Source organism: Parabacteroides sp. ASF519, assembly GCF_000364265.2.
Classification (GTDB): Bacteria; Bacteroidota; Bacteroidia; order Bacteroidales; family Tannerellaceae; genus Parabacteroides; species Parabacteroides goldsteinii.
The window spans coordinates 5,709,321-5,824,663 of sequence record NZ_AQFV02000006.1; the positions used below are offsets into that span (position 1 = coordinate 5,709,321).

Below are 115,343 nucleotides of genomic sequence, written 5' to 3' on the forward strand. Positions count from 1 at the left end.
TCGATGATCTGAAACACAATGAAGACTATAATGATATTATGGCTCAATTCAAATACTATCCATACGAAGCTCGCTTCCTACGTGCCTATTTCTATTTTGAATTAGCCAAACGTTACGGTGATATACCTCTTATCACAACTCTTTTAACAGAAGAAGAAGCCAATCAACAAAAACGCGCCTCGTTTGAAACCATCATCCAATTTATCATTGACGAATGTGATGCCATAGCCCCTCACCTTCCTGTCAGTTATAAGGATTTAATCAAGAGTGAGACCGGCCGGGCAACAAAAGGGGCAGCTATGGCACTGAAGTCAAGAGCATTACTTTATGCAGCCAGCCCATTATTCAACTCGAATAATGACATTGAAAAATGGAAATTGGCAGCTAGAGCCGCAGCAGACGTTATTGACAAAGCCTGGGATTTTGGATATATGCCACTCCCCGACTTATGGAGTCTTTGGAATAATAACTATACAAATAATAATGAACTGATCTTCGGTGTCATGCAAGAAGAAGATAACTGGTTTGAACGTGTTAACTTTCCGATTGGCATAGAAGGAGGCGGAAACACGGGGCATTGCCCGACCGAAAATCTGGTCGAAGCATATGAAATGCAGGATAGCGGATTACCAGTAACTTCCAATGCAGGGTATGAACATGCAGATCCAAACTACGATCCTCAAAATCCTTATGAAGGAAGAGATCCCCGAATGTATGAACTGGTTGCACAAAACGGAGCATGGTGGGTTTATGATGAACAAATAGAATGTTGGTATGGAGGAAGAAGTGGTAAGCCGCAAAAAAATGCTACAGTGACAGGTTATTATTTAAGAAAATACGTAGATGGTAGTACCAGTTTGAAAAGCGAATTTGTAACCAGCAAACGACACGTATGGAATATCATGCGATACAGCGAAATATTATTAAATTTTGCAGAAGCGATGATGGAGGCCTACGGAGATCCTAACTATAAAGATGGCTATCCGATGTCTGCTAAAGAAGCTATAGAAATCATACGAAAACGAACTTATGTAGACATGCCGGGATATCCCGACAATTTAACAGTTGAAGAGTTCAAAGCAAAATTAAGAAATGAACGCAGAATTGAATTATCATTCGAAGATCATCGCTTTTGGGACATCCGCCGATGGAAAATAGCAGATCAAACAACCGACATTTATGGGGTAGACATTACTAAAAATGAAGACGGTTCTTTCAACTATAAAAAAGTACTTGTCGAAAAAAGAATTTTTAAAGATTGTATGTATCTCTACCCGATCCCACAGTCTGAAATTTATATCAATCCTGAGTTAACTCAAAATCCAGGATGGTAACCATATAGCCAGGAGAATTCCTTTATAAAACAGGATTCTCCTGATTTCCTTTTACTAAATTTACTCAATAATAAAACGAATGAAACTGGTAACATCCTTCTTCCCGATTCAAACTATTCCTTTGAAAGGGATACTATTTGCTCGACTTAATAATAAGTTATTCAGACAATGGGGAAAAACAAAATCATTGACATTTCTTCTCGTTATTCTCTTCAATGCCTGTTCTCCATCAACCGGCTATTTAACTTCCTGCTCTCATACCTATTATTTAGATGCGACAGCAGGGAATGATAATAATCAGGGAACTTCACCCGAAGAAGCCTGGAAAAGTCTTAGTAAAATCCAATCGCTTGACTTAAAAGCCGGCGACAAAGTTCTTTTAAAGAAAGGAGAAATATTTACAGGAGAACTCCATATAAAAGGAACCGGTACTCCAGAAAAACAAATCATTATTGATGCTTATGGTGATAAAGGAAATAATCCTTGTATAGTTGGATATGACAATTCACTCTATGCCGTATACGTATATAATTCAACCTATCTGACTATCCAAAATTTGGAAATCATTAATACGGGAAAAGAACGATTACCAAACAGGACTGGTATAAAAGTTCACCTGAAAAACTATGGAACAGCACATTCCATCCTGCTAAAAGGACTCTATATCCATGACGTAAATGGAAGTCTGGTTAAAAAAGAAGGGGGCGGATCAGGTATTTATATCGTAAATGAAGGGGAAAAAACCAGTATCTTCGATGGCCTGACCATTGAAGATTGCACGATTCGACGCTGCGAGCGCAATGCTATGATCTGGTGGGGATATTCAACACGCGATTTTTGGTATCCGAACCGAAATGTAGTAGTCAGGAACAACCTGATCGAAGAAGTCCCCGGCGATGGTATCGTCCCTATCGGGTGTGATGGAGCATTGATTGAATATAATATAATGAGAAATTGTACTGACCTGTTGCCGGATGGGGAATATGCAGCCGGCATCTGGCCATGGAGTTGTGATAATACCCTTATCCAATATAATGAAGTTTCCGACCACAAAGCTCCGGGAGACGCACAAGGTTATGATTCCGATAATAATTGTAATAATACAATCATACAATATAATTACAGTCATGACAATGAAGGAGGTTTTCTGTTGATCTGTGATACGGGAGAATCTGTTATGCCGGAAAACATAGGAACTAATAATACGATCATTCGGGGGAACATAAGTATTAACGACGGTAATCGGACCCAATTAACCCAATCAGGTTACTTCTCCCCCAGTATCCATATCGCCGGTCCAGCAAAAAAAACAATGATCTATAATAATATTATCCATGTAAATAAAAAGAAAGCACCGGAGGTACAACGTTGTCTGCTCAGTATCACACCTTCTTATGGAGACGCAGACAGTACGACAGTACGGGATAATTTATTCTACGTCAGCGAAACCAGTGAATTTCACTTAGGGACATCTACAAATAATCTATTCCAAAACAATTATTACTTGGGAGACATCCTGAATATACCGAAAGATAAAACTGCCAGGTTTGAAAACGAGACCTACGAAAATATGATCAGAAATGACTTGTCAGGCATTGAGTCATTAAAGCCATTCCTTCGTATGATCAACATTCCAACCGGTCGAATAACGACTGTCGATAAAGAAGCTATCGATTCGTTTTTCAAAAAGTAATACGATTATATATGCGATGAATCCCATGTAAAAAGCGATTTTACAAAGATTTATATACCTTAGATTTAAAATGTTTTTTCGTAACCTGAAACAAATGAAGAAATTCAGGACCTTCAGGTTACCTTTTTTATATATTTGTCATACAGTTTTGAAAAATACTACTTATAATGAAAAGAATAATATTATTATTGCTCCTATGTGTATTTTCATTATATGATCATGCAGAAACAGAATGGAACAACTATAAAATACGTCCAATCAATAATCAGGATAAACTTCCCGGCAAACAGGTTAACCAGATACTCCAGGATAGTGAAGGGTATATGTGGTTTGCTACCAATAACGGTCTATGCTCCTACAACGGATACTCTCTGAAAACATACAAATCTTCCAACCAACATCCGAAACTACTGCAAAGTAATATTATAAATACCATAATTGAAGATATAGATCATCGGATCTGGATAGGAACAGAACAGGGTATAAATATCCTGGACAAATCGACAAACAAGATTGAAACAATCAGTAACGACAGCCTTCAGAATTCATATATTCACTCTTTTCTTCTCTCCAGCGATAGCACTCTATGGATCGGAACACAGGTTGGATTACTTCGCTACAACAGAGGTACACGAAATTTCACGACTTACAAGAATCGTCCTAGCGACAGTACATCCATTTGCGGAAACGCTATAAAAGCTCTTTTGGAAGATGAATCCGGAGATATATGGATTGCTACTTACGGCTACGGAATATGCAGGCTAAATACCCAAACCGGTAAATTCGTCCATTATCCGTCACTTGCACCTTTAAACCGTGCCAACCATTTATTTCAGGATAGAGATAAAAATCTATGGGTATGTTTATGGGGAGACGGTGTTGTCAAAATAGAAAATAAAAACGACAGTTATCACCCTATTTATACACATTTACAAAAAGAATCGACATATGAATGCATTTTCCGTAGCCTTCAACAACTAGACAACGGAGAAATAATAGCCGGTACCAATCAAGGATTATATTCAATTACACCGGACAATATATTACAATCCTTAAATAAACAAGATAATACTTTATATACGCAAATTCTAAATAATGAGATTAACTATTTATATACGGATAAAGAACATAATGTATGGATCGCAACCCAAAACTCAGGCGTTTATGTCGCATACCAAGAGAAAAATCCATTCACAAATTATCCACTAAACATGACTACCGGTTCTCAACAGTCACTAAAAGTTAATTCTTTTTACGAATGGAATCCCAATGAACTCTTACTTGGAACAGATAAGATCTGCATTGCTTTCTACGATAAAATTAAACAGGAACTTACTTCTTACAATAACAAACAGAACTATAATAACATATTCAGGGAATGGCCAGGAAACTTACAGTTCATATACAAACATCCGTATAAAAACGAATTATGGTTTGGCACCCAATTCGGAGGACTGATTATATGCCAAATTGAAAAAAATGAAATTGTATCTTCCCGCTACTATTTTCAAAAACTGGGACAGACTCCGATCGGAACTACGGTCAATTCCATTGTTATGGACAAAGGCCATAATATATGGATCGGCTCCGACGAAGGACTAAATATAATTACAGCAAATGACGATACGTTATCATACAGGACATATAACCGGATACAAGCAATCTGCCAGGATCATACCGGCGCTATTTGGCTCGGCACCTATTTTGATGGTGTTTATCGCTTACGTCCTGGATTTGATGTCCGCAAATTATCCTTTGAAATATACAATAATAATAATAAACTGATAAATGCCAATGAGATACTATGTATTTTCGAGGATTCCTCTCAAAATCTATGGGTTGGCACTAAAGAATGCGGCCTGCAAAAATATAACCGAGAGAAAAACTGGTTTGAGCCAGCACCCGGTATAGAGGATATCCAGGGTAATATTATCTACAATATAACAGAAGCAAACGGAAAACTTATTCTTGGAACAAATCGAGGGTTGGTTCTATATAATAATACAACCTACCAATCCACCATTCTAACAGATATAGATGGCCTAATGGACAATAGTTGTATGATGAACGCCATGTTGAATACCGGCAGAGGTGAAATATATTACGGAACACCTAAAGGGTTTTATATTTTTCGTCCAGACCAACTGCTTCCAGACTCAACCAATGTAAAAACGGTTGTTACGGATTTCAAGATCTTCCATAAATCATTCGATGAATTACCTGCCAAAAAACAAAAGCAACTGGCTGGAGATTTTCATCCCCTTTATACCAGGCAAATCACACTAACGTCATCGGATAACAACATAGGTATAGAATTTGCCGCTTTATCCTACATACATCCCGAAAAAAAGAGATATAAATTCAAATTAGACGGATTCGACAAAAACTGGGTATATACAGATGCCTCACAACGAATCGCCTACTATACGAATCTCCCTGCCGGTTCATACGAATTCCACGTAAAATGCATCAACGACAGTGGAATAGAAAGTTCAAATGATGAAATATTTCATATCAAAGTCCTTCCTCCTATCTATAAAACAGGTTATGCCTACTCACTTTATTTTCTTTTAATTACAGGTATAGCTTATCTTTTATATCGTTTCCAGTTATATCGTTTCCGGCTACAGGAAGCCGTTAAAATCGAACAGATAGAACGGATCAAATCAGAAGAAGTGAATCAGTCCAAATTCAAATTCTTTACAAACATGTCACATGAATTCCTCACTCCCTTATCTATCATCAGTTGTTCTTTTGAGGAACTGAAACGAAAATTTCAGATCGATAACCAAACCATTAAAGCGGCCGAGTCTAATGTATTCAGGCTGAACAAACTAATCGAAGAAATACTGGAATTCCAAAAAGCAGAGAATAATAAACTAAAACTAAGAATCACGTATGGAGATATAGCCTCCTTTATTCGTGGGATATGCCATGAAAACTTTTCTTTACTGGTAAAAAACAAAAATATAACTTTGGAGGTACACTGTGAACCTGAGCATATTGCAGCCTGGTTCGATAAAGATAAAATCGACAAGATTTTGTATAATTTATTATCCAATGCTATAAAATTCAGTTACACAGATGGTCGTGGTAAAATTATTGTAACCCTGGTTGCAGAAGAGCTTGAAAATGAATATCAACATAAACAACTTACTATTAAAGTCGGTAATCAGGGAAAAGGAATCGGGAAAGAAGAATTACCCCAGATATTCACTCGCTTCTATGAGAAAAACTTCAGGCAATCCGGTAAAGGTAACGGTATCGGATTAGCTTTAACCAAAAGCCTGGTTGAATTACATAATGGAACCATCATAGTCGATAGTGAACTTAATGGATGGACTGAATTCACAATTCGTATCCCGATCAGCAGAAAAGCGTTCCGCGAAGAACAAATTGAGGATGAAAAACAAGAAAAAATAATATCCATGCAAACTCTTAGCGAAGATAAGGATCCATCGACAATAAATTCTGGTAATACAACAGGCAAACATTCTTTATTACTTATTGAAGATGATATGGAACTACGTACCTCTCTTCAACATCTCCTTTCCGAGAAATATTATACAGTCACTGCCTCAAATGGGCAAGAAGGACTGAATATTGCAGCGCAGATCAATCTTGATATGATTATCAGCGACGTTATGATGCCTAAAATGGATGGGTTCGAACTTTGTAAAAGAATAAAAAAAGATATCAATATCAGTCATATCCCCGTTATATTACTGACGGCAAAAATCGATGGTTCCGACCATTTGGAAGGTTTGAAATGCGGAGCAGACAGTTATATTACAAAACCATTCAGTTATACTCTTTTAGAAGCTCAGATAGAAACGATCCTTTCCAATCGTAAAAGAACTATTGAAAAATTTCGTTCCAGTCCTCTTACACAGGAAATCAATCTTTCCATATCTTCCTTTGAAGAGAAATTTCTGGAGAATACTATTGAAATAGTAAAGAAAAACATAGAAGACCCTGAGTTTGATGTAAAACAGCTCATTGAAGAAATGCAGGTGTCCAACTCTATGTTATATCGTAAGCTGAAAGCACTAACCAACCTTTCCCCTAACGAATTCATTCGGAATATACGCTTAAAAACCGCCACAGAATTATTGCGACAGAAAAAAGGAAATATATCCGAAATCGCCTATCAGGTTGGTTTTAAAGATGCCCGTTATTTCAGTGTCTGCTTCAAAAAAGAGTTTAATATGACACCTAGTGAATATATGGAAAAAAGTCAATCAATATGAAGAACAGGTTGAGTATTTACAAAAAGACAACAAAATAAGAAAAGAAGAATGATATAAGAGCCGTATTATTTCAAAATACCGGAGGGTACACTATAAACAAGGATAAAATCTGGTCGTACTTCATATCGCAAAGTATAAGACAAAGCATCCTCCGTTCGGGTTTCAACGGCTTTAATTTGTCCGGAGTCTGCATACACAAACGGCTCCACATGCAGATGTTCTATAAAGTCAACATCCTGTTGCCGGATCATCTTGAATAAAGCCTCCTTGGCACACCAGTGGACAAGCAGATGTTCTGTTTCATAATCCGGACCAACCGACGCATTCTCTTCCGGAGACATAAAACGGCTACGTATCTTTAATACCCGGTCGGAACGGTATTCTATATCTATACCAACCGCTCCCTGCTCCTGCAACAACACTGCCGCATAGCCATTCGTATGGGAAATGCTCAGTGATAAGGATGAATCAGGTAAGTAAGGAGCGCCATCGTCATGATAAGCGATCAGCAACTCCTCTCCCGCCAACTCTTTCAGGAGAACACGAGACGCCAGCCATTCCTGACGACGTTTTTCTGTTTTTATCTGTTGCAGGAAAGGGAGATATTCGGATGACTGTTCCAGCATCGACAGCAATTCTTCCGAACTTTCTTCAATCTTCCAGACACCCAACAACGGCTCTGTGTATTTAAACAGGACAGGCATTACTTTTTCCAGCTAAAGGATTGTATCAACTCGATAATATCTTTTCTCAGATAATCTGTAACCGGTGCCAACGAATCGGCATTCGGTACACAATCATAATATAAAGCACCCCGAAAGAAGTTCGAGGCACTGTCGGTCAGCATAAACTGTACAGGAGAAGCAGACTCCCCATCCAACAGGAAAAGAGAGCCATACACCCGTTCATCCGGGTTGCTATAGGCTTGTTCCTTTACCGCTTTCGCCTGCTTCGCCTGGCGGGAAACCAGGGAACGCGACTCATTCTCTGCTATTTGCAAAGTAGAACGGGTGACGGGTAAGTAACTGCAATAAATCTTTACACCCAATGAAGGATAAGACAAATTGATCCATCCTTCAGGACTTCCAATCTCCGGCAGCTCGACAATAGCCAACTGAGAAACATTGAATGAGTAGGGCAAACTGTCCAGAGGCAACACCTGATAACGTGCCTGAGGCGGCTCGATACGGAAATAACCACGCGGTTTCGGTGTATATTCCGTACAAGACACACAGCACAACAGGATATAAAAGAAAACCATGCCGGACAGAATCTGCTTCATCACTCCTCTCCTTCTTTCTCTATTTCTGAAATGCAGTTGAATTTCACTTTCAGGATTCTCCGGTTATCCATTTCCAGAATCTGGAAACGATATTTACCATAATCAATGATCTCCCTGCGGCGCGGGAAGTCACCTTTTATTTCCAGCAAAAGCCCAGCAAGCGTTTCTACATCTTCCGTCAGTTTGCCGAACTCAGACGGGTCTGTATTGATAACACGGAAGAAGTCTGTCAATAAAATCTTGGCTTCAAAGATCAGGCTACCGTCTGCCAGACGGACAAACTGCTTTTCATCTTCATCATATTCGTCCGAAATCTCGCCGACAATTTCCTCCAGGATGTCTTCCATCGTCACGATACCGGATGTACCGCCAAACTCATCCACCACAATCGCCATGTGAATCTTATTGGTACGGAATTCTTCCAGCAGGTCGTCGATCTTCTTTGTTTCGGGAACAAAGTAAGCCGGACGAATCAAGCTCTGCCAGCGGAATGTATCCGGCTTTTCTATATAAGGAAGCAAATCCTTTATATAAAGGATACCTTTAATATTATCTTCCGATTCGGCATATATAGGGATTCGCGAATAACCGGATTTGATAATGAAAACGATCACATTACGAAAACTGGTCTTTATCTCGATGTCCTCCATATCCAAACGGGGCGTCATAATCTCATCGGCCGTCTTATTATAGAACTTGATGATCTCAGCCAGCATCTCTTTCTCTTCCGGAATCTCTTTAGAGGTCAACTCCAAAGCCTTGGATAACTCATCGACCGACAAGTCATATTTTTTCTTCACCAGCGCCTTGTTGATAATAGAAGTAGAATTAACCAATACCACCGAAAGCGGACGGCAGAGGCGTTCCACCATATTCAACACCGAAGCGGAACGGCGAACGAAACGGAGCGAATTTTTCTGTGCGTAAATCTTAGGCATGATCTCGCCGAAAAGTAAAAGCAAAAAGGTCAGTACGATTGTCTCAAGAATGAAACCCAAGACAGGGACAGCCGAGAAATTGATCAAAGAATTGATACCGTAGGTACAAAGCATAACCACGGCCACATTCACAAAGTTATTGGCAATCAAAATAGCCGCAAGTAAATATTCGGAGCGGTCCAGTAATTTCCGGATCAACGGGTCCGAAGGCGAATTCTCCTCCCGGATGTCGTTTATATCACCCGGGGAAAGAGAAAAGAATGCCACTTCCGATGCCGACACGAAGCCGGACACCAACAGCAGTAAACAAGCAAGGCTTAACGCTATAACAGGGCCTGCTGTAAGCGCCTGTATAGTAACCTGATCGAATAAGCCCGATAAATAATAGTCTGAGTCCAAGGGGAACCGTATTAGTTAAACAATATCAGAACGGAAGATCATCCGCACTGTTTGAATCTGATGACATATCCGGTTGCGCCGGTTGCTGGTAAGACGTTGCCTGCTGTGTTGCCTGTGGCTGTCCACCTTGCTGGAAACCATTTCCGGTATTTGTAGTCGTACCGTCGGCCGGACGTGTACCCGTATTATAAAATTCAATACGGTCTGCATGAATTTCAGTCACATAACGTTTCACACCGCTCTGGTCGTCATAACTGCGGGTACGAATCTTTCCTTCTACATAAACACCCGAACCTTTCTTCACCCATTTCTCAACAAAAGCAACCTGGTCGCGGCGAACCACGATATTGTGCCATTCTGTTCTCTCCGGCACAACCGTACCGTTTGCCAGTGTGTAACCTCTTTCGGAAGTTGCCAAAGGGAAGTTTGCAACGGCCGTACCGCTGTCGAAATAACGAACGTCGGGATCTTTGCCCACGTTACCAATCAATATGACTTTATTCAATGACATAGTTGTAATTCTTTTAATATCTTACAAAGAAACATAAATTCGATCATTCAGACAAATTTCCGTTTAATTTCTCCAAATAAATATGTACCAGGCGGGGAACGGCATAACGTTCGATATCTTCATACGGAACAGCCAAATACGAATTCAATGCGTCCGTCACTTTTTCGATCTCGACCCGGTAAAATGTCGTATAAAGAATCTGATGGGAAAGGACATGCTTCACCTCGGACATATCGACGGAAACATTCATCCGACCGGCACCGTCAAACAGTTTCCGGTACGCTTCCGTTTGCTGCAATCCGGCAAAATCCATCGGTTCCGCCGTCTCGATCAATGGGAATTCATAAAGCCCTTCCCAGATATCTTTTTTGCCCCGGCGCGAAAGCCAGGTTTGCCCCTTATATATAATGTATAGATAATGAAAATAACGGGGCCGTGTTTTCGCCTTGTTCTGCTTGACCGGAAACGCTTGCACATTACCCGAAGCATAGGCCATACAACGTTCCTTCAACGGGCAAACTTCACAATCCGGATTCTGAGGAACACATTGCAAGGCCCCGAACTCCATAACCGCCTGGTTATACGTCCCCGCATATTTGGGATTCATCACAAGAGCGGCCAATTCCGCAAACTGTTTCTTTCCCAGTGTGCTATCAATTGGCGTGTCGACCGCATACAGCCGGGATAAGACACGGTACACATTCCCGTCGACAACCGGATAAGGCTTATTCCATACGAAAGACACAATGGCAGCAGCCGTATATTCACCGATACCTTTCAAAGACAATATCTCTTTATATTCCCGAGGGAAAACGCCGCCAAACTGTTCCATGATACTCTTTGCGGCAGCATGCAGGTTACGGGCACGGCTATAATAACCCAACCCCTGCCAATATTTCAGCACCTCGTCCTCTTCCGCCGCTGCCAGGGAAGCGACATCCGGGAAGCGTTCGGTGAACCTGTAAAAATAGTCCATCCCCTGAGCGACACGGGTTTGTTGAAGGATAATTTCCGATATCCAAATTATATACGGGTCGGACGATTCCCGCCAGGGTAGCATCCTCTTATTCGTTTTATACCAGGCCAGCAAAATATGGCTGACTTCCAATTCGTTTTCCATTTGCGTTAAAATGTCCTGTTTTTGTAGTTTTGAAACTCTCAACTCGTTGATTAATGCAAACATACACAGATATAATGAATTGTAAGGAATCTTTTTTATTAAAAAATGGCGGGCAATTCTTTTCCCACTTAAATAAAAAGCTATATATTTGCATTCCAAAAAATTAATAGGTCCAAATCATTAATTAATTTATAGACATGACTAAAGCAGATATTGTTAGCGAGATTTCAAAAAGTACCGGTATCGATAAGCAGACGGTATTGAATAGCGTAGAATCTTTCATGGACATCGTGAAAAGTTCGTTATCTCAGGGTGAAAACGTTTATCTGAGAGGATTCGGAAGTTTCGTTATTAAGAAGAGAGCCCAGAAAACTGCTCGTAATATTTCAAAAAATACTACGATCATCATTCCGGAGCATAACATCCCTTCATTCAAGCCGGCTAAAACTTTCCTGAACGAAGTTAAGTAATTAGTAATTATAGTTTAATTTAAAATTTAGAAACAATGCCTAGCGGAAAGAAAAGAAAAAGACATAAAATGTCTACGCACAAGCGCAAAAAGAGACTGAAAAAGAATAGACATAAAAAGAAATAAGTCTATTGAGAAACTCTAAAGAACAAACTTAATAAGTGACCTTTTAAGTTTGTTCTTTGCGTATTTAGAAAGGTCTGAATTAAAAAACCCTCTTATTAAGTGATAAGTGAATTAGTAGTTGATGTACAACCCAAAGAGGTATCTATTGCCGTATTGGAAGACAAAAACCTTGTGGAACTCCAGAAGGAGGCCCGCAATGTCTCGTTTGCCGTAGGCGATATTTATCTTGGCAAAGTAAAAAAACTGATGCCGGGTTTGAACGCTGCTTTTATCGACGTAGGGTACAAAAAGGACGCATTTCTTCATTATCTGGACTTAGGTCCTAACTTCAACACCCAACAAAAGTTCCTCAAACAAGCACTTGGCGATCCTAAAAAGATGCCCGCCATTTCAAAAGTGCAGATACTTCCGGAGATTGAAAAGGACGGAAGCATCAGTAACGTGCTTAAAGTAGGACAAGAGGTGTTGGTACAGATTGCCAAAGAGCCGATCTCAACAAAGGGTCCGCGACTGACTTCCGAGCTGTCATTTGCCGGAAGATACATCGTATTGATACCATTTGCCGATAAGGTCTCTGTCTCCACAAAAATCAAGTCGAGCGAAGAACGTGCCCGTTTGCGGCAGTTGATTCAGAGCATCAAGCCGAAAAATTTCAGCGTGATCGTACGTACTTCTTCCGAAGGAAAACGTGTTGCTGAACTCGACCATGAATTAAAGACATTAGTGAAACGATGGGAAGATAACATCGTCAAAGTTCCCAAACTGAAAGTGCCGTCGATTGTATATGAAGAAACGGCACGTACGGTAGCTTTGCTCCGCGACATCTTCAACCCGTCTTTCCAGAACATTTACGTAAACGATGCGGATGTTTATCATAACATACGCGATTATGTCAGCCTGATCGCTCCCGGAAGGGAAGAGATCGTACAGCGATATACCGGCGAATTACCTATCTTCGACAATTTCGGTATCACGAAACAAGTTAAATCGCTGTTCGGACGTACGGTTACGTATAAAAGTGGAGCTTACCTGATTATCGAGCATACCGAGGCCATGCACGTGATAGATGTGAACAGCGGCAACCGTTCCAAAGGGAGCGACGCCCAGGAGAAAACAGCTATCGACGTAAACACAGCCGCCGCCGACGAAATTGCACGCCAGCTTCGTCTCCGTGATATGGGCGGTATTATCGTGGTCGACTTCATCGACATGGCGGAAGCCGCCAATCGACAGAAGTTGTTTGAACACATGACTAAAGCGATGGCAAGCGACCGGGCCAAACACAACATCCTGCCTTTAAGTAAGTTTGGTCTGATGCAGATTACCCGCCAGAGGGTACGCCCGGCAATGGATGTGGATACAACAGAATCGTGTCCTACCTGTTTCGGCACAGGGACAATCAAACCTTCGATCCTATTTACCGACAATCTGGAAGGTAAGATCGATTGTTTAGTGAATAAGCATAATGTAAAGAAATTTGCCCTGCACGTACATCCCTACGTGGCAGCATTCGTAAACAAGGGGCTTTATCCCCTCAGTATGAAATGGAAACTAAAATACTCAATGGGTATGAAAGTCATTCCTAACCAAAGTCTGGGTTTTCTGGAATACAAATTTATTGATTCCGACAAGAACGAACTCGACATGATGGAAGAAAAGGAAATGAAAAAATAAAAAATCCCCGGAGCGATACAGGCTTCGGGGATTTTTATGATCTTCCGGATTAAAAGAAAAGAAACAAAAAAAACTTCATCTGTTTATATTGCCGGTTTACATATTCTGCAATACGTTCATAAGCTTTAGCAATATGTATATTCACAGTTTTCTCACTAATTCCTAATACATCGGCAATTTCCCGATTCTTTAATTTATCAGAGAGCACAAGACGAAAAACTTCTCTACATTTGGGGGGCAAAGAATCAATAGCCTGTTGGACTAACACTTGATATTCCTCATCTATCAAACTTTTTTCTGGTGTATCCGAATCCGGGATCAGTTCCATTTCATACAAAGAAAAAGAATCTTTTTCCTGCACATACCCTCTTCTTACATAATGTAAAGCCTGATTTTTTACTGATATATACAAATAACGTTCCGGTTCTTTCACATGGGACAACGTTTCCCGCTTTTGCCAAATAACAGTAAAGACATCCAGAACAGCTTCCTCCGCCAGTTCACGAGAATTCAGATAATAATAAGCGACATGGAACAGACGCCGGGAATAAGTTTCAAATAATAACCGGAACGCTGTTTCATCCCCTCTCACTACACTTTTAAAAAGAGACATGCCACTCTCCTTCTCCATCTCGAATACAGTCTTTTTACAATATATTAGTCAGTAAATGTAATTAAAAATTCTTCAAGATACTACCTAAACATAAAAAATGTATCTTTTCATATGTAAATAAATTGCGCTCCCTATCTCAAGAGAGCCGTTTAAACCATTAATAAATTGATTTTTTTAGAGTTCAGACAAAACAAAAGAGAGCACTTGTATAGATACAAATGCGGTTGGCTATTATCTTTGGGCATTTTATAATTTTACAACAGCTAAGAAAAAAAATTTCATACACGCGTTAAAGGACTCGCAGTCTTGACCGCTTAGCAGTTGAGATCAGTTTCATGAGCGACCTCTTGCTGTTTCTTACGACAACAAGCCAGTAAAAATCGACCTTCTCTATGTTTTTAACCTACTTCTGGGATTGGACCATCATCACGGCTGATTTTAACTTTATAGCCAAGTGCTTCCAGCTCTTTCTTCAAGTAATTTTTCCGTTTCTGCTCCATCCTTTGGTTGAGATATTCCGCACCGAGTTCCTTATACTCACAAGCCTCTTTCAGTACATGCCATACCGATTTCAGGATCGAGTGTCCTACTGCTACTAAAGCCCTCTTTTTCCCTCGACGGGCGGCTAAACGGTGATAACGTGCACTGTAAAAGGTGTTCTTGGTACGGGTGGCTGCCCACGCAGCCTCCGTGATTACGGCTTTCAACTGTTTGTTGCCATGGGTGGTTCTACCACTTTTTTTTTACCTGCGCTCTCGTTATTGCCTGGACAGACACCGGCCCACGAAGCCAGGTGCTTTTCGGTTGGAAAGGCTTCCATATCCACACCTATCTCTGCTATCAGGTCTTCAACCGTTTTCCGGCTAAGTCCGGGGATCTTCTGCAAGAGTTCCATCACATTCTCATAAGGAGATAAAACCTCTTTTATACGGCAGGTAAGGTCAGCTATGATGGCTTTCGTCTGTTCCATATCTTTACGGATGGTCTGCAACATATAGATGTGATGCGGTTCTATAAAGCCTTCACAAGCCTGATAAAGAAGTTCCGGACTGGCTTCAAGTTTTTTATGATAGATGCAAGTTATCTCATCCATTGTTACATGACCCTTATCGATCAACATATCTATCAGCTTGTTCGCCACGACTCCGTCCAGGCTGCACACCACGCTGGAAAGTTTGATGTTACAATCTTCCAGGATACGAACAATACGGTTTTTCTCAGAAGATACATGCTGGATCAACTTGTTACGGTAACGGGTTAAATCACGAAGCTCACGTTGTTCACGCTCCGGGATATAACTCGGTTTCAACAAACCTGCTAAAAGCAGTTTGCAAATCCAGGCACTATCCTTTTTATCCGTTTTGTGCCCGGGAACATACTTGATGTGCCGTGCGTTCACGATCCAGACTTTCATATCTGGACATTCAAGAATCTTATAAACCGGCTTCCAGTAAACACCGGTACTTTCCATGGCTACATGCGTAATGCCACTGGATAATAACCATTCTTTTAATTCTGTCAAAGAACTACTGAAGGTCTTGTAACTGCGGGTTTCAGTTTTGAGACCTTCGCCACTTATCGTAGCAACTACCATGTCCTTGTGGACATCTATTCCACAACCCCGGAGGATGACTTGTTCAAAAGGTACTGTTTTCATTGCATTCGTTTTTTCGAGTGAATGACACTAAAGTAAACAATACCCCCCTATTTACATTCTCTTGGACGAAATTTATTTCATGGATGTTTCATGAAAGCATTTTATATGCCACATATGATATATAATACAAAAATACACAACAACCATAGATGTTAGAGTTAAGAAAAAAATGAGCATGTAAATGACTATTTATCGATGAATTTTGAATGCATCCTAAAAAAGTATATTTTTTTCATATCTTGAGTAGGAGTTTTTTACTTTACCTGTTATCTCTATTTACAAAGGTATCGGAATAAGATGAAAAATGAACAAAATAACAAAGAACTCGAATCACTGACAAAGCGTATACATTTTAAGTCTTTGCCATTTGATGAAAAACATATGTTCGATCGTTTAGTAGATAGAGTCAAACGACCTGTTGTCATATCCTATGCTGATAGAGGAAATTCCGCCTGGAAATATTTATCTATAGCTGCATCCATTGCCCTATTAGTGGTTACCAGTATCTTCCTAATAGATAAAGAACCAGAACGAGCACTTGTTTATTATGAAACAACAGCGGTTCCTGATGCTAAAACAAAAATAACATTACCGGATAGTAGCGTCGTATGGTTAAATGCAAATGCCTGTCTACGTTATCCGAGAGAATTCAGTCAGCAAATCCGTCAAGTTGAAATAATAAAAGGAGAAGCATTCTTCGAAGTCCGGAAAGATGAAAAAAGGCCTTTTATCGTTCAGACCGATGGAGTTGGAATCAAAGTATTAGGCACAACATTTAATGTTGATACAGAATCAGACAAAACATTGATTACCCTTCTTACTGGAAAAATCGGACTATACAAAAGTACAAATCAAAATCAAACAGCAGACCAGATACTACAGCCAGGTGAACAAGCGGTATATTTTAAATCGGATAATGACCTAAAGATTTTGACTATACGTCCGGAAAATACAATATCGTGGGTTACAGGAGTATTTGAATTCAAAGACAATTCATTAGAAGATATCATGCAAGAGCTGCAACGAGCTTTCCATGTGAAAATACATATCGAAAACGAAAATCTGAAAAGACAGACTTTCAATGCGAACTTTACGGAAAAAGAAACACTGGAAGAAATATTATCTGTTTTACAGATCTCCGCCCGATATAAAATAGAAAAAAGGAAAGGAGAAATTTTCCTCAAATAAACACAGAATGTTAAACCACAAAAAACAAACAATTATGGATAGCACATGAAAAACACTACTTAATTCAAAGAAACAGATACAAAAGAATTGGGAATGTTGAGACCATTCCCGAATTCTACATTGTTAATCAGCAGATATATACCTGCTAATTTTTAAATTAATACATACAAAATTATGGATAAAATTTCATTTATCAGGCAAAATCAGAAGGATTTTACCTGTAAGGGGCATTATACCTCATCAAAACAGACTTTTAAACACAAAATCAGTGTTACCGGACTTCTTTTACTATTTCTGTTTATCAATATTTCATTTATACATGCACAGACAGTAAAACTCTCCCTGAATAAGCAAAATGCAACATTTGAAGAGATATTCAATGAGATAGAAGAAAAGACCGGATATAAATTCGTTTATAATACTTCCGACATTGATAAAAATGAAAGGATTTCCATCCAAGAAACCAATCTTGATTTAACAGAAATACTGCGGAGTCTACTCCGCAGCAAAAGAAATATTTCTTTTCGCATATCCAATAAACACATTGCTCTATTCAAAGCACAGATCAAAACTATTTCCGGGATAGTTCTTGATACTCAAGGCCAACAGATTGTAGGAGCTAACATTCTAGTCAAAGGCACTATAAACGGAACCATCACCGACATCAATGGTAAATTCCAGCTGGAAGTTGCCGAAGGTGACGTCTTACTAATATCCTATATCGGTTACAACACACAGGAAATCACTATTAATAAAAAACAGGATCTCTCCATTACCTTAGTAGATGACACGGAATTGTTAGACGAAGTTGTCGTTACTGCTTTAGGCATCAAACGAGAACAAAAGGCACTGGGATACGCAGTTCAGGAAGTGAAAAGCGATCAATTGACTGTTGCCAAAGGAGCAAACGTTGCAACTTCCCTGACAGGAAAAATTGCAGGCTTGAATATTAAGAACAGTACGGAATTTGCTGCAGCCCCAACTTTGACTTTACGTGGAAGCACGCCTTTACTGGTAGTAGACGGAATCCCTCATTATAATGTCTCCATGTCTGATATACCGGCAGATGATATTGAATCCATCAGTGTCTTGAAAGGTTCTACAGCCTCGGCACTTTATGGCTCGAGAGGTGGAGACGGCGCTATTATGGTGACAACCAAAAAAGCACAAAAAGAAGGACTGGATATTTCCGTGAACTCTAATACAATGTTTCATGCTGGTTTTTTAAAATTACCAAAAGTGCAAAACTCATATAGTTCGGGAGGAAGTGGGAAATACGCCCCTGGAGATTATGTATGGGGAGATAAGTTGGATATAGGCCGGGTAGTCAGTCTATATAATCCATCCACCTATGAATGGGAAGACCAACCTTTAACCTCTAAAGGAAAAGATAATTTCAAAAATTTCCTTGAACAGGCATTAGTCACCAACAACAATATCAGCGTTTCGCAAAAAGGAGAGTTCGGTAGTGTACGTGCATCTTTGAACCATGTGTATAATAAAGGACAATATCCGAATTCCAAACAACAGAAACTGACTTTTTCTGTGGGCGGTGTCATGGATTACAAAAAATTTCATTTAGATGCAGAGATCGCTTACAATAAAAATATATTCTCAAATAATAATGGAGCCGGTTATGGAATGGGGAGTTATATGTATAATCTGCTTATTTGGACAGGGGCGGAATATGATATCCGAGATTATCGTAATTACTGGAGAGAAGGAAAAGTGCAGGAAGAACAAAACTGGATGGATGATTGGTGGTATGACAATCCTTACTTTCTGGCCTATGAACGTACCAATCAACGCCATCAAGATCTAACAAATGGAAGTTTGAATATGAGCCTGGAACTGACCGATTGGTTGAAATTGGTTATGCGTGTAGGAGGTGATGCGTTCAGAAATAAATACGTGTTTAAAGAACCTATCAGCACACGAAGCAACCGCAAAGGAGGATATAGCTTGTCAAACTATTCAGGATACAGTACAACCGATGATGTGATGTTATTGGCAAATAAAAAACTGGGAGATTTTACATTAGATGGTTTTCTGGGAGGATCTTTATATTTCAGAGAAAATAATGAACAAAAATCTGCTACCAGCAACGGCTTGAATATGCCCGGCTTTTTTTCATTGAATGCATCCGTAGATCCGGCAACTACATCTTCTTCCGTGACTAAGGAACAAATAAACAGTCTATATGGAAAAATCGGATTTTCCTGGAAAAGCGCTGTTTTTATAGAAGTTACCGGACGTAATGACTGGGCTTCTACTTTGGCAAAATCAGAACGGTCTTATTTCTATCCTTCCATTTCCGGAAGCCTTGTTATATCTGAACTTGCCCCGCTGCCCGAGATTTTCAATTTCTGGAAGATAAGAGGTTCATGGGCACAAACCAAATATCCGACCGGAGTATATGATATAAATTCGACGTATAGCGTTTCACGTAATTACTGGGGTAATACGACTGCCGCTTTTTATCCTTCTACAATTCGTGACGTCTCATTACGTCCCCGTTCTTCCCGATCTTATGAAATAGGTACGGATTTATATTTCTTCAATAACCGATTAAAATTCGACTTGGCTTATTACCATAAACTTCTTTATGATTTACAACGATACGTCGACATGAGCTATGCCAGCGGTTTCTCAAATACATTGATAAATTACGGGGAAGAACAACTAAGCCAGGGAGTTGAATTTACAATCAGCGGCGACATTATCAAAGAAAAAGATTTTTCATGGAATTCTTCATTCAATTGGGCCGCCGATCGGTACTACTATGCAAAAGTAGACGAAAAATATTCGACCCAAAAACCTTGGGTGGCAGCCGGAAAAGATTGGAACTGGCTGGAAATGTATGATTGGGAAAGAACCCCCGAAGGACAGTTGATCCTCTACAACGGAATGCCAAAGGAAAGCATTTACCCCAGTTATGCAGGCAGTTATAACCCCAAATGGATCTGGGGCTGGACAAATACATTCAATTATAAAGATTTTACGTTGAGCTTCTCGTTTGACGGTCGCGTCGGTGGTCATATGTTTGACTACATGAGTTCTCGTTTATGGCATTCCGGGCGGCATATCGATTCTGATAACGAATATCGGTATGATGAAGTGGTAAACGGAAACCATGAAGGGTATATCGCTGAAGGAGTAAAAGTTATTTCCGGAGATGTCAAGTATGATTCTGACGGAAATATACTTGAAGACACTCGTGTTTTTGCTCCGAATGATGTAGCCGTTTCTTATGAAACTTATATGCGTTCTTATAATGGCAGTTCTTCTAAATCGAACTTTAAGAAGAGTAAAACCTTTTTCAAATTAAGGGAATTATCAATCGGCTATCGGTTACCGAAAAAATATTGTACACATATAGTGAAAGGGGCGGAAGCGGCCTTGGTAGGACAAAATCTATTAATATGGGCGAAAGGTTTTAAATTTTCGGATCCGGATGTCGATACAGAAAATATAAACTCGCCGTCTGTACGTTATGTCGGGGTGAATCTAAAGTTGAACTTTTAAAACAGAAATGACATGAAAAAAATAAAATCATATATCAACTGTTGTCTTTTGGTTGTAATAATATGCATGACTTATAGCTGCAGCAGATTTGATGAAATTAATACGAATCCGGATTCTGCAACTACCGCAACTCCGGGAATGTTGGCTACCGGACAATTGAAAGAGACCTTGAGAATAGGTGGAAAATCTGATCCTAAAGGATATTTTTACGATATGTTCCTCACCAAAATGATCAGTTGGCATGAGGGAGCGGAAGATAGCCGAAAAGTCCAGTATAACCGGATAAACACAACCGGATTTGGAGTATACAATAGCCTGACAAACTGTCTTAAGATGGTAGAATTGGCGTCGGATGTCGATAAGGAGGCTTATCAAGGACTAGCTCTGTTCATTAAAGTATTCAGGCTTTATGACACAACGATGAGTCTGGGAGATATTCCTTATTCGGATGCATTGAAAGGAGAAGAAGGAAATATCAAACCGAAATATGATACCCAAAAAGAAGTATTCGTACAAATGTTGGATGACCTGGATGCTTCGTACACACATTTTTCCAATGCGACTCGTAATTTCGATGGAGATTTCGTGTATGGCGGAGATCCTGAAAAATGGAAAAGAGCTGTATCTGCTTTGCAGTTAAGGATATTGATGAGCTTGTCTAAAAAAGAGAAAGAGGCAGAACTGAACGTTAAACAACGCTTTACGGCAATCGTCTCTCAACAAGTTTTATTTGAGTCAAACGCCGACAATTTCCAGTTAGTTTACGGAACATTATCTTCTCAACTGTATCCTCTTTATCTTTCACGATTCAATTTTTACTCGGGAGTATCTGTAACAATAATAGATACTCTGAAAAAATATCAGGACAATCGTCTTTTCTTTTACTGCAACCCGGCAAAGGCACAAACCAAAGCGGGTATACCCGACGAAGACTGGGATGCTTATTTAGGAATTGACCCATCCCGGGTGTATAGTGAAATATTGGATTTATACACTGCCGATAGCATATCAAATATAAATTCCCGTTTCTTTGAAATAGACAACTGCCAGCCAACAATCCAAATGGGGTATGCTGAATTAAATTTCGTTTTAGCGGAAGCTTGTCTCAGGGGGTGGATTGATGGAGATGCAAACTCTTATTATCATAAGGGGATTGAAGCCAGTATGAATTTCGCTGCTACTTACACCCCTCTCGCTTACAGGCATAATAGAGAAATAACGGACGATTATATCCAGTCTTTCTTAGATAAACCTGAATTACAATTAGGTGCAAAAGAAAGTACTTTTGAAAACGACCTGAATAAAGTCCTCACACAAAAATATCTGGACCTGTTCATGCATAATACTTATACCTGCTATTATGATTTTCGTCGGACCGGATACCCTAAACTTCCCGTTAATCCGTCGACAAACATGAATACCGTTCCGGACAAGATGCCAATGAGATGGAGATATGAACAGCGAGAGTATGATTTTAACCGCGAAAACCTGGAAGAAGCGATTCAACGTCAATATAATGGTAATGACGATTGGAATGAATTAATGTGGATATTAAAATAAAAACAGACTTATGAAACTCAAATGGATAATACTTTTTTGCAGTCTTTCTTTAATATCTATGGCTGCAAAAACAAAAAAAGCTGTGTTTATTATTGTTGATGGTATTCCTGCCGACATGATAGAGCGTCTAAACACACCAGCTATTGACGAAATCGCATCCAAAGGAGCTTATGCCCGAGCTTATACCGGAGGAGAAATTGGAAGTTATTCGCAAACTCCGACAATTTCAGCAATCGGCTATACCAATTTACTTACAGCTACCTGGATGAATAAACATAATGTAGATGGTAATTCGAATTTGAAGCCTAATTACAATTATTGGACGATTTTCCGGATTGCCAAAGAGCAATCTAAACCGTATAAAACGGCAATTTATTCAAGCTGGACAGATAACCGGACAGTCTTGTTGGGAGAAGGAAAGCCGGAAACTAATTATTTGAAGATAGACTTTATATGCGATGGATATGATTTGGATACACTTCGTTTCCCGAAAAAGGAGAAAGACCTGCGCATTTTCGATATCGATGAGTATGTGACGGAACAGGCTGCCAAAGGTATAAGACAGGATGCCGCAGATTTGAGTTGGGTATATCTATGGTATACGGACGATGCAGGCCATATTGAAGGAAACGGACGTTTCTTTGACGATTACACACAGAAAGCAGATGCACAGATCGGCAAGATTTGGGACGCAGTGAAGTATCGGGAAGCCAATTTTAACGAAGACTGGATGATCGTAGTAACGACCGATCATGGTCGTGGCGAGAATGGTCATGGACATGGCGGCCAGTCGAAACGCGAACGGACTACCTGGATATCGACTAACCAACCTGTCAATGAGCGATTTAACACAGAGGACTTGGCCATCGTCAACATAACCCCTTCCATTTGCCGTTTTATGGAATTTAATATTCCGCAACAGGTACGATGGGAACAGGATGGAATCCCGTTTATAGGTCAAGTAGATATCACACAAATGGGTACTTCCCCTTACGACGACTCTGTCACACTTTCTTGGAATTGCCTCAATCCAGACGCAATGGTGGATATTTATGTTTCTTCAACGAACCAATACAAAGAAGGTGGCAAAGATCAATGGAAGAAAATCGCGAGAGTTCCTGCCAAGAAACAGATGTATGTGGTTTCTTCCGATCAATTACCGGATTCTCACTATTACAAATTTGTACTGGAAACCCCCAACAATCATTTGAATCGTTGGGTACAATAAATCGGTAAATAAAAGTAGTAATTTTTCACATTGAGACACGCGAAATAACAAATTTAAATCCGTGTCTCAATGTCTCTTTTCCTTTGATCTGATTCCCGGCTCTTCTATTTATCGGAATCAGAAAAAGATTAATTATTCAAAATTATCTACCATATCTACAACTTACACTTCAGTCCATTGTTTATCAACTATCTACATAATTGTTGCAGATAAAAAATCATCTACAATTACCAACCTATATCTACCACTATTTTCCGTTTTTACAACTAACAATCGAAAGATCTTCCTGCTTGCCGGATACATCATAAACATTATTCTTCATCGAATACGCTGTTTGAGAGAATCAACCAACCTGTTTCCATTTGTTTCCTGCTGAAGAAACAAGAGTTTATACGGCACAAAACTTTTGTTTCACCACATAGAAACTTTAATTTTTCAGGTACAAAACAAAAGTTTTTCATGCAATAAACTATTTATTCGTTCCTTATCCTCCACCCATCGTTGCCTGCCAAGAAACAAACGTAAGTTCTACTTTCACTCAATAACTAAGAATAATGATGTATATAAATATCAGTCTTCAGGCGAATACTGGCACTTCTTTTCAGAAAAACAAATAAAAAGTTACAAAATAAGCTTATAGTGGTAGATAACTGATATTAGTTGTAGATATATTTTCACCTGCAACCACTATATAATATATTTATTTTCAATTAAATCATAGCATAGTTGTAGATATTGTAGATAATAAATATAATTTATTAGAATAGAAAAGCTATAAATAATAAATTAATGAAATATAGTAAAATCAATATCCGATAAAGTAACTACGTTCCTAAAATATCCCAAGAACATACTTTTATTATAAACATAATAATTACATTTGCAATAAAAAGAAAATATGGATATAGCAGTGACGAATCCTTTTGTCGTAGGAAGGTATATTTCCGACAAGTATTTCTGTGATCGTGAACAAGAAACGGACTTTTTGATTAAACAGATTGAGAATGGCCGCAATGTAGCTCTGATTTCTCCTCGTCGCCTAGGGAAAACAGGGCTGATAAATCACTGTTTCCGTCAGAAACAAATCAAGGAAAGTTATTATACTTTTTTTATTGATATCTATGCAACGACCTCACTGGCTGAATTTGTCTATTTATTGGGAAAATCTATTTATGACGAACTAAAACCTTTGAAAACGTCCTGGAGCGAAAAGTTCTTTCAAATAATAAGTTCATTACGCGTTGGATTTAAACTGGATGCATTGACGGGAGAACCCGGCTTCGATATCGGATTGGGAGATATTCAGACACCACAAATCACGCTGGATGAGATTTTCAACTATTTAGAATCAGCAGATAGGCCTTGTATTGTGGCGATAGACGAATTTCAGCAAATAGCCGGTTACGAAGAGAAAAATGTCGAGGCTCTGCTACGTACGAAAATTCAGCAATGCAGCCATACCATGTTTATTTTTGCCGGTAGTAAACAACATCTTATGAATAATATGTTCAATTCGCCCTCAAAACCATTCTATCAAAGTTCCATAGGTATGGGATTGAAAGCTATCCCACAAGAAACTTATATCAAGTTTGCAAATCGTATGTTTGAGGAACGTGGGAAACATATTGAAAGGACGGTTACTGAGAAAGTTTATTCGATGTTTGCCGGTTATACCTGGTTCGTTCAAATGATGATGAACGAATTATTTGCCCTGACTGCTCATGGAGAATGGTGTAAAACAGATAAGATCGAAACAGCACGAAAAAATGTTATCCAAACACAAGACAGCCTTTACCGGGAAATATTAGCAAACCTTGCAACCAAGCAAAAACAGGTACTGCAGGCCATAGCTAAAGAACGGGAGGCACAAGGCATAACATCTTCTGCCTTTATTAAGAAATACAATTTACCTTCTGCCAGTTCCGTACAAGCGGCAGTCAAAGGATTGATGGAGAAAAACCTTATCACGCAAACAGATGGTGTTTATCGTGTATACGACTATTTCTTTGCCGATTGGTTGGCTACCGAATATTAAGGAGCGCTGATGACCAAAACAATCTACGCTCCCTAATAGCCTACCTTCCTTTACTTCTTCGTCTTCGCCATCTCCAACGCATGCGTTGTCACATAATACTTGGCGATCATGTTCGGGACTTCCCAGTCCGGCAATTTTCCGTCCTGCAAATATTGCAGATAATTTTCCATCACTTGTCCGAAATGAGCTTCATGCCCTACCCTGTATGTTGCAGGGATCTGAACTTGCCATACATTATCCGAAACCTTATCCAAAGCAACTCCCGGATATTTATCCGCCACGGTCGACATGGCAGCAGCCAGTTCTTTTTCATAAGCAGCCAGATCAATATCGGGCAATACCTCAATATATAATTCCGGCTTATATCCCTGTTCTTTACCCTGACGGATCACCAAGTCGGCCTTACTTCCCTTCATGACAGAAAAATGCGTATCACCGCCGCCTTTCGGGAAAGTATAATTCCAAATAACAGAAACTTTAGCCGTCACACCTTTGATCTTATAAACGATATCTCCGTTGCAATAAACTCTCAATGTATCGTTCTCCACATCCTTTTTCAGGAAATCAGGATAAGCATCCGTGCCTGTCACCTGCTTAAATTCCTCCGGACTGATTGAAGTTGTCCAACGGTTCGCATCAACCAATTCGATATCTTTTTTATAATCGATGATCTGTTCAGGAAAAGCCTCCCACTGAACGAGATCTACCAGGTGAGTTGTTACATCCACAATACCTTCCCCCTGCTGAGTTACATCAAAATACCACACTGGACGAGTCAGCGGTTTGTTATCCACCAGCTTAAACAAATGATGCACACTTTCCTTTACGATAGCCGGCTCGTCGGGAGAACCTTTCAGCTGTTCACCATATATCGCCGGAATTGTTGAAAGCTCACGCTGTAACATCGTTGTAATCTCATTCCTTTCAGTCATAATGTCATACAACAGGACGTTCTTTTGCCTGGCAATATCAAAACACTCTTCCAGTAATTTAAAATTCTGGCTATTGATTGCCATAGGCTTGTCAGACAGTACATTGATACCGGCTTCCAGTGTATTCTTTATATATTCTGTCTTCTTACCGTTGTTACCGGCCTGAATCATGACATTACCCTTCTTCTCGGCAAGCATTTTTTCAAGATAATCAGTACCTGTATAAACAATTTCATTCCACTGTGTCGGATTTTCCGCACGAGTGTTAAATCCTTCGATACGCTTCAGGTGTTCGTTTACATCGAAACCTGTGGGAGCGTACACATAAACATCCTTGGAAACTTGTGGATAAGAGACTTTTTGTACCAGTGCTGCATGAAAATGTCCGGGATCGAGCGTTATCAGTTTCACCTCGCCCGGTGCGCCGGTAAACCCTTCTGCGTGTTCCTTCTTAGAGGAACACGCCGTTCCCAATAAAAGTGTAGCCATGGTAAAAACAAGATAGTTTTTCATTTTATATACGATTTAATTAATAATATTCTCCACCTTCGGTCTAAAATTATACAAGAATCACTTCTATGCCACAAAGATAAAAATATATCGTTTTAACATCTGCCGTATTGTCATTATTTCTGACAGCAAAAACAATTCGGAACCGTTCATTGTTACTTTGGCATACGTTTTGTATACTAATTGGTGCAACTCGACAAGAGAAAAAGCAAAGACGAAAAATAATAACAATTAAAATAGTAGAAAATTATGGGAAAAATTATTGGTATCGACTTAGGAACAACCAACTCATGTGTTGCCGTACTGGAAGGTAACGAACCGGTTGTTATTGCAAACAGCGAAGGTAAAAGAACGACTCCTTCAATCGTTGCATTCGTTGAAGGCGGCGAACGTAAAGTTGGTGATCCCGCAAAACGTCAGGCTATCACCAATCCGGAAAAAACTATATTTTCTATCAAACGTTTCATGGGTGAAACTTACGACCAGGTTCAGAAAGAAATCAACCGCGTACCTTATAAGGTAGTACGTGGCGATAACAACACTCCGCGTGTGGATATCGAAGGCCGTCTGTACACTCCGCAGGAAATTTCAGCAATGGTTCTTCAGAAGATGAAGAAGACTGCTGAAGATTATTTAGGACAGGAAGTAACAGATGCAGTTATCACTGTTCCGGCTTACTTTAGCGATGCTCAGCGTCAGGCTACAAAAGAAGCCGGTGAAATTGCCGGTCTGAATGTTCGCCGTATCGTGAACGAACCGACTGCCGCATCTCTGGCTTATGGTCTTGACAAGACCAACAAAGATATGAAGATCGCCGTATTCGACCTTGGTGGCGGTACATTCGATATTTCAATCCTTGAATTGGGTGACGGTGTATTTGAAGTAAAATCAACAAACGGTGATACTCACCTGGGTGGTGATGACTTCGACCACGTGATTATCGACTGGCTGGCAGAAGAATTCCTTCGTGAAGAAGGCGTTGACCTGCGCAAAGACCCGATGGCTTTGCAACGTTTGAAAGAAGCTGCTGAAAAAGCTAAGATCGAATTGTCAAGCACAACAAGCACAGAAATCAACCTGCCGTATATCATGCCGGTTAACGGTATTCCAAAGCACTTGGTTAAGACATTGACACGTGCTAAATTCGAACAGTTGGCAGACAGCCTGATCCAGGCTTGTATCGAACCGTGCCGTCAGTCATTGAAAGATGCAGGTTTGAGTACTTCCGATATCGACGAAGTAATCCTGGTAGGTGGTTCTACACGTATCCCGGCTGTACAGGCTATCGTTGAAAAATTCTTCGGCAAAGCTCCTTCCAAAGGTGTTAACCCGGATGAAGTAGTAGCTGTAGGTGCTGCAATCCAGGGTGGTGTATTGACTGGTGAAGTAAAAGACGTATTGTTGCTGGATGTTACTCCGCTGTCTCTGGGTATCGAAACAATGGGTGGCGTGATGACTAAGCTGATCGAAGCCAACACAACAATCCCGACTAAGAAATCGGAAACATTTACAACTGCTGTCGACAACCAGCCGTCTGTAGAAATCCATATCCTGCAGGGCGAACGTTCTCTGGCTAAGGATAACAAATCAATCGGCCGTTTCCATCTGGACGGAATACCTGCTGCACAGCGTGGTGTACCTCAGATTGAAGTTACTTTCGATATCGACGCAAACGGTATCTTGAACGTATCTGCAAAAGATAAAGGAACCGGTAAAGTACAGAGCATCCGTATCGAAGCATCCAGTGGTTTGAGCGACGACGAAGTAAAACGCATGAAAGACGAAGCTGCAGCCAATGCTGAAGCCGACAAGAAAGAAAAAGAACGTATCGACAAGCTGAACCAGGCTGACAGTATGATCTTCCAGACTGAAAAACAGTTGAAAGACCTAGGAGACAAACTTCCGGCTGATAAGAAAGCTCCTATCGAAGCAGCATTGAATAAGCTGAAAGAAGCTCACAAGGCTCAGGATATTGCAGGTGTCGATGCTGCCATGACTGAACTGAATACAGTATTCCAGGCTGCAAGCCAGGAAATGTACAATGCTCAGAATGCTCAGGGCGGTGCACAACCGGGACCTGATTTCGGACAGCAACAGGCCAACAACAATGCTGGCGGAGCTAAGGACGGTGGCGTAACAGATGTTGACTTCGAAGAAGTGAAGTAAGATAGATTACATTTTCCACATAAGATGAAGAGCGATTGTCGGATTAATTTCCGGCAGTCGCTTTTTTTTTACCAAAACACAACTCACACCCTCTACGTATTTCCTAAAAAGAACGGCTACCAGGTTTCTTCCTGATAGCCGCTCTTTTTTTTCAATAACTCTATGACTCAGAGAATCGAAAAAGCATCTGCATCCTTCCACGCCGGGAATTTAGCACGCAATTCCTCCAAATCACTCTTATTTAATGTACAGGTACGAGTTATTTCCTCCCGTTTGCCGGCATCTGCCAGTTTCTTTCCTTTCGGAGAGAAGATCATGGAATCGCCCCGGTAAGTAAACCCTTTACCATCGATACCCACCCGGTTCACACCGCACACATACGCCATATTTTCAATGGCCCTGGCAGGCAACAATGCTTTCCATACCTTTTTACGGGGTTCAGGCCAGTTTGCTACATATATTAATAGGTCATACTCATTATCCACGTTGCGGCTCCACACCGGGAAACGGAGATCATAACAAACCTGCAAACAGATATTCCAGTCTTTATACTTTATTACCGTACGTTTATCGCCAGCCGTGAAATGCTTATCTTCAGCAGCCATCCGGAATAAATGACGTTTATCATAATAATATTCGTCCCCTTCCGGCGTGATAAAGAAAGCACGGTTAAAATATTTTCCGTCTTCTTTCGCAATAAAACTACCGGCGACAGCCAGATTATATTTAGCGGCCCATCCCTTTATAGTCGGGACAGTCGGGCCATCCATCGTATCTGCCAGCTTTTCCACCTCCATGGAAAAACCGGTTGTAAAGGTTTCGGGAAGTACGGCAATATCCGTTTTCCCACTCACACGCCGGAGTAATTCTCCGTAATAACCAAGATTCTCGTCTCTGTCTTCCCAAATGATATGGGATTGAATCATACTGATACGTAAGCTGTCTGCCATAATAGTAAATTAAACTTTTACGAAATTTTCCGGATGACAAGCTGTCACATCCCGGTAACTTTCACGAATTGTACGAATATCCTTTTCTGCATCCCCGGTTGGATAAAACAATCCTTTAAACCCGGCTTCCTTCTTTGCATAATCAAAATAAGCGATCATGATAGGAACCTGTGCCTTTTCAGCAATATAATAAAACCCTTTCTTCCATTCTTCCACCTTTTTACGTGTACCTTCCGGTGTCACAGCCAGCTGAAAAAGTTTACGTTTATTAAACACCTCAACCATCTGGTCGGTTACCGAAGTCCGTTGATGACGGTCGACAGGCACACCACCCAGCCACGAAAACAATATATTGAACGGAAAAAAGAACCATTCTTTTTTGATTAGAAAACTGGCGTTACGCCCTAATGCCGTATAAAACAACTTTCCGACAATAAAATCCCAATTGCTGGTATGCGGGGCAACGCATATCACACATTTAGGCACATCTTCGCCAACTGGTCCCAGTTTCCATCCGGCCATGCGAAGAAGTGCCTTACAGATCGCTTTCTTCATTATTTTTCTTTACTTAGCTCTCCTATTTCGTTAGCAATAGCGTCGACTTCTGTCTGCAAATCAACTCTAAGTTTACGATAATACTCTTTTACCAGTGTTTTGTTGTCTTTGGCATCCGGAGTTCCGGCACGACGGATAAATTCATCCTGCATATCCAGTATCCTTGTCAACAGAACATCAGCTTTATCTCCCTCTACTCCAGGAATAAATAGCTTACAAACTAATACTTCAGAAAACAGTTCACCTGCTACATAGCTGATTTCTTTCTTTAAAATTCTTCTTTTAGCCATAATTTTCGCATTAAAATATCTACAAATCTACAAAATCCTTTATTAAATAACTCACACCGCAGGAAAAAAGATAAAAATAATGTATCTTTGCAGCTTCAAATTCTCTGATTATAAACAAAATCGTTTATGGATACAAAGACAACAACGCCAGAATATCTCTTTGAAAGCAGTTGGGAAGTCTGTAATAAAGTGGGAGGGATCTACACAGTGCTGTCTACAAAAGCGCACACTCTGCAACAGATGTTTAACGATAAAGTGGTATTTATCGGACCTGATGTGTGGGGACCCGCTAACGCTCCGGACTTTATCGAAGATGATGCTCTGTTTGCTGATTGGAAAAAACATGCAAGAACCACTGACAAACTAAAAATGAAAGTCGGACGCTGGAACGTACCTGGTACTCCTCCGGTGGTATTAATCGACTTCAAGCCTTTTTTCAGTGATCGGGACGCTTTCTTTTACTCCATGTGGGAAAACTTCAGGGTAGATTCGATGCACGCTTATGGCGACTATGACGAATCCTGTATTTTTGCCTATGCAGTAGGAAAAGTGATTGAAAGTTTCTACAACTTCTATAATCTTTCCGATAAGAAAGTTACAGCACTGTTCAATGAATGGATGCTGGGTATGGGAGCGCTTTATATCAAAAAGCAAATCCCCGCCATTGCAACCCTGTTCACTACTCATGCTACATCTATCGGCCGTTCCATTGCCGGCAACAACAAAGCATTATATGCTTATATGGACGGATACAACGGCGACCAGATGGCGAAGGAACTGAATATGGAGGCCAAACATTCGCTGGAAAAGCAAACCGCTCACCATGTGGACTGTTTCACGACAGTCAGCGATATCACTGCCCGGGAGTGTAAGCAATTACTGGACAAGGCTCCGGATATTGTTACCCCGAACGGTTTTGAGCCCAACTTCGTTCCCGAAGGAAAAGAATATACCAAGAAACGTGCAGAAGCTCGCAAGACATTGATCAATGTAGCCGAGAAATTACTGGGATGTCCCATCTCTCCGGATGCATTGCTCGTATCGACCAGCGGACGGTATGAATACCGCAACAAAGGGATCGATGTCTTCATCGAAGCCATGAACCGTGTACGCAATTCAGGAGAATTACAACGTGAAGTCGTTGCCTTCCTGATGGTTCCGGCCTGGGTCCGCGACGCACGCGCCGACCTGAAAGAGGTGATTGAAAAAAATATTCAGACCACCTCTCCCATGCAAATGCCTTTTATTACCCACTGGCTGAATCTGATGGATCAGGACAAGGTATTAAATTATATCTCACACGCAGGATTCACAAATCAGGCTTCCGAAAAACTGAAAATAATATTTGTGCCCTGTTACCTGGACGGACGCGACGGAATCTTTAACAAGCCCTATTACGATCTGCTGATCGGTATGGACGCAACTGTATATCCGTCATACTACGAACCCTGGGGATACACTCCACTGGAAAGTGTTGCCTTTGGCATACCGACAGTAACGACCAATCTGGCCGGCTTCGGCCTTTGGGCGGAAAAAAGTGTCTCCGGCAAAAACATCAGCGAAGGTGTGGCTGTTATTGAACGGACAGACTTCAACTATTTCGATGTTGCTGATGCTATCACTGCTTCAATCCTCTCACTCGTCAAGAAAGACAAAAAAGAAGTTGAAGAAATACGCAAACGCTGTTTTAAACTGGCAAAGCAGGCTGAATGGAGTAAATTCATTGTTTTCTATCAAAAAGCTTTCAGCGACGCATTGGAAGCTGCAACTAAAAGAAACAGTTAAACATAGCTCATAATTAGCAAGATAATTCTATCTTTGCCACAGTTTTTTACATCTTATTAAAAGTTGAATCATTTTAAATCTCACAATAATGAAAATCAAGGCGAATAACGCAAACAGTCCGATCTGGAAGGACGTTTATTCACATTCGATGCTTCCCGAAGCATTACAACCCTTACACGAAATGGCTACTAATTTGTGGTGGGTATGGAATCATGAAGGAGCTAAATTATTTGGAAAAATCGACAAAGACCTTTGGGTATCTACGGAAGGTAACCCGGTGCTTTTACTCCAAAGCTTATCATTCAAACGTATTGAAGAAATCCAGGCCGACAAAGTATTGATGGCCGAAATCCAGGAAGTTTACGCCAGCTACAGAAAATATGTGGACGTAAAACCGGATGCTACTAAACCGTCTGTTGCATATTTCAGTATGGAATACGGACTCACCAACGTGTTGAAAATATACTCCGGTGGTCTGGGTGTTCTGGCAGGTGACTACCTGAAAGAAGCCAGCGACAGTAACATTGATCTGACAGCTGTAGGTTTCCTGTATCGTTACGGATACTTTACACAATCACTGTCTATGGACGGACAGCAGATTGCAAACTACGAACCGCAGAACTTCAACTCTTTACCTCTTTCTCAGGTAATGCAGTCAAACGGCGAACCAATGGTATTGGAAGTACCTTACCCAGGTAGAACCGTATATGCTCATATCTGGAAAGTAAGCGTAGGACGTGTTCCTTTGTATCTGATGGATACAGACATTCCTCAGAACAGTGAATGGGACCGTTCAATCACTCACCAGTTATATGGAGGCGACTGGGAAAACCGTATGAAACAGGAATACCTGTTAGGTATCGGCGGTATCCTGATGCTGGATAAACTGGGTATCAAAAAACAGATCTATCATTGTAACGAAGGCCACGCAGCATTGATCAATGCTCAGCGTCTGGTTAACTATATCCAAAACGACGGACTTACTTTCAATCAGGCATTGGAAGTTGTACGCGCTTCTGCTCTTTATACAGTACATACTCCGGTTCCTGCCGGACACGACTATTTTGACGAAGGCCTGTTCGGCCGCTACATGGGTGAATTCCCCGGTAAGCTGGGTATCAGCTGGCAGGAATTTATCGATATGGGACGCGAAAACCCGGGTTCTAACGAAAAGTTCTCTATGAGTGTATTCGCTTTGAATACTTGCCAGGAAGCAAACGGCGTAAGCTGGTTGCACGGAAAAGTATCACAACGCATGTTTGCTCCGGTATGGAAAGGATATTTCCCGGATGAACTGCATGTAGGATATGTAACTAATGGCGTACACATGCCGACATGGGCTTCTACAGAATGGAAACGTTTCTTCCACCAGCGTTTCGGTGAAAAATTCTTTGAAGACCAATCCAACAAAAAACTTTGGGAAGCTATCCAGAACGTCAACGACGACGATATCTGGGAACTGCGCAAAACTCTGAAAAATAAACTGATCGAATACATCAAAGGCCAGTACAAACAGAGCTGGTTGAAGAATCAGGGAGACCCTGTAAAGGTTGTTTCTATCCTTGAAAAGATCAACCCGAATGCGTTGCTGATCGGTTTCGGCCGTCGTTTCGCCACTTATAAACGTGCACACTTATTGTTCACAGACCTTGACCGTTTGGCTAAGATCGTAAACAATGAAAAATATCCGATCCAGTTCGTATTTACCGGAAAAGCCCACCCGGCTGACGGCGGCGGACAGGGATTGATCAAACATATCGTAGAAATCTCACGTCGTCCGGAATTCCTGGGTAAGATCATCTTCCTCGAAAACTACGACATGCGTCTGGCACGTCACCTGGTTGCCGGTGTCGACGTTTGGTTGAACACTCCGACCCGTCCGCTGGAAGCATCAGGTACATCCGGTGAAAAAGCAGAGATGAACGGTGTACTGAACTTCTCCGTACTCGACGGATGGTGGTACGAAGGTTATAAAGAAGGCGCTGGTTGGGCATTGACCGACAAGCGTACTTACGAAAACCAGCAGTATCAGGATCAGTTGGATGCCGCTACGATCTACCATATATTGGAAACAGAGATCATCCCGACTTACTATGCTAAAAACAGCAAGGGATACTCTCCCGAATGGATCCAGTATATCAAGAACTCAATGTCTCAGATCGCTCCCGACTATACAATGAAACGTATGTTGGACGATTATATCAGCCGTTTCTACAGCAAACTGGCTAACCGTTCCGCTCATTTGCGTGAAGGTAACTACGCTGAAGCCAAAGCTATCGCAGCATGGAAAGAAGAAGTGGCAGAACATTGGGACAGCTTCCAGGTTGAATCATTCACTTGCAGCAAGGATCTGGCTATCGACGGACCGGTTGTAGGCAAAGAATATTCATTCAATCTGGTAATCGACCGCAAAGACCTTCAGGGAATGCTTGGAGCTGAAGTGGTTGTGACCAAAGAAAACTCGGAAAATCATCAGCTTGAATTGCTTTATACAAAACCGTTCGTGCTGAAGAAAGAAGAAGGTTCTAAACTGTTCTTTGAATTGAAAACAACTCCGAGCGAAGCTGGTGTTCATAAAATGGGCTTCCGTGTTTACCCTGTAAACAAAGAATTGCCTCACCGTATGGACTTTGCTTATGTTCGTTGGATTCAGTTATAATAAACAGTTATAGCAAATATGAAAAAGGATGCTTCCATAACGGGGGCATCCTTTTTTCATATTTATTTAATATCCAGGATTCTGTGTCAGATTTCTATTCAGGGAAAGTATATTTTCGGGAATCGGAAAGACAGTCGTATAACCACTGCTTTCTCCCGGTAACTGCGGACGGCTGCTATAGGTCCGTGTAAAAAGACCAAAGCGGACCAGATCCTGCCTCCTCCACCCTTCCCAGGCAAATTCCAGTTGACGTTCGGCCAGTATATTATCTAAAGTAGCCTGACGGTCCGGTATTCCGACACGGGAACGGACCTGATTCAACTCTGCATCCCCGTTTCCCCCGTTACGGACCAATGCTTCACTTTTCATCAGCAAAACATCGGCATAACGGAACAGCACAATATCATTATCCATCAGCTTCCCGTCTTTAGTCGCCGTTTTATCGATTGCATATTTCTTCATACGGGCACCCGCCACCTTCTCAAACGGTTTGCCGGATATATCCACATCCACCTTCCAGGGCAGATATTCCAACACCTGCCCGGTATCGAGCCGAACGGTATCCCCATTCAGATCAAGCACAACACCGGCAAAATAGCATTTACTGAAACGAGCATCGACCGAATCCGTATCATAACCGAAAGTCCGGAGTGCTTCTATTGTAGCGGCAGAGCCATTCTCACCGGATAATCCGTAAGCCTTCGCATGATTATAATGACGGGAGCGAAACAGGTATTGCATCTGGTTCGTATAAAAATTCTTATCCATCGGAATCGTAAAGATATTCTCTACAGAGGTTTCGTTAAATACGGAAAAGTTCTCTTCATAAGTACGTGACAACTGATAACCAAGCGCTGTTATGGAATCGCAATAAGCGATCACGGTTTCCCACGCATTCAACCGTTGACCGCCGACTTCAAAAAACACACTTTTTCCATCCGGCTGACTTCCGGTCGTCCAGTTATTATTTGTGTAAACTTCGGCATTCAAAGCCAGTTTAGCCAACAGAAAATAAGCAACCGGACGTGTCAAACGCCCGTAATAGTCACCGAGCTGGTTACTACGCTCCGCACTTAGCAACGGTGCTGCTTCCTGCAATTCTTTTACCACAAACTCAAACACTTCCTGCCGGGTACTCTGCTTTACATCTTTCATCGGAGTGGATGACGACAATACAAGCGGAACACGTCCGAACATATCCACCAGGTAATAATAATACATGGCCCGGAAAGCACGCACCTCAGCCATATAAGCCGGGATATACCGGTTGTTCGTCTGCTTATAAAATTCGTCCAGACGTTCCAAAGACTTATTGCTCAACACAATCACCTTATACAAATACTCCCAGGTCGCCCGTATGGCATCACTGCTGACACCCCATTTATGCAGAAACAAACCTTGCCAGAAACCACCGTCATACCAGTCACCGCCACGGGTCGGAAGGATCGCCTCATCCGTCGTAAAGGTATTCAGGTCATATATTCCTCGGTAAGTTCCCTGTAATCCCTGGCTATCGCTGTAACCACCTACATAATTATAAAGCGTTGCAACCGTGTTCAGGTAGACCGAAGTGGCATTATCATAGGCTTCCTCTTCCGAAATTTGATCTCGCGGATTCTCTTCCAGGAACTTACTACAGGAAAGAAAAGTAAAACCGCACAAAATATAGGATAGTAAAACTAACTTCTTCATCACTACTAATTATTAAAATTGAAAACTCAAACCGACCGTATAAGAACGGTAAACCGGATAATTCCGCTTATCGTCTATCCCCAGCGTATTATTCACAATATAACTATTGATCATAGGAGTCAGGCCGGAATAGCCGGTGATCGTTGCCAGATTATTGACAGAACAGGACAACCGCAGGTTCTGCACATATTTCTTCCACTTGCCCAGCGGGACATTCCATCCCACGGTCAGATAGTCAAAGTTGATGTAATCACCTTTCTCCAACCAGTAATCCGTTGCCGTCTGATCCTTTATATTCTGCTCCGGAGCACCTTGCATCACATTGTAATCAGGGAAACTGCCCATATTCATATAAGTAAGGGAAGTCCCGTTGTATATCTTATGCCCGAAGGCTCCGTTTATCTGTAAAGAGACATCGAACTGCTTGTAGCGGAAACTGATATTCGATCCCAGCATCGTCTTGGGAGTCGCCTGTCCGGCAATGTAACGGTCTTCGCCATCTTCCAGATTCACACCATCGCCATTCAGGTCGGCAATCTCATATCTGTAACTACCATCCTCCTGCTGTGTCAGCCCGGTACAATGAGGAAGATAAAAGACACCTAAAGGCTGTCCGACAATCTGATAGACGATATGGTTATAACCTCCGTGGAAACCAGCGCCATTCAGATCGGAGATACTGGTATATTCCGGTGCCGACATCTGTTCGCCTTTGTACATACCGCTCAGGGACAGGAGTTTGTTCTGCTGGAAAGTAACGTTGACATTGATGCTCAATTCCATATCTTTCGTTTGCAAGGGAGTAACGCCGAAACCCAGTTCGACACCGCTATTCCGCATCGAACCGAGGTTTGCCAACAGTTTATTGTAGGCAAAAGGCGGAACGCTCACATCATAAAGATAAAGCATATCGCTGGTCTTCGAATGATAATAATCGACAGTCATCAACAGACGGTTACGGAAGAAACCGACATCTATCCCTGCATTCACGGTACGTTTTACTTCCCATTTCAGGTCGGGGTTGGCATTCCGGATTACCCCCATCGTTACCGTCGGGCTACCTCCTACCGATACCACGCCATTGGGTTTCACCAGTTGCAGGGAGTTATAAGAATCGATCGCATCCTGATTACCGGAAAGACCGTAGCCGGCACGCAGTTTCAGATTATTCAGAAAAGTGAACTGTTTCATAAAATCCTCCTCCGTGATTATCCAGGCAGCTGAGACAGAAGGAAAGAACCCCCATTTATTATTCTTGCCGACTTTGGAGGAAGCATCCGCACGGGCATTGACCGTCGCCACATATTTCCCGGCATACATATAGTTGACACGTCCCAGAAAAGAGCTCAACCGTGGGTCTTCATAATAAGAGTTCGTTCCCTCCCAAAGACGTACGGCCCCTGCCTGCAAATTATTATATCCGAATTTATCCGTTGAGAAATTCGTAACAGTTGTATAAAATCCGGTCAGGATATTCTTCTGAGCTTCCGCCAGTCCAAGCGCATCCAGGTGATGCTTTCCCCAATCATTCGAATAACTCAGCAACAAATTACCCAACAAGTCCTCCATCTTCCTTTCTCCTTTATAGGCTTGTCCGTGCGCCCATACCGTGGTCGGCAGATACTGAGAGTTATCTATTATATTATATGTATAGGAACCGAAGGCTGAAAACTTAACCTGTTTGCTCAGATTGACCGTAAACTTCAGATGGGTATTGAAATGGGCATTCGAATCATCATCTTTCACCTCCAGCCAGGCAAGCGGATTGGTAATCTGACTGGCATTGGTTACCCCGTTCCATGCTCCGGTCTGCTCGTCCCGATGGTTCGGGAATGTCGGATTAAACGCGGCTGCCGAATAGAAAGTCTTCTGGATATCATTCAGATAACGGTTCTTTTGCAGGGAACCGAAGACACCCAGGTCTATCTTCAACCGATCATTGAAAGCACGCTGGGCGATATCCAGTTTAACGGTAAAGTTCTGGAAATCGTTTGTCCGTACCACGCCGTCCCGGTCCATAACACCGAGGGAAGCACGATAGTTGGACGTTTCAGAGCCTCCTCCCAAAGCTATATGATGATTCTGCACAATCCCGGTCCGGGTTATCTCATCCGGGAAATTCGTATTATAACCCAGATCCAGTATGTCGATATTACGTTCGGAAGCCACCGCCCGGAAATCGTCTCCCGACAGCATCTTCATATTCTTATAGACAGCCTCCACCCCAAAACTGCCATCGTAACTGATACTGAAAGCGCCGCCTTTCCCTTTCTTCGTCGCCACCTCGATCACCCCCGAAGCACCACGCGAACCGTACTGTGCCGTCTCGGAAGCATCTTTCAGGATAGTAAAACTCTCGATATCCGCCGGATAAATGGAACTAAGCGTATTCAGGTCGGAAGAAACGCCATCGATAATGACCAGCGGGTCGTTCCCTCCGGTCAGCGAAGTCGTTCCCCTCACCCGGACAGCACTCAGTGCAGCCGCCCTGTTTGCTCCGGTAGAGATACTGACCCCCGCCGCCTGTCCGCTCAAAGCGTTCAGCGAACTAGAGACAAATCCCTTGTTCATACGTTTTTCGGAAACTTTATCAACAGAACCTGACATGGTCCGCTGATTCCCCATTGCATATCCAACGGCTATCTCATCATCCAGCCGTATGGAATCAGGTACAACCGTCCTGAATGTATCCGTCGGTAACGGAGCGACCTGCGCCTGCCCTTCAATCCCCCGGACAGCTAATAAAAATATCGGAAATATGAATAAAGAAGAATAGAACTTAACCATATGCATATCGATTTAAGATTGTGAACCCCTTTTCAATAAAAACTACCGACCGCAAGGGATTGTTCATAAATATAATAAATGTTTTTAAATCAATGCTTATTTCTGTAATATTACTTGTATTGGCAGGTTCAGAATTAATCAGATATGAATTTAAACTATAACATATCCCCACTGCTATGGGGATATTCCCCCATTGTAATGGGGATTATTCCCCTCCTATAGGGGGAAAATTCCCCACACAAATAAAAAAAGTGGGGAATTTCTTACGATGACTCAAATAGTATCAGAAGCGAGTCCATTCTTTCTAAACAAGCCTTCCCCCTGTCCCCCATTTAGTGATAATTAATAGTCCTCGCAAATAAATTATTTACGGAAATATTTCTTTATTCAGCAATACATTGTACCTTTGTCCTCGTTAAAAAAGAAAGTATTATTATAAGTAATAACATATAAAACTTATTATTATGTCTAAAGTAACAGTTGTTGGCGCCGGTAATGTAGGTGCTACTTGCGCAAATGTTCTTGCCTTCAATGAAGTGGCAGACGAAGTTGTAATGCTTGATGTTAAGGAAGGCGTTTCCGAAGGCAAAGCAATGGATATGATGCAGACAGCTCAGCTGCTGGGTTTCGATACTACAGTTGTAGGTTGCACAAACGACTATGCTCAAACAGCAAATTCTGATGTTGTTGTTATCACTTCAGGTATTCCCCGTAAACCGGGTATGACTCGTGAAGAGTTGATCGGTGTAAACGCTGGTATCGTGAAGAGTGTAGCTCAGAACATCCTGAAATATTCTCCGAATGCAATTATCGTAGTTATCTCTAACCCGATGGATACAATGACTTACCTGTCATTGAAATCTCTGGGCTTGCCGAAAAACCGTATCATCGGTATGGGTGGCGCATTGGATAGCTCTCGTTTCAAATATTTCCTGTCTCAGGCATTAGGATGCAATGCTAACGAAGTAGAAGGTATGGTAATCGGTGGTCACGGTGATACTACAATGATTCCGTTGGCTCGTCTGGCTACTTACAAAGGTATCCCTGTAAGCAAACTGCTGAGCGCTGAAAAATTGCAGGAAGTTGTTGCTTCTACTATGGTTGGTGGTGCTACACTGACAAAACTGTTGGGTACTTCTGCATGGTATGCACCGGGTGCAGCAGGAGCATTCGTTGTTGAATCTATCATCCACAATCAGTGCAAAATGGTTCCTTGTTCAGTTTATCTGGAAGGAGAATACGGCGAATCAGATCTTTGTATCGGCGTTCCTGTTATCCTGGGTAAAAACGGTATCGAAAAGATCGTTGAACTGGAACTGACAGCTGAAGAAAAAGAATTGTTCGCTAAGAGCGCTGCCGCTGTTAAGGGAACAAACGCTGCACTGAAAGAAGTAGGTGCTTTATAATCAAGAAACAAACTCGTTGATTATATAGTAAAGAGGATAGCTCCATAGAGGTTATCCTCTTTTTTTATGAGAATATATATAACTTTGATTTTACCTTTTTTACAGATACATAATACATATCTTTTCCATACCGGAAAAATATGGAGGAGCCTTTATTATTTTATCATTATCTTTACCTCAAAAAGTATTATGATCCGTCCAATGACATTGCATGATATCGCCGAGATCGTTGCGATCTATGCCCACTACGTGAATAACACGGTAATCACCTTCGATACGGAAGTTCCATCCGAAGCGGAAATGCGTCAGCGGCTGGCTCCCGTCATAGAAAACTTTCCGGCATGGGTCTGCGTTGAAGACGGGAAAGTTATCGGTTACTGCTATGCCCACGAATGGAAAACCAAGAAAGCCTACAACACAACCGTAGAAACGACTATCTACCTGCATCCCGACTATCCCGGCAGAGGATACGGCCGGTCATTAATGAACCAACTGATCGAAGACTGCCGCAACCGCTCATTTCATGTGCTGGTTGCCTGCATCACCATCCCCAATGCCCCCAGTGTAAAACTACACGAAAAGCTACACTTCAAACAAGTCTCCAGCTTCCATGAAGTAGGCCGCAAATTCGACCGTTGGCTGGATGTGGCCGACTATGAGCTGATTATTGAGTAATCACTCAACAATTTCTCTTTTGGCAATAGAAAGCATATATCCTATATCCGGCAATGTTTTAATAGCCAGGCTATCATCCACTAGCAAAAGAGTTCTCAATTTCGATATAAAATTATTCAAGCTAGCTTCATAAAGATCACAATCATTCCAAATTTCCTTATAAAAACAATTACGGGAAACCACTTCGCCTTGTTTTTCTATTAACAATAACAATATTTGATATTCAGTTTTACTAAGCTTCTTTATCAGTCTATTGTCAACAAGCAAATCGCGAGTCTCCTTATTCAATTGCAACCTGCCAAAAGGAACCAAGCATGAAGGTCCTGGAAAACAGGCATATTGCCGGATGTAGACAATCAGTTCTTCCATATCAAACGGCTTTTTAATATATACTTTTCCACCAGCCTCTATACCTTGAGCAATCTCATATCCTCTAACATGCGACGAAACAAATAAAATAGGAATTGTAATACCACGGGACTGTATCTCAGAAGCAAACTCAATCCCATTATCTTCCCCCATTTCAACATCCAACACTATTATATCGGGTTCAAAAGAAAGAACTGCATTTACTGCTCCATATAAAGACGATTGAAAAATGGCCTCCATCTCTTCCTCTTTTAAAAAAGACACGATCATATTTCCTAACAAAATATCATCATCGAAAACTATTACTTTTATTTTTTTGTCTGTATTTAGCATGGCAACGTTATAAAAAATGTACAACCTTTCCCCTCTACACTTTGAAAAGCGAGAGAGCCCCCCATATCCTTTATCACCCGAGCTGTATATAACAATCCCAAACCATGCCCCCTAGGCTGATTGTGGTGATCGCCTCTGCAAGATTGGATAAAAAGTTTTTTTGTAAGTTTGGCAGGTATCCCCCATCCCGTGTCTTTTATTGTAATAGTATATTCATCAGAACTGTTTTCAAGAAAAATCTCAATCGCCACATTTTCATCGGAATACTTTAATGAGTTATCCAATAGATTTGTAATGCAATTTCCCAAGTAAAAAGGATCTACATTAACCCATTCGGTTGTCAACTCATTTTCTATTGATAATACAAAATGCTTATCAGAGTAGAGTCTAGATAAATTACCTACGACGGAATTTATCAATCCTACCAAATCAACATATTCTTTTTTATATGAAATTGGTAGATCTCTCATTTTCAAAACTGATAATAAAGTTTCAATCGCATTACTCAATGTATACAATTGTGCTTTACAATTCAAAAAAGACTGTTTCTTCGCCTCATCGCATTCTTTACCTGCAAATCTGGAAATGAGCAGATAAGTTAAATTCAAAGGAGATTTCAAATCATGTATGGTTCCATATATAGCCAACATATTCGATTTCAACATCTTTTCTCTTTTCAATATATTAAGCAACAAATAAATCAGACATCCGATACTAATCACCATTGCCCAACATGAGATATCATTAATTCTTTTCATTTTCCCTATAATAAAAGAGGAGGGAATAACTGTCGAACATTGCAAAGATAAAGCATCAGAAATTTTTATACACGGAGAGATATAAACATAATCATCTTCTTTTTTCACATCGCATCCGATAGTATTGACCATCCGCCCATTTTCATATAGCTCTAATTTATAGATGAACATAAGATTGAGCGCATCCAAACGCTTTTGCAAATATTTATCCATTTCAAACAGATCAAAAGGCAAAGAGCCGACTCTCTCCTGTTGGACATAGATATTCAACAGGTTGTTGAAAAACAGGGAGTAATCTTCATAATAAGTTTTCTTCATATTATAAATCCAGATCCCCTGATTTATAATGATTGACAGGAAACCTACTATAAGGATGATGCTCGCAACTTTCATATACTACAAAATAGATACAAATATAACCAAAAAAAACATCTTTGATTACTCATTTATGATATAATGGTTAGATCGCATAATACCAATGAATAGTAATTTTGCCTCAATTTAAAATTCAACAATATGAAAAAAAATTATTATTTATCTATTTTAGTGCTAATTGGCACAGTGTTATTTTCTTGTCAGTCCATATTCGACGAAGAAAGTAAAGTTTCAAACAATCCTCAAGATTATATCGGACAACTCCACAATGAAGGTATGGATTACATTTTAGATGAAATAACCCAGTTACCTAAAACAAAATCAGGAATAAGACCTGTTGACATCTCATATATCAAGCAAGCAACTATTTCTTTTATGAAGAAGAAAGAACTACTTAATAATAAAATCACGAAATCGACAGACAACTATAATCTCCCTGATTCCATTAATTTCTCCGATGTAACTATGACTAATATTCAAAAAGATTATCTCATACGTTTGATCGATATCCTATCGGTTCCCAAAGAAGCTGATTTCAAAAAAATAACCAATAATATAATTGAATTTGAAAACGAAATATTACAAAATGAAGCTATTAGCGATAATGAAAGTTTTCCTATCTCATGTGGATGTTCTGTTGCTCGTTATTCTGCAATATATTGGACTGAAAATCTAGAAAAATGGAAAGTCGAAATCATAGGGATAAAAAATTCCCAACAAAAAATCATTACAACGAAAAGCGGAGATCCTGAAGAAGGTTTTTGGGATGGCGTATGGGATATAGCGAAAGAAGATGCGATAGGTGCTGCTTTGGGAGCTCTGGGAGGAGCAGGCATAGGCGGAGTAGGAGCTGTACCAGGAGCCATAGGTGGGGGATGTATCGCTTCTGGTACAGAAGCTGCTCACAAAATATTTTAAATTACAACAAGATGAAAAATATAATAAAATGGACTCTATTCGCATTATTTATCTATGCGTTCTTTTTTCTATCAAACATAATAATAGAAAGAGGAGATAACAATCTTAGCTATCTTCTTTATAGGAGCCTTATGTTCTCTTTTCCCTGTTGTTTCTTTTTTATAAATGTCACAAGATATATACAGAAGAAAAAAATAATACTCAAAGAATTATATATTAATTCTTTTTTATTTTACATCATACAATCATTAATATTCTATAAATTAAGTATTATAAATGATCTAAAATCGAACTATCTATTATCCAATATAGAAGCATTAATTCTAACTTTCATAATTCTATTAATTATAATAGGTACTGTAAAGTATAAAACAAACAAGTAACTTTAATCTAAATTAGTCTATTCTGTTTTATAAGAATAGACTAATTATTTTATCTAACAATTACTAATGAAAAGCAGATTGTACATTTCAAATAAATGGGAAACAAATCTATTACCAAGCACTTTATTAACCTGTTTATTATTTTTCTACCCCTTGATAACAAATAATATTAATTATGGATATCTAAAAGAAATATTTGTTTTCAGTATTAGTATAATATTCATTTTACATTATCTACTATTCAAAAACCGAATATTCATATACATATATGATATTTATATAGCTATAGGGATAACATACATTATTTTTAATATTAAGAACTGGGATAATGACACTTATGTAATCATCTGTTACATTATTCTGTTTTTCTGCATATCAAAGACACGATGGAATATTAATATCCTACTCATTATTATTTCAATAAGTACAATACATGCTCTCATATCAATATACAACAATTATACATCACCTTTAATTGGCATAATGAGAAACTCCGGCATAACGGGTATATATCTGGCCATAACTTATCCGATTGGATTCTATTTCTTATTGAATACCAAGGATATTATGCAGAAAATCATATATGGATCAAACTCAGTACTGATTATTATCAGCATATATCTAACAGATTCAAGAAGTGCTATTCTATCCATATCAATATGTACTATTTACATTTATATAAAGAGCAGTAACACAATAATTAATCATATAAGGAAGATTAATATAAAACAAACAACTATTTGCATTTTATTATTTACATCACTAGGTATATTATTTCTATACAATTTAATCAATCACAGAAAAGACTCTGTAGATGGTCGAATCCTTATATACAAGATAACTACAAAAATGATATTCGACAAACCCATTCTCGGTTTCGGCTATAACACTTTCTATTCTGTATATCCAGATTACCAGGCATCTTATTTCAGTACAAATCCAGATAGCAAATATAAAATATTCGCTGATAATACTAAATATGGATTTAACGAAGTTCTACAAATAGGAGCTGAGTATGGAATAATAGGAATAATACTTACATTAATATTCATAATATATTTGCTTACAATCAAAACGAATGAAAATAAGTTCATTATATCTCCTTTAAAATATTCAGTTCTATCTATATTAATAGTTTCACTATCAAGTTATCCATTAAGAAGGGTTGAAACATTATTAACAATAACAATCCTTATTGGAATACTTGCGTCATTTGAAAAAAGGATTCTTTTTTCTTTCAATAAAATACAATGCAAATTATTAATTATACTATTTTCTTTTTTCAGCTTTAGCTTCATTGGATCTATAATAAACAGAAAAAACCCATACACTATTTGGCAAAATACAAAAAACACATCAATATCGGATAAAGAAAAAATGACAATTTACAATTCTATTAAAGACAAGTTAAAATATGACACACAGTTTCTATACAATTATGCTGTCATACTATCTAAATGTCAAAAAAATGAAGAAAGCAATATTTATTTAGACAAAATATTAACGCACATGAACACATCATCTATCTGGATATTAAAAGGGAACAACTATAAAAACATCAACAATCTTCACGAAGCCATAAAATGTTATACCTACGCTTCTAAAATAGTCCCAAATAGAATCTTCCCTTTATATCAATTAATGCTTATATACAAAGAATACAACAAACAAAATCAGATGATAAAAATAGCAAAACATATTAAGGAGTTTAATGTAAAAATACCATCTTATACTACACAAAAAATAAAAGAAGAAGCAAATGAAATTATTTCAATATATAATTAATAAAAAAATAATTGTTATATTTTCAACAACGATTACTTTTATATGTGCTGTTTGTATCATAAAGAACAATACAGATATACTTTCTTATAAATCAGACAACGATAATCTGTATAAAGTTTTAAAACATTATAAAAACGACAAAGAAAAATATAACGCAGCATTATTTTTAATTAAAAATATGGCAAACAAATATACCCATAAAGTAATAATAAAAGATTTATCAGACACAAATACACATTTCTCTTTATTTGACAAACACATAAATAAAAACAATTATAAATTCATATTGGACTCTTTAAATCTGCATATCAAAACAGATCTTATGTATGACACACAATATATTGATCCTCAATATTTAATAGAAAATTGTAACAAAGCATTTTATGCATGGAAAAACTATCCTTGGTCTAAAGGATATACAAAAAGTATATTTTACGAGTATATCCTACCATATAGAATAAATAAGGAAAATCTAACAGACTGGAGATCATTCTTCATGAAACGCTATAAACCATTGATTGATACTATGAAAAATGAAAAGACAATAAAAAATATTGCGCAATTAATAATCAAAGACATTAACAATCAAATATCTTACTCCAACAATTCACTCAATATTAAACCTTCTTTAGATTACAAAGAAGCTTTTTTATCTTCAAAAGGAAACTGTTCTGTCATAGCAGATATTATAGTACTGGCATTACGATCTATGGGCATTGCATCAACGAAAGACTATATTCCCTTATGGGGGAATACAAATAATGGACATGTCGAAGTCGTTTATTTTGATGAAGATTGTAATCCAGTAATGTTGCAAACAGGAAATTGGCTAGCCGCCCATCCTCCGAAAATATTCCGACAAGTATACTCTAACACAGAATTGACTAATATTGAAATGTTTGATAATAATTACTATCTAGATGTAACAAATGAATATATAGCGACATCAAATATCAAGATTTCAATTAAATCAACACAAAAAGATATTTACTTAGCTGTATTCAATAATAATAAATGGAAAGAGATCACTAAAGGAGAAAGGATTGATGATAAATCATATAAATTTCACAATATTGGAAGATCCATTATGTATTTACCAATCTCTAAAACAGATTATGGTGGCATAAAAACAATGGGAGTCCCTCTTTCTGTTGATTTTCTTGGCAATATAAAAAAATACAAAATCAACAACAAGAACACATTACATATTAATCTCACCCAATACCTAGCTAGCCTTCACATAACAGACAATATCAATAACTATGAATTAGCTTACTGGAATATTAGTCATTGGAGTTCAATAAGTATCTCCGGAGATCAATATAAAACTCTCTATGCACAGGATGTCCCTTCAAATACAATATATATAATTCTAGACAAAAGGGACTTAAAGTTCAAAGGAAGAATTTTCACATACGATAATGATATCAAAATATGGTAATAATCTTCTTGTCATTTTTGATATTCCATTAATTTGTTTACATTAGAGACCTCTACGGAAAACCAGAAAACAAATGTCTATATACAAATATATATTATTTACAGCTATATTCTTTATTGGAATGTTAATTATAAGTTCCGTTAAAAACTTATTTTTTGGATTTGGAACTCAATTACTCTATGCTATTGAGTGTTCTTCATATTGGTTCTTTTTTACTATCATCTATACACAATGTAAAAGAAAAAATAAAATACGCTATTCCCGATATATACTTTTACTATGCTTGTCATTTATCTCTAGTACAGTGATTTGTAACCTGGCAAATGTATACACGGGAAAAATTGAAAGCCTAATAATATTACGACCATTAGTTATGAATATTTTCCTGGCCATTATTATACAGTTGTTATTGATATACCATAAGGATAACGCCTAAACAACTAACAAAAGTTCCTTATTTTGTATTCTAAATACAGTTGTCTCCTAAAGCAAATACTACTTGTTCCTAATCTGAACATACTTATCTGCTAATTTTTTGACCTGGGTAAAAAACGTTTAGCACCTAGGTCGAAAACGTTTACTACCCAGGTCAAAAAATCAACGGATAGGTATCTTTATATTAGCATACAGTTATTTTAAGATCAGAAAGAAGTAGTATTTGGGTTATAAAGAAGTAGTCGGACGGCTATACAACAGATACCTATATGAAACTGTTGCATGAAAAAATAAGAGAGTGTCAAAACAGACACATTTACCTCTTAAAAGTATTGGTTTTTCTTTGATTAACCCATAAGAGACAGGTTTTAGGTATCCATCAATTCCCGGAGTGGATGGTTATAAAAAAAGAGGACACCGCCCAAGCAATATCCTCTCTTCTTTTCTATAATAAACGTCTTACCTTCCGATAATACCCAGCTTCGAATCATTGATAAAGTCAATGATATGCTGTATTTCATCACTCATCGGCACCTGATCCTTAATCATCAGCAAGGCATCGAAAATACTGGTCTTTCCCTGGTAAACGATACGGTATGCATGACTGATATGCTTGATCACCTTTTCACTCACCCCCTGGTGGGAAAGGATTACGGAGTTGACCCCGTAGTAGGAAATCGGTTCCTGAGCCGCCACGATATAAGGAGGTACATCCTTACGGAAGCGGCAACCGGTCTGTGTCATCGACCAGGTACCGACACGGCTGCCCTGACTTGCCAATATATTACCTCCGAAGATCGCATAATCTTCAAAGAAACAATTACCGGAGACCTTGCTACCGTAACCCAATACGCAATGGTTTCCGATATGTGTATCGTGTGAAATATGCACCCCTTCATGTAGGAAATTACCATTACCGATAAAAGTCTGCCCATCCGGAGTCGTGGCACGGTTGATCACTACGTTCTCACGGATCACGTTATCATCGCCTATAACGGCTAATGTCGTGTCGCCTTTATATTTGAAATCCTGGGGTTCTGCCGCAATAACAGCCCCATTGAATACACGGTTACCTTTTCCCAGACGTGCACCACCCATGATACTGGCATGAGGCATAATCACGCAATTATCGCCAATTTCTACATTCTTATCAATGTATGCAAACGGATGAACAGTAACATTCGCTCCCAGTTTTGCACCGGCATCTACATAAGCTAACGGACTAATCATAATAATCTATGTTTTAATGGTTATTACTCTCTTCCTCCACCAACAGCACTGTACAAGTTGATAACAGCCTGCATACGCTGAACGTTGTCGGATACTTCTGTCAATTGTGCGCTAAGAAGGCTCTGCTGAGCTGACAGGATTTCCAGATAAGTTGACTGGGCTGACTGGAACAAGGCTTTCGTATAGGTTACGGCCTTTTCCAATTGCTCGATCTGTTGTCTGTCCTGAATCAACATCTTGTTGGTTGCATCGTAAAGATGCAGGGCATCGCTTACTTCCTTACCAGCTTCAAGAATTGCTTGCTGATAATTCATCTGGGCGATCTTCTCCTCTGCTTTCGATACCTTCAGGTTAGCGATCAGCTTACCATTGTTGAAGATAGGCTGTGCCAGTGAAGCCAGAGCCTGGAACATGAACTGTCCCGGATTAGCAACAGTAATACCCGAACCGTTCGTCCAACCGGCTGTTGCCGTAATATTCAAACCGGGATAGAAAGCGGCACGTGCCTTGTTTGTCGTATAGTAAGCACTGGCAAGCGACATTTCCGCAATCTTCACATCCGGACGGTTTTCCAGCAACTGCAAAGGTACGCCGGCCATGATCTCGTCGGGGATCACCTGATCTTCCAATCTGCCGCGGTCGATACGTTGCGGTGCTTTAGCCAACAGTACGGACAAAGAGTTTTCCACTTCGCGAACCTGGCGTTGCAGATTGATTAACGAAGACGATACCTGATGATATACGGCTTTCATCTGAACGACTGCAGCCTCGGTTGTCATACCGGCCGTCTTCATTGCTTCCATCGCGCGTACATTTTCTTTATAGATAGCAACCGTTTCGGTTGTGATCTCTACCTGACGGTCGAGCATCAGCAGGGTAAAGTAAGTATTGGCAATACCACCGATCAACTGTGAACGGACAGCCTGCTGTGAATACTGGCTCTGCAAATAGATTGCTTTCTGGTCGCGGCTTGCATTGAGCAGCTTACCAAACAGGTCGACTTCCCAATTAGCAGCAGCCGGCAAAGTATAGGCTTTTGCATAGCTGGATCCTCCCATGGTGGTCAGCGAGCCTTGCGGGGCCAGGTTCAAAGACGGAAGGAAAGATAAACGGGCAGCAGTCAGCAACGTTTTCGCTTCTTCCACACGGAGAACGGCAGCCTGCATATCCACGTTATTCGCCAGTCCTTCTTCAATCAGAGCCTGCAATTTAGGATCACGGAAAACTTCCTTCCAGGAAAGGTTTCCCATATTGGTCGTATCGGCAGCCAATGTATCCGTTACCGATACCGGATCACGATACAGACCGGACGTATCTATCGTTTCAGGACGATCATAAGCCTTGTAGATGTGGCAACTGCTCAGCAGGGCAGTTGCACACATCATATATATTATTTGATTTTTCTTCATTGTCTTCTCACTTATTTTTTAGCGTACTGTTCTATTTCCGTATTCAAATCGCTGTTGTCAAGGTCTTCCCATTCGATCGGTTTCACCTTTTCCTGCAAGTACTGGAATACCACGAACAAGGCAGGAACGATCAGGATCTGGAAGATCATACCGACAAACATACCACCAATAGCGGCAGTACCCAGCGTACGGTTACCGTGAGCACCTACACCAAAGGCGAACATCATCGGCAACAAACCGACTACCATTGCCAGAGAGGTCATCAGGATAGGACGCAGACGGGCAGCGGCACCCAATACGGCAGCCCAGGTAATACTCATACCCATACGGCGACGTTCGAGGGCAAACTCTACGATCAAAATAGCATTCTTTGCCAACAGACCCATCAACATGATCAACGCGATCTGCATATAAATGTTATTCGACATTGTGCCCAATATCATCTTCAATGCCGGGATGCTACCTAACGCAGCCCAACCCTGTACAAACAGGAAGCTACCCATCAGACCGAACGGAATTGAAAGCAATACGGCCAACGGCAATACGTAACTTTCATACTGTGCACTCAGCAACAGATAAACGAACACGAAACACAAGATAAAGATCAAGCCGGTAGTACTTCCACTCGTTTCCGCCTCTTCACGTGCCATACCTCCCAACTCATAACCGAAACCGGCAGGAAGGGTGGTACTTGCCACTTCTTCCAGTGCTTTCAGTGCCTGACCGCTGGTAAATCCGTCAGCCGGGGCAACCATCAGTTTCATTGAGGTATACATGTTAAAACGGCTGATGATATCCGGACCATATACTTTCTCTATTGTAATAAACTGGGAGATCGGTGCCATTTCGTTACCGTTTCTGACCTTGATATTCTTCAACGATTCCATATTCGCTCTCATAGAAGGATCGGCCTGCACCATTACACGGTACATCTTACCGAAGCGGTTGAAGTTGGAAGCATACAGACCACCATAATATCCCTGCAAAGTCATAAGGATATCGCTCGGACTGATGCCTACTTTCTTACAGGCTGCCGCATCGATATCGATCATATATTGCGGGAAGTTCGGGTTGAAAGTAGTCTGGGCCGACTTGATTTCCGGACGGGCCGTCAATGCTGCCATATAGTCTTTGGAAACATCAAAGAATTTCTCCAGGCTACCACCGGTCTTGTCCTGCATATTCAACTCGATATCACTGGAAGCGGAATAACCCGGAATCATAGGCGGAGTAAAGAACAATACCTGTGCATCCTTCACCACTTTCTGGGCACGCATAAATAAACTACCGTAAACTACTTCCGCACTCTGCGTCATAGAACGTTCTTCCCAGTCTTTCAACTTGATGATGAATGAACCGTAAGAAGGTCCCTGACCACCGATAAAACTGAAACCGGTAATAGCCGTACGTGATTTCACAGCCGGGTCGGAAGCGATCAGACTATCTACACGTTCCATGATTTCCAATGTACGTTCCTGAGAAGCTCCGGGAGGTAATGTTACAGCTCCCATGATAGTACCCATATCTTCATTCGGCACCATACCGGTCGGCGTTACCTGCATGAAGAAGATCAACAGGGCAATAGAGGCAGCTACAGTTCCGAATGCCAGCCATTTCTTCTGGATAAAGAACAATACACGCTTCTTGTAACTCTTTAATAAAGAATCGTAAGCCACATTGAAAGAGGTATGGAAACGGGATACGAATGTCGTCTTCTTTTCACCGTGTTCATCATGAGGTTTCAGGAAAATAGCACAAAGTGCCGGACTCAATGTCAAGGCATTCAATGCCGACAAACCGATAGCAATAGCCATTGTCACACCGAACTGACGATAGAATATACCGGCTGTACCTCCCATGAAACTTACAGGGATAAACACGGACATCATCACCAATGTAATAGAAACAATCGCTCCGCCAAGTTCACTCATCGCATCGATAGATGCCTGTTTCGCCGATTTATATCCCTGGTCCAACTTGGCATGGACCCCCTCGACGACGACTATCGCATCATCGACCACAATCGCAATGGCAAGTACCATCGCACAAAGTGTCAACAAGTTGATACTGAATCCGATCAGTGACAACAGGAAGAATGTACCGATCAAGGCTACCGGAATCGCAATAGCAGGAATCAAGGTTGAACGTAAATCCTGCAAGAACACATATACCACAATAAACACCAGGATAAAGGCTTCCAGCAAAGTTTTGAGAACCTCATGGATAGAAGCATAAAGGAAGTCGTTGGCATTCATGGATACTTCAACCTTCATTCCCGGAGGCATAGTCGCCTCTGATCTCACCAGCAAATCCTGGATATTATTGATCGTTTCTGTTGCATTCGTTCCCGGCATCTGATAAACGATACATGCTACTGCATTATGGCCGTTTACTTTATTTACATAGTTGTAAGTCAAACGTCCCAATTCGATATCGGCAATGTCCTTCAGACGAAGCACTTCACCGTCGGGCAATGCTTTTACTACAATATTATCAAATTCTTCTGCTGTTTGCAGACGTCCTTTATAACGGATCGTATACTGGAACGACTGGTTTCCCTGTTCACCGAAAGAACCCGGAGCAGCCTCCACGTTCTGTTCAGCCAACACGTTCGATACATCGTTAGGCACCAGCTTATATTGTGCCATTACATCCGGCTTCAACCAGATACGCATAGAATAATCGGTACCCAATACGTTGGCATCACCGACCCCTGGTACACGCTGTACTTCAGGAATCAGGTTGATCTTTGCATAGTTTTCCAGAAATTTCTGGTCGTAACGGTCTTCCGCATCATAAACGGCAAAAACAACCAACATGGAGTTCTGACGTTTCTGGGTAGTCACACCGATCTTCGTTACTTCGGCAGGCAACAGACCTTGTGCCATCGACACACGGTTCTGAACGTTTACTGCTGCCATATCCGGGTCGGTTCCCTGTTTGAAATATATGGAGATATCGGCAGAACCGTTATTGGAAGCATTTGATGTCATATACATCATGTTCTCTACCCCGTTGATCTGGTCTTCCAGCGGTGCAATCACACTATTCAATACAGTCTGCGCATTGGCACCTGTATAAGTGGCCCTTACCGAAACAGTAGGAGGCGCAATGTCCGGATATTGGGTAATAGGCAATGTGAACAAACCTAATATACCCAGGATGACAATCAGGATGGAAATCACCGTTGAAAGCACCGGACGGTTAATAAATCTATCTAATTTCATATGTTACTTTTTTATAAACGAATATCACCGGGAAAGCCCGGGTTATCCTATACCTTTAATTAATTAAAAGCTGTTTTTAAATTTCCTTCGTTCTGGTCTTTCATGGCCTGCTGGAACTTTGCAGCCTGCTCAGCCTGTGTAATCGGCGTGATTTCCTGACCGTCTCTTAAACTCTGAACGCCTTCAACAACGATCTTATCACCGGATTTCAAACCTTTAGTAACCAGATAATTCTGACCATCATCCAAAGAGGAAATCTGAATTTCAACATTTTTAATTTTATTATCGGGTTGCAGTACATATACGAATTTTTTGTCCTGGATTTCAACCGTAGCTGACTGCGGAATCATAATAATACCTTCCATGGTGTAAGGGAATACCACGTTTCCTGTTCCCCCGCTTCGCAGGATTCTTTTGTCATTCGGGAAAACGGCACGCATACTAACCGAACCGGTCGACTGGTCGATAACGCCACTGACAGCATCGATCTTACCGGTTTCTTCCAGCATCGTTCCGTCTGCCAACTGTAACTGAACGGCTGGCATCTTATCCAATTGTTCTTTCAGTGTGCCTCCGGCTTTTGTGAGCTGCAACAATTCCTTTTCCGTCATTGAGAAATAAACATATACTTCTCCGATCTCGGAAACAGTTGTCAACGGACTCGAGATAGAAGGGCTCACCAAACTTCCGATACGGTAAGGGAAAGTTCCGACAACGCCATTGGAAGGACTGGTCACTTTACAAAAAGATAAATTCTGTTCCGCACTAACCAAAGAGGCTTCTGCCTGTGCCAAGGATGCCTTTGCAGACATCAATTGGTTGACGGCTGTCTCATATTCAAAAGAACTGATAATAGCATTATTATACAGGTCTTTCTTATTCTTTTCTGTCAATGTCAACGTTTTTACGTTTGCATCTGCCATAGCAACAGCTGCTTTGGCCTGGTTCACTGCCGCCTTATACTGCGTGGGATCAATTTCAAACAAGGGCTGATCTTTACGGACCGTAGCTCCTTCATCGACACATAACTTAACAATAAAACCCGACACCTGGGGACGGACTTCAATATCCTGCGTACCTCTGATAGTCGCCGGATAGGAAGTTGTCTGATTGCTGGAAGATGAATTCACGGTCAAAACAGCATATTCACTGTCACCTAACTTCATGCCGCTCTGGCTGTTACCACAGGCGGTTAATAAAGACACTCCCAGCGCAAATAATGCAATTTGTCTACATTGGGTAATAGTAGTTCTCAACATTTGTTTATCCATAATTATAATTTAATATATTTCTGCCTTTTATTTTTTCGTACATTTATTCCTGAAGGCTTGTATTATCAGACTCGACAACAAAGGGACTCATATCCTAAAAAACGTACAAATGTAGAATCTTTTTATTGCACTTTTACCGTTTATACATTCTTTTATACTAAAAAATAGCTTTATTTATATGTAGAGATCAAACAGATAGCTATTTTTTGCCGGATCGAAAGTAAATTAGTCCAAAATTGCATACATTCCGTTGTTGTTGTTTGTTTATTCAATAATTTAGTTTAAATTTACAGCTATCTATAAACATAATTAATCTACAATCTGATGGGACCAAAGTTTTCTATTTCGGAAGTATGCAGTACTTCATGGCAACGTACTAAAACTCAGATATGGGTTTTAGCCGGCTTATTGATAGGTATGACAATAATTTCTTTTACGCTGAGCGCTTTTGCCATGCCTATGCAAAAATCCATAGTGGGTACAATCGTTATTAATTTGATCAGTTGCATTATCTCCTGCATTTTTGCATTAGGATACATGAAAAACATATTCCAAGCCCTGGATGGAGAGGAGCCGCAATTCTCGGCCTACGGACAACAGGCCCGTAAAATCATCACTTATTTTGTGGCTAATCTTTTTATGGGGATCATCGTGGTGTTCGGTATCTGCCTGTTCATTATTCCAGGCATTTATCTGGCTCTCCGATTGCAATTTTTCACCGCTTTCATTGTTGAAGAAGATACAGGTATCATCGAATCTCTGAAACGCAGTTGGGAAATAACCCGCGGACAGGGCATGCCGTTATTTATGCTTATGCTGGCTATGATCGGTATTTTCATATTGGGACTTATCCTGCTGGGTATAGGAATTTTTGTAGCAATGCCTCTTATATATATGATGTATGGCTATGTTTTTCGTAAATTAAATGCACCTTTGCAGATTATTGAGGAATTATAATTTTTATAACACAAAACAAACAGTCCGCAGAATCTTTTCATGTTCTGCGGATTATTTATGATAACAGAATTGCCCTATGGGGAAAACGTATAGAATAAAAGATATAGCAGAATTATCCGGAGTTTCTACCGGAACCGTCGATCGTATTTTGCACAACCGTGGCAAAGTGTCGGAAGAAGCACAGAAGAAGGTCGAAAAAGTATTAAAAGAGATAGACTATCATCCGAATCTGATAGCCCGTTCGTTAGCCCTCAAGAAAAAGTATAAATTCGTTACATTGATACCCTCTTTCGGACAGGGGGAATACTGGGCAAAGCTGTCCGAAGGGATCAACAAGGCCGAACAGGAATTATTCAGTTACAATATTGAGGTCGAGCGGATGTACTTCAACCAGTATGACAGAAGTAGTTTCGATAATTTGATTCCCAAAATAGAAGAGGCGGATTGCCAGGGAGTAATCATAGCAACCCTTTTTAAGGAGAGCGTTATCCAACTCACGCAACAACTCGATAAACTCGAAATCCCCTATGTGCTGATCGATGCCTTTATCGAAAATACCAATTGTATCGCTTATTACGGAACAAACTCCTATGATTCCGGATATATCGCCGGGCGGTTACTTTTTGAACAGATACATCCGGAGGACAACATCGCTATTTTCCGCTTTATTCGTAAAGGCGATATGCATTCAACTCAGGTTATGAAACGTGAGGAAGGTTTCCGCGATTATCTGTACGGTCATGATTTTCTGGGAAAAATATACCCTGTACATATTCATGCCGATGAATCAGTAGAAAACAAAGAGATACTCGACTCTTTCTTCGCAACGCATGAAGAGATCAAGGCTGGTATAATCTTCAACTCCAGAGCACATGTCCTGGGTGATTATTTCCAGCATCAGGACATCGACAAACATTTTAAACTGATCGGTTACGACGTGATCGAATCGAATCTGAGCCATCTGAACAACGGATACATCACCCATCTGATCGCCCAACGTCCGGAAGTGCAGGGATTCAATTGTGTCCGCGCTTTATTCCGACACCTGGTATTAAAAGAAAAAGTCGAACAAATCAATTATATGCCTATTGATATACTTATCAAAGAGAACATTAAGTACTACAATAACTATATTTAAAGGCATAAATTAATTATTTTTCTTCTATATTTTTTTTGTTTGACAAATAAATACCATACATTTGCACCCAACGTGTGCTCGCGCACATATTGAACATAAAATGGAAATATCACAATAAAAATCATCTATAAAATGGCTAATTTATTTTGTATTAAAGACAGAGTTGTCATCATTACCGGAGGAGCCGGTATTCTGGGTAGCGGAATCGCAGGCCATCTGGCTGAAGAAGGTGCTAAAGTTGTAATCCTTGACCGTGCAGTGGAAATCGGAGAAAAAATCGTTGCCGATATCAAAGCAAAAGGTGGCGAAGCCTGTTTCTTCCAGACTGACGTTCTGAATAAAGAGATCCTCGAACAGAATAAAAAAGATATCCTTGCCAAATATGGCCGCATCGATGCATTATTGAATGCTGCCGGTGGCAATATGGCCGGTGCTACAATCGGTCCGGACAACAACATCTTTGACCTGCAGGTCGATGCTTTCAAAAAAGTGGTAGATCTGAACCTGTTCGGCACAGTGCTTCCTACTATGGTTTTTGCAGAAGTAATGGCTCAACAGAAAGAAGGTGCTATCGTAAACTTCTCTTCTGAATCCGCTCTTCGTCCGTTGACACGTGTGGTCGGATACGGCGCAGCCAAAGCTGCCATCTCCAACCTGACCAAATATATGGCAGGTGAACTGGCTATCAAATTCGGTGAAGGCTTACGTGTAAATGCTATCGCTCCGGGATTCTTCCTGACAGAACAAAACAGAACATTGATGACTAATCCGGATGGTTCTTATACGGAACGTGCCAAATCTGTCATTGCCCACACACCGTTCAGACGTTTGGGAACACCGGAAGAATTATTCGGTACGATTCAATACCTGATCAGTGACGCATCCAAATTTGTAACCGGAACAATTGCAATTGTCGACGGCGGTTTCGATGCTTTCTCAATCTAAATGCCTAATAATATGCCAATAGGTTAATGTGCCAATATGCCAATTACTTTAAAGCATATGCCGTAGCCAATTGGCACATTGGCACATTGATAAATTAATAAATTATTTTCTATGTATTTATGCGAACAAACTTGGCGTTGGTACGGGCCGAATGATCCTGTCAGCCTTTGGGATATTAAACAAGCCGGAGCAACCGGTATCGTAAATGCTTTACACCATATCCCTAACGGGGAAACATGGACAGTAGAGGAAATCATGAAACGGAAAGAAATGATCGAAGAGGTAGGCTTGAGATGGTCTGTTGTCGAAAGTGTTCCCGTTCATGAACATATCAAAACACAAACCGGAGATTTCCAGAAATATATTGACAATTACAAGGAAAGTCTACGTAACCTCGGAAAGTGCGGTGTTAATGTTGTGACATATAATTTTATGCCGGTACTTGACTGGACACGTACTGATCTGGCTTATACGATGCCGGACGGTTCAAAGGCTCTTCGCTTTGAACGTGCAGCTTTCGTTGCTTTCGACCTTTTCATCCTGAAACGTCCGGGAGCTGAAAACGATTACTCGGCAGAAGAGAAGGCTAAAGCGAAAGCTCGCTTCGATATAATGACCGAAGATGACCGTAAACTACTTACCCGTAATATGATTGCCGGTCTGCCCGGGTCGGAAGAAAGTTTTACGATCGAACAGTTCCAGGAAGCACTGGACCGCTACAAAGATATCGATGCCGAAAAACTGCGTTCCAACCTGATCTACTTCCTGCAGGAAATTGCTCCGGTAGCCGACGAAGCGGGTGTTAAACTGGTGATCCATCCGGATGATCCTCCCTACTCCATCCTCGGTTTACCACGTATCCTGAGTACGGAAGACGATTTCAAAAAATTGATCGAAGCTGTTCCGAATCCAAGTAACGGTCTGTGCTTGTGTACCGGTTCATTCGGTGTTCGTAGCGACAATGATCTTGCCGGTATTATGGAACGCTATGGCGACCGCATCGACTTCGTTCACTTCCGCAGCACACAACGGGATGCAGAAGGAAACTTCTTCGAAGCAAACCACCTGGAAGGTGACGTGGATATGTACGGTGTAATGAAAGCGTTACTCGAGCTACAACAAAGACGTGGTTGCTCGATCGCTATGCGTCCGGACCATGGCCATCAGATGATCGATGACTTGAAAAAGAAGACAAATCCGGGTTATTCCTGCATCGGACGCCTGAGAGGTTTAGCTGAACTTCGCGGTCTGGAGATGGGTATAGCCAAATCTCTTTTCAAGAAATAACAGAGACTGAAATTTCATTTCTTATTGATTTATAATGAAAAAAGCGTTCAACTCCGGTTGGCGCTTTTTTCTGTTTTATGGTTTTCCGATACATTCACCAGACCATTGAAAAGCATAAACAAATGAAAAAGAACTATAAAGTATTCCTGATAAGGACTTTAGACTGGATTGTTTTTTCTATTTTTGTCCAGCTAAAAAATTTCATAATGCCTAAGATCTACAGTTATATATTATTATTTATTACACTAATAACACTAAGTACCTGTTCTTCGGTACTATCAGTGCAATCACCACCATCCGTTTCCGATCAGGAATTTAACATGCTGTCTCCGTCAACAGAAATCCCTCTTCCCCAGATAGATATATTCCTTCCTCCTACACCAGAATTGGGAAAAACAGAATATGCACGTAAAGATATTACTGAGGATTTTTCTCCACGGGAAAAAGCCGATATAGCTGTTCCGGATCCAAAACTTCTGGCTGACGAAAACTCTCTTGTTATCGACCTGGCTCTCATGACAGATGAAGATTATGCTTTTCCACTCCCCGGAGCAAAAGTCATATCGCCCTATGCCGGTCGCAGAAGACATCATTCCGGTGTTGATCTGAAAACATGTGCTAATGATACCATCGTTGCAGCCTTCGATGGAATTGTCCGCATGGCAAAACCTTATGCTGCTTATGGTAATGTTGTAGTCATCCGTCATTATAACGGGCTGGAAACAGTTTACAGCCATAATTCCAAAAATCTGGTTAAAGTAGGTGACCGCGTAAAAGCCGGTGAACCGATCGGACTAACAGGAAGGACAGGCAGAGCTACTACGGAACATCTGCATTTTGAAGTGCGTATCAACGGGCAGCACTTTAATCCTGATAAAGTATTCGACCTGGGAAAACGAAAATTGCAAAACACTTGCCTGGTCGCTACCAAAACAGGAAAAAATATTGCTGTAAAAGCTATCGATATACTCCCGCAACAGCGTACCAATGAATACCAATACTCTTATTTAGGAATCCCTGTTCCGAATAATAATAAAAAGCTGGATTTGTAGAATAAAAAAGACAGAGCTTGAGAATGCAAACTCTGTCTTTTTATAAGATCATCTTCTTTTCTAATCTACTTAGGAAGTTGAGGAAGTTTCTCAAATAATACCTTAATCCTTTTCTGCAAATCTACCGGCAGTTGAGAGAGATATTCTTCCGGAGCTCCAAGCTGAACAAAATCCATCATCGTATAAACATCTTCATTTACATTTTTCCAATAATTCGGATTATTTTGCATGGCAAAAAATGTAGGTGACTTAAGAAGTTCCAAGCCTCCTTCTACAACCTTTTTCAATGATTCTTTTAATTCCTTTTCCGATTCTTTTATTTTCTCTGTAGTTTCATGTGTCCCTTCATTCAACAAGGAAAATACTTTAACTTTCCATGACCAGGTTCACAATACAATCCTGCTTTTGATCCAGAAAGGCCAGTACATCCGTTACTGCCTTTTCATGAAATTCCAAAAGGCCATGAGCAAAATAAGGTGTTGCCTCTTCATCAAAACGAATACGAAGATCAAAAAATCTGACGCCAAATTCATACTGTTCTTCAAGAGATAGGTTCTGACATTTTCCGGTATTCCAAGCTAATATCTGGACTAGTCCGGTTGGCTTAAGATAAGTCATTGAGTTGTGAGTTCCTAGTTTAAGCATAATATGGTTATTTAAGTGATTAGTAGAAGCTGATTTTCAAAGGGAGCTTCATTCTGCAAATATAAACATTTATCCATACCTGATGTAAAAAACAACTGATATTCTTATTTATTTTCTAATTTGGTCCATAAACAAAAAAGACCACTGATTTTCAGTGGCCTTCGTGGAGATGGAGAGATTCGAACTCTCGTCCAAACGAGGAATTAATCTGCTTTCTACATGTTTATCTTCGCCTTCGATTGTCGGGACCAAGCAAGACCGAAGCCACCCACTTAATCCTTATCCTCTAAATTTTCGCCTGAAACCCGAGGCTCATTTCAGACTATCTCCGATATTGCTGCACCACCTGATCGGAAAGCTTCGGAGCCACAGCATCCGGGTGATGTCACGTCCCCACAACTTTTGCAGGGATTAAGCTTGAATCTACTATACTTCGATTAAGCAGCGTAAGCGTAATTGTTTTCGCCAGTTAATTGTTCGTTGTCTGAGATTTAAGTGCAAGCCAACCACGCACTACATGCTTACAAACCACTTCTGCCCGCTGTCAAAACCGGTCATCCCCATGATTTGTGAGTACAAAGATACAAAGATTCTGCGTATCTCTGTACTCCATTTAGTTTTTTTATTCTATTACCCCTATTTCACGGAACCAGTCTTCGGCTCTGTCAGGCCATTCATTCACGGCTGCGCCGGTATCTCTAAGTCCATAACCGTGTCCCCCCTTACTATACAGGTGCATCCAGGCAGGAACATCTGCTTCTTTTAATGCATAATAATAGAAAAGGCTGCTGTTTATATATGACTTATCGTCTTCCGCCTGAATCAGCATAGTCGGAGGTGTTGCCGACGTTACTTTGATCTCTGGTGCCAATTGGAAGTTTTCACCGTCCAGATACGCAGGATACACCAAAAGACAGAAATCAGGACGACAACTTACCTTATCCGCAGCATCCACTGCCGGATATGTCCGTTTCTCAAAATTATTACTAACCATCGCAGAAAGGTGACCTCCTGCCGAAAATCCCATCACACCGATACGCTGCGGATCTACATTCATCTCTTCTGCATGGGCTCTGACATAACCGATCGCACGCTGCAAGTCCTGCAAAGGAGCTTCATGCTTCTCGCGACCTTCCCGACGCGGGACACGGTATTTTACCAACACAGCTGTTATTCCCAAATTGTTCAGCCATTCGCAAACTTCGTCTCCTTCCAGGTCGTAAGCCAGAATATTATACCCTCCACCGGGACAGACTACCATTGCCGCCCCTGTAGCAACTTCATCAGGAGCCGGATAAACAGTGATTGTCGGTTCACTTACATTAGTAACCCGTAAGACGGTTTCACCACCTGTCTTACCGCCATCAGTATCTGCTTTTTCTATCAGCTTGGTTGTTTCTCCCGGTGCTCCTTTCGGGAACAACAGGATCGGATTATCTTGTGCCATAGCTGAACCTATTAAACAACTTGCTCCGACAAGCAGGAGCATCCATTTTCTGACCATACACTACACTGTTTAAAGAATTTATAAGAACCATTATTTTTGAGGGAAATTCGGACTATACAGCATTGTTTTCTCTAATGTCATTAGTTTGCCATCTTTCACAAAAGCCTCTCCACGCTCTGAAAGATGTTTAACCATTTCTCCACGGAGTTCTTTCAACTGTTTTGCATATTCCGCCTTGGCAGAACAATCGGTCAACTCACCCGGGTCTTTTACCAAATCGAACAGTTGCTCTTTTCCATTATGAAGATTCCAGACATATTTTAGTTTGCCATCTGTTAAAGCACACCAATAATTATCCGCACTATAACAAGTAGCATGCTCCATATCAATATATTTACGCCATTCATCTCCATGTCCCTGCACTAATTTCAGCAGTGAACTACCATCCATATCGGGAGGAACCGCCCCCCCAGCCAAATCAATAAAGGTCGGCAGAAAATCGCGTAATTCAACCGGCTGTTCAATCTTTATACCATTTGGAACTGATTTCTTGACATAAGACGGCCATTTTACAATATAAGGGATATGAGCAGAACCCTCATACGGATAAGTCTTTCTCCAATGATAATGGTCGCCCAACATATCGCCATGATCGGCAGTAAAACAGATCACGGCATCATCATACATATCTTTTTCTTTCAACGTTTCAATAATCTGCCCTATCTGGTCATCGATAAAAGTGACATTTGCATAATAATGCCTTCTGGATTTAACGGCATACTCATCCCCAAAATTACCAAACGGAGCATCAGAAGCAGCCTTTTCCGGATCCAGACGTTCCGCATATTTGCCACACCAATCTCCGATAACTGGCTTAGGTATATCCGCATTCTTATACATATCCAAATAACGCTTCGGCGGATCATAAGGACTATGCGGACGTGCAAAAGAGACTTTAAGGAACAATGGCTGATCATTATTATAATTACGAATCAGTTCACAAGCGGTTTGCCCTGTCCAGGTTGTCGGATGTAAACGTTCATCCAATTTATAAACTCCTGCGCCATGGTCATTCCAGCCTATACCAGTTAAATCCGGATTCTGTCCCGGAGCATTTAACTGGAACCATTCCCGGTAATCACTGATGAAATCTTTTGACTCAATCCGGCCGCTCTCATCAATTAAAGTTGCATGGAATCCATGAAGTGCCTTCTGCGGGAACCAATGCATCTTTCCGATACCAAAAGTGAAATAACCCAGATTACGCAACATCTGAGGCATTTCATATTTATATTGCTCAGCCATTCTTCCGTATCCCAGCATGCCATGATGCCAGGGAGATAAACCAGTCAGCAAGCCGGCACGTCCGGGCGTACTGCTTGGAGCCGAGGAATAACCATTTACAAACAGTGTTCCTTCTGCTGCAAGTTTATCTATATTAGGAGAAATAACAGCTTTGTTACCCATACATCCCAAAGCATCCCCACGATGCTGGTCTGTCATGATAAAAATTACATGAGGTTTCTTTTTCTTTTCCTCTTGCCCATTATTCTGTTCATTCAAGGAAGAAGTGATAGATTGTGCAGAATGATTGACTCCAACTCCTGCACCTGCTAATAGTGATGATTTAAGAAAGGCTCTTCTTTTCATTATATGTTTTTCTATGAATACTAATTTAGATAGCGAAGATAAATATCTTATTTGATTCGTGCAAAGAGAAGACGACTAATATTATCGGTAAGAATAAAAACGAAAAGAAGCTATAAACACAAAAAGGAACCAACCTTACGATTGATTCCTTTCATTTGTTTGGAGTTCTTGACTCTAAAACGGCGGCTATCTACTCTCCCACTTTTACGCAGTACCATCGACGTGGTTGGGCTTAACTTCTCTGTTCGGAATGGGAAGAGGTGGATCCCCAACGCTATAACCACCTTAATACCTTTTAAGATGTTTGACCTGGACAACGCTACTCTTTCAGTAACCTTCGCTTTGTTAGTATCTCTACTAACCCTGCTGATATATCAATCCTTCCTTCCGGAAATAGAAAGTCTCGGGCTATTAGTACTACTCGGCTTCGACATTACTGCCCTTACACCTGTAGCCTATCAACGTCGTAGTCTACAACGACCCTCAGGGAGATCTTATCTTGAGGCTGGCTTCGTACTTAGATGCTTTCAGCACTTATCCAATCCAGACTTAGATACCCGGCGGTGCACCTGGCGGTACAACCAGTAAACCAGAGGTCTGTCCAACACGGTCCTCTCGTACTAGTGTCAGAGCCACTCAAATCTCCTACGCCCACGATAGATAGAGACCGAACTGTCTCACGACGTTCTGAACCCAGCTCGCGTGCCACTTTAATGGGCGAACAGCCCAACCCTTGGGACCTTCTCCAGCCCCAGGATGTGACGAGCCGACATCGAGGTGCCAAACCGCTCCGTCGATATGAGCTCTTGGGAGCGATCAGCCTGTTATCCCCGGAGTACCTTTTATCCTTTGAGCGATGGCCCTTCCATGCGGAACCACCGGATCACTATGCTCTAGTTTCCTACCTGATCGAGTTGTATCTCTCCCAGTCAAGCACCCTTATGCCATTACACTCTACGACCGGTTACCAATCGGTCTGAGGGTACCTTTAGAAGCCTCCGTTACTCTTTTGGAGGCGACCACCCCAGTCAAACTACCCACCATACAGTGTCCTCGTTTCCACGAGTTAGAACTCAAACAACCAAAGGGCCGTATTTCAACGGCGACTCCACCGACACTGGCGTGCCTGCTTCGCAGTCTCCGGCCTATCCTACACATTAGTTGCCCAAATTCAATGTAAAGCTATAGTAAAGGTTCACGGGGTCTTTTCGTCCCATCGCGGGTAATCGGCATCTTCACCGATACTACAATTTCACCGAGCTCACGGTTGAGACAGTGTCCAGATCATTACACCATTCGTGCAGGTCGGAACTTACCCGACAAGGAATTTCGCTACCTTAGGACCGTTATAGTTACGGCCGCCGTTTACTGGGGCTTCAATTCAAACCTTCTCTTGCGATGAGCTCTCCTCTTAACCTTCCAGCACCGGGCAGGTGTCAGGCTGTATACTTCATATTTCTATTTCGCACAGCCATGTGTTTTTGTTAAACAGTTGCCTGGACCTATTCTCTGCGCCCCGCCATCGCTGACAGGGACCCTTTATCCCGAAGTTACAGGGTCAATTTGCCTAGTTCCTTAACCGTGAATCACTCGAGCGCCTCAGTATTCTCAACCCAACTACGTGTGTCCGTTTACGGTACGGGTACTCTATAGATATGCTTAGCGGATTTTCTAGGGAGCCTGTTTACATCCATATTGCCTTGTACAAGTACTCGGCATACTCTCAGGTTCGACTCTCACGGCGGATTTGCCTACCGCGATCAACGTCTACACCCTTTAACCAACTATTCCGTCAGTTGGCAGGACTGTCACTTCTCCGTCTCCACATCGCTCTATAAAGTAGTATGGGAATATTAAACCATTCTTCCATCGGAATCGCCGTTCGGCTTATCCTTAGGTCCCGACTTACCCTGATCCGATTAACGTTGATCAGGAAACCTTAGTCTTTCGGCGAGGAAGTTTCTCACTTCCTTTATCGTTACTTATACCTACATTTGCTTTTCCAGCTACTCCAGCAAGGGTTATCCCTCACCTTCAACGCCACTGGAATGCTCCCCTACCATCCATTACTCTGGATCCATAGCTTCGGTAAACAGTTTATGCCCGAGTATTATCCACGCCAAACTCCTCGACTAGTGAGCTGTTACGCACTCTTTAAATGAATGGCTGCTTCCAAGCCAACATCCTAGCTGTCTCTGCAGTCTGACTTCGTTAGTTCAACTTAACTGTTATTTGGGGACCTTAGCTGATGGTCTGGATTCTTCTCCTCTCGGACGCGGACCTTAGCACCCGCGCCCTCACTCCTTATCAATATATAGCACGCATTCGGAGTTTATCTGGACTTGATAGGCGGTGAAGCCCTCGCATCCAATCAGTCGCTCTACCTCATGCTATACTAAATAAAGGCTGCACCTAAATGCATTTCGGGGAGTACGAGCTATCTCCAAGTTTGATTAGCCTTTCACCCCTACCCACAGTTCATCCGAAAGCTTTTCAACGCTTACCGGTTCGGTCCTCCAGTTAGTGTTACCTAACCTTCAACCTGACCATGGGTAGATCACTTGGTTTCGCGTCTACTCCCTCCGACTATGTCGCCCTGTTCAGACTCGCTTTCGCTTCGGCTCCGTATCTGAAATACTTAACCTTGCCGGAGAAAGTAACTCGTAGGTTCATTATGCAAAAGGCACGCCGTCACAACTTACGTTGCTCCGACCGCTTGTAGGCAGACGGGTTCAGGGTCTATTTCACTCCTCTGTTCGAGGTTCTTTTCACCTTTCCCTCACGGTACTGGTTCGCTATCGGTCTCTCGGGAGTATTTAGCCTTACGGGATGGGCCCCGCTAATTCACACAGAATTTCTCGTGCTCCGCGCTACTCAGGATACCACTAGGCTTCGTTAGAAAGTCGTGTACGGGATTTTCACCCTCTACGATCACTTTTTCCAAAGTGTTCCACTTTCCTAAGTTCTTGCCACAGCGTGGTCCTACAACCCCGGTATTGCCTAAACAATACCGGTTTGGGCTCTTCCGCGTTCGCTCGCCACTACTTGCGGAATCATTCTTATTTTCTCCTCCTATGGGTACTTAGATGTTTCAGTTCCCCACGTTCGCCTCCCTTACGGGATGACAGGCCTTCAACCTGCCGGGTTGCCCCATTCGGAAATCTGAGGATCAAAGATTATTTGCATCTCCCCCCAGCTTATCGCAGCTTATCACGTCCTTCGTCGCCTCCGAGAGCCAAGGCATCCACCGTCTGCCCTTGCTTACTTTCTTATTTCCGGTTACCACAGGGGTAAATCGGATTGATATATCTTCAGCTTGCTCTTGTTACTTTATTTTACGTTGTCCATCATGTCAAAGATCTTGTCGTTACTTTACGTTTCTGATGTCTCGGTAACTTTTTGTGGAGAATAACGGATTCGAACCGTTGACCCTCTGCGTGCAAGGCAGATGCTCTAGCCAGCTGAGCTAATCCCCCAAAATTCTCTCTCAGAGATTCTGTAGTCCCAGGCAGAGTTGAACTGCCGACCTCTACATTATCAGTGTAGCGCTCTAACCAACTGAGCTATAGGACTGTCAACTTTGCCTTGGTTTCCCTCAGCATCATTTTTCTCTCTTGCCGACACTTTATTGCCGGTAGATCTATATTTTATACATATTCAACCGTAGTACAAGTTAACTAATACCTCTGAGTCAACTTGATAACGAACTCTGCGCTCCAGAAAGGAGGTGTTCCAGCCGCACCTTCCGGTACGGCTACCTTGTTACGACTTAGCCCCAGTCATCGGTTTTACCCTAGGCCGATCCTTGCGGTTACGGACTTTAGGTACCCCCAACTCCCATGGCTTGACGGGCGGTGTGTACAAGGCCCGGGAACGTATTCACCGCGCCATGGCTGATGCGCGATTACTAGCGAATCCAGCTTCACGAAGTCGGGTTGCAGACTTCGATCCGAACTGAGATGGGGTTTGGAGATTAGCATCCGCTCACACGGTAGCTGCCCTTTGTCCCCACCATTGTAACACGTGTGTCGCCCCGGATGTAAGGGCCGTGCTGATTTGACGTCATCCCCACCTTCCTCACAGCTTACGCTGGCAGTCTCACTAGAGTCCTCAGCATGACCTGTTAGTAACTAGTGATAAGGGTTGCGCTCGTTATGGCACTTAAGCCGACACCTCACGGCACGAGCTGACGACAACCATGCAGCACCTCGCAAATTGCTATTACTAGAGACTCTGTTTCCAGAGCTGTCAATATGCGTTCAAACCCGGGTAAGGTTCCTCGCGTATCATCGAATTAAACCACATGTTCCTCCGCTTGTGCGGGCCCCCGTCAATTCCTTTGAGTTTCACCGTTGCCGGCGTACTCCCCAGGTGGATTACTTAACGCTTTCGCTGTGCCGCTTACTGTGTATCGCAAACAGCTAGTAATCATCGTTTACTGCGTGGACTACCAGGGTATCTAATCCTGTTTGATCCCCACGCTTTCGTGCTTCAGTGTCAGTTATAGTTTAGTAAGCTGCCTTCGCAATCGGAGTTCTGCGTGATATCTATGCATTTCACCGCTACACCACGCATTCCGCCTACCTCAAATATACTCAAGTCAACCAGTTTCAACGGCAATTTTATGGTTGAGCCACAAACTTTCACCGCTGACTTAATTAACCACCTACGCACCCTTTAAACCCAATAAATCCGGATAACGCTCGCATCCTCCGTATTACCGCGGCTGCTGGCACGGAGTTAGCCGATGCTTATTCATATGGTACATACAAAAAGGAACACGTTCCTCACTTTATTCCCATATAAAAGAAGTTTACAAACCATAGATCCTTCATCCTTCACGCGACTTGGCTGGTTCAGGCTCTCGCCCATTGACCAATATTCCTCACTGCTGCCTCCCGTAGGAGTCTGGTCCGTGTCTCAGTACCAGTGTGGGGGACCTTCCTCTCAGAACCCCTATCCATCGTGGACTTGGTGAGCCGTTACCTCACCAACTATCTAATGGAACGCATGCCCATCTATCAGCGATAATTCTTTAACAAATATTTCCATGTGGAACCCCTGTTTTATGCGGTATTAGTCCGACTTTCGCCGGGTTATTCCCCTCTGATAGGTAGGTTGCATACGCGTTACTCACCCGTGCGCCGGTCGCCACCAATGTATTGCTACATCGTGCTGCCCCTCGACTTGCATGTGTTAAGCCTGTCGCTAGCGTTCATCCTGAGCCAGGATCAAACTCTTCGTTGTTTAAATTGTTATATCTCTATGCTCAGAATTCGTATTTATTTCAAGTTTATTGACGGTATTAATTTTTAATACTTGTACTACTTGTTGATATGTAAATCTTTCAAAGAACTTTCGCTTTCTTTTCGATTGCGGCTGCAAAGGTAAGGACTTTTTTTTAACTACCAAATTTTTTAGAAGAAAATTTGAAAAGTTTTTTTTTGAGTCGCTGTGGCGGTTGGAATTTTGCTTAGAACCTCTAACCTCATCCCCTTTCCTCAGGTTACCTCTTTCATCATGTTCGTGCGCCGCTCTCTCTCGAATGCGGGTGCAAAAGTAGTAGATTACTACATACACTCCAAACTTTTTACCGATTATTTTTCATTTATTTTTTAACCGGAGACGCTGTAATATAATGTACGCACAAAGAAGACTGAAAAAATATTCCTCGCTAACCGGTACAACCCGCATCTTTCGATTCGACCATACGGTTACTTTAGGTTTTTGTCTACTTATTTCAGGACACGACTTCCCTTTCTTTTATTCGTTCAATATATATCGAATGAATAATACACTATTATCAAATGAATAAAGCATATATGTCTTCTTTGCGTTTGATATATATCAAACGAATCACTTATACTGTAACCAGGCTGAGTTATATACAAGTATATACAGAAAACGAAGGAAGGAAAAAGGTATCTATATAGCCCCACCTGGCCCTTTTGCCTTTGCTATAATAGGTAGTAATAAAGTCTATACCAAAGTTCTAACAGCAAATAGACATATCTCCCGAAATAATTCAAGGTAAAAGAATGGTTAGTATCAATAAGTTAACTATATTTGCTGTCTGATAAAAACTTACGAAATATAGATATGAAACAATTTTTTAAAATGATGTTCGCCTCAGCACTAGGTGTTTTTGTTGCTGTTGGCCTGATTTCCATTGTATTTGTATTCACTCTGATTGGTATTGCAGCCAATGTAGGCAGTACTCCTGATTACACCCCAAAAAGCAATACCGTATATAAATTAACGTTTGAAGGAAACCTCTCCGACAATACCGAAGAAAACCCAATCGCTATGCTGATGGGTGAAACAGATAAGTCTCTTTCATTAAAAGATATTCTTTCCTCTATCCAGACTGCCAAAGAGAATAAAAATATTAAAGGTATATATATAGAAGCAAAAGGTCTTAGCACCGGTTCTGCCAGTCTCGAGGCCATACGTAGAGCATTAAACGATTTCAAAGAAAGCGGAAAATTCATTGTTGCTTATTCTGACAATTATACGCAGGGTTGCTATTATCTATGTTCTGTTGCCGATAAAGTCTTCCTGAATCCACAAGGTACATTAGGACTTGTCGGAATGGCTTCACAAACGATGTTCTATAAAGATTTATTAAAAAAGGTCGGCGTAGAAATGATGATATTTAAAGTCGGAACTTACAAGGGCGCTGTTGAACCGTTCATGCTCGACAAACTAAGTGACGCCAACCGTGAACAAATCCAATCATATATAAGTACCATTTGGGACAATGTAACCAACGGCATTGCCGAATCCAGAAAAATCCCGGTTGCCGACATCAATAATTTTGCCAATCAAGGCTATGCTTTCGCTGCGGCTGAAAAAGCTGTCGAATGCGGCCTGATAGACGAATTGAAATACCGTCCCGAAGCCGAAGAATTCGTAAAAGAGCTGGCTGGACAAAGCGACAAACGCCTACAGACTGCCAGCCTCTCAAATATGAAAAGCATCAAAACCATCAGTCGTGAAAAGGCAGACCGTATAGCAATCCTGTATGCAGAAGGCGAAATCAAACCCGAAACTCCCTCTTCACCTTATAATACGGAACAGGCTATTACGGAGAAAGTAGCTTCCGAACTTATCAAGTTAAAAAATGATGAAAACGTAAAAGCCGTTGTTTTCCGTGTCAACTCACCAGGTGGAAGTGCCTTCGTATCCGAACAAATCTGGCGCCAGGTCATTGAATTGAAAAAAGTAAAGCCGATTGTTGTTTCCATGGGCGATGTAGCCGCCTCGGGAGGTTACTATATTTCGTGTGCCGCCAGCAAAATTGTAGCTGAACCCAACACGCTTACCGGTTCTATCGGTATTTTCGGTATTTTCCCGAACGTAACGGGTTTATTCGATAAACTGTCGCTTACTACCGATATTGTAAAAACAAATACATACGCAGATTTGGGAGACATGAGCCGTCCGATGCGTGAAGATGAAAAAGTCCTGATTCAATCATTTGTTGAGAGAGGATATGACACATTCATTACCCGTTGCGCCGATGGCCGCGATATGAGCAAGGAAGCAATCAACGAAATAGGACAAGGACGCGTTTGGACCGGCGAACAAGCAAAAGAACGTGGCCTAGTTGACGAACTCGGAGGTATAGATAAAGCTATCGAGACTGCTGCCTCTTTAGCCGACCTGACTGATTACAGCCTGACTTATGTTTCCGGTTCCAAAGATTTCTGGAAAGAATTCATCGAAAAACAGCTCGGTGAAGTAAAAGTTTCTGTTGTAAAAAGTGTATTGGGCGAAGAATATGAGTATTTCAAAACACTGAATAATATCAAATCGACAACCGGAGTCCAGGCGCGACTTCCTTATGATGTTAAACCATTATAATCCGAGATGCCGACAGAAAACGACATAAAAATACACTCTCTGCTTTCTCCCTTTTCCTTCCTGTATGGAATAGGAGTCCGGTTCCGCAATCAGCTGTTCGACTGGCGACTGCTGTCTTCGGAGTCATATCCTATACCTATTATATGTATTGGGAATCTGGCTGTGGGAGGAACGGGGAAAACACCCCATACCGAATATATCATCCGATTATTAAAGGATGATTACAGGATAGCCGTGCTCAGCCGGGGATATAAACGAAAATCTTCCGGTTTTATTCTGGCAAACGAGCAAAGCATAAGCCACGAGATTGGTGACGAACCTTATCAGATGAAACATAAGTTTCCCGATATTCTCGTGGCCGTAGATGCCGACCGTCGCGAAGGTATCGGTAAGCTGCTGGCTCTTCCTGAAGAACAGCGTCCGCAAGTCATCCTTCTTGACGATGCCTATCAGCACCGTTACGTCGTCCCTTCATTCTCCATCGTCCTGACTGACTACCATCGTTTGTTCTACAACGACAAGCTACTCCCCGCCGGTCGCCTGCGTGAACCTATCTGCGGAATACGCCGGGCAGATATGGTTATCGTCACCAAATGCGAGGAAGATATGAAACCTATCGAGTACCGCATCATTGAAGAAAACATGAAGTTGCTGGCCCACCAGTCCATCCACTTCACGCATATCGCTTACGATGAAATTAAACCGGTATTCGGGAATCAGGGCAAACCGCTCAGCCGGAAAGACATTCAAAAAGAAGACGAACTGCTGGTTATATCCGGCATCGCTTCTCCCGAAGGGTTCATCAAAGAAGTCGGAAAGTTTTCCGACAAGGTAACACCGCTGATTTTTCCGGACCATCATGCCTTTGAAAAATCCGATATACGACGCATTAAAAATACCTTTGATAAAATGAAGTCATCCGCCAAATACATTCTGGTTACAGAAAAAGATGCCGCCCGGCTATTGGATAATCCGCACATTCCGGAAGATTGGAAAACGTGCATGTATTATTTGCCGATTACCATCGAATTCTGCCTGGACAAGAAATTTGACGATGAAATCAAAAAACATATAACAACTTTCCATAAAGATAATTTGTTACGATAAATAAAAGATGAGCAAAAGAACAGAAATTGCAACATTAGGCGAATTTGGTTTAATCCGCCACCTTACAGAAAAGATAGAGTTAAAAAACGAAAGTACAGTAAAAGGCGTTGGCGATGATGCCGCAGTACTAGACTATAAGGAAAAGCAGGTATTGGTAACAACCGACCTTTTACTTGAAGGCATTCACTTCGACCTGACGTATGTTCCGCTGAAACACCTGGGATATAAATCAGCAGTCGTCAACTTCTCCGATATTTATGCAATGAACGGAAAACCGAAACAGATAACGGTCTCCCTCGGTATATCCAAACGTTTTTCGGTAGAAGAACTGGAAGAATTCTATTCGGGTCTCCAACTGGCCTGTGATATTTATGGAGTTGACATTGTAGGCGGTGATACTTCCGCATCATTGACCGGCCTGTGCATCAGCATTACGTGTATCGGTGAAGGTGAAAAAGAAAAAATAGTCACCCGTAACGGAGCTAAAGATACCGACCTTGTCTGCGTATCCGGAGACCTGGGAGCCGCCTATATGGGTTTGCAGTTGCTTGAAAGAGAGAAAAGGGTATTTAAAGGAGAAAAAGAATTTACCCCCGACTTCACCGGCAAGGAATATCTACTGGAACGCCAGTTAAAACCGGAAGCCCGCAAAGACATCATCGAGTTGCTTGACAAGGCCGGCATTGTCCCTACCTCCATGATGGACATTTCGGACGGCCTTTCTTCCGAATTACTTCATATATCAAAGCAAAGCAATGTAGGTTGCCGTATCTACGAAGACCGCATTCCTATCGACTACCAGACAGCGGCTATGGCAGAGCAGTTCAACATGAATTTATCGACGGCAGCCTTGAATGGCGGCGAAGATTATGAGCTCTTGTTCACCGTTCCCCTAACCGTCCACGACAAAGTATCTGAAATGAAGGGAGTTAAAGTCATCGGTCACATCACCCGTCCCGAGCTGGGCAATTATCTGGTAGGCCGTGACGGTGGAGAAGTTGAACTGAAAGCCCAGGGCTGGAATTCACTTAATGAATAATTTTTATCATTTTTTCCACCAAACTATTGCATATTAAAAAAAAGTCCGTACCTTTGCACTCGTTAAACAAAACAACGGTGCCATAGCTCAGTTGGTAGAGCAAAGGACTGAAAATCCTTGTGTCCCCGGTTCGATTCCTGGTGGCACCACTTTTAAAAGACTTCTAATTTGGTAAATCCCTGAAAATTAAACATTTCAGGGATTTTCTTTTTCTCCCAATCCGCATATTTTTGGCAGAATTACGCACTTCCGCTGTGCTAAATCGTGGACAATTTTAGTCTCGAAAAAAATGTCCACGAATTGTACCGTAAGTCGTTGATTGTCTTATTGTTTAATTCTTGCTATTCTGCACGATTCAGTAACTTTAAACATTATTTTTTTAGAGTATGAAACGACAGACTTTCAACGTGCTGTTCTTCATCCGCAAAACAAGAACAGTAAAATCAGGTGAAACACCTATCATGTTGCGGATAACTATTCAAGGTCAATTAGCTGAAATGCAGCTAAAACGAACCGTTAAGCCTGAACTTTGGTCACAAGCTAAAGAACGGTGTACAGGTAAAGATTCTAAATCTGTAGAAGTAAACCGTTATCTTGAATCGGTAAAATTACGCTTGTATGAGATTCATCGGACTTTGGAAAACGAAAACAAACTAATTAATCCGATGGAGATTAAAAGACGTTTTCTCGGACTGGATGAAAAACATAAGATGTTCTTTGAAGTATTCCAAGAACATAACGACAAATGCAGGGAACTGATAGGCAAGGATTATGCAAAGGTCACTATCTCCCGTTTTGATACATGCTTGAAGTATTTTAAAGAAATGCTTCTAAAACAGTATCATCTAAAGGATATTCCGATGAAAGAAATAAATAATGCCATCATTCAGGATTATATTCATTTCTTGAAGTCGAAAAAGAATCTGCAAGAGAATACCGCTATCCGCTACATGAAAGCAGTCAAGAAGATTACTAACATGGCTCTTGCAAATGACTGGATAGACAAGAATCCGTTTATGAATATCCACTTCCATGAACAGGAAGTACATAAGGAGTTTCTAACCAAAGAAGAATTAGAGATTTTGCGAACTAAAGTTTTCAATGTACCACGTTTGGAATTGGTGCGTGATATTTTCTTATTTCAGTGTTGGACTGGGTTAGCGTTCATAGATGTATCGGAATTGAAGCCCGAACATTTGGTAACAGATAATCAAGGGAACGTCTGGATAAGAAAATCTCGCCAAAAGACAAAAGTCATGTGTAATATTCCGCTTTTGGATATTCCGTTAGCGATATTGGATAAGTACAAAGGCTATCCGCTTTGCGAAAATAAAGGCACATTATTGCCCGTTCCATGCAATCAAAAGGCAAACAGTTATTGTGCGCCCGTAAAGGTTGCGTAATGAATGTCTCTTTAGCAAGAGACTAGACTAGGTTCTAAGTCTACTCCCAACCGACTTATCCGTAGGGAAAACCCAATGGGGAGTGTCGCATGTCGGTTGCAGCATGGCCGCTTTAATTGCCAAGGGCGAGTGCATCGCTGGGGAGAAAGACAGACACGAGGATGAAGCCTATACTGGTTGAATGATAGTTCAGTGGGGCATGTTGGACCTGTGACGCAAGGCAGTTGTATTGTCACACCGTAGCTTTCTCATTTGTCAGGTAACCTTTTGAGAGCATAGGGCATCGCTACGGCGCAACCGCAATAAGCGGAGAAAAGAACGAAAGTCGCATCCGACAGCCTGTCGCGCTAATAGTCATTACGAAACTAAACGGGGATTTCCTAAGTCGGGATGCCTATGAAAACATGGGCTATGTATGAAGATACTGAATACCCGATATGGAAACGGAGCTTCCGTAGTAGTCCGAGCAAGGTAACGCCTTGTACATGGCCAAGGGAAGCAGTTGTCAACTTAATACAAACTAAGGAAAACGTGTGAGACGTATGAGAGATCCACAGCAAGTATTAAACGCTTTATGCGAACATAGTAAAGATTCGGATTACCGATATGAAAGGCTCTACCGAATTCTGTTTAATGAGGAAATGTTCTTCATAGCCTATCAGCGTAAATATGCCAATCAAGGTAATATGACGCCCGGCAGCGATGGTAGAACCATCGACCGAATGAGCATTGACCGCATACAGAAAATAGTGGCAAGTCTGAGGGATGAATCTTATCAGCCCCATCCTGCCCGTCGAGTATACATTCCTAAAAAGAATGGAAAGAAACGCCCGCTAGGCATTCCATCTTTTGAGGATAAACTCGTGCAGGAAGTGGTACATATGATTCTGGAAGCCATTTACGAGGGACACTTTGAGGATACCTCGCATGGTTTCCGTCCAAACAGAAGTTGCCACACTGCATTGAGAGACATTAAGGTTACATTCAAAGGGACGCGATGGTTTATTGAAGGTGACATAAAAGGCTTCTTTGATAATATTGACCATAATATTATGATCGATATCCTCAGAGAACGCATCTCCGATGAACGGTTCCTGCGTTTAATCCGCAAATTCTTAAATGCAGGCTATATGGAGAAATGGACATACAACAATACTTACTCGGGAACACCACAAGGTGGCATCATCAGCCCTATATTGGCTAATATCTACCTTGATAAGTTCGACAAGTATATAAAGGAGTATGCCGAAAATTTCAATAAAGGCAAAGGACGGAGGCTAACCTGTGAATATCAACGTAATCGGAATAAGAGAAATGCATTACGATGGAAACTGGAAGACGAAACGGATGAAAACCGTAAAGCTGAACTGAAATCAAAAATTGCCCGGCTGCGCAAGCAGATGTTGGATATTCCAGCAATAAGGGACATGGATGATACATTCAAAAGATTGAAGTATGTAAGGTATGCTGATGACTTCCTTATTGGAATGATTGGCAGCAAGGAGGAATGCAAGATTGTCAAAGCCAACATTACGACTTTCATGAGAGAAAAGCTCAAACTGGAGATGTCGCAGGAGAAGACTTTAATCACCAATGCACAAGAACCTGCAAAATACCTTGGATATGAAATCATGGCACGCCGTTCTATGGATCATACACGCACACGGAGTGGGCTACAACGCCGTCCGTGGCTGGGAACAATTGTGTTGAATGTATCTTACGAAACCGTACTTAAGCGCCTTCAATCCTATGATGCCGTGCGTATCACACAAGTTAATAGGAAAGAGACTCTTAAGCCTTCGTCTCGTAAGTATATGGTAAATAGACAAGACGCAGATATTCTGGCGCAATACAATCTTGAATTGCGGGGATTCTACAACTTGTAATAAGCAAATTTTAAATCGACATTTTTCGGTAAAGTTAAATCGACATATGATATTCGAGACCCTCCGTTTATAATATTGATTGTCTTAGGATACTGGTCATCTTTGGCTGGGGGTACCCCCAGCCAAAGATGAGTCTTTTCCGGTTTCAAAAATAGATTTTCGATTTCCCATCCGATAGCTTTGTCCCGAGAGTTTTATTACCTCGCAGTGATATAATAATCGGTCAAGTATAGCGGAAGCGAGTACTTCATCATCCAGTGTTTTTGCCCACTCTGTTGGTGCCTTGTTGGTAGTGATTATCAGCGATGCTTTCTCGTGAAGCGTGTTGATTAGGTTGAAAAATCCTGCAGCATCTTCTTTCTTCACCGGGAAGAGCATGATGTCGTCGATGGCTACCAGATCGGCTTTGAGCAGACGGTTATAGGCACTCATGGCTGAAGGCATCAGGCTTTTCATCTTAATGGTGTTTATGACATCCTCCATCGTAACCATATATGCTTTGTATCCTTGTCCTACGGCCTCATATACGAGGCCTGCGGCGATAAAGGTCTTGCCTGTACCCGATGGTCCCATAAGTATCAGGTTGTAATTCTGCTCGAGCCATCCAAGTCGGCGCAGATCGCGTAGTCTGGGGGCGGTTATACCTTGCGAGTAGTTGTGGTCAAAAAGGTCGAGATCATGCCTTGCCGGCAGAGCCGCCGCTTTCAGACGTCGTTGGAAGTCTTTGCTGTCCCTCTCTTGCACCTCACGGGCCAGCAGGTCATGAAGGAACTCTACATGGGTCTTTCCTTGTTCCTGTGCCAGATGAGCCTCGGATTCCAACAGACGTGGAAGGGCGTATAGCCGCAGGCGTGAGCACAAGCTTCTGATTTGTTCGTTGATTGTCATACGAAGAGTGTATTAAAGATTGATATATCTGTTTTCTCAGGGGTCATGCCGGAGGTGTCTGCCTGGGGTAAAGGTTCCGTTTCCGTCCGCACCTCGATAAGAGCCTCCCCATTATGGACTCTAAGGTACTCGGCTACCTCCATCAGGCGGCATCCGTTAAAGACGCCTGCCTCAAGGCATTGAGTGAAAGACCGGGTAAGTGTGGCATTGGAGTATGCCCCATGCCGGCGGGCTATGAACTGGAGGTTGTCGCGATAGTTGCGAGCCTTATGTACGCGCAGTTGTGAGAGGTATTCGTCAACCACTGCGCTCTGGGGAAGCTCCTTGCGCACAGAAGCCTCATAGTCGTTCAGTGAGGCTTCTCGGTCACGCCGGTGCGAGGTGTTGCTGATCAGGCGTCCCTTGTCACCGCTTATCTTGTGACTGGCAAGGGGTTTGCCCGTATCATGGCTATAGATGTGCAGTTTGCCTTCTTTTTCTTCCAGATAGACAAGCGTCTGATAGCCGCGGTAAGTTCCCGTAGGAACGGTGTAATAGTTGCCCCTGTAATTTATCACGTTGTCCTTGCGCACATGATGTGGCACGAGCTTTTCACAAGGTACTGTAGGGACTCCTTTATAAGGCATGAGATATGTTTTTTCCCTCTCGAACTCATCGGAAGGGACACGACGTATGCCGTGGTGTTCCGTACCGTTGGCTGTACGTTCCAGCCAGCTCAGGACATCCTTGTTCAGCAGGTCGATGTCGATAAACTCACGACCGCGAAGGAAGTTGTACTTCACATATTTGACCACGTTCTCTATCTTACCCTTACTTTGGGGATCGGACTTATGGCAGAATACGGGCTCGAAGCCATGTTCCCGAACCAGGGCACGGAAGCTGCTGGTAAGCACCAGATCGCCAAGGTTTTCCTTAACTAGCAATACCTTGTCCTGATCATAAATGATTTTCCGGGGTATACCTCCGAAGTGCTCAAAGGCCAGTTCATGGGCATAGACAGCAAGTGCGGTGGTAAACGGTGTCCGGCTAAAATACACGAACTTGTACCTGCTCCGGCTCAGGGACACCGCAAAGAAATAGACTTTTAGAGACTGCCCCTGAGAGGTTCGCATCCAGCGCTCGCCGAAATCACATTGGGCGTATTCTCCATAAGGAGTCTCAGGCTGCTTCTCATAGGGACGGTAACTCTTTTCCACCTCTTTGGGCAGATTATGTGTCAAACGAATTCGGTTGATGAAGTTGAAAACCGTTTTGGGAGTAACTGCCGGAAGATCCACAAAATTCTCCTTTAACCTGTCATGGATCTGAGGGGCGGACAGAAAAGGCCATTTAACAAGCTCCTCCACTACATAAGTCTCGTAAGCGTCAAGCTTATGCCCGTAATGCCGGTCATAGCTCTGGCTAGATATGAACTCATCTTCTGTCATAGACAGATACTTGGACACCGTCTGACGGTGAAGGCCTAAAGACAAACCTATCTGGCTTTTGTTTAGGCCGGATGAAAATAATTCTTTAACTTTGTTCCACATTAGATACTTCTTTAATTTGGAAGTCTCGGTCATAGCATTGTAATTAATAGTTGGCACTACAAAATTACAATGCTATTTTTTTCTAATCATGTCGATTTTACTTTTCCGATTTTTGACGAGACAAAGTTACCGATTACACAACTACTATTCCATTGCGGACAACATCAGTTATTGGAGGTGGAAGTTTAATTATTTCATGAAGTACAGCATACTTAAAACGCTCGGTCGAAAACACAAAAGAACCGTCGGACAAATACTCGAAAAGTATAGGGACGGGACGGATGTGGTTATCCCTTATAAGGATAATAAAGGAAACGAGAAACAAAGAGTATGGTATAACGGTGGGTTCAGATGCAAACGTTTCACAGACATCTATGAGGATAACCATTACGACAATATACCGAACACGATGTATCTTCCTGCCCCACACTTGTGGAAAGGCTCAAAGAGAGAAGATGTGAACTATGTGGAAAAATGGGAGACCTTGTGATGTATCACGTACGTAACATCAATCAACTGAAAGCTGATACAAGATGGAATACCATGATGATTAAACGACATCGTAAAACATTAGCGGTCTGTCACGACTGTGATGCATTAATCCACAAAAGCTATGGAAACTAGAGTTATGTTGACAATGGAGAGCCGTATACATGGAAACATGTACGTACGGTTCGGGGGCAGGTTAGTGGAAACTTACCACCGCAAGGTGGCAAAGCGCTGCTGGCCTAGCCTACTGAAAGAAATTGCCGACCTGTGCGGAATTAGAAAAAATCTGACCACGCACACCGCAAGGCATAGTTTTGCCTCGGTTATTGCACTGTCTAACAACGTGTCACAGCCGAATGTGGCTAAGATGTTAGGGCATTCATCCACCCGAATGACACAACATTATGCAAAGGTTTTAGACCAAACGATATTAAAAGACATGCAAGCTGTTGAAAAGCTACTTTCGGTATAAAAAGGATAGCTAAGCTCTCATAAACTAAAATCAGCCTCGCCACAATTGCAGCGAGGCTGATTTGGTTAAAAAGGAAAGTTTGACATATTCCCTTTACAATTCATCTTATCGATGATGCGCAGAGAACTGTATCATCTCATCGAGCATTTGCTTTAATTCCTCATTATTGTATTCAGGCTTAATGATATTTTTACTATCTAATAATCCTGATTTAAAATCTCTGTTTAAAGCTGGTTTATCTCTAATATCATCAGCGGGAATAATCCATGCCTTATAGCCTATAGATGAATAATCTTTAAGAAATTTATTATAATCATCTTTTTTATCTCCATCGAAAAGGGCACCAATATAAGAAAAACCGAGACATTTCAAAATATATGCGATTTGCGTTATACTACTTGCCCCTCCTGCTCCAAAACCCCAAAAAGCAATGTCATTAGGTAAATCTAACTGCTTCAAAATTTTTGGGAGAAGCAAAACATCTTCTTGTCCTTCTGTTATTATAAAACCATCTTCCGCAAAAAAACACGAACGTGCATCAATTCCGATAGTATGAGGATTATAAATATTGCTATTATAAGATGCGAAGTATTCACGGCATACATCGTCAATACAAGCAATTACAGAACTATTCTCTCTTTCAAAAACTCTAGCTATTTCTCCTTTGTTTATCGCAGCTTCCACAGAAACCATATTTGCTGAATGAGTAGAAATGACTACTTGTACAGATTTCGTTAATTCTAAAATTTCATTTAGCAAACGTATCTGTAGTTGGGGATGTAAACTCAATTCAGGTTCATCAATAACAATCAGTTCATCTGGCTTTGCTTCAAAAAGCGCATCTACAATAAAAAGTAAACTAACAATACCTTCTCCCAAACCATCTGAATTGTGGTATATAGTATCAGCTTTCTTTACTTTTACATAATAATTTCCCGAGTCATCCTGGTCAATAGTCCAATGTAACTCTTTCCCTAATATTTTCCAAAATAATTTATTAAATTCAGCAGAATGTTTATTTGCATCAAACAATCTATATGTAAAATTATTCAACTGACTACCTCGAAATTGACTAATTTCAGGATTTTGAATAAAAGTATTTCTATCCCATAAATTTCTTGAAAAGTAAGGATTAAAAACTCTTCTCGATGGTAAATAATATATTTTAGGTTTTTCTGTTGGTCCATTCCATTCTGTTTCACTACCTCCACCCACAACAGAAGCTAAAGTTCCATGCTTATGTTCATATGCAATTTCAATTGAAACTTTATCTCCTGCCAATTTGTTTCTTTTTCCTTCCGTGAAAGAAACGTCATTCATTGCTATTTTTGAAAAACACTCAACAAGGGTAGATTTTCCACCACCATTAGGTCCTATTAGCACTGTCAATCCACTTCCTCTTTTACCATTAGGAATCGCAAGTTTTAAACTCTGCTTTTGAGCAAATCCTCGATAACCATGACAACTTATCTTTTCTATCATACTATTTGCTATAAAATTATCTTAGAAGCAAAGATAATATCTAAAAGAATAAAAATTAATTATTTATGGTACTTTTTTAATAAGATAACAATATTTCAAAGCTTCAGAATTTCATTTTCGATAATAGCTATTTAATAAATCTGTTATATCACTTTCCCGATAAATGATTTTTCCCGGAAGCTGCACATATCCCAGCAGTCCCGTATTTCTGTAATCCTGCAAAGTCCGTTTACTGATACACAGTTTTTGGCAGACTTCCTCACCCGTCAGGTAATGTTCGCCACCCAGTACCGGACGATAATTCGTTATCATGTATTCCACATTCTCCAACACCCGGTCAAGGGATGAAAACAATACTTGTGTTGTATTGGAATCTTTCGTTATCAAATCCATAGGGTCTATTTTTTAGAGTTATTTTTTACGTGATTTTGCATAAAGGTTTCCACATCCGAAACCTTATAATAAATCTTGTTATTGATTTGCGAATAAGGTAATTTGCCCGTATCACGATAAGTTTGCATCGTCCGGGCAGACACGTTCAGCAAACGGCAGGTTTCACAGTTATCCAGCCACTTATCCTGTTTTCTTCGCAAAGGAGTACAAAGAGCATCCATACGATGGATAAAGTGGTTAAACTTTTCCTGCCAAAGCTCGAATATTTTCTTTTCAATGGTTACTATTTCCATATTTCATTATATTTTGATTTTACTTCTTTTTTCTTGTTTGATGCAAATATATAACCTTGAATAATAGCTTGTTTCAGACTGTCCGCAGATGTCCTTATATGTCCTCACTTGTCCTATCAGCATATTGAAAAGCATAAGAACAGTTGCAAAAAGTAAATGATATAAAGATTTCCGTTCACATTCCATTTCCTAATATAATAAGGTGAAGAACACAAACGAACTTTCATGGTCTGATAGTATTTTGAAGCAGAGCCGAGCAAAGTAATTCCAAACGCCTGACACTTTGTTTTTTACCATTTTTTCTTATTTTATTTGTGGTGCTAATTCAAAAAACAAAGCACCATGAACAATCCTTTTGAAGAAATTTTCAAGCGGCTGGAAAACATCGAAAAAATGATTTCCCCCGTAATCAGTTCTTCATCCGAAGAACCGGACAGCAGGCAATTTGTTTTAGTCAAAATATCCGTAGCCAGCCGGATAACCGGATATTCAGTTAATTACCTCTACCACTTAGCCAGCAGCGGAGCGATACCATGTGTCAAGCGTGGACGCTCCTTACGTTTCGATGTGGACGAGTTGCAGCGGTGGATGCAGCAACAATATGTACCAGCTTCCAACAAACTATCCGATGAAAGAGAAAAGAGATAACGAAGCGGAACACATCGAGGGTAGGTTATCCAAGAACGAGCGCATCGAAAGGCTGCTTAATTCCTTGTACGACTTCCGGTTTAATATTGTGAAAAGCCGAACAGAATACCGGGTTATACATGCTTCCGGTTTGTATCAGCCAGTCACGAAGTTTGCTTTGAACTCTTTCAGGCGCAAACTGGATGTTACCGCAGGCGTTGCCACCTCTGCCGAAAACATCCGTATGATATTGGAAAGCGATTTCGTAAGTAAGGTGCATCCCATACGGGAATACCTTACTGCCCTACCCTTGTTGAATCCTGCCGGACATGGATATATCAAAAAACTATTGAACACGGTGCAAGTAGCCAATCCCGGCAAGTGGGAGGAGTATTTTACGAAATGGCTTGTCGGTGTGGTAGCCAATGCCATGAATGATACAGGCTGTCAAAACCATACTTGTTTAGTTCTTACTGGCGACAAGCAGGGGCAGTTCAAAACATGGTGGCTGGATAACCTTTGCCCGTCACCGTTAAAAAATTATCTATTTACCGGGAAGATAGAGCCACAGAGCAAAGATATTCTGACACTGATAGCCGAGTACTTGTTTATCAACATCGACGACCAGCTAAAGGAACTCAACAAGCAGAATGAAAACGCACTAAAGAACCTGATAACCACCCCGGCAGTCAAGTATCGCAGACCGTATGATATTTACATAGAAGAATATCCGCATTTAGCCAGCTTCATGGCTTCGGTGTGGAAAATCCACTCAAAGTAGCCCCTTTAATTCAGAGCAATTTGACCCCTGTTAAATTTTTCCATTCTTCCATCCTGTTCATTCTTGTTTTCTTCGTATTCTTCCTGTCAGTTATGCCGGGTTCTACATTAAATTTCGTTTATAAATATAACGATTCTTTTTTACTTTTACATTTGCGTAGCGACTCTCCGAAGAGCTCTATACGTATAGCCTGATGTACAATTCTGTCCAGAACGGCATCGGCAATCGTCTTTTCTCCAATAACGTCATACCAATCCCTTACCGGGACCTGTGATGTTATGACGGTGGATTTTTTACCATGCCTGTCCTCTATGATATCCATCAGGTTCATCCGCCCTTGGGAATCGAAGGGTTGTATGCCAAAATCATCCAGTATAAGCATATCCAACCTCTCGATTTTCTTGAGTTCTTGCAGGATTGTACCTTTTGCCTTGGCAACCTTAAGCATCCCCATAAGTCTGGATGTGTTGGCGTATAGTACTTTATATCCTTTCTGGCAAGCCTGGAAGCCAAAAGCGGTTGCCAGATAACTTTTTCCTGTTCCGGCACTTCCGGTAATAAACATGTCTTTGCGTTCCCTGACAAACGTAAGGTCAGCCAAACGCTGGGTAAGATTCTTGTCCAGCCCCCTTTCCACTGAGAAGTCTATTTCTTCAATGGTGGCCTTGTATCTGAAGGAGGCCTGACGGATAGCTCTCTCTACCGCGCGGTTTCTGCGGTCATCCCATTCACTTGAGACCAGCCATGAGACGAACTGGTCGGTAGTCATGCTCTCTGTCCGATGTGTTTCCAAACTTGTTTTAAAGGCATAATACATACCTTTAAGATTCATTCCTAACATCTTTTCCAATGTGTCCTGATTCATTTCCATATTGTATCTGGTTGGTTTATTGATAATATTCTTTTCCTCTGATATTCTCATGGGAAGGCATCTCCGTTTCTTGCCCGGCACTGTCTTCCAACGGGAACTCATCCTGCCGGTTGTTAAGGATGCGCTCGATGATGGGATAATTGTACAGACCGTAACTTGTAGCCCAACGGCAGGCATTGGTCAATCGGGTGTTGCCGACCCTGCGTGCGAAGCTAAGAATGCCCTGACACGATTTATAGGCTTGCTCCGGATGCTTTTTCTCTTCCATAACCTGACGGATATATGCCTCCACATCCGGATGAATAGCCGCCGCTTCACGTATAAATTTATCCGGGTTCCATTCCGTGATATAGCGATGGTGTGAAGCCAGGTGCTCTTCCAGGGTCGTGTACCGGCAACGGGCCCTGTTGCGGGTATGGGAAGCAATCAGCTCGTAGCCGTAATAGATGCATACCTCGCGTGAGGTATATAACAAGATGACCTTCTTGCCTATATAGCCGCAAGGCACACTGTAGTAATGGGCGTCTTCCCCCAGGCGGACATGACCGTTTTTCATCACGGTAGCCCTGTAACGCTGTTTGAGTTCAAAACGGATGGGATTGAGCTTGCGTAAAGAATCACGTTCTATCTCCTCGAACTGTTCCCGTCGACTGTATTTACGGTCTGTCAGCGGAGTGTTGTTGTGGAGTTCCAAGGCGACACGGATAGCCGCGTTCAGTGAATCAAGGTCATAAAACTCGCGTTCCTGTATCTTTGGATAGATACTGCGATAGATCAGTTTAACGGCACCCTCGACCAGTGCCTTGTCACGTGGCTTGTAAGCCCTGGCGGGAATTACGGTACAGCCGTAATGTTCGGCAAAGGCTGCAAAGTCCTCATTCAGGATGGCCTCGTATTTACTGCTCTTAGTAACGGCGGACTTGAGGTTGTCCAGGATGATGGCGGAGGGAGCCCCCTGGTAGTATAACAAGGCGTTTTCCGAAGCACGGATCAAGTCCTCCTTTTTCTGGCTCATGACCGCTTCCACATAGGTTAACTGGCTGCAGGGAAGGATCGCGACAAAAACCTCCACCGGGATGATTTCGCCCGTCTCAAGGTCGATGATGGAGAGTTTGTCACCGGCGAAGTCTATGAACACTTTATCACCGGCCTTGTGTTCAAGATGCATGATGGGACGGCTGCAGGCTATATGCTGCTGAATCAGAATATAGAAGCGGGTGCGTCCGTAACCATCCGGATGGGAAGAGAGGTACTCACGATGTAAAGCCTCACGGGTAACACCTTTCTTCTGAAGCCGCTTGCAATATTCGGGCAACAACGACTTTAGTTCTTCCATCCGTTCGCTTTCTGTCTTTACTCTGGTCTTTTCGTGGAATAACTCCGAGAGTTCCTGGTCCGATAGAGACAGTACTCCTTCATAATCCAAACCGCTGCGCTGAAATACCTGTAAGTATTTCTTGACCGTATTGCGCGAAACGGTTAACATACTGCTGATACTTTTGGTCCCATAACCCTGAGAGTAACAGCGTAACACTTGACGAATCTTTTCCATTCCTAATTGTCTATTGGGCATAACTGACTTTTATTTGTTTTTAACAAACAAAATAGAATTATAGATCGAGTAAACAAGAATGAAACTCACTTTTTAGGGGATCATTTTAAAGTGAATTTAAGGGGGCACTTTCGAGTGAATTTGGGGGATCACTTTAAAGTGAACGGAGGGGGGCAATGGTGAGTGAATTTTCCAGTCATCCCATTAAATAGCATTCAAGTGAAGCTATTGAATAAAAAACATTCCCAGCATTGTGAACTTCTAATTTTTGTGCATCTAAGCAAGAAGTTACCCATGAAGCAGATAAACATCGTATTCCAACTTCCCTACAAGACACAATATCTGAAACTGTATCACCTATATATATCATTTCATCCGGTTGTAACTTATAATCTGCAAGCAATTCCCTAAAATTCTCTGCTTTATTATTTTTGAAAGGATTTCCAGTTTTTACTTTATCAAAACACGTGTCCATATTAAATTGACGTAATGTTATTGTACAACTCTTTTCTCCTTTTCCCGTAACCAAAGCAATAAGAATAGATTTCTTTTTTAACTTCTCAATCAGTTCTGTTATACCGTCAAAAGGACGAGGGCACATTATATGCATTTGTTCGTATATCACGTAGAAGTCATTCAAGGCTTCTTCCCAATTATAACCAACAAGTTTTTTTATCATTCCTTTTTCATTTAGTCCAAAAGTTTCTAAAATATCATTTTCGGATACATCATTAAGAGTAACATAAGGGGTTACTGCCTTTTTTAAGGCTTTGAGGCACATGGGAATTGTATCTCCGATTGTACCGTCTAAATCAAAGGCGACTAATTTAATCATAACCTTACATTTGATTGATTTTCCGTATCACCCGGCAAGGATTTCCTACCGCCAAGCTATTTGCCGGAATATCTTTGGTGACAACACTTCCTGCACCAATCACACTTTTTTGCCCTATTGTCACACCCGGTAAAATAATTACTCCACCGCCAATCCAGCAGCCATCCTCTATCATGACAGGGAGGGCAGAAGTTCGACGGACATATTTACAGCCAGCCGGGGTTTCTGTCAATACAAGCCGTTCATTAAACTCTACCGGGTGAGTTGCCGTATAGATTTGCACATTAGGTGCTACCAGCACATTGTTCCCTATGGTAATCCTATTGCAATCGACAAATGTACAACCGGTATTTACGGTGACATTATCACCGATATGTATATTGCATCCATAATCACATATAAACGAATGACCGACAGAAACATTTGCGCCTATGCTTCCAAACATTTCCTTTAGTACGGCATGTTTTTCAGTCTTTTGTTCATACGGCAAAGAATTGTATTTCATCAACAAGTGATGAGCTTTACTCTTCAAATTCATAAAAAATGGGTCGTGGCAATCATACCATTCACCAGCCAAACATTTTTCCATTTCAGTTTTCATAAGCTATGATTTTAAATATATTGCAAAGTTATACCGATTTTTCGGCTAATTTTAGGTATTATTTTTCGTTATTTTGGTATTAATCCGTTTTTTAGGGCTATATTTATGGCATGAAAAGAGAAAACCTACATCAACCATTCGAAATTAGTTTTAGCGAGCTTGACGAATCCTTGCTAAAAGAGCATGAACATACCTTTTTTGAATTAGTATATATTCTTTCAGGAACAGGCATCCAATGGATTAACAACAATATGTTTCCTTATCATGACGGACATTTGTTTATGATTACTCCCGGAGATACGCATTCTTTCGAAATCCATACAACAACTAAGTTTGTCGACATCAAGTTTAACGACATATATATACATTCTTCTGTTTTCGGTGCTGAAAATATCCAAAGACTGGAGTTTATTCTTCAACATGCTAATCATCAACCCGGTTGTATACTAAGAAATAAAGTAGATAAGCTATTGGTGAAACCCATGATTGAAGCGATTATCAGGGAATATATTAACCGAAATTTATACAGCAAGGAGATTATAACACAAATAATTAATACGATTATTATTGTGGTAGCACGCAATATCGCAATGTTCTTGCCTGAACAGGTGGATGAATGCTCTGAGGACAAATCGCTTGACATATTGCAGTATATTCAAGCAAACATCTATAAAACAGGTAAAATCAGAGCAAAAGATATAAGCCAACATTTTGGCATTTCGGAGAATTATTTAGGACGATATATCAAAAAACATACTAATGAAACTATGCAGCAATACATTTTAAACTACAAACTAAAGTTAGTAGAAAATAGATTATTGCATAGTCAAATGAGAATTTGTGAAATCGTTGAAGAATTGGGATTTACCGATGAGAGCCATCTTAATAAGTTTTTCAAAAAGTATAGAGGATGCAGCCCCTCTAATTTCAGAAAGAACAATTTGAAGTAAACCATATACATATCCTTGTTTTTAGAGTTATTGAAACAATAGAAATGACTATTTTTGCATTATATTTATAGATGTCTATGACAAATACAGAAACCATACAATCACTCATCAATAGCGGAGAAGGCTATAATGTAGAGTTTAAAGTTCGTGTACCTTCAAAAGTTCGTGAACTAACAGAGGAAATTTGCGCTTTCGCTAATGCTGACGGAGGATATTTGCTTATCGGCGTAGATGATAACGGACAGATTATTGGTACAGGTTTGGAAAATGACAAACGTTCAGCCATTCAAGGCTCTATCAGTGAAATATCTCCGGCTCTCCATTGTGATATGTATGCGGTAAATATCGAGGATAAGACAGTATGGGTAATTGATGTTCCGTCTGGGAAAGATAAACCTTATATATTTTCCGGTTCTATCTTTGTGCGTGAGGGAGCAAACTCACAGAAACTTCGTACTGTCGAAGAAATGCGCAGTTTCTTTCAGGAATGCAACAAAATTTTTTTTGATGCTATCCCTTGTTCATGGTTCAACATTTACACAGATGCAGACGAACAAGCGATAAAAGACTTTCGCACGGAAGCAAAGCTAAGTCCATCGACTGCCAACAAACAGATATTTGAGAATTTAGAACTGTTTACGGATAAAGGAGTAGCCAAGAATGGAGCAGCCATGTTCTTTGGGAAACAACCTGAACGAAAGTTTCCACACGCAGTAACAAGATGTATCCTTTTCAAAGGAACAACCAAAGTATATATCATTGATGATAAAACCTTTGGCGGTCCACTATACCAACAATATTTGCAGGCTATGGCATGGCTGGAAAGTAAACTGCAAGTAGCTTATAAAATTGAGGGAGCAGGACCAAGAGAAGAAATTTGGGAAATTCCTCTTACTGTGTTTAAAGAAGCCATTATTAACGCTCTCTCACATCGTGATTATTACGAACAGGGAGCAACCATTACAATAGAAATGTTTGATGACCGGGTAGAGGTTTCTAATCCCGGAGGGCTTTTGCCTATCGTAGCTAAAGATTTCGGGCACAAGAGTATGACACGTAACCCCTTAATCTTTGGATTATTTACCCGCATGCATTTGGTGGAAAGGGTTGCATCCGGTATTCCCCGTATGCAGGAAGCCATGAAAGAAGCTAATCTTCCTGAACCTGAATTTCATACGGACGGGATGTTTACGGTTGTATTCAAACGTCAGGTAAAGAACTATGTCACCAATGGCATAGTAAATGGCATAGTAAATGGCATAGTAAATGAGAATGAGCAAATGATAATAGATTTACTTAAAACGAAACCGGGATTAAATGCTTCGGAAATAGCTGAAAGTATTTCTAAAAGTTGGAGAACAACCATGCGCTATTTAAAGTCATTGAATGAAAAAGAACTGATAGAATTTAGGGGAGCACCTAAAACTGGAGGATATTTTCTAATGAAAAATTAAATTTAAAAATAAAAAGTAATATATTAGTAATGTATAATTAAATATGAGCAATATGAGCAATTTTGATGATGAAGATTTGGAGATTGAAGCTATAGCAAAATGTGCTAAAGCTTTATCAAGATTAGACAATGAAAGTAAAACAAGAGTTATTCGTTATTTACTAGACAAATATGGTTTTATTGATCAATCATATAAGCCTACTGTCCCTACAAATCAGTTTATAGGGGCAGAAAAGCAATTACCCCCTACAAATAAAGAGACAAAAGTTGAAACGATTAATGCTGAACCTGCTTCTATTACAAAAGATAATATTCCGTCATTGTATGAACTGATGACCAAACAATATACAAAAAATGAAACGGAAATCTTATTGATGATATTATATTATAAATCTAATAATGGGACAATTCCAATAGAACGTTCTTCTATAATGGACGCATACAGAGAGGAAAGTATATATACAGAAGGGAGAAATAAGAATCTTTCAAAAAATATCGATAATCTCATACAGCAATCTTATATTTCTGCTATAACTAAAACCAAGTTTATCATAACAAGTGCAGGAATTGAACAAATACAACTGATTGCTACTGGGAAGTCAGAGACTAAGCTAAGGAAACCTCGTAATACAAAACGTAAATCACCTAATAATGATAAATAATTCCTCAACATTAATTCATTGTATTTGCGAAAGGTTTTCTGCAAAAAAAGATGTTGCAGCAGCTTTTGTTTGGTTGCATTATAGATTAGAAGAGGGACAAGAATGTAGTACTCAAAAAATAAATTCTTATTTTGAGCAAGCTAATCTCCCTAAATATAATGTAACTTATTTAAAAGAAGACTTAAGAAAACATCGAAATATCTTATCTATTAAGGGAGGAGGATATAAACCAACAAGAACTTTACTATTAGAGCTTGATGCAGAATTTAATCAATTTCTCCTTAAAACAGAAGAAGTTGTATGTGAAGGATTAATTCTCCCTACTTCTCTATATGAAAACACTCGTGGATATATTGAAACATTAGGGAAACAAATTAATGCTTCATATGAACATAATATATATGACGGTTGCTCTGTACTAATGAGACGATTGTTAGAAATATTATTAATTCACTCTTATGAAGCAACTGGAAATATCACAGTAATACAAGATGGAGATGGATATAAGAATCTCAGCGTAATAATCAATGATATTATACAACATAAACGTTTTTCTCTTTCCAAAGAGGTATTATCTGTACTTGACAGATTTAGAATGTTAGGAAACTTATCGGCTCATAAAATTCAATATAATGCAAAAAAGGCGTACATAGACGAAGTAATAACATTATACAGAGTTGCTATTGAAGAATTATTATATATATCTAAGATAAAGGCTTAAAATAAATCCCTATCTTTGCATTCAGAAATCGTACCCAAGATACAAACTTGTGTTGAACGGTGCAAAGCTGTGAAGACCTTATTCAAGGGACTTACATCGTAATAAAAATATAACTTACTGAAAGATAGTGCCATATCAACCCACTTTCGGTTGCTGGTGGCACCACTGAAAATCAAGCAGTTACTTTAAAAGTAACTGCTTTTTCGTTTAAAATAGACTCCTTTTGGACTAAAAACACACCTATTTTCTGATTTTCTGCGTTCCGTTTAACCCGCACTAAACCATAAGTATAATCCAGCCGTACAGTCTATTTATTTACAAATTCGAAATCATACTTATTGTATCTATCTCCAATATTAGGGAATTTCTGTACAAGTTGCTTTATCTCTGTCATATCCTCTTCCGACAACCCGATATTAGCTGCCTGTGCATTTTCTTCTAAATATTTCATACGTTTTGTACCCGGTATGGGTACAATATTTTCACTTTGCGCTAACAACCAAGCCAAAGCAAGTTGAGCAGGAGTAATGTTTTTACTTTTCGCAATAGTTGCCAGTCCGGTAGCTAAACCGCGGTTATTCTCCCAATGTTCGCTATTATAACGAGGTAAATGCTTTCGAAAGTCATTTTCTCCTAAAGCTTTAACATCAATGGTATTGGTGACCAATCCTCTGCCTAGTGGAGAAAACGGAACTAGAGTTATTCCCAATTCTTTAGTTAAGGGTAGCATCTCTTTTTCCACATCACGGGTTAATAAGGAATACTCACTTTCAACGGCTGATATAGGATGAACGGCATAAGCTCTCCGCAATGATTCGGATGAACATTCGCTTAATCCTAAATAACGCACTTTCCCCTCTCCCACCAGTTCAGTCATAGCACCAACAGTTTCTTCAATCGGTATTGCCGGGTCTATCCGATGTGCATAGTACAAGTCTATGGTTTCAATATTCAGCCTTTTCAAACTGCTTTCTACTGCTTGTCTCATATATTTAGGAGAAGCATCCACATAACTCTCGCCACCGGCAAACACACTGCCTTGATTATTACGTAAGCGGAAACCGAATTTCGTTGCTATAAAAATCTGATTTCTTCTTTCAGCCAATACCTTAGATAATAATCGCTCATTAGCACCATTGCCATACACATCAGCTGTATCCCAAAAGTTGACGCCAAGCTCCAATGCACGGTACAATGTTTTGATGCTTTCTTTTTCATCAGCTACTCCATACGCAGCACTCATTCCCATGCAACCTAATCCGATAGCGGACAGGTTCTCTCCTGTTTTACCTAATTTTCTGTACTTCATAATTTATATTTCTAGTCGGTACAAAATTAAGGAGAGGCATTCAGATTGAATGATACAATTCAAAGCATCATTTGCACAAATCAAATAATTGCCTGTTCTCTGATTTCACTAGGGGATTTACCAGTATGCTTACGATAAAATTTACTGAAATAAGAGACCGTTTCGAATCCCAAACTATACGCTATTTCTGATATAGAAAGATTACTGTGTAACAAATATTGCGTACATTCTTTGGTTATTCTTTCCGCAATCATCTCAGAGGTTGTTTTTCCTGTCGTATCTTTAACGACTTTATTTAAATGATTAATATGCACAGACAGGCGGTTTGCATAATCGGCAGGAGTACGTAAATTTAATATCGCGTGCGGATAATCAACCGGGAATTGCCTGTCTAACAATTCTATGAATAATTCAGTAATACGCTGTGAAGCATTCGGGAACGACTCATACTGATTGAAATCTTGCATTTTCAAGGCTGTATGTATCAACAAATGAAGGTAGCATCGCAACACATCAGACTTATTCACATAGCCGGATTGGTTTTCTTCCTGCATCTGCATGTATATATCCAGCACTTTATCAACTTGCGTATCATCCAAAAAGAAGACTTTATCTCCTGTTATTTTAAATAATGGGGTATTGGCTAACGAACCGTTTTTTTCTTCCGACTGCACAAACTGTTCATTGAAAATGCAAAACATTCCTTTCTGTTCTTCACTGATTGATTCCCAAGCATAAGGAACCAAAGGATTGGAAAACAACAATGCAGGACGGTTTACCAAAATCCATTTATCTGCATAATATAGTTTTCCCACACCTATAATCAATGTAATTTTATAAAACTCTCTGTAACTGAATTGTACTGTTCCAAAATTACATTACCGGGAGAAAATATTAAAGTAGGGTTTCTCCTTAGAATAAATAGCATCCGGTTGAGAAGGACAAAGCTGTATCCTTTTATAGAATTACGAAATACTTTCAGGCATAATAACGAGTATTTATTGCAAAATAAACAATTATTATCCGAAGAGAGCTTACTTTTCAGGTAATAACACTATTAAATCCTCACACTCTTCTATTAAATAGTATGCAATGAACACTAAAAATTCGGAATCTGATGCATTATCAAAATGCAGTATAGGCTTATTCTTAGGTTCGTAAAATACTTCTCCACCTGTTAGCAATTGAGCTTTTTCTCCTTCAACCTGGAACGATAAAGTACCTGAAACAACATGCCCCACAACTGAACAAGGATGTAAATGATACTCAGCCTTTCCACTTTGCGGAATAACGACTCTTTTAATTTCGACTTTTGATAAACCTTGCTTTTCCTTCAATTGAATAGAAAGAAGATTGGTTCTTGCTACGTTATTCTTTTTCCATACTTGTGCAACAATTTAAAATGATTAATACAATGAATACTGCTATCTTATTCATGATAGATTTGTTTGCTGCAAAGATAGGACAGAGCAAGAGCTTATTTCATTGACCTATGTTAAGAGATTTAAGACGGCTCAATGATTCAGGTTTTATTCCAAGATATGATGCTATATGATATTGTGATACATGTTGTTCTATATTAGGATAAGTTTGTAGAAGTAATTTATATCTGTCTAAAGCATTATCCATAAGTAATGATGTCTCTTTCCTGCATTTTTTAATAAAGAGAGTGTCTGCTATATATTTTCCCAATTTATACCACTCATTCGAGGCTTGTAGTAATTGGTCATAATTAGTTTTAGATAAACAATATATAACCGAGTCTTCCAATGCCTGTATGCTTCCTACACTTGCCTCTTTAGTTAGAAAACTTCTATAAGATGTGATAAATGAACCTTCAAAATAAAAGTCACTGATATAATCGTCTCCTTCCTTTTCTATGTAAGAGCGTAAAACTCCCGATTCCACAAAGCCTATAAATCTACAGATTTGTCCCTGATGCAATAAATAGTCTTTCCGCTTCAAAAAAACTTTATCGCATGTATCTATCAGCCTTCCATATAAATCGGACGATAAACCTACTTCGTTGATTAGAATGTTCTCTAATATCATATTTTATCTATACCATACGCCCCCATTTAATACACCGTTACTATTTCCCCCCTCTCCTTCCGAGTTGAGAAACATTCGGGTTGTTCTGCGATATATCCCAATGGTATAATCGCTACCGGATATTTTTCAGCTGGTAATTGAAAGTTTGTTCTAAGTAAATCCAAATCAAAGTTACAAACCCAGCAACTACCTAATCCCATTTCTGTAGCAGCAAGACAAATATGTTCTGTTGCAATGGCGGCGTCGATGTCTGCATGATTTTTATTATCAGACTTACGTACCCAGGCTTCCGATCTATCAGCACATACCACGATATAGACTGGTGCTTTTGCAAACCATTCTCTATTATAACATTGCTGTATCTTCTTTTTCTGTTCTTCACTGATTACAACCATGAAATGCCACGGTTGATAATTTACCGCAGAAGGAGCTAACCGGGCACATTCAATAATATAATCTATCTTATCCTGTTCGACCTTATCCGACTTATAATTTCTTGCTGAAAAGCGTTTCTTTGTTAGTTCTAAAAAGTCCATACCTTCGCTGTTTTTAATATTTGGAGTAAAATATCTGTAAAATTACGCTTTACAAACTATATTTGCTACATGAATAGAGATAATTTGTAATAACTTCACCCTCTTAAAAACAAAATCACTAAAAGACAAAATCATGGCTACTATTTTAAAATCAACCGAAAGAAACTTTCAGGAAAATCCGAACAGGATTGAGCCTTTCAAATTATTCACAGACATCTCCAGAACCCAAAAAGGAGTGGAACCGGAAAATTTAAATTTCGACTTGCGTCAACTGAATCCCGGACAATACTGTTCTGCGTACCATTTCCACCGATACGCAGAAGAATTATTCTTGATTATCTCCGGCTCTGCCACCTTAAGAACACCTAAAGGGTTAGAAGCCGTAAGCAGCGGAGATTTGATTTTTTTCGAAAAAGGTGAAACCGGAGCACATCAATTATACAATCACACGACAGAACCCTGCGTATACCTTGATATAAGGACATTTATCGGACATGACATTTGTGAATATCCGGATTCCGATAAAATATATCTTGTTCCGTCAGGTGAGATATTCAATAAATCCGCGCAATCCGGTTATTTTGACGGAGAAGAAAATCCCCAGGAGAAATGGAGGGAACTTCAATGAAGCCAGACAATATCACTCGCGAAGAATTATGGGCCAGACAAAACCTATCAGCTACCGGCATCGATTACGCCGTTTGGGAACGAGACAAAGCCATGCTCCTGCAAATGGCGAAAATAAATCGTACCTGTACCTTCGTTGTCGATGTCTACAAATGCAGATATGCTTTCGCTTCCTCAAACTTTTCCGACTTGCTGGGATATGACAGCCATAAAATTGCCACTCTCGAAAAACAGGGTGACTATCTGGAATCACGTATCCATCCGGACGATCGCCAGCAACTGGAGGCTTTCCAAATCCGGTTGGGAGAATTCATTTACAGCCTCCCTGCCGCTGAACGGAACAACTATTGCAATATTTACAGTTTCCGTGTCCGCAACATCCGTCAACAATACGTACGTGTCATCAGTAAACATCAGGTAATGGAACAGGACGCAGCAGGAAAAGCATGGCTTATATTAGGGAATATGGACATTTCACCCAACCAGGAAGAGACAGATGGGGTAGATTGTACCGTCCTCAACCTCAGGAACGGAGAGATGTTCTCCCCTTCCCTCCCGCCCCGTCGGCAACCGATTCTCACTCCGCGGGAAACGGAGATATTACATCTTATCCAGGAAGGACTGCTAAGTAAGGAAATCGCTCATAAACTATGCATCAGTATCCATACAGTAAATATCCACCGTCAGAACCTGTTACATAAATTAGGAGTTCAAAACTCCATCGAAGCGATAAATGCCGGATTGGAATCTGGACTGTTAAACCGGCTTACGGCATCCACTCCACCACACCGGTAACCGGATATTGTTTTCTCCACTCCTCAAATTCGGCATAACTCCGCACACCGTCACGAATAACAGCCTGATAATACTCCACTCCCATGACCTTTTCCGTTACAGGTGTTTCAAATTTCAGTTGCAGGATAGCCCGTCTTGTTTCATCCGTCAGAACAGCAGCGATTCGCTTGGCTACCTTTTCAAAATAACCGTCATATCGGGAACCTTTCCGGATATGAATCATATCTATCTGCCAAAGTTCACCTTCCGGTTCCTGAAACCAGGCATGCCACTCCACGCACTCTTCAACCGTATGTAACAAGTTCGCACACTCTATTTTTTTGACAGACGGATTCTCCGCCAGTTTTGCCATCGCCCGGAAACTGTCTGATAATTCCAACGGAGAGGTATAAATATGAAAATCAATATCCCGGTGCGTCATCAGTAACCCCGTACTTAAAGAACCAACCAGATTGATTTCAGCCCCTATACTTTCCCAGGCGGGGATAACGCCGCTGTCCTCCACTACTTTCCAGGCCCGCTGCTGATTCAGCCGTGCTATATCGAGAATATCCATTTTTGTATTTTTAATGTGCACGCAAAAGTATGAAAAAGGCCGGAAATATAGCTATAAATCACTATTTAATAGACAGGTCGGTTCATGTAACTTTGTCCGTCCTTTCCAATCATTTTAATATAACAACAAGACAGCTATGGTATTCAACGAAACAGAAAAACAGGAAAAAGAATATTTACAAAAGATACTCAGTATCATACACGCTACGATTAACAATACCGACAAATCAGTTAAAGACCATGTAGACACCCTGCAAGAATACAAGGATTATTTATGGTCTAACAAAGACATAGACCCACACGAGATTCGTTCCATGCGTGAAAGTATCCTGAACCATTTCGCATTGGGAGAAAACGTCATCGATAAACGCAAACGGTTAGGCCGGATTCTCGATATTCCCTATTTCGGACGGATAGATTTCAAAGAAGAGAAAGATGGCAGTCAAACCACACCTGTTTACATTGGAATACACACATTCTACGACTCCATAAGCAGGACCAATCTGATATACGACTGGAGAGCCCCGGTTTCAAGCATGTTTTACGACCATGAACTGGGCGAAGCCTCCTACACCTCCCCGAACGGCGAAGTCAACGGCAAAATATCACTCAAACGCCAGTACCGCATCCGTAAAGGCCGGATGGAATATATGATTGAAAGTTCCCTCACCGTCCATGACGATATTCTACAGAAAGAACTCAGTGCCAATGCCGACGACAAAATGAAGAATATCGTAACGACTATCCAGCGTGAGCAGAATCAAATTATCCGTAACGAAGAAGCTCCCGTACTTATCATACAGGGAGTAGCCGGTTCCGGTAAAACCTCCATTGCCTTGCATCGTATCGCTTATCTGCTTTACACCCTGAAAGGAAATATTTCTTCCAGGGATATTCTGATTATATCCCCCAATAAAGTCTTTGCCGATTACATATCCAACGTACTACCCGAACTCGGAGAAGAGACAGTTCCTGAAACCAGTATGGAACAAATCCTTTCGGAATTACTCGAAAATAAATATAAATACCGGAATTTCTTCGACCAGGTAACCGAATTGCTGGAAAAACCATCCCGGGATTTTATCGAACGAATACAATACAAGGCATCGTTCGATTTCATTTCCCTGTTGGACAAATTCATCCTCCACATGGAAAACAATTATTTCAAGGCTACAGATGTCCGGCTCACCAGACATATCACCATCCCCGCCGGCTTCATCGAGGAACAGTTCAAACGATTCAACCGTTATCCGATGCGACAACGGTTTGAGACAATGACTGATTACATACTGGATATGATGAAAATCCAATACAACATATCCGTAACCACGTCAGAAAAGAACCTGCTGAAAAAAGAGATAAAAAAGATGTTCGGCGGAAACAACGATCTCCAGGTATATAAAGACTTTTTCAAATGGACCGGGAAACCTGAAATGTTTAAACTGCGCAAAGGCCATATCCTTGAATATGCGGACCTTGCCCCGTTGGCCTACCTGCACATGTCGTTGGACGGAAACACGACATATTCCCATATCAAACATCTCCTGATAGACGAAATGCAGGACTATTCGCCCATCCAATTTAAGGTAATTCAAAAACTTTATCCCTGCCGGAAAACTATTCTCGGCGATGCATGCCAATCGGTAAATCCCTATGGTTCATCAACAGCCGAAATGATTCGCAAAGCATTTGCTGCAGGAGAGGTCATGAAATTATGCAAAAGTTATCGTTCGACCGTCGAAATAACCGGCTTTGCCCAAAAGATACGTTCTAATGACGAACTGATACCAGTTGTACGTCATGGCAAAAAGCCGGAAATTCTCCGGTTCGGAAATGCTGAAGAAGAAATATCCGCCATCGCTCATTTGGTCTCTGTATTCAGAGAATCAGATTACAAATCATTGGGAATCGTATGCAAAACTGAATTACAGGCAAAAGAAATGGCAGAAAAACTTCAAAAACAAATCGAAAACATATATTTCCTGTCCAGTCAAAGTTCCGCTTTCATAAATGGCACCATCGTCACTTCTTCCCATATGGCAAAAGGGTTGGAGTTCGATGAAGTAATCATCCCCCAAACCAATAAGACAAATTACTGTTCGGAAATCGATAAAAGCATGCTTTATGTGGCAGTAACCCGAGCAATGCATCAATTGACAGTGACATATTCAGGGGAACAAAGTGAATTTATCCGTACGGCTACTCAACACTAAAATCCTCGGATTTGAACCCACTGTAATACCTTCCCGAAAAAGCGGTGAATTTCAACACACAATAATCCGGGTCGGTAACACCTTCTTTATAATACATTGTATCTCCCGGCAACCAGATTAATTCTTTGCTTGCCGGATCGGTCAGGACTTCGATTGTTCCTTTCAGCATCACGCCTTTGAAAAAGCGCCGGTCGCAAAAGTAAATACAGGAACGGTCATTCTCCCTGAACTGAGCCACACGCCTGGAAGATGTATTGGTAGTAAAATAAAATGTACGGATTCCTTCCCGCTTACGAGGTTGAAGCATTGCTTTGATATTAGGGAAACCTTCCTCATCAACCGAACCGAGGAATGAAACTGTCTGTTTGTCAACGATATTACCTATCGTCTTTTCCGGATCTCTCATAATTAAACTGTTATTCGTTTATAATAAGGGCAAAAATAGAGTATGAAGCTATCCCGGATGCAACAGTAAACAGGGAGAAAATGTCACTTTTTACGGTTTGTGCATTTTTCTGTATGCCAATGGAGTTTGTCCGGCATGTTGACGAAATGAACGGATAAAATAAGATACAGTATCATAGTTCAGCCGGGCGGCTATTTCCGAGACGGGTAAATCAGTATAGGTCAGCATCCTTTTGGCCTCTCCCATCACTTTGTTATGAATATATTGTTTGGTACTGACCTGCATGGAGGCCGTAATCATTTCATTCAGGTAATTCGGCGTAATACATAATTTATCAGCATAATAGCTGACTGCACGATGTTCTTTAAAAGACTTGTCGACCCAACGGATAAAGTTAGTAAGATGAAGGTTACGCCCCTTCACTATATCCGTTTTCCCTTCTTCCTCCTTGTATCCCCTGTCAAGGAGCATAAGAACCTCATAAAGCAGTGCCCTCAACACATGGTCACCATTCCGGGAGGACAGACCGATCTCATCCCTTATATTACATATCTGTTGGAAGATACGACTGGAAACTGATTCCGAAAGATGTATTTTTGCCGCAGTTTTGTCTGGATCAAAATAACTGAGATGCTGAACGAACTGGTCGTCTTTGAAAAAAGAGGAAAGAAACTCTTCCTCGAAAATAAGTGCATACCCATTTATAATATGATCTTTATCCCAATGACGTATCTCCCCCGGCTTTGAAAAAATCACATCACCGGGACAGACGTCATACTGTTGGTTATCAATTGAAAAAGAGCCAGAACCTTCGGTGACAAAAGTAATGTCATAGTAAGTCAGCGTATGCACCGGATTGATATCCAGAAACTTCTTGATGTTTTTCAGTTCGACAACATCCACCAGTAACTCACTACCATACTTGTGCTTATAAAATGTATAGCGGGGTATTGACTTTTTCATCGGACAAGCGTTATAAAACCAATTCATAAAGTTGGAACCATTTCAAATGCTCATAAGGCAGTCCCAGATCAACAGTCCCAATATATTGATAACCGAGTTTTTTATAAAGGCTAATAGCTGGTGTATTATCGACTGACACGTCCAACCGGATCGATTTCATCCGGTGACTAACCGCATATTGTTTAGCAAACTCCATCAATCGGGTCGCCACCTCCTGTTTCAAAAATGAAGGATGTACAACCAACGTCCGGATCACCAGAATATCAGCATATTCCGCCTCAACCAGCCAGCGAACCTGACTGTAAGCCTTTTCCGGCTCATGATTCAATATAATACTTCCGGCAACAGTTCCATTTTCAATGGCAACAAACAAGCATTTCTCATCAATCCCCTGCATGGCCGTCTCCCTGACAGGATATATATGTTTTATCCATCCCGGATAGTTTACCGTGGAAGACAGATAGTCATTCAACCCGTCATAAAGAACCTCCAGTTCGTCAAGATGATGCGTTGTGCCTTGTTCTATAATCATTGCCTGATGTTTTCTTATAAAAATAAATGCCTAATATCTTCCGGCTGGCAATGTAAAAGTCTCCTTATCCGTCAGATAACCGTCTGAAGACTTCAAACGGACAGACAGCACTATTTCTCCGGCTTTCAATTTAGGAGAAGCATGCAAGGTGACAGTATAACTGACTCTTTTATGCGGCGGTAACTGACGGATAACAAGAGGCTTTGAAAGTTTCACATATTTGCCTCCCTGTTCGACCTTGATAACAGGCTCAATATTGTAAGCCGTTTGTCTCCCTTCATTCGATAAGATAAACGAGATGCGGCAACTTTCTCCTGCATCTACGATCTGATTGTTATTCCGGTCTTCCAGATAAATATCCTCAATAACCAGATAGGGGACCTGATACTCTCTGGCACTCGCTGTATTCCTGTCACGTTGATTTTGAGAGGAAGCGGCGGCAGCCCCCAGAACTGTCCCTCCGACCGATCCTACAAACGAACCGATCGCCTCTCCGCGATATCCTCCGGCCGCATGCCCGATCACTGCACCGGTAACCGTACCCGCCAACATGCCGACCTGCGAACCCACTATCGTACGCGATGTCGGATCCATTGTCGCACAACCCGTGCCAATCACAGGTATCATCAGAAACAGGAGCCAATTCTTCATTCTCATATCAACATTTTTTATTTATCCGCTAAAATACAAATATTTAGCGGATAAAGGCTGATCAAAAACGTTATAATATTCGTCTAAACAGAAAACCGCCCTTGTTTCATCCGTTGAAAGAATTAATCCAGTGTCAGATTGAACTCGTCTTTCAGTTTTCCCAGGACGGGATTTACGGTCAATAAATGTTCGAACTTCTCGGTTGCCGTATAGGCTAAATGCTTTTCGTTCGTTTCGATAATCCGGACACGCATCTGGATACGTGTATTTCTGAGTTGTGCACGCAAATAATTCAATAAATCCACACAACCATTACTCAGTTCATCCTGCTGACCGGGATTATGTACACCTACTTCAAAGAAATAGTTTTCCTGCAAAACAGGCTTGCAGTTGATCATCGTATTCTTCAGATAAACTTTCTTATCGATAATTCCGCTTGCCGCATAAGCATCCCAACAACGTACCAGGTCTTCTTCCGTGAACTGGTTGACCATCTCCTGAACTGTCCGGTTTTCCTGCTGTCCCATCTGGTTCTTCGGTTTTTCCACACCGATTTCTTTCAGCGACGTACCTAAATGTTGCGGACGGGAAGGACGTTTAGGTGGAGTTGCAGCAGGAGGCTGCGGAATAACTGTTGCCGAAGAAGGCATATTCGAAGTTACTACACGACCATTGTTATTACCCATATCAGCCGGTTGCTGTGAAGCCGGTGAACCAGGATAACCGGATGGTTGAACTGGCTGACGAACAGGTTGCCCCTGTGGTGAAGCCTGTGTGCCCTGAGAAACAGGCTGTCCAGGAGCACCGGATGCGATCGGTTCAATTACTCCTTTTTTTTTATCGTCGGCTGCCTGCCCTGCATTACTCAGCTGGCAAAGCTGGATAAGCGTCAGTTCCAACAGCAGGCGCTTATTACGGCTGGCACGATAATTCAGATCACAGGTATTGGCCAGTTCGATCGCCTTAAAAAGCAACTGATCCGGACAGCGTTTTGCCATCTCTTTATATCTTTCACGGATCGAGGCTCCGACTTCAAACAAGATCAGAGTTGCCTCATCCTTACAAACCAGCAAATCACGGAAATGGGCGGCCAACCCGGTAATGATATTCTGCCCGTCAAATCCTTTGCTCAATATTTCATTCAGGATCAAGATAGACGAACGTACATTTCCTGCCAGGATTGCGTCCGTAAGGCGGAAATAATATTCGTAATCGAGTACATTCAGATTGTCGATGACAGCCTGATAAGTAATATTGCCATTGGTAAAACTAACTACCTGGTCGAAAATAGACAGGGCATCACGCATACCGCCATCAGCTTTCTGGGCTATTACGTTCAAGGCTTCCGGCTCAGCAGTCACATTTTCCTGAGAGGCAACATATTCCAGATGTTCCACCATATCGGCAATCGAGATGCGGGAGAAATCATATATCTGGCAACGCGACAGAATAGTCGGAAGTACTTTATGCTTCTCGGTAGTCGCTAAAATAAACAGGGCATGATGCGGCGGCTCCTCCAACGTTTTCAGGAAAGCGTTGAATGCAGCCGAACTCAGCATATGAACCTCATCGATGATGAATACCTTATATTTTCCGATTGCAGGCGGGATACGCACCTGGTCGATCAACGAACGGATATCGTCGACCGAGTTGTTGGAGGCAGCATCCAGTTCATGAATATTATAGGAACGCTGTTCATTGAAAGCCTGGCATGATTCACACTCGTTACAAGCCTCGCCGTCTGCTGCCGGGTTCAGGCAATTTATTGTCTTCGCAAAGATTCGTGCACACGAAGTCTTCCCGACACCACGCGGTCCGCAGAAAAGGTAGGCATGTGCAAGTTTGTTACTTTGTATTGCATTTTTTAGTGTAGTGGTAAGAGACTTCTGCCCTACAACACTACGGAAAGTAGACGGGCGGTATTTTCTTGCCGATACAATATAATTGTCCATTCTTTGCTTTTTTATTAACAACACAAAGATATACAAAATAATTCATTTACCTTTGCAAAAACGAAGTTCCATGTCACGCATAAAAGACTTTTACAACAAGTATCTATCCAGGATAAATGCCTACTGGTTGGTTATCATTGGATTTTTGATCCTCACTTTTACAGTGGGCGACAGCAATTTGTATAAGCGGTATACGTACGACGAAAAGATCCGCAGCCTGGAAAGAGAGATCAAACATTATCAGAAAGAGATCGAGATAAACAGTAAGAAACTGAACGATCTTCGTACCGACAAAGAAGGTCTGGAACGCTTCGCCCGTGAAGAATATTTCATGAAGAAGCCGAACGAAGACGTCTATATCATCAAAAAGAAATAATGAATCAAAAAGCAAGAACAATCATTTTCAATATGGCCGGTTTACTGATACTGGCCGGGGCAGTCCTTTTCCTTACCAAATGGTTTCTGGCACCTTACCTGTTTGCCGTCGGAGCCGCCGGAATGGCTGTATGCTTCCTGACGCTCTCTACTAAAGATATGGAGTTTCGCGAACGCAGGTTGCACCGTTTTAACATAATAGCCTCTGTCCTGATGATCTGTGCCTCCGGGTTGATGTTCAAAGATATGAAAGAGTGGATTATCTGCCTGACAATTGCAGCCGTACTATTGCTCTACTCATCATTCGTTTCCGGAAAGCAACAAAAATAATCCTATCAAATTTCCCCACCCTATTTTATTATGTGGGGAATTTTCCCCTTCTATATGGGGAAATACCCCCATTGCAGTGGGGAAACGCCCCCATTAGAGTGGGGAAATACTCCCATTGTAATGGGGTTTACTCTCTACATAACAATAAATAAAACGGTATGATACAAAAAAAGCTGTTACATTAAATGCAACAGCTTTTTTTGTATATCGTTTTTGATACTACTTATTTTCCGCTGGAATAGCTCTTATTCAACAAGTCGATCAATTCGTTTGTGATATCGTAAGCATCGCCGGCTAACAAAATATTATCTTCTGCGGTGTTACTGAAAATTACCTGATATCCTTTTTCCTTATTATATACTTTCAATTTTGAAACTACTGTATCACGAAGCTGTTCGTTCAGCTTCTGACGTTCCATTAACAAATCCTGTGACAATTTAGCATCCAAGTCTTTCAGTTCCTGTTCTTTCTTCATCAGACGTTCCTGCTCTTGTTGAGCTCTTTCACGAGTTAGGAATGCATTATTTTCTGCTTTACGATAGAATTCCTGAACTTCATTCTGCAAATTACGTGCCTGCTGTGTTACATTAGCACGCGAATTTTCTTCTTTTTTCAGGAGCTGTTCATTCAGATCCTTGAAATAATTATAATTAAGCAAAAGCGAATCTACATTGACATAGGCTATAGGAAGCAGGTTTGTTGTATCACCTTCTCCGGATGCAAATGTTTTTGTTACTGTTGATTCTTTCTTGTCGGAAAATTGCATTATGAACAATATCACGACAGCCACCGCGAGCACACCATTAATTACGTAGTTAATGTTCTTCATAAAGTGTAAATTAAATCCTTATTTTATTCTTCTATTTCTTTTACTCTATCATATAGATTCTTTTGCTTCTTCTGTTCGCGGTCTTGCGTCTTGGCACAATGGATACCTTTTTTACTCAGTGCTCTGTTACCTCCGACATGCGTATTCGGGAACCTTCCCCCCTTCTTGAATATCACTTTTACAGCAAGTAACACAACACAAATAACAAGAATTATGACCGTTAATAATATCGTTGTAAGCATTTTCTCTATATTTGTGGACGCAAATATAAGAGTTTAAGTGATTATAAAGTATCTTTTTGGTATTTAATTCTACTTTTTTTCATACATAACTCCTGAAATGATTGCATTATTAACTATATAGTAACAACTATAATATATTGTAACATTATGAAGATTACTGACTTAAAGCCTGAAATCGTCTGGAAGTTTTTCCACCAGGTAACACAAGTGCCCCGTCCTTCAAAGAAGGAAGGCAAAATGATCCAGTATCTGGAATCGTTCGCAAAAGAGTATAAAATCGCCATAAAGAAAGATGCAGCCGGAAACATCCTGATGTCGAAGCCTGCAACACCCGGATATGAAAAGCTGCCGGTTGTTATCCTTCAGTCGCACATGGATATGGTTTGCGAGAAAAACAACGGAACCGTTCATGATTTCGACAACGACCCGATCGAAACAATTGTAGACGGAGACTGGCTGCGTGCCAACGGAACAACGCTGGGAGCCGACAATGGTATCGGTGTTGCCGCCGAACTGGCTATCCTGGCTTCCGACGATATCGAACACGGACCGATCGAATGCCTGTTCACTGTTGACGAAGAAACTGGCCTGACCGGAGCTAAAGCTCTTGAAAAAGGCTTCATGACCGGAGATATCCTGTTAAACCTCGACAGCGAAGACGAAGGCGAAATCTTTATGGGCTGCGCCGGAGGAAAAGATACACAGGCTGTGTTCCATTGCGAACAACGCCCGACCAACCCCAATATGTTATATTTCAAAATTGATGTAAAAGGATTGAACGGCGGACATTCCGGCGGTGAAATACATAAGGGGCTGGGTAATGCAAACAAAATACTGGTTCGTTTCCTGTATTTATTGAACAATGAAGCAGACTTCACTTTGTGTTCGATTGAAGGGGGTAATCTGCGCAATGCGATAGCCCGTGAAGCGCATGCAGTCATCGGACTTTATTCGGAAGATAAAGAACAGGTTCGTGTACTGCTCAATAACTATACGGCGGATATCGAAAACGAACTGAAACATATCGATCCTAACGTACAGATCACCATGGAATCGACCGACCGTCCGGAATTATGCCTGTCTAATTTCGATATGGAAAAGGTTATCCGGGCCTTGCATGCTTGTCCCCATGGCGTTATCGGCATGAGCCATGACATCGAGGGATTGGTTGAGACTTCTACCAACCTGGCTTCCGTAAAAATGAGACATGAAGCCGAAACAGAACAATTGATAATCACTGTCGGAACCAGCCAGCGTAGCTCCATCGAATCATGCAAAAACATGATTGCCAACCAGGCAGCCTCCGTATTTAAACTGGCCGGAGCGATTGTTACCCACGGTGACGGTTATCCGGGATGGGCTCCTAATCCGGATTCCAAAATCTTGAAAGTCGCACAGGATACATATAAACGTTTATTCAATAAGGACGCCAAGATCATGGCTATCCATGCCGGACTGGAATGCGGACTGTTCCTCGAAAAATATCCTAATCTGGATATGATTTCTTTCGGACCGACTTTAAGAGATGTTCACTCTCCGAACGAACGGATCAAAATTAAGACCGTCGGTTTGTGGTGGGCTCATCTTTTAGAATTATTAAAAAGCGTACCGGCAAAATAAAATTAAATATTCTGCGTTATAAAAAGAGGATTAACACTTTAATCGTGTTTTTCCTCTTTTTTTATGTTAATGCCTGAAAACATTCTTTATAAATCGTTTGTTTATAAAGAAACAAGAACACAAAGGCATACATTTTAACATTTAGAGAAAATGAAAAGAATTACAGCGCCGTTGCTTATAATATGTACACTTTTACTCAACCTGTTGGCTGGATGCGACGGGCTGGACGAAAATTATTCGACCAATCCGAATCACCGGTTGAGTTTCTCGACAGATACCTTATCATTCGATACTGTCTTTACCACGATAGGTTCAGCCACAAAACAATTCATGGTTTACAACAAAAACAGTGAACCGCTGAATATAGAGAGAATCATACAAGCCTCGCCTGCTACCAGCGGATTCCGTATCAACGTGGACGGACGAAAAGGTGACAACTTCGACAATGTCAGAATTGCAGCCAAAGACAGCATGTATATATTTGTAGAAGTCACTGTCAATCCGAATGGAAAAGACCAACCGTTATTAATCCAGGATTCAATAGTGTTCACCTACAACAGCGTGAAACAAACAGTTTTACTGGAGGCATGCGGACAGGATGTCAAGCTGATAAAAGGCGGACAGACATTGAGTGAAGACACCAAGCTGACAGCCGAACGTCCTTATCTGATATATGACAGCCTGATGATAGACAAAGGTGTAACAGTTAATATCGAAGAAGGCACCACTTTCTATATGCACGACAAAGCAAAGATCATCGTTGACGGAACGATCATTGCGAACGGAACCATGGATAAACCGATAGTCTTCCGCGGTGACCGTCTCGATTTCATACTCGACATACTACCCTACGACCGCACACCGGGACAATGGGAAGGAATTGTATTCAACAATGAAAGTTTTGACAACATATTTAATAATGTAATAGTAAGAAACGGAAACAACGGCATAACCTGCAAGGCTTCTGATCCGGAAAAATCCAAATTGAAGATTAACAATTCGCAGATCACCAATATGGATGGGAATGTATTGACTGCAACCAACTGCAATCTGGAAGCCGCTAACAGCGAGTTCACAAATGCTACGGTAGACGTTGTTGTATTAAATGGAGGCAAATATAGCTTTACACATTGTACACTTGCAAACTACATCTCTGCCAAAAGCCGGCATTCGGAATCTAAAGAAGGTGAAGCCAGTCATACCTTACAACTATTTGACAATTATTCAAATTCAAATAAAGCGATCATGCCATATGATTTATTACAAGCTAATTTCGACAATTGTATAATCGATGGTAGTCTAGGTGCCGGTAAAGAAATAAAAATCGATATTGGGACCAAGTCCATGCTCCTAAGAAACAACGATTTAAAATATCATTTCGATCACTGCGTCGTAATGATGGATCAAACCAGTAGTGAAAACTTTACCGATGTCATTTTTATTAAAGGAAAAGACGAGAGTAAAATGGAGTACCGGATGACCGGCGGAGAAAAGAATAAATATATGTATGATTTCCGTCCGGATAAAGAAACAACTCCCGGCGTAGGTAAAGCCGATTTGTTTGTTTCCCAGAAATATCCGGTCGATCGTAACGGCGTAAACCGACTGACAAACAACGGGCCGGATATAGGCGCTTATGAATTTGTTCCTAAAGAAGAAGAATAAAAACAATTAAATATGACCAGGACCTTAACTATATTAATTTGCGTTCTCGCCTTTCTCTCCCATCCGGTAAACGCCCAGCCCGGATTCAGGGTCATGAGTTACAATGTAGAGAACCTGTTCGACACCGAAGACAATCCGGACAAGAACGATAATGACTTCCTCCCGTCGGGTAATCATCACTGGACACGCGGACGATATTACCATAAACTTCAGCAAATAGCCAAAGTGATCAGCGCCGCAGGTGAATGGGATACTCCCGCCCTAATCGGCCTCTGTGAAGTGGAAAACGATTCCGTCCTGATCCATTTGCTGAACCGGACACCTTTGAAACAACAACAATACCGGTACTGCATGACACACGGTTCAGATACAAGGGGAATAAATTCCGCCCTTCTTTATCAACGAACTCAATTCGGATACATCAGCCATAAAGAACACCCGGTACTCTTCACCCATAAAACACATAAACAGACACGTAACATTCTCCATGTATGGGGAAAAGTAATAACCTCCGATACATTAGATGTATTCGTCTGTCATCTTCCTTCGCGCTACGGAGGTGAAAAGGAAAGCGAAGCCGACCGCTTCGATGCTGCCCGTACATTAAGGCATCTGTGTGATTCCTTGCTGCAAATCCGGAAAACGCCTCAGCTGCTGATCATGGGAGATTTTAACGACACACCGGAAAACGCCAGTATCACACAAATACTGTCTGCCGGAAAAACCTCCGGAAATCCGGTATCCGGCAAGCTCTACAACCTTTTTGCCGATCCCCATGTCCTGAACAACCCCGGAACCCACAAGTATCAGGGAGAATGGAATCAGCTGGATCATATCATCGTATCCGGCAATCTGATCGATAAAAACTCTCCCATGCATGTTGTTCCCGGAAGCAATCGAATATTCATGCCCCCCTTCCTGCTCACTAATGATAAGACCTGGCACGGCAAACGACCTTTCCGCACCTATTATGGTTTTAAATATGAGGGTGGTTACAGCGATCATCTACCTCTCATTACCGACTTTTTACTATCTTTGCCTAACAAAGATTGAATTAAAACAGACATGCAGATACATCATATACTGGCAGGGATTTTCCTCTTTGCCGGAATTACAAACAACACAGCCGAAGCCCAGCAACTTCGCAAACCGATGGATATTCCGGTCTTGCTAAGCGGGAATTTCGGAGAACTGAGAAGCAATCATTTCCATTCGGGAATAGATTTCAAAACACAAGGTGTCGAAGGGAAACCGATCCACTCCGTGCAGGACGGCTATGTCTCACGCATTTCGGTAAGTCCCTGGGGATATGGCAACGGCCTGTATATCACACATCCGGATGGTACGACTACTGTTTACGGCCATCTTCAGAAATTCTCCCAAAAGATCACCGCTTATCTCAAAGAAAAACAATACGAACAGGAAAGCTTCAATGTAAACCTGAGCCTCACTCCGGATGAACTACCTGTTAAAGAAGGCGAACTCGTCGCGCTGAGCGGAAACACGGGAAGCTCCGGCGGTCCGCACCTCCATTTCGAAGTGCGCGACACAGAGACGGAAGAACCGATGGACCCGATCGAATACTACAAAGATTTAATAAAAGATACGCAGGCTCCCAAGATACAGGGAATCATGGTCTATTCAATGCCAGGAAAGGGCGTTGTGAACGGAAGCCGCCGGAAACTGGAACTAAAACCGGTCACAGCCAAAAACGGAAAACAAACACTGACCGGAAAGATTGAAGCCTGGGGAGAAATCGGACTGGCTGTAAAAGGATACGATTACATGGATAATACCTCCAATATTTATGGTATCAAAGACATCACACTGACGGCAGACAGCCAGGTTATTTTTCATAGCAACCTGGATCGTTTCGCCTTCGATGAGAGCCGTTACCTGAACAGTTTCACAGATTTTGAAGAATGGAAAGAACACCGTTCGTTCTATATCAAAAGTTTTGTCGACCCGGGAAACCGGCTTCGTTTCATCGAAAGCCTTAACCGCGGGATCCTGACTATCGACGAACCCCGCACCTATCACCTGACTTACCAGTTGGCAGACGCTTTCGGCAACACGACCCAGCTTTCTATCCAAATCGAAGGCAAAGAACAACCGATCCCGGAAGTCGACACGGAAAACACAGAATTGTTCCATTGGTGGAGCGACAACCGTTTCGGAGCCAAAGGAATCCGCCTGACAATCCCGAAAGGAAATCTTTATGACGACTTATATTTCCACTATTCCGTCAAAGAAGACAGCGCTGCGCTGGGCGCCACACATATATTACACAACAAACCGGTCGCTTTCCACAAATCAGCCAAATTATCCCTCCGGTTGCAAACAGACACACTGGAGAACAAACAGCAATACGGTATTGTCCGACTGCAAAACGGACGCCGGTCATGGACCGGAGGTGTCTACCGCAACGGCTGGGTCGATGCCGATATAAAAGAAATGGGAAGCTACACGCTCGGTCAGGACCTTGTCCCGCCGACCATTACACCTCTCAATCCGGCAACATGGGTCAGTAAACAAGCCATCGCACTCAGGCTGTCGGACAACCTGAGCGGTGTACAAACATACCGGGGTGAAATTGACGGTCAATATGTTTTATTTGAAATGAATAGTAAGTCCGTCATTACCTATCACTTCGATAAAGAGCGGCTGGCAAGAGGGAAACACACGCTGAAACTGGTTGTAACAGATGCCTGTGGAAATCAATCCACTTATACTTATCCGTTTACGTGGTAAAAAATAACTTTTTCTTTTTTCTTGAAAATAAAGCTGCAAGCCATTGTTTACAACAATTAATTTGTATCTTTGTTTTCTCCTAAATAAGGAAATAACACATATATAAATGCAAGATATTTGGGTATGGAAAACAACGAACTGCTAGAAATGGTAAGAAGTAAAGCGCAAAGCTGGCTTACCAAAAGTTATGATGCCGAAACAAAAGCAAAAGTTCAGGAATTATTAGACAGCGAAGATCCGACCGAACTGATCGAATCTTTCTACAAAGACCTTGAATTTGGTACAGGAGGTTTAAGAGGTATCATGGGTGTAGGAACCAACCGTATGAATATTTATACTGTCGGTGCTGCTACACAAGGTTTGTCAAATTATCTGAAAAAGGAATTTGCCAATCTGGATCAGATCAAAGTTGTTATCGGCCATGACTGCCGTAACAATAGCCGCAAGTTTACCGAAATCTCGGCAGATATCTTCTCTGCTAACGGTATAAAAGTGTACCTGTTCGAAGACCTTCGCCCGACACCGGAAATGTCTTTTGCTATCCGTAAACTGGGATGCCAGAGCGGTATCATCCTGACAGCTTCACATAACCCGAAAGAATACAATGGTTACAAGGCTTACTGGGACGACGGTGCACAGATGATCGCTCCGCACGACCGTAACACGATCGCCGAAGTAAACAAGATCCGCAATGCCAGCGACATCAAGTTCAAAGGCAATAAAGACCTGATTGAAATCATCGGTTCTGAAATCGACAATTTGTATATCGACGCTTTGACGACTATTTCCCTTTCTCCGGAAGCGATCAAACGTCACCATGACATGAAGATCGTTTACACTCCGATCCACGGTACCGGTGTAGAGATTGTTCCGGCTACATTGAAAGCATTCGGATTCACCAATATCATCCATGTTCCGGAACAGGATGTTGTAAGCGGCGACTTCCCGACAGTTGTTTCGCCAAATCCGGAAGAACCGGCAGCACTGGCTATGGCTGTTGAGAAAGCGAAAGAAACAGATGCCGAACTGGTTATGGCTTCCGACCCGGATGCTGACCGCGTTGGAGCAGCTGTTAAGAACAACGAAGGCGAATGGGTATTGCTGAACGGTAACCAGACTGCTTTGATGTTCGTTTATTACCTGATTACCCGCTGGAAAGAATTAGGCAAGGTAAACGGTAAAGAATATATCGTAAAAACAATCGTTACAACCGAGCTGATCCGTACGATCGCTGAGCGCAACGGTGTTGAAATATACGACGTTTACACCGGTTTCAAATGGATTGCCGACGTAATGAAGAAAAACGAAGGAAAGAAAAATTACATCGGTGGCGGTGAAGAAAGCTACGGATTCCTTTGCGAAGACTTCGTTCGCGATAAAGATGCTGTTTCCGCATGTGCTATCCTGGCAGAAATCGCAGCATGGGCAAAAGATCAGGGTATCACCATGTACCAGTTGTTGCAGAACATCTATGTACAATATGGCTTCTCTAAAGAAAAAGGTATTTCTGTTGTGAAAAAAGGCAAGAGCGGTGCAGAAGAAATCGAAGCGATGATGAAGAACTTCCGCGAAAACCCGTTACAGGAAATCGCTGGTTCTAAAGTTTCATTATTCTATGATTATGCATCACTGAAAGGTTACAGCTACATCGATAACGAAACGATCACGCTGGATATGCCGACAACTTCCAACGTACTTCAATACTTCACTGAAGACAATACGAAAATATCTATCCGTCCTTCAGGAACAGAGCCGAAGATTAAATTCTACTGCGAAGTTCATTCAAAAGTAAAAAGCCTGGAAGATTTACCGGAAGCAAACAAAGCTGCCGAAGAAAAGATCAACCAGATCAAAGCATCTTTGGGTATCTGACCAGATAGTTAAATAAAAAAGCGGGACAAGAGGTTCAACTTCTTGTTCCGCTTTTTTACTACGTACATTCAGTACTTATCATATTATTCCGATTTCAAATCTTC

90 protein-coding genes, 3 tRNA genes, 3 rRNA genes, 1 other RNA gene and 4 pseudogenes (2 of these 101 cut by a window edge) are annotated in these 115,343 nt (G+C 41.2%); 48 read left to right on the plus strand and 53 right to left on the minus strand.

What is annotated here, in order from left to right; genetic code table 11:
- From C825_RS22845 to C825_RS22855, 3 genes are all read left to right on the plus strand, one after another.
- On the plus strand, positions 1-1,334 hold the 3' portion of the coding sequence (locus C825_RS22845; protein ID WP_010800322.1) for a RagB/SusD family nutrient uptake outer membrane protein. Its footprint begins 169 nt before the window's first position; only the last 1,334 of its 1,503 coding nucleotides appear in the window; the start codon falls outside the window, past its left edge; its stop codon occupies positions 1,332-1,334.
- A gap of 79 nt (positions 1,335-1,413) precedes the next feature.
- Entirely contained in the window at positions 1,414-3,027 is a 1,614-nt protein-coding gene (locus C825_RS22850; RefSeq protein WP_010800323.1) for a right-handed parallel beta-helix repeat-containing protein, read from the plus strand.
- 167 nt (positions 3,028-3,194) lie between these two features.
- Positions 3,195-7,277, plus strand: coding sequence for a two-component regulator propeller domain-containing protein (locus C825_RS22855; protein WP_044215244.1), 4,083 nt, complete (start codon positions 3,195-3,197; stop codon positions 7,275-7,277).
- A 65-nt stretch (positions 7,278-7,342) separates the two neighbouring features.
- Here C825_RS22855 and C825_RS22860 read toward each other — a convergent pair whose 3' ends face one another.
- Genes C825_RS22860 through mutY form a run of 5 tightly spaced genes read right to left on the minus strand, consistent with a single transcriptional unit; the run spans position 7,343 to position 11,590 of the window.
- Positions 7,343-7,981 (minus strand): 4'-phosphopantetheinyl transferase family protein, encoded by a 639-nt coding sequence (locus tag C825_RS22860; RefSeq protein WP_010800325.1) that lies wholly within the window; start codon positions 7,979-7,981, stop codon positions 7,343-7,345.
- A complete protein-coding gene (gldD, locus tag C825_RS22865; RefSeq protein WP_010800326.1) occupies positions 7,981-8,559 on the minus strand; it encodes a gliding motility lipoprotein GldD in 579 nt (192 codons plus the stop codon). The genes C825_RS22860 and gldD overlap by 1 nt, the downstream gene beginning before the upstream one ends.
- Positions 8,559-9,896, minus strand: coding sequence for a gliding motility-associated protein GldE (gene gldE / locus C825_RS22870; RefSeq protein WP_010800327.1), 1,338 nt, complete (start codon positions 9,894-9,896; stop codon positions 8,559-8,561). Before gldE ends, gldD begins: the two co-directional genes overlap by 1 nt.
- A 25-nt stretch (positions 9,897-9,921) precedes the next feature.
- On the minus strand, positions 9,922-10,407 hold the full coding sequence (locus C825_RS22875; RefSeq protein ID WP_010800328.1) for a single-stranded DNA-binding protein: 486 nt from the start codon (positions 10,405-10,407) through the stop codon (positions 9,922-9,924).
- Between the two features lie 43 nt (positions 10,408-10,450).
- Complete coding sequence (gene mutY / locus C825_RS22880; protein ID WP_010800329.1) at positions 10,451-11,590, minus strand: A/G-specific adenine glycosylase; 1,140 nt, start codon at positions 11,588-11,590, stop codon at positions 10,451-10,453.
- A gap of 134 nt (positions 11,591-11,724) precedes the next feature.
- On the opposite strand from mutY, the gene C825_RS22885 reads away from it, so the two are divergent.
- Positions 11,725-11,997 carry an HU family DNA-binding protein gene (locus tag C825_RS22885; protein WP_005636204.1) on the plus strand — a complete coding sequence of 91 codons (273 nt, stop codon included), beginning with the start codon at positions 11,725-11,727 and terminating at the stop codon, positions 11,995-11,997.
- 224 nt (positions 11,998-12,221) lie between these two features.
- Positions 12,222-13,796 carry an Rne/Rng family ribonuclease gene (locus C825_RS22890; protein ID WP_007653739.1) on the plus strand — a complete coding sequence of 525 codons (1,575 nt, stop codon included), beginning with the start codon at positions 12,222-12,224 and terminating at the stop codon, positions 13,794-13,796.
- 49 nt (positions 13,797-13,845) lie between these two features.
- Here C825_RS22890 and C825_RS22895 read toward each other — a convergent pair whose 3' ends face one another.
- The 3 genes from C825_RS22895 to C825_RS22905 all read right to left on the minus strand — a co-directional run bounded on the left by C825_RS22895 (position 13,846) and on the right by C825_RS22905 (position 16,066).
- On the minus strand, positions 13,846-14,427 hold the full coding sequence (locus C825_RS22895) for an RNA polymerase sigma-70 factor (RefSeq protein WP_010800330.1): 582 nt from the start codon (positions 14,425-14,427) through the stop codon (positions 13,846-13,848).
- A 380-nt stretch (positions 14,428-14,807) separates the two neighbouring features.
- Positions 14,808-15,116: a hypothetical protein gene (locus C825_RS22900; protein WP_007657317.1), complete on the minus strand. Its 309-nt coding sequence runs from the start codon at positions 15,114-15,116 to the stop codon at positions 14,808-14,810.
- Positions 15,113-16,066: an IS110 family RNA-guided transposase gene (locus tag C825_RS22905; protein ID WP_010800331.1), complete on the minus strand. Its 954-nt coding sequence runs from the start codon at positions 16,064-16,066 to the stop codon at positions 15,113-15,115. The genes C825_RS22900 and C825_RS22905 overlap by 4 nt, the downstream gene beginning before the upstream one ends.
- A 297-nt stretch (positions 16,067-16,363) precedes the next feature.
- On the opposite strand from C825_RS22905, the gene C825_RS22910 reads away from it, so the two are divergent.
- The 5 genes from C825_RS22910 to C825_RS22930 all read left to right on the plus strand — a co-directional run bounded on the left by C825_RS22910 (position 16,364) and on the right by C825_RS22930 (position 25,602).
- On the plus strand, positions 16,364-17,254 hold the full coding sequence (locus tag C825_RS22910; protein WP_010800332.1) for a FecR family protein: 891 nt from the start codon (positions 16,364-16,366) through the stop codon (positions 17,252-17,254).
- A 174-nt stretch (positions 17,255-17,428) separates the two neighbouring features.
- On the plus strand, positions 17,429-20,779 hold the full coding sequence (locus C825_RS22915) for a SusC/RagA family TonB-linked outer membrane protein (protein WP_010800333.1): 3,351 nt from the start codon (positions 17,429-17,431) through the stop codon (positions 20,777-20,779).
- A gap of 12 nt (positions 20,780-20,791) precedes the next feature.
- Entirely contained in the window at positions 20,792-22,339 is a 1,548-nt protein-coding gene (locus C825_RS22920) for a SusD/RagB family nutrient-binding outer membrane lipoprotein (RefSeq protein WP_010800334.1), read from the plus strand.
- Between the two features lie 58 nt (positions 22,340-22,397).
- A complete protein-coding gene (locus C825_RS22925) occupies positions 22,398-23,567 on the plus strand; it encodes an alkaline phosphatase family protein (RefSeq protein WP_228100184.1) in 1,170 nt (389 codons plus the stop codon).
- 898 nt (positions 23,568-24,465) lie between these two features.
- Complete coding sequence (locus C825_RS22930) at positions 24,466-25,602, plus strand: AAA family ATPase (protein WP_010800336.1); 1,137 nt, start codon at positions 24,466-24,468, stop codon at positions 25,600-25,602.
- 50 nt (positions 25,603-25,652) lie between these two features.
- On the opposite strand, the gene C825_RS22935 is transcribed toward C825_RS22930, so the two are convergent.
- Positions 25,653-27,047, minus strand: a complete 1,395-nt coding sequence (locus C825_RS22935) for a putative oxidoreductase C-terminal domain-containing protein (protein ID WP_010800337.1) — start codon at positions 27,045-27,047, stop codon at positions 25,653-25,655.
- A 246-nt stretch (positions 27,048-27,293) separates the two neighbouring features.
- Here C825_RS22935 and dnaK point away from each other — a divergent pair, with 246 nt between their 5' ends.
- Positions 27,294-29,210, plus strand: coding sequence for a molecular chaperone DnaK (gene dnaK / locus C825_RS22940; RefSeq protein WP_007653744.1), 1,917 nt, complete (start codon positions 27,294-27,296; stop codon positions 29,208-29,210).
- A 167-nt stretch (positions 29,211-29,377) separates the two neighbouring features.
- On the opposite strand, the gene C825_RS22945 is transcribed toward dnaK, so the two are convergent.
- The 3 genes from C825_RS22945 to C825_RS22955 are packed head-to-tail and all read right to left on the minus strand — an operon-like array spanning position 29,378 to position 31,005.
- A complete protein-coding gene (locus tag C825_RS22945) occupies positions 29,378-30,160 on the minus strand; it encodes an amidohydrolase (protein WP_007653745.1) in 783 nt (260 codons plus the stop codon).
- A gap of 9 nt (positions 30,161-30,169) precedes the next feature.
- Positions 30,170-30,715: a lysophospholipid acyltransferase family protein gene (locus C825_RS22950; RefSeq protein WP_010800338.1), complete on the minus strand. Its 546-nt coding sequence runs from the start codon at positions 30,713-30,715 to the stop codon at positions 30,170-30,172.
- Positions 30,715-31,005 (minus strand): hypothetical protein, encoded by a 291-nt coding sequence (locus C825_RS22955; protein ID WP_007653753.1) that lies wholly within the window; start codon positions 31,003-31,005, stop codon positions 30,715-30,717. The genes C825_RS22950 and C825_RS22955 overlap by 1 nt, the downstream gene beginning before the upstream one ends.
- Before the next feature lie 126 nt (positions 31,006-31,131).
- Here C825_RS22955 and C825_RS22960 point away from each other — a divergent pair, with 126 nt between their 5' ends.
- Together C825_RS22960 and glgP are read left to right on the plus strand one after the other, a co-directional pair.
- A complete protein-coding gene (locus C825_RS22960) occupies positions 31,132-32,790 on the plus strand; it encodes a glycosyltransferase (protein ID WP_007653756.1) in 1,659 nt (552 codons plus the stop codon).
- An 88-nt stretch (positions 32,791-32,878) separates the two neighbouring features.
- Positions 32,879-35,449, plus strand: a complete 2,571-nt coding sequence (gene glgP, locus C825_RS22965; protein ID WP_010800339.1) for an alpha-glucan family phosphorylase — start codon at positions 32,879-32,881, stop codon at positions 35,447-35,449.
- A gap of 66 nt (positions 35,450-35,515) precedes the next feature.
- On the opposite strand, the gene C825_RS22970 is transcribed toward glgP, so the two are convergent.
- Both C825_RS22970 and C825_RS22975 read right to left on the minus strand, forming a co-directional pair.
- Entirely contained in the window at positions 35,516-37,141 is a 1,626-nt protein-coding gene (locus C825_RS22970; protein WP_010800340.1) for a RagB/SusD family nutrient uptake outer membrane protein, read from the minus strand.
- A 12-nt stretch (positions 37,142-37,153) separates the two neighbouring features.
- Positions 37,154-39,928 (minus strand): SusC/RagA family TonB-linked outer membrane protein, encoded by a 2,775-nt coding sequence (locus tag C825_RS22975; protein WP_010800341.1) that lies wholly within the window; start codon positions 39,926-39,928, stop codon positions 37,154-37,156.
- A 464-nt stretch (positions 39,929-40,392) separates the two neighbouring features.
- On the opposite strand from C825_RS22975, the gene mdh reads away from it, so the two are divergent.
- Positions 40,393-41,334: a malate dehydrogenase gene (gene mdh, locus C825_RS22980; RefSeq protein WP_007653761.1), complete on the plus strand. Its 942-nt coding sequence runs from the start codon at positions 40,393-40,395 to the stop codon at positions 41,332-41,334.
- Positions 41,335-41,523: 189 nt separating this feature from the next.
- A complete protein-coding gene (locus tag C825_RS22985) occupies positions 41,524-42,009 on the plus strand; it encodes a GNAT family N-acetyltransferase (RefSeq protein WP_007653762.1) in 486 nt (161 codons plus the stop codon).
- Here C825_RS22985 and C825_RS22990 read toward each other — a convergent pair whose 3' ends face one another.
- Positions 42,010-42,711: a response regulator transcription factor gene (locus C825_RS22990; protein ID WP_010800342.1), complete on the minus strand. Its 702-nt coding sequence runs from the start codon at positions 42,709-42,711 to the stop codon at positions 42,010-42,012.
- A complete protein-coding gene (locus tag C825_RS22995) occupies positions 42,705-43,787 on the minus strand; it encodes a sensor histidine kinase (protein ID WP_224264474.1) in 1,083 nt (360 codons plus the stop codon). The genes C825_RS22990 and C825_RS22995 overlap by 7 nt, the downstream gene beginning before the upstream one ends.
- Positions 43,788-43,985: 198 nt before the next feature.
- Here C825_RS22995 and C825_RS23000 point away from each other — a divergent pair, with 198 nt between their 5' ends.
- The 3 genes from C825_RS23000 (at position 43,986) to C825_RS23010 (ending at position 48,371) form a co-directional block, all read left to right on the plus strand.
- A complete protein-coding gene (locus C825_RS23000) occupies positions 43,986-44,762 on the plus strand; it encodes a hypothetical protein (RefSeq protein WP_010800343.1) in 777 nt (258 codons plus the stop codon).
- A 950-nt stretch (positions 44,763-45,712) separates the two neighbouring features.
- Positions 45,713-46,930 (plus strand): O-antigen ligase family protein, encoded by a 1,218-nt coding sequence (locus C825_RS23005; protein ID WP_228100185.1) that lies wholly within the window; start codon positions 45,713-45,715, stop codon positions 46,928-46,930.
- Positions 46,905-48,371 (plus strand): transglutaminase domain-containing protein, encoded by a 1,467-nt coding sequence (locus tag C825_RS23010; RefSeq protein WP_010800345.1) that lies wholly within the window; start codon positions 46,905-46,907, stop codon positions 48,369-48,371. Before C825_RS23005 ends, C825_RS23010 begins: the two co-directional genes overlap by 26 nt.
- Before the next feature lie 894 nt (positions 48,372-49,265).
- Here the strand turns inward: C825_RS23010 and lpxA are convergent.
- Genes lpxA through C825_RS23030 form a run of 4 tightly spaced genes read right to left on the minus strand, consistent with a single transcriptional unit; the run spans position 49,266 to position 55,943 of the window.
- The gene (gene lpxA, locus C825_RS23015) at positions 49,266-50,036 is read right to left on the minus strand and encodes an acyl-ACP--UDP-N-acetylglucosamine O-acyltransferase (protein ID WP_007653781.1); all 771 of its coding nucleotides are present in this window, start codon (positions 50,034-50,036) and stop codon (positions 49,266-49,268) included.
- A gap of 23 nt (positions 50,037-50,059) precedes the next feature.
- A complete protein-coding gene (locus C825_RS23020; protein ID WP_044215243.1) occupies positions 50,060-51,445 on the minus strand; it encodes an efflux transporter outer membrane subunit in 1,386 nt (461 codons plus the stop codon).
- A gap of 11 nt (positions 51,446-51,456) precedes the next feature.
- Complete coding sequence (locus C825_RS23025; protein ID WP_007653785.1) at positions 51,457-54,672, minus strand: efflux RND transporter permease subunit; 3,216 nt, start codon at positions 54,670-54,672, stop codon at positions 51,457-51,459.
- A gap of 59 nt (positions 54,673-54,731) precedes the next feature.
- Positions 54,732-55,943 carry an efflux RND transporter periplasmic adaptor subunit gene (locus C825_RS23030; RefSeq protein ID WP_007653786.1) on the minus strand — a complete coding sequence of 404 codons (1,212 nt, stop codon included), beginning with the start codon at positions 55,941-55,943 and terminating at the stop codon, positions 54,732-54,734.
- 324 nt (positions 55,944-56,267) lie between these two features.
- On the opposite strand from C825_RS23030, the gene C825_RS23035 reads away from it, so the two are divergent.
- The 5 genes from C825_RS23035 (at position 56,268) to C825_RS23055 (ending at position 61,322) form a co-directional block, all read left to right on the plus strand.
- Positions 56,268-56,900 carry a DUF7847 domain-containing protein gene (locus C825_RS23035; protein ID WP_007653788.1) on the plus strand — a complete coding sequence of 211 codons (633 nt, stop codon included), beginning with the start codon at positions 56,268-56,270 and terminating at the stop codon, positions 56,898-56,900.
- Positions 56,901-56,976: 76 nt separating this feature from the next.
- Complete coding sequence (locus C825_RS23040) at positions 56,977-58,038, plus strand: LacI family DNA-binding transcriptional regulator (protein WP_007653795.1); 1,062 nt, start codon at positions 56,977-56,979, stop codon at positions 58,036-58,038.
- 132 nt (positions 58,039-58,170) lie between these two features.
- Positions 58,171-58,983: an SDR family oxidoreductase gene (locus C825_RS23045; RefSeq protein WP_007653797.1), complete on the plus strand. Its 813-nt coding sequence runs from the start codon at positions 58,171-58,173 to the stop codon at positions 58,981-58,983.
- 111 nt (positions 58,984-59,094) lie between these two features.
- Entirely contained in the window at positions 59,095-60,270 is a 1,176-nt protein-coding gene (uxuA, locus tag C825_RS23050) for a mannonate dehydratase (protein ID WP_010800347.1), read from the plus strand.
- A 203-nt stretch (positions 60,271-60,473) separates the two neighbouring features.
- Positions 60,474-61,322 (plus strand): M23 family metallopeptidase, encoded by an 849-nt coding sequence (locus C825_RS23055; RefSeq protein WP_224265793.1) that lies wholly within the window; start codon positions 60,474-60,476, stop codon positions 61,320-61,322.
- Between the two features lie 65 nt (positions 61,323-61,387).
- On the opposite strand, the gene C825_RS23060 is transcribed toward C825_RS23055, so the two are convergent.
- From C825_RS23060 to C825_RS23105, 10 genes are all read right to left on the minus strand, one after another.
- The gene (locus C825_RS23060) at positions 61,388-61,675 is read right to left on the minus strand and encodes a hypothetical protein (RefSeq protein ID WP_010800349.1); all 288 of its coding nucleotides are present in this window, start codon (positions 61,673-61,675) and stop codon (positions 61,388-61,390) included.
- A gap of 13 nt (positions 61,676-61,688) precedes the next feature.
- On the minus strand, positions 61,689-61,967 hold the full coding sequence (locus C825_RS23065; RefSeq protein ID WP_010800350.1) for a PI-PLC domain-containing protein: 279 nt from the start codon (positions 61,965-61,967) through the stop codon (positions 61,689-61,691).
- 161 nt (positions 61,968-62,128) lie between these two features.
- Positions 62,129-62,529, minus strand: a transfer-messenger RNA (tmRNA) gene (gene ssrA, locus C825_RS23070).
- A 60-nt stretch (positions 62,530-62,589) separates the two neighbouring features.
- The gene (locus C825_RS23075; RefSeq protein WP_010800351.1) at positions 62,590-63,471 is read right to left on the minus strand and encodes an alpha/beta hydrolase; all 882 of its coding nucleotides are present in this window, start codon (positions 63,469-63,471) and stop codon (positions 62,590-62,592) included.
- Positions 63,472-63,504: 33 nt separating this feature from the next.
- Positions 63,505-65,064: an arylsulfatase gene (locus C825_RS23080; protein ID WP_007653809.1), complete on the minus strand. Its 1,560-nt coding sequence runs from the start codon at positions 65,062-65,064 to the stop codon at positions 63,505-63,507.
- A gap of 177 nt (positions 65,065-65,241) precedes the next feature.
- A 5S ribosomal RNA gene (gene rrf, locus C825_RS23085) occupies positions 65,242-65,352 on the minus strand.
- Between the two features lie 104 nt (positions 65,353-65,456).
- A 23S ribosomal RNA gene (locus C825_RS23090) occupies positions 65,457-68,335 on the minus strand.
- Positions 68,336-68,466: 131 nt separating this feature from the next.
- Positions 68,467-68,540 (minus strand) — tRNA-Ala (locus tag C825_RS23095).
- Between the two features lie 23 nt (positions 68,541-68,563).
- Positions 68,564-68,637, minus strand: a tRNA-Ile gene (locus tag C825_RS23100).
- Positions 68,638-68,784: 147 nt separating this feature from the next.
- Positions 68,785-70,311: ribosomal RNA gene (locus C825_RS23105) — 16S ribosomal RNA — on the minus strand.
- Together the 16S, 23S and 5S rRNA genes with 2 tRNA genes alongside form the textbook arrangement of a ribosomal RNA operon.
- 852 nt (positions 70,312-71,163) lie before the next feature.
- On the opposite strand from C825_RS23105, the gene sppA reads away from it, so the two are divergent.
- The 6 genes and pseudogenes from sppA to C825_RS23135 form a co-directional block, all read left to right on the plus strand.
- Positions 71,164-72,930, plus strand: a complete 1,767-nt coding sequence (gene sppA, locus C825_RS23110) for a signal peptide peptidase SppA (protein WP_016213086.1) — start codon at positions 71,164-71,166, stop codon at positions 72,928-72,930.
- 6 nt (positions 72,931-72,936) lie between these two features.
- On the plus strand, positions 72,937-74,037 hold the full coding sequence (lpxK, locus tag C825_RS23115) for a tetraacyldisaccharide 4'-kinase (protein WP_010800354.1): 1,101 nt from the start codon (positions 72,937-72,939) through the stop codon (positions 74,035-74,037).
- Positions 74,038-74,044: 7 nt separating this feature from the next.
- Complete coding sequence (gene thiL, locus C825_RS23120) at positions 74,045-75,076, plus strand: thiamine-phosphate kinase (protein WP_007653813.1); 1,032 nt, start codon at positions 74,045-74,047, stop codon at positions 75,074-75,076.
- Positions 75,077-75,152: 76 nt separating this feature from the next.
- Positions 75,153-75,225 (plus strand) — tRNA-Phe (locus tag C825_RS23125).
- A 237-nt stretch (positions 75,226-75,462) separates the two neighbouring features.
- Positions 75,463-76,479 (plus strand): site-specific integrase, encoded by a 1,017-nt coding sequence (locus C825_RS23130; protein WP_010800355.1) that lies wholly within the window; start codon positions 75,463-75,465, stop codon positions 76,477-76,479.
- A gap of 542 nt (positions 76,480-77,021) precedes the next feature.
- Positions 77,022-78,359: pseudogene (locus C825_RS23135) on the plus strand (reverse transcriptase/maturase family protein); the annotation flags it as partial.
- Positions 78,360-78,461: 102 nt separating this feature from the next.
- Here C825_RS23135 and istB (C825_RS23140) read toward each other — a convergent pair.
- Both istB (C825_RS23140) and istA (C825_RS23145) read right to left on the minus strand, forming a co-directional pair.
- On the minus strand, positions 78,462-79,253 hold the full coding sequence (istB, locus tag C825_RS23140; protein ID WP_010800357.1) for an IS21-like element helper ATPase IstB: 792 nt from the start codon (positions 79,251-79,253) through the stop codon (positions 78,462-78,464).
- The gene (gene istA, locus C825_RS23145) at positions 79,250-80,782 is read right to left on the minus strand and encodes an IS21 family transposase (protein ID WP_010800358.1); all 1,533 of its coding nucleotides are present in this window, start codon (positions 80,780-80,782) and stop codon (positions 79,250-79,252) included. Before istA (C825_RS23145) ends, istB (C825_RS23140) begins: the two co-directional genes overlap by 4 nt.
- Before the next feature lie 88 nt (positions 80,783-80,870).
- On the opposite strand from istA (C825_RS23145), the gene C825_RS23150 reads away from it, so the two are divergent.
- The 3 genes and pseudogenes from C825_RS23150 to C825_RS23155 form a co-directional block, all read left to right on the plus strand.
- Positions 80,871-81,272, plus strand: a complete 402-nt coding sequence (locus C825_RS23150) for a group II intron reverse transcriptase/maturase (protein ID WP_232434961.1) — start codon at positions 80,871-80,873, stop codon at positions 81,270-81,272.
- Positions 81,272-81,406, plus strand: coding sequence for an HNH endonuclease (locus C825_RS27790; RefSeq protein ID WP_341464108.1), 135 nt, complete (start codon positions 81,272-81,274; stop codon positions 81,404-81,406). Before C825_RS23150 ends, C825_RS27790 begins: the two co-directional genes overlap by 1 nt.
- A 106-nt stretch (positions 81,407-81,512) precedes the next feature.
- A pseudogene (locus C825_RS23155) lies at positions 81,513-81,743 on the plus strand (tyrosine-type recombinase/integrase); the annotation flags it as partial.
- 105 nt (positions 81,744-81,848) lie between these two features.
- On the opposite strand, the gene C825_RS23160 reads toward C825_RS23155, so the two are convergent.
- From C825_RS23160 to C825_RS23170, 3 genes are all read right to left on the minus strand, one after another.
- Positions 81,849-83,225, minus strand: coding sequence for an ATP-dependent nuclease (locus C825_RS23160; protein ID WP_010800361.1), 1,377 nt, complete (start codon positions 83,223-83,225; stop codon positions 81,849-81,851).
- Between the two features lie 111 nt (positions 83,226-83,336).
- Positions 83,337-83,618, minus strand: coding sequence for a helix-turn-helix domain-containing protein (locus C825_RS23165; protein WP_010800362.1), 282 nt, complete (start codon positions 83,616-83,618; stop codon positions 83,337-83,339).
- Positions 83,619-83,623: 5 nt separating this feature from the next.
- A complete protein-coding gene (locus tag C825_RS23170; protein WP_010800363.1) occupies positions 83,624-83,911 on the minus strand; it encodes a helix-turn-helix domain-containing protein in 288 nt (95 codons plus the stop codon).
- 342 nt (positions 83,912-84,253) lie between these two features.
- On the opposite strand from C825_RS23170, the gene C825_RS23175 reads away from it, so the two are divergent.
- Positions 84,254-84,559: a helix-turn-helix domain-containing protein gene (locus C825_RS23175; RefSeq protein ID WP_010800364.1), complete on the plus strand. Its 306-nt coding sequence runs from the start codon at positions 84,254-84,256 to the stop codon at positions 84,557-84,559.
- Positions 84,540-85,298 (plus strand): annotated as a pseudogene (locus tag C825_RS23180) (VapE domain-containing protein); the annotation flags it as partial. The gene C825_RS23175 and the pseudogene C825_RS23180, both read left to right, overlap by 20 nt.
- Positions 85,299-85,437: 139 nt before the next feature.
- Here the strand turns inward: C825_RS23180 and istB (C825_RS23185) are convergent.
- The 4 genes from istB (C825_RS23185) to C825_RS23200 all read right to left on the minus strand — a co-directional run bounded on the left by istB (C825_RS23185) (position 85,438) and on the right by C825_RS23200 (position 89,178).
- Positions 85,438-86,190 carry an IS21-like element helper ATPase IstB gene (istB, locus tag C825_RS23185; RefSeq protein WP_009038478.1) on the minus strand — a complete coding sequence of 251 codons (753 nt, stop codon included), beginning with the start codon at positions 86,188-86,190 and terminating at the stop codon, positions 85,438-85,440.
- Positions 86,191-86,206: 16 nt separating this feature from the next.
- On the minus strand, positions 86,207-87,742 hold the full coding sequence (gene istA, locus C825_RS23190; protein WP_044215222.1) for an IS21 family transposase: 1,536 nt from the start codon (positions 87,740-87,742) through the stop codon (positions 86,207-86,209).
- A gap of 196 nt (positions 87,743-87,938) precedes the next feature.
- Positions 87,939-88,577, minus strand: coding sequence for an HAD family hydrolase (locus tag C825_RS23195; protein WP_010800367.1), 639 nt, complete (start codon positions 88,575-88,577; stop codon positions 87,939-87,941).
- A gap of 4 nt (positions 88,578-88,581) precedes the next feature.
- Positions 88,582-89,178, minus strand: coding sequence for a sugar O-acetyltransferase (locus C825_RS23200; RefSeq protein WP_010800368.1), 597 nt, complete (start codon positions 89,176-89,178; stop codon positions 88,582-88,584).
- A 110-nt stretch (positions 89,179-89,288) separates the two neighbouring features.
- Here C825_RS23200 and C825_RS23205 point away from each other — a divergent pair, with 110 nt between their 5' ends.
- From C825_RS23205 to C825_RS23220, 4 genes are all read left to right on the plus strand, one after another.
- The gene (locus tag C825_RS23205) at positions 89,289-90,128 is read left to right on the plus strand and encodes an AraC family transcriptional regulator (RefSeq protein ID WP_008656803.1); all 840 of its coding nucleotides are present in this window, start codon (positions 89,289-89,291) and stop codon (positions 90,126-90,128) included.
- Between the two features lie 77 nt (positions 90,129-90,205).
- Positions 90,206-91,582 carry an AlbA family DNA-binding domain-containing protein gene (locus tag C825_RS23210; RefSeq protein ID WP_010800370.1) on the plus strand — a complete coding sequence of 459 codons (1,377 nt, stop codon included), beginning with the start codon at positions 90,206-90,208 and terminating at the stop codon, positions 91,580-91,582.
- 52 nt (positions 91,583-91,634) lie between these two features.
- Positions 91,635-92,243 (plus strand): hypothetical protein, encoded by a 609-nt coding sequence (locus C825_RS23215; protein WP_010800371.1) that lies wholly within the window; start codon positions 91,635-91,637, stop codon positions 92,241-92,243.
- Complete coding sequence (locus C825_RS23220) at positions 92,233-92,964, plus strand: DUF4145 domain-containing protein (protein WP_010800372.1); 732 nt, start codon at positions 92,233-92,235, stop codon at positions 92,962-92,964. The genes C825_RS23215 and C825_RS23220 overlap by 11 nt, the downstream gene beginning before the upstream one ends.
- Positions 92,965-93,271: 307 nt before the next feature.
- Here the strand turns inward: C825_RS23220 and C825_RS23225 are convergent, their stop codons facing one another.
- The 5 genes and pseudogenes from C825_RS23225 to C825_RS23245 form a co-directional block, all read right to left on the minus strand.
- Positions 93,272-94,273 carry an aldo/keto reductase gene (locus tag C825_RS23225; RefSeq protein ID WP_010800373.1) on the minus strand — a complete coding sequence of 334 codons (1,002 nt, stop codon included), beginning with the start codon at positions 94,271-94,273 and terminating at the stop codon, positions 93,272-93,274.
- An 80-nt stretch (positions 94,274-94,353) separates the two neighbouring features.
- Positions 94,354-95,226, minus strand: a pseudogene (locus C825_RS23230) (helix-turn-helix domain-containing protein).
- An 81-nt stretch (positions 95,227-95,307) separates the two neighbouring features.
- The gene (locus tag C825_RS23235) at positions 95,308-95,610 is read right to left on the minus strand and encodes a cupin domain-containing protein (RefSeq protein WP_154278392.1); all 303 of its coding nucleotides are present in this window, start codon (positions 95,608-95,610) and stop codon (positions 95,308-95,310) included.
- Positions 95,611-95,755: 145 nt separating this feature from the next.
- Positions 95,756-96,325, minus strand: a complete 570-nt coding sequence (locus C825_RS23240; RefSeq protein WP_010800375.1) for a Crp/Fnr family transcriptional regulator — start codon at positions 96,323-96,325, stop codon at positions 95,756-95,758.
- 26 nt (positions 96,326-96,351) lie between these two features.
- On the minus strand, positions 96,352-96,861 hold the full coding sequence (locus tag C825_RS23245) for a nitroreductase family protein (RefSeq protein ID WP_010800376.1): 510 nt from the start codon (positions 96,859-96,861) through the stop codon (positions 96,352-96,354).
- 133 nt (positions 96,862-96,994) lie between these two features.
- On the opposite strand from C825_RS23245, the gene C825_RS23250 reads away from it, so the two are divergent.
- Positions 96,995-97,489 carry a cupin domain-containing protein gene (locus tag C825_RS23250; RefSeq protein ID WP_010800377.1) on the plus strand — a complete coding sequence of 165 codons (495 nt, stop codon included), beginning with the start codon at positions 96,995-96,997 and terminating at the stop codon, positions 97,487-97,489.
- On the plus strand, positions 97,486-98,283 hold the full coding sequence (locus tag C825_RS23255) for a LuxR C-terminal-related transcriptional regulator (RefSeq protein ID WP_173012333.1): 798 nt from the start codon (positions 97,486-97,488) through the stop codon (positions 98,281-98,283). The genes C825_RS23250 and C825_RS23255 overlap by 4 nt, the downstream gene beginning before the upstream one ends.
- Here the strand turns inward: C825_RS23255 and C825_RS23260 are convergent.
- On the minus strand, positions 98,255-98,839 hold the full coding sequence (locus C825_RS23260) for a hypothetical protein (RefSeq protein WP_007653863.1): 585 nt from the start codon (positions 98,837-98,839) through the stop codon (positions 98,255-98,257). The genes C825_RS23255 and C825_RS23260 overlap by 29 nt on opposite strands.
- A 136-nt stretch (positions 98,840-98,975) precedes the next feature.
- Between C825_RS23260 and C825_RS23265 the strand changes: the two genes are divergently transcribed.
- Positions 98,976-101,051 (plus strand): HelD family protein, encoded by a 2,076-nt coding sequence (locus C825_RS23265; protein WP_010800378.1) that lies wholly within the window; start codon positions 98,976-98,978, stop codon positions 101,049-101,051.
- Here C825_RS23265 and C825_RS23270 read toward each other — a convergent pair.
- The 5 genes from C825_RS23270 to C825_RS23290 all read right to left on the minus strand — a co-directional run bounded on the left by C825_RS23270 (position 101,038) and on the right by C825_RS23290 (position 105,555).
- On the minus strand, positions 101,038-101,457 hold the full coding sequence (locus C825_RS23270) for a pyridoxamine 5'-phosphate oxidase family protein (RefSeq protein ID WP_007653865.1): 420 nt from the start codon (positions 101,455-101,457) through the stop codon (positions 101,038-101,040). The genes C825_RS23265 and C825_RS23270 overlap by 14 nt on opposite strands.
- Before the next feature lie 90 nt (positions 101,458-101,547).
- Positions 101,548-102,420, minus strand: a complete 873-nt coding sequence (locus C825_RS23275) for an AraC family transcriptional regulator (protein WP_180334984.1) — start codon at positions 102,418-102,420, stop codon at positions 101,548-101,550.
- A 10-nt stretch (positions 102,421-102,430) separates the two neighbouring features.
- Positions 102,431-102,952, minus strand: a complete 522-nt coding sequence (locus tag C825_RS23280) for a GNAT family N-acetyltransferase (RefSeq protein WP_007653870.1) — start codon at positions 102,950-102,952, stop codon at positions 102,431-102,433.
- Positions 102,953-102,982: 30 nt separating this feature from the next.
- Positions 102,983-103,609 (minus strand): YMGG-like glycine zipper-containing protein, encoded by a 627-nt coding sequence (locus tag C825_RS23285; protein WP_010800380.1) that lies wholly within the window; start codon positions 103,607-103,609, stop codon positions 102,983-102,985.
- Positions 103,610-103,725: 116 nt separating this feature from the next.
- Positions 103,726-105,555, minus strand: coding sequence for a DNA polymerase III subunit gamma/tau (locus tag C825_RS23290; RefSeq protein WP_010800381.1), 1,830 nt, complete (start codon positions 105,553-105,555; stop codon positions 103,726-103,728).
- A gap of 70 nt (positions 105,556-105,625) precedes the next feature.
- On the opposite strand from C825_RS23290, the gene C825_RS23295 reads away from it, so the two are divergent.
- Positions 105,626-105,931 (plus strand): FtsB family cell division protein, encoded by a 306-nt coding sequence (locus tag C825_RS23295; RefSeq protein WP_007653878.1) that lies wholly within the window; start codon positions 105,626-105,628, stop codon positions 105,929-105,931.
- Positions 105,931-106,260, plus strand: coding sequence for a hypothetical protein (locus C825_RS23300; RefSeq protein WP_007653879.1), 330 nt, complete (start codon positions 105,931-105,933; stop codon positions 106,258-106,260). Before C825_RS23295 ends, C825_RS23300 begins: the two co-directional genes overlap by 1 nt.
- Positions 106,261-106,483: 223 nt before the next feature.
- Here C825_RS23300 and C825_RS23305 read toward each other — a convergent pair whose 3' ends face one another.
- Together C825_RS23305 and C825_RS23310 are read right to left on the minus strand one after the other, a co-directional pair.
- Positions 106,484-107,089 (minus strand): OmpH/Skp family outer membrane protein, encoded by a 606-nt coding sequence (locus tag C825_RS23305; protein ID WP_010800382.1) that lies wholly within the window; start codon positions 107,087-107,089, stop codon positions 106,484-106,486.
- A gap of 23 nt (positions 107,090-107,112) precedes the next feature.
- The gene (locus tag C825_RS23310; protein ID WP_010800383.1) at positions 107,113-107,331 is read right to left on the minus strand and encodes a hypothetical protein; all 219 of its coding nucleotides are present in this window, start codon (positions 107,329-107,331) and stop codon (positions 107,113-107,115) included.
- Between the two features lie 147 nt (positions 107,332-107,478).
- Here C825_RS23310 and C825_RS23315 point away from each other — a divergent pair, with 147 nt between their 5' ends.
- The 5 genes from C825_RS23315 (at position 107,479) to C825_RS23335 (ending at position 115,239) form a co-directional block, all read left to right on the plus strand.
- On the plus strand, positions 107,479-108,951 hold the full coding sequence (locus tag C825_RS23315) for an aminoacyl-histidine dipeptidase (protein ID WP_010800384.1): 1,473 nt from the start codon (positions 107,479-107,481) through the stop codon (positions 108,949-108,951).
- Positions 108,952-109,101: 150 nt separating this feature from the next.
- Positions 109,102-110,616 (plus strand): hypothetical protein, encoded by a 1,515-nt coding sequence (locus C825_RS23320; RefSeq protein ID WP_010800385.1) that lies wholly within the window; start codon positions 109,102-109,104, stop codon positions 110,614-110,616.
- A gap of 12 nt (positions 110,617-110,628) precedes the next feature.
- The gene (locus C825_RS23325; RefSeq protein WP_010800386.1) at positions 110,629-111,669 is read left to right on the plus strand and encodes an endonuclease/exonuclease/phosphatase family protein; all 1,041 of its coding nucleotides are present in this window, start codon (positions 110,629-110,631) and stop codon (positions 111,667-111,669) included.
- 12 nt (positions 111,670-111,681) lie between these two features.
- Positions 111,682-113,367 carry a M23 family metallopeptidase gene (locus C825_RS23330; RefSeq protein WP_010800387.1) on the plus strand — a complete coding sequence of 562 codons (1,686 nt, stop codon included), beginning with the start codon at positions 111,682-111,684 and terminating at the stop codon, positions 113,365-113,367.
- A gap of 123 nt (positions 113,368-113,490) precedes the next feature.
- Entirely contained in the window at positions 113,491-115,239 is a 1,749-nt protein-coding gene (locus C825_RS23335) for a phospho-sugar mutase (protein ID WP_010800388.1), read from the plus strand.
- An 83-nt stretch (positions 115,240-115,322) separates the two neighbouring features.
- On the opposite strand, the gene C825_RS23340 is transcribed toward C825_RS23335, so the two are convergent.
- Positions 115,323-115,343 carry the 3' end of a cytidine deaminase gene (locus C825_RS23340; protein ID WP_010800389.1) on the minus strand. The gene runs 462 nt beyond the window's last position, so 21 of the gene's 483 nt are visible here — the last part of the coding sequence; the start codon falls outside the window, past its right edge — the gene reads right to left on this strand; the stop codon is at positions 115,323-115,325.

Excerpts from the sequence above, each read along its gene's own strand:
- C825_RS22850 (WP_010800323.1), top strand. The coding sequence starts at position 1,414 with ATGAAACTGGTAACATCCTTCTTCCCGATTCAAACTATTCCTTTGAAA.
- C825_RS22855 (WP_044215244.1), top strand. The coding sequence starts at position 3,195 with ATGAAAAGAATAATATTATTATTGCTCCTATGTGTATTTTCATTATAT.
- C825_RS22860 (WP_010800325.1), bottom strand. The coding sequence starts at position 7,981 with ATGCCTGTCCTGTTTAAATACACAGAGCCGTTGTTGGGTGTCTGGAAG.
- gldD (WP_010800326.1), bottom strand. The coding sequence starts at position 8,559 with ATGAAGCAGATTCTGTCCGGCATGGTTTTCTTTTATATCCTGTTGTGC.
- C825_RS22875 (WP_010800328.1), bottom strand. The coding sequence starts at position 10,407 with ATGTCATTGAATAAAGTCATATTGATTGGTAACGTGGGCAAAGATCCC.
- mutY (WP_010800329.1), bottom strand. The coding sequence starts at position 11,590 with ATGTTTGCATTAATCAACGAGTTGAGAGTTTCAAAACTACAAAAACAG.
- C825_RS22885 (WP_005636204.1), top strand. The coding sequence starts at position 11,725 with ATGACTAAAGCAGATATTGTTAGCGAGATTTCAAAAAGTACCGGTATC.
- C825_RS22895 (WP_010800330.1), bottom strand. The coding sequence starts at position 14,427 with ATGGAGAAGGAGAGTGGCATGTCTCTTTTTAAAAGTGTAGTGAGAGGG.
- C825_RS22905 (WP_010800331.1), bottom strand. The coding sequence starts at position 16,066 with ATGAAAACAGTACCTTTTGAACAAGTCATCCTCCGGGGTTGTGGAATA.
- C825_RS22910 (WP_010800332.1), top strand. The coding sequence starts at position 16,364 with ATGAAAAATGAACAAAATAACAAAGAACTCGAATCACTGACAAAGCGT.
- C825_RS22915 (WP_010800333.1), top strand. The coding sequence starts at position 17,429 with ATGGATAAAATTTCATTTATCAGGCAAAATCAGAAGGATTTTACCTGT.
- C825_RS22920 (WP_010800334.1), top strand. The coding sequence starts at position 20,792 with ATGAAAAAAATAAAATCATATATCAACTGTTGTCTTTTGGTTGTAATA.
- C825_RS22925 (WP_228100184.1), top strand. The coding sequence starts at position 22,398 with ATGGCTGCAAAAACAAAAAAAGCTGTGTTTATTATTGTTGATGGTATT.
- C825_RS22930 (WP_010800336.1), top strand. The coding sequence starts at position 24,466 with ATGGATATAGCAGTGACGAATCCTTTTGTCGTAGGAAGGTATATTTCC.
- C825_RS22935 (WP_010800337.1), bottom strand. The coding sequence starts at position 27,047 with ATGAAAAACTATCTTGTTTTTACCATGGCTACACTTTTATTGGGAACG.
- dnaK (WP_007653744.1), top strand. The coding sequence starts at position 27,294 with ATGGGAAAAATTATTGGTATCGACTTAGGAACAACCAACTCATGTGTT.
- C825_RS22945 (WP_007653745.1), bottom strand. The coding sequence starts at position 30,160 with ATGGCAGACAGCTTACGTATCAGTATGATTCAATCCCATATCATTTGG.
- C825_RS22950 (WP_010800338.1), bottom strand. The coding sequence starts at position 30,715 with ATGAAGAAAGCGATCTGTAAGGCACTTCTTCGCATGGCCGGATGGAAA.
- C825_RS22955 (WP_007653753.1), bottom strand. The coding sequence starts at position 31,005 with ATGGCTAAAAGAAGAATTTTAAAGAAAGAAATCAGCTATGTAGCAGGT.
- C825_RS22960 (WP_007653756.1), top strand. The coding sequence starts at position 31,132 with ATGGATACAAAGACAACAACGCCAGAATATCTCTTTGAAAGCAGTTGG.
- glgP (WP_010800339.1), top strand. The coding sequence starts at position 32,879 with ATGAAAATCAAGGCGAATAACGCAAACAGTCCGATCTGGAAGGACGTT.
- C825_RS22970 (WP_010800340.1), bottom strand. The coding sequence starts at position 37,141 with ATGAAGAAGTTAGTTTTACTATCCTATATTTTGTGCGGTTTTACTTTT.
- C825_RS22975 (WP_010800341.1), bottom strand. The coding sequence starts at position 39,928 with ATGGTTAAGTTCTATTCTTCTTTATTCATATTTCCGATATTTTTATTA.
- mdh (WP_007653761.1), top strand. The coding sequence starts at position 40,393 with ATGTCTAAAGTAACAGTTGTTGGCGCCGGTAATGTAGGTGCTACTTGC.
- C825_RS22985 (WP_007653762.1), top strand. The coding sequence starts at position 41,524 with ATGATCCGTCCAATGACATTGCATGATATCGCCGAGATCGTTGCGATC.
- C825_RS22990 (WP_010800342.1), bottom strand. The coding sequence starts at position 42,711 with ATGCTAAATACAGACAAAAAAATAAAAGTAATAGTTTTCGATGATGAT.
- C825_RS22995 (WP_224264474.1), bottom strand. The coding sequence starts at position 43,787 with ATGAAGAAAACTTATTATGAAGATTACTCCCTGTTTTTCAACAACCTG.
- C825_RS23000 (WP_010800343.1), top strand. The coding sequence starts at position 43,986 with ATGAAAAAAAATTATTATTTATCTATTTTAGTGCTAATTGGCACAGTG.
- C825_RS23005 (WP_228100185.1), top strand. The coding sequence starts at position 45,713 with ATGCAGAAAATCATATATGGATCAAACTCAGTACTGATTATTATCAGC.
- C825_RS23010 (WP_010800345.1), top strand. The coding sequence starts at position 46,905 with ATGAAATTATTTCAATATATAATTAATAAAAAAATAATTGTTATATTT.
- lpxA (WP_007653781.1), bottom strand. The coding sequence starts at position 50,036 with ATGATTAGTCCGTTAGCTTATGTAGATGCCGGTGCAAAACTGGGAGCG.
- C825_RS23020 (WP_044215243.1), bottom strand. The coding sequence starts at position 51,445 with ATGAAGAAAAATCAAATAATATATATGATGTGTGCAACTGCCCTGCTG.
- C825_RS23025 (WP_007653785.1), bottom strand. The coding sequence starts at position 54,672 with ATGAAATTAGATAGATTTATTAACCGTCCGGTGCTTTCAACGGTGATT.
- C825_RS23030 (WP_007653786.1), bottom strand. The coding sequence starts at position 55,943 with ATGGATAAACAAATGTTGAGAACTACTATTACCCAATGTAGACAAATT.
- C825_RS23035 (WP_007653788.1), top strand. The coding sequence starts at position 56,268 with ATGGGACCAAAGTTTTCTATTTCGGAAGTATGCAGTACTTCATGGCAA.
- C825_RS23040 (WP_007653795.1), top strand. The coding sequence starts at position 56,977 with ATGGGGAAAACGTATAGAATAAAAGATATAGCAGAATTATCCGGAGTT.
- C825_RS23045 (WP_007653797.1), top strand. The coding sequence starts at position 58,171 with ATGGCTAATTTATTTTGTATTAAAGACAGAGTTGTCATCATTACCGGA.
- uxuA (WP_010800347.1), top strand. The coding sequence starts at position 59,095 with ATGTATTTATGCGAACAAACTTGGCGTTGGTACGGGCCGAATGATCCT.
- C825_RS23065 (WP_010800350.1), bottom strand. The coding sequence starts at position 61,967 with ATGCTTAAACTAGGAACTCACAACTCAATGACTTATCTTAAGCCAACC.
- C825_RS23075 (WP_010800351.1), bottom strand. The coding sequence starts at position 63,471 with ATGGTCAGAAAATGGATGCTCCTGCTTGTCGGAGCAAGTTGTTTAATA.
- C825_RS23080 (WP_007653809.1), bottom strand. The coding sequence starts at position 65,064 with ATGAAAAGAAGAGCCTTTCTTAAATCATCACTATTAGCAGGTGCAGGA.
- sppA (WP_016213086.1), top strand. The coding sequence starts at position 71,164 with ATGAAACAATTTTTTAAAATGATGTTCGCCTCAGCACTAGGTGTTTTT.
- lpxK (WP_010800354.1), top strand. The coding sequence starts at position 72,937 with ATGCCGACAGAAAACGACATAAAAATACACTCTCTGCTTTCTCCCTTT.
- thiL (WP_007653813.1), top strand. The coding sequence starts at position 74,045 with ATGAGCAAAAGAACAGAAATTGCAACATTAGGCGAATTTGGTTTAATC.
- C825_RS23130 (WP_010800355.1), top strand. The coding sequence starts at position 75,463 with ATGAAACGACAGACTTTCAACGTGCTGTTCTTCATCCGCAAAACAAGA.
- istB (WP_010800357.1), bottom strand. The coding sequence starts at position 79,253 with ATGACAATCAACGAACAAATCAGAAGCTTGTGCTCACGCCTGCGGCTA.
- istA (WP_010800358.1), bottom strand. The coding sequence starts at position 80,782 with ATGTGGAACAAAGTTAAAGAATTATTTTCATCCGGCCTAAACAAAAGC.
- C825_RS23150 (WP_232434961.1), top strand. The coding sequence starts at position 80,871 with ATGTCGATTTTACTTTTCCGATTTTTGACGAGACAAAGTTACCGATTA.
- C825_RS27790 (WP_341464108.1), top strand. The coding sequence starts at position 81,272 with ATGTATCACGTACGTAACATCAATCAACTGAAAGCTGATACAAGATGG.
- C825_RS23160 (WP_010800361.1), bottom strand. The coding sequence starts at position 83,225 with ATGATAGAAAAGATAAGTTGTCATGGTTATCGAGGATTTGCTCAAAAG.
- C825_RS23165 (WP_010800362.1), bottom strand. The coding sequence starts at position 83,618 with ATGGATTTGATAACGAAAGATTCCAATACAACACAAGTATTGTTTTCA.
- C825_RS23170 (WP_010800363.1), bottom strand. The coding sequence starts at position 83,911 with ATGGAAATAGTAACCATTGAAAAGAAAATATTCGAGCTTTGGCAGGAA.
- C825_RS23175 (WP_010800364.1), top strand. The coding sequence starts at position 84,254 with ATGAACAATCCTTTTGAAGAAATTTTCAAGCGGCTGGAAAACATCGAA.
- istB (WP_009038478.1), bottom strand. The coding sequence starts at position 86,190 with ATGGAAATGAATCAGGACACATTGGAAAAGATGTTAGGAATGAATCTT.
- istA (WP_044215222.1), bottom strand. The coding sequence starts at position 87,742 with ATGGAAAAGATTCGTCAAGTGTTACGCTGTTACTCTCAGGGTTATGGG.
- C825_RS23195 (WP_010800367.1), bottom strand. The coding sequence starts at position 88,577 with ATGATTAAATTAGTCGCCTTTGATTTAGACGGTACAATCGGAGATACA.
- C825_RS23200 (WP_010800368.1), bottom strand. The coding sequence starts at position 89,178 with ATGAAAACTGAAATGGAAAAATGTTTGGCTGGTGAATGGTATGATTGC.
- C825_RS23205 (WP_008656803.1), top strand. The coding sequence starts at position 89,289 with ATGAAAAGAGAAAACCTACATCAACCATTCGAAATTAGTTTTAGCGAG.
- C825_RS23210 (WP_010800370.1), top strand. The coding sequence starts at position 90,206 with ATGACAAATACAGAAACCATACAATCACTCATCAATAGCGGAGAAGGC.
- C825_RS23215 (WP_010800371.1), top strand. The coding sequence starts at position 91,635 with ATGAGCAATTTTGATGATGAAGATTTGGAGATTGAAGCTATAGCAAAA.
- C825_RS23220 (WP_010800372.1), top strand. The coding sequence starts at position 92,233 with ATGATAAATAATTCCTCAACATTAATTCATTGTATTTGCGAAAGGTTT.
- C825_RS23225 (WP_010800373.1), bottom strand. The coding sequence starts at position 94,273 with ATGAAGTACAGAAAATTAGGTAAAACAGGAGAGAACCTGTCCGCTATC.
- C825_RS23240 (WP_010800375.1), bottom strand. The coding sequence starts at position 96,325 with ATGATATTAGAGAACATTCTAATCAACGAAGTAGGTTTATCGTCCGAT.
- C825_RS23245 (WP_010800376.1), bottom strand. The coding sequence starts at position 96,861 with ATGGACTTTTTAGAACTAACAAAGAAACGCTTTTCAGCAAGAAATTAT.
- C825_RS23250 (WP_010800377.1), top strand. The coding sequence starts at position 96,995 with ATGGCTACTATTTTAAAATCAACCGAAAGAAACTTTCAGGAAAATCCG.
- C825_RS23255 (WP_173012333.1), top strand. The coding sequence starts at position 97,486 with ATGAAGCCAGACAATATCACTCGCGAAGAATTATGGGCCAGACAAAAC.
- C825_RS23260 (WP_007653863.1), bottom strand. The coding sequence starts at position 98,839 with ATGGATATTCTCGATATAGCACGGCTGAATCAGCAGCGGGCCTGGAAA.
- C825_RS23265 (WP_010800378.1), top strand. The coding sequence starts at position 98,976 with ATGGTATTCAACGAAACAGAAAAACAGGAAAAAGAATATTTACAAAAG.
- C825_RS23270 (WP_007653865.1), bottom strand. The coding sequence starts at position 101,457 with ATGAGAGATCCGGAAAAGACGATAGGTAATATCGTTGACAAACAGACA.
- C825_RS23275 (WP_180334984.1), bottom strand. The coding sequence starts at position 102,420 with ATGAAAAAGTCAATACCCCGCTATACATTTTATAAGCACAAGTATGGT.
- C825_RS23280 (WP_007653870.1), bottom strand. The coding sequence starts at position 102,952 with ATGATTATAGAACAAGGCACAACGCATCATCTTGACGAACTGGAGGTT.
- C825_RS23285 (WP_010800380.1), bottom strand. The coding sequence starts at position 103,609 with ATGAGAATGAAGAATTGGCTCCTGTTTCTGATGATACCTGTGATTGGC.
- C825_RS23290 (WP_010800381.1), bottom strand. The coding sequence starts at position 105,555 with ATGGACAATTATATTGTATCGGCAAGAAAATACCGCCCGTCTACTTTC.
- C825_RS23295 (WP_007653878.1), top strand. The coding sequence starts at position 105,626 with ATGTCACGCATAAAAGACTTTTACAACAAGTATCTATCCAGGATAAAT.
- C825_RS23300 (WP_007653879.1), top strand. The coding sequence starts at position 105,931 with ATGAATCAAAAAGCAAGAACAATCATTTTCAATATGGCCGGTTTACTG.
- C825_RS23305 (WP_010800382.1), bottom strand. The coding sequence starts at position 107,089 with ATGAAGAACATTAACTACGTAATTAATGGTGTGCTCGCGGTGGCTGTC.
- C825_RS23310 (WP_010800383.1), bottom strand. The coding sequence starts at position 107,331 with ATGCTTACAACGATATTATTAACGGTCATAATTCTTGTTATTTGTGTT.
- C825_RS23315 (WP_010800384.1), top strand. The coding sequence starts at position 107,479 with ATGAAGATTACTGACTTAAAGCCTGAAATCGTCTGGAAGTTTTTCCAC.
- C825_RS23320 (WP_010800385.1), top strand. The coding sequence starts at position 109,102 with ATGAAAAGAATTACAGCGCCGTTGCTTATAATATGTACACTTTTACTC.
- C825_RS23325 (WP_010800386.1), top strand. The coding sequence starts at position 110,629 with ATGACCAGGACCTTAACTATATTAATTTGCGTTCTCGCCTTTCTCTCC.
- C825_RS23330 (WP_010800387.1), top strand. The coding sequence starts at position 111,682 with ATGCAGATACATCATATACTGGCAGGGATTTTCCTCTTTGCCGGAATT.
- C825_RS23335 (WP_010800388.1), top strand. The coding sequence starts at position 113,491 with ATGGAAAACAACGAACTGCTAGAAATGGTAAGAAGTAAAGCGCAAAGC.